The 108,479-nt window shown below is 62.9% G+C and carries 121 protein-coding genes and 2 tRNA genes (2 of these 123 running past the window's edge); 55 read left to right on the top strand and 68 right to left on the bottom strand.

Annotation, left to right across the window (positions count from 1 at the left end):
* The 3 genes in view from ACMC5O_RS10105 to ACMC5O_RS10095 are tightly spaced (at most 12 nt apart) and all read right to left on the bottom strand, a layout consistent with a single transcriptional unit that may run on beyond the window.
* Positions 1-38, bottom strand: the beginning of a protein-coding gene (locus ACMC5O_RS10105) for a hypothetical protein (protein ID WP_426692795.1). Its footprint begins 817 nt before the window's first position; the window shows 38 of its 855 coding nt (coding positions 1-38); its start codon is at positions 36-38; its stop codon lies beyond the left edge, outside the window.
* A complete protein-coding gene (locus ACMC5O_RS10100; protein ID WP_187708890.1) occupies positions 35-1,348 on the bottom strand; it encodes a mechanosensitive ion channel in 1,314 nt (437 codons plus the stop codon). Before ACMC5O_RS10100 ends, ACMC5O_RS10105 begins: the two co-directional genes overlap by 4 nt.
* 12 nt (positions 1,349-1,360) lie before the next feature.
* Positions 1,361-2,689, bottom strand: a complete 1,329-nt coding sequence (locus ACMC5O_RS10095; protein ID WP_187708891.1) for a replication-associated recombination protein A — start codon at positions 2,687-2,689, stop codon at positions 1,361-1,363.
* A 98-nt stretch (positions 2,690-2,787) separates the two neighbouring features.
* On the opposite strand from ACMC5O_RS10095, the gene ACMC5O_RS10090 reads away from it, so the two are divergent.
* Entirely contained in the window at positions 2,788-3,414 is a 627-nt protein-coding gene (locus ACMC5O_RS10090; RefSeq protein ID WP_187708892.1) for a PadR family transcriptional regulator, read from the top strand.
* On the opposite strand, the gene ACMC5O_RS10085 is transcribed toward ACMC5O_RS10090, so the two are convergent.
* Positions 3,415-4,584 carry a glycosyltransferase family 4 protein gene (locus tag ACMC5O_RS10085; protein ID WP_187708893.1) on the bottom strand — a complete coding sequence of 390 codons (1,170 nt, stop codon included), beginning with the start codon at positions 4,582-4,584 and terminating at the stop codon, positions 3,415-3,417.
* Positions 4,585-4,634: 50 nt separating this feature from the next.
* On the opposite strand from ACMC5O_RS10085, the gene ACMC5O_RS10080 reads away from it, so the two are divergent.
* The 3 genes from ACMC5O_RS10080 to ACMC5O_RS10070 all read left to right on the top strand — a co-directional run bounded on the left by ACMC5O_RS10080 (position 4,635) and on the right by ACMC5O_RS10070 (position 5,582).
* The gene (locus ACMC5O_RS10080) at positions 4,635-5,165 is read left to right on the top strand and encodes a DNA-deoxyinosine glycosylase (RefSeq protein ID WP_187708894.1); all 531 of its coding nucleotides are present in this window, start codon (positions 4,635-4,637) and stop codon (positions 5,163-5,165) included.
* Entirely contained in the window at positions 5,158-5,463 is a 306-nt protein-coding gene (locus ACMC5O_RS10075; RefSeq protein ID WP_187708895.1) for a hypothetical protein, read from the top strand. The genes ACMC5O_RS10080 and ACMC5O_RS10075 overlap by 8 nt, the downstream gene beginning before the upstream one ends.
* A 43-nt stretch (positions 5,464-5,506) precedes the next feature.
* A tRNA-Glu gene (locus ACMC5O_RS10070) sits at positions 5,507-5,582 on the top strand.
* A gap of 11 nt (positions 5,583-5,593) precedes the next feature.
* Here ACMC5O_RS10070 and ACMC5O_RS10065 read toward each other — a convergent pair.
* The 3 genes from ACMC5O_RS10065 to ACMC5O_RS10055 are packed head-to-tail and all read right to left on the bottom strand — an operon-like array spanning position 5,594 to position 6,992.
* Positions 5,594-5,797 carry a hypothetical protein gene (locus ACMC5O_RS10065; protein ID WP_187708896.1) on the bottom strand — a complete coding sequence of 68 codons (204 nt, stop codon included), beginning with the start codon at positions 5,795-5,797 and terminating at the stop codon, positions 5,594-5,596.
* Positions 5,798-5,853: 56 nt separating this feature from the next.
* Entirely contained in the window at positions 5,854-6,516 is a 663-nt protein-coding gene (pdeM, locus tag ACMC5O_RS10060; RefSeq protein WP_426692794.1) for a ligase-associated DNA damage response endonuclease PdeM, read from the bottom strand.
* 23 nt (positions 6,517-6,539) lie between these two features.
* Positions 6,540-6,992, bottom strand: coding sequence for a hypothetical protein (locus ACMC5O_RS10055; RefSeq protein WP_187708897.1), 453 nt, complete (start codon positions 6,990-6,992; stop codon positions 6,540-6,542).
* A 93-nt stretch (positions 6,993-7,085) separates the two neighbouring features.
* Between ACMC5O_RS10055 and ACMC5O_RS10050 the strand changes: the two genes are divergently transcribed.
* Entirely contained in the window at positions 7,086-8,591 is a 1,506-nt protein-coding gene (locus ACMC5O_RS10050) for a M20/M25/M40 family metallo-hydrolase (RefSeq protein WP_187708898.1), read from the top strand.
* Here ACMC5O_RS10050 and ACMC5O_RS10045 read toward each other — a convergent pair whose 3' ends face one another.
* From ACMC5O_RS10045 to ACMC5O_RS10030, 4 genes are all read right to left on the bottom strand, one after another.
* Positions 8,592-8,879, bottom strand: a complete 288-nt coding sequence (locus ACMC5O_RS10045) for a hypothetical protein (RefSeq protein WP_426692793.1) — start codon at positions 8,877-8,879, stop codon at positions 8,592-8,594.
* Positions 8,880-8,886: 7 nt separating this feature from the next.
* A complete protein-coding gene (locus tag ACMC5O_RS10040; RefSeq protein ID WP_426692792.1) occupies positions 8,887-9,888 on the bottom strand; it encodes an extracellular catalytic domain type 1 short-chain-length polyhydroxyalkanoate depolymerase in 1,002 nt (333 codons plus the stop codon).
* Positions 9,889-9,988: 100 nt separating this feature from the next.
* Positions 9,989-12,409: a ligase-associated DNA damage response DEXH box helicase gene (locus ACMC5O_RS10035; protein WP_187709817.1), complete on the bottom strand. Its 2,421-nt coding sequence runs from the start codon at positions 12,407-12,409 to the stop codon at positions 9,989-9,991.
* Positions 12,406-12,594 carry a hypothetical protein gene (locus ACMC5O_RS10030; protein ID WP_187708900.1) on the bottom strand — a complete coding sequence of 63 codons (189 nt, stop codon included), beginning with the start codon at positions 12,592-12,594 and terminating at the stop codon, positions 12,406-12,408. The genes ACMC5O_RS10035 and ACMC5O_RS10030 overlap by 4 nt, the downstream gene beginning before the upstream one ends.
* A 56-nt stretch (positions 12,595-12,650) precedes the next feature.
* On the opposite strand from ACMC5O_RS10030, the gene ACMC5O_RS10025 reads away from it, so the two are divergent.
* On the top strand, positions 12,651-13,649 hold the full coding sequence (locus tag ACMC5O_RS10025; RefSeq protein WP_187708901.1) for a ligase-associated DNA damage response exonuclease: 999 nt from the start codon (positions 12,651-12,653) through the stop codon (positions 13,647-13,649).
* Positions 13,650-13,651: 2 nt separating this feature from the next.
* Here ACMC5O_RS10025 and msrB read toward each other — a convergent pair whose 3' ends face one another.
* The 6 genes from msrB to ACMC5O_RS09995 all read right to left on the bottom strand — a co-directional run bounded on the left by msrB (position 13,652) and on the right by ACMC5O_RS09995 (position 18,909).
* Entirely contained in the window at positions 13,652-14,134 is a 483-nt protein-coding gene (gene msrB, locus ACMC5O_RS10020; protein WP_187708902.1) for a peptide-methionine (R)-S-oxide reductase MsrB, read from the bottom strand.
* A 40-nt stretch (positions 14,135-14,174) separates the two neighbouring features.
* Positions 14,175-14,828: a TMEM175 family protein gene (locus tag ACMC5O_RS10015; RefSeq protein ID WP_187708903.1), complete on the bottom strand. Its 654-nt coding sequence runs from the start codon at positions 14,826-14,828 to the stop codon at positions 14,175-14,177.
* On the bottom strand, positions 14,825-15,232 hold the full coding sequence (locus ACMC5O_RS10010; protein WP_426692791.1) for a cupin domain-containing protein: 408 nt from the start codon (positions 15,230-15,232) through the stop codon (positions 14,825-14,827). Before ACMC5O_RS10010 ends, ACMC5O_RS10015 begins: the two co-directional genes overlap by 4 nt.
* Positions 15,229-16,521, bottom strand: coding sequence for an epoxide hydrolase family protein (locus tag ACMC5O_RS10005; protein ID WP_187708904.1), 1,293 nt, complete (start codon positions 16,519-16,521; stop codon positions 15,229-15,231). The genes ACMC5O_RS10010 and ACMC5O_RS10005 overlap by 4 nt, the downstream gene beginning before the upstream one ends.
* Before the next feature lie 147 nt (positions 16,522-16,668).
* The gene (gene pgmG, locus ACMC5O_RS10000; RefSeq protein WP_187708905.1) at positions 16,669-18,051 is read right to left on the bottom strand and encodes a phosphoglucomutase/phosphomannomutase PgmG; all 1,383 of its coding nucleotides are present in this window, start codon (positions 18,049-18,051) and stop codon (positions 16,669-16,671) included.
* 63 nt (positions 18,052-18,114) lie between these two features.
* Entirely contained in the window at positions 18,115-18,909 is a 795-nt protein-coding gene (locus ACMC5O_RS09995; RefSeq protein WP_187708906.1) for a division plane positioning ATPase MipZ, read from the bottom strand.
* Between the two features lie 80 nt (positions 18,910-18,989).
* Between ACMC5O_RS09995 and panC the strand changes: the two genes are divergently transcribed.
* Together panC and ACMC5O_RS09985 are read left to right on the top strand one after the other, a co-directional pair.
* On the top strand, positions 18,990-19,832 hold the full coding sequence (gene panC, locus ACMC5O_RS09990; protein WP_426692790.1) for a pantoate--beta-alanine ligase: 843 nt from the start codon (positions 18,990-18,992) through the stop codon (positions 19,830-19,832).
* Positions 19,833-19,910: 78 nt separating this feature from the next.
* Positions 19,911-20,210: a hypothetical protein gene (locus tag ACMC5O_RS09985; protein ID WP_426692789.1), complete on the top strand. Its 300-nt coding sequence runs from the start codon at positions 19,911-19,913 to the stop codon at positions 20,208-20,210.
* On the opposite strand, the gene ACMC5O_RS09980 is transcribed toward ACMC5O_RS09985, so the two are convergent.
* From ACMC5O_RS09980 to ACMC5O_RS09970, 3 genes are read right to left on the bottom strand one after another with little or no spacing between them, the layout of a single operon-like run.
* Positions 20,207-20,806 (bottom strand): OmpA family protein, encoded by a 600-nt coding sequence (locus ACMC5O_RS09980; RefSeq protein WP_426692788.1) that lies wholly within the window; start codon positions 20,804-20,806, stop codon positions 20,207-20,209. The genes ACMC5O_RS09985 and ACMC5O_RS09980 overlap by 4 nt on opposite strands.
* Positions 20,803-22,107 carry a Tol-Pal system beta propeller repeat protein TolB gene (gene tolB / locus ACMC5O_RS09975; RefSeq protein ID WP_426692787.1) on the bottom strand — a complete coding sequence of 435 codons (1,305 nt, stop codon included), beginning with the start codon at positions 22,105-22,107 and terminating at the stop codon, positions 20,803-20,805. Before tolB ends, ACMC5O_RS09980 begins: the two co-directional genes overlap by 4 nt.
* Entirely contained in the window at positions 22,107-22,562 is a 456-nt protein-coding gene (locus ACMC5O_RS09970) for a YbgC/FadM family acyl-CoA thioesterase (protein WP_426692786.1), read from the bottom strand. The genes tolB and ACMC5O_RS09970 overlap by 1 nt, the downstream gene beginning before the upstream one ends.
* Positions 22,563-22,670: 108 nt before the next feature.
* On the opposite strand from ACMC5O_RS09970, the gene ACMC5O_RS09965 reads away from it, so the two are divergent.
* Complete coding sequence (locus tag ACMC5O_RS09965; protein ID WP_187708911.1) at positions 22,671-23,117, top strand: hypothetical protein; 447 nt, start codon at positions 22,671-22,673, stop codon at positions 23,115-23,117.
* The gene (locus ACMC5O_RS09960; RefSeq protein WP_187708912.1) at positions 23,110-23,316 is read left to right on the top strand and encodes a helix-turn-helix transcriptional regulator; all 207 of its coding nucleotides are present in this window, start codon (positions 23,110-23,112) and stop codon (positions 23,314-23,316) included. The genes ACMC5O_RS09965 and ACMC5O_RS09960 overlap by 8 nt, the downstream gene beginning before the upstream one ends.
* On the opposite strand, the gene ACMC5O_RS09955 is transcribed toward ACMC5O_RS09960, so the two are convergent.
* A complete protein-coding gene (locus tag ACMC5O_RS09955; RefSeq protein ID WP_187708913.1) occupies positions 23,276-24,442 on the bottom strand; it encodes a DUF3089 domain-containing protein in 1,167 nt (388 codons plus the stop codon). The two genes, ACMC5O_RS09960 and ACMC5O_RS09955, sit on opposite strands and share 41 nt — an antisense overlap.
* On the bottom strand, positions 24,439-25,482 hold the full coding sequence (ruvB, locus tag ACMC5O_RS09950) for a Holliday junction branch migration DNA helicase RuvB (protein ID WP_426692785.1): 1,044 nt from the start codon (positions 25,480-25,482) through the stop codon (positions 24,439-24,441). Before ruvB ends, ACMC5O_RS09955 begins: the two co-directional genes overlap by 4 nt.
* Positions 25,483-25,562: 80 nt before the next feature.
* On the opposite strand from ruvB, the gene ACMC5O_RS09945 reads away from it, so the two are divergent.
* Positions 25,563-26,684: a dipeptidase gene (locus ACMC5O_RS09945; RefSeq protein ID WP_426692784.1), complete on the top strand. Its 1,122-nt coding sequence runs from the start codon at positions 25,563-25,565 to the stop codon at positions 26,682-26,684.
* A gap of 3 nt (positions 26,685-26,687) precedes the next feature.
* On the opposite strand, the gene ACMC5O_RS09940 is transcribed toward ACMC5O_RS09945, so the two are convergent.
* Genes ACMC5O_RS09940 through ACMC5O_RS09915 form a run of 6 tightly spaced genes read right to left on the bottom strand, consistent with a single transcriptional unit; the run spans position 26,688 to position 29,740 of the window.
* On the bottom strand, positions 26,688-27,089 hold the full coding sequence (locus tag ACMC5O_RS09940) for a GFA family protein (RefSeq protein ID WP_187708916.1): 402 nt from the start codon (positions 27,087-27,089) through the stop codon (positions 26,688-26,690).
* The gene (locus ACMC5O_RS09935; protein WP_426692783.1) at positions 27,086-27,661 is read right to left on the bottom strand and encodes a L,D-transpeptidase family protein; all 576 of its coding nucleotides are present in this window, start codon (positions 27,659-27,661) and stop codon (positions 27,086-27,088) included. The genes ACMC5O_RS09940 and ACMC5O_RS09935 overlap by 4 nt, the downstream gene beginning before the upstream one ends.
* Positions 27,658-28,251: a Holliday junction branch migration protein RuvA gene (gene ruvA / locus ACMC5O_RS09930; protein WP_187708918.1), complete on the bottom strand. Its 594-nt coding sequence runs from the start codon at positions 28,249-28,251 to the stop codon at positions 27,658-27,660. The genes ACMC5O_RS09935 and ruvA overlap by 4 nt, the downstream gene beginning before the upstream one ends.
* Positions 28,252-28,263: 12 nt before the next feature.
* Positions 28,264-28,752: a crossover junction endodeoxyribonuclease RuvC gene (gene ruvC / locus ACMC5O_RS09925; RefSeq protein WP_246444321.1), complete on the bottom strand. Its 489-nt coding sequence runs from the start codon at positions 28,750-28,752 to the stop codon at positions 28,264-28,266.
* Positions 28,745-29,488, bottom strand: coding sequence for a YebC/PmpR family DNA-binding transcriptional regulator (locus tag ACMC5O_RS09920; RefSeq protein WP_187708919.1), 744 nt, complete (start codon positions 29,486-29,488; stop codon positions 28,745-28,747). The genes ruvC and ACMC5O_RS09920 overlap by 8 nt, the downstream gene beginning before the upstream one ends.
* A 9-nt stretch (positions 29,489-29,497) precedes the next feature.
* Positions 29,498-29,740 (bottom strand): DUF2312 domain-containing protein, encoded by a 243-nt coding sequence (locus tag ACMC5O_RS09915; protein ID WP_187708920.1) that lies wholly within the window; start codon positions 29,738-29,740, stop codon positions 29,498-29,500.
* Positions 29,741-29,861: 121 nt separating this feature from the next.
* On the opposite strand from ACMC5O_RS09915, the gene pyk reads away from it, so the two are divergent.
* On the top strand, positions 29,862-31,325 hold the full coding sequence (gene pyk, locus ACMC5O_RS09910) for a pyruvate kinase (protein ID WP_426692782.1): 1,464 nt from the start codon (positions 29,862-29,864) through the stop codon (positions 31,323-31,325).
* Positions 31,326-31,389: 64 nt separating this feature from the next.
* Positions 31,390-32,676, top strand: coding sequence for a hypothetical protein (locus ACMC5O_RS09905; RefSeq protein ID WP_187708921.1), 1,287 nt, complete (start codon positions 31,390-31,392; stop codon positions 32,674-32,676).
* Here ACMC5O_RS09905 and ACMC5O_RS09900 read toward each other — a convergent pair.
* A complete protein-coding gene (locus ACMC5O_RS09900; RefSeq protein ID WP_426692781.1) occupies positions 32,673-33,506 on the bottom strand; it encodes an NAD(P)H-hydrate dehydratase in 834 nt (277 codons plus the stop codon). The genes ACMC5O_RS09905 and ACMC5O_RS09900 overlap by 4 nt on opposite strands.
* A gap of 35 nt (positions 33,507-33,541) precedes the next feature.
* A complete protein-coding gene (locus tag ACMC5O_RS09895) occupies positions 33,542-34,303 on the bottom strand; it encodes a histidine phosphatase family protein (RefSeq protein ID WP_187708923.1) in 762 nt (253 codons plus the stop codon).
* Between the two features lie 130 nt (positions 34,304-34,433).
* Between ACMC5O_RS09895 and ACMC5O_RS09890 the strand changes: the two genes are divergently transcribed.
* The 4 genes from ACMC5O_RS09890 (at position 34,434) to ACMC5O_RS09875 (ending at position 38,291) form a co-directional block, all read left to right on the top strand.
* The gene (locus ACMC5O_RS09890) at positions 34,434-34,961 is read left to right on the top strand and encodes a PH domain-containing protein (RefSeq protein ID WP_246444323.1); all 528 of its coding nucleotides are present in this window, start codon (positions 34,434-34,436) and stop codon (positions 34,959-34,961) included.
* The gene (locus tag ACMC5O_RS09885; RefSeq protein ID WP_187708924.1) at positions 34,939-36,423 is read left to right on the top strand and encodes a PH domain-containing protein; all 1,485 of its coding nucleotides are present in this window, start codon (positions 34,939-34,941) and stop codon (positions 36,421-36,423) included. Before ACMC5O_RS09890 ends, ACMC5O_RS09885 begins: the two co-directional genes overlap by 23 nt.
* Positions 36,420-38,171 carry a single-stranded-DNA-specific exonuclease RecJ gene (gene recJ / locus ACMC5O_RS09880; protein ID WP_426692780.1) on the top strand — a complete coding sequence of 584 codons (1,752 nt, stop codon included), beginning with the start codon at positions 36,420-36,422 and terminating at the stop codon, positions 38,169-38,171. The genes ACMC5O_RS09885 and recJ overlap by 4 nt, the downstream gene beginning before the upstream one ends.
* 44 nt (positions 38,172-38,215) lie before the next feature.
* A tRNA-Glu gene (locus ACMC5O_RS09875) sits at positions 38,216-38,291 on the top strand.
* Positions 38,292-38,398: 107 nt separating this feature from the next.
* On the opposite strand, the gene ACMC5O_RS09870 is transcribed toward ACMC5O_RS09875, so the two are convergent.
* From ACMC5O_RS09870 to ACMC5O_RS09845, 6 genes are all read right to left on the bottom strand, one after another.
* Positions 38,399-38,716 carry a DUF1778 domain-containing protein gene (locus tag ACMC5O_RS09870; RefSeq protein WP_187708925.1) on the bottom strand — a complete coding sequence of 106 codons (318 nt, stop codon included), beginning with the start codon at positions 38,714-38,716 and terminating at the stop codon, positions 38,399-38,401.
* Entirely contained in the window at positions 38,709-39,785 is a 1,077-nt protein-coding gene (locus ACMC5O_RS09865) for a tyrosine-type recombinase/integrase (protein WP_187708926.1), read from the bottom strand. The genes ACMC5O_RS09870 and ACMC5O_RS09865 overlap by 8 nt, the downstream gene beginning before the upstream one ends.
* Positions 39,786-39,791: 6 nt before the next feature.
* Positions 39,792-40,070, bottom strand: a complete 279-nt coding sequence (locus ACMC5O_RS09860) for an antitoxin Xre/MbcA/ParS toxin-binding domain-containing protein (RefSeq protein WP_187708927.1) — start codon at positions 40,068-40,070, stop codon at positions 39,792-39,794.
* 3 nt (positions 40,071-40,073) lie between these two features.
* The gene (locus ACMC5O_RS09855) at positions 40,074-40,253 is read right to left on the bottom strand and encodes a hypothetical protein (RefSeq protein ID WP_187708928.1); all 180 of its coding nucleotides are present in this window, start codon (positions 40,251-40,253) and stop codon (positions 40,074-40,076) included.
* Positions 40,253-41,590, bottom strand: a complete 1,338-nt coding sequence (locus ACMC5O_RS09850; protein ID WP_426692779.1) for a hypothetical protein — start codon at positions 41,588-41,590, stop codon at positions 40,253-40,255. The genes ACMC5O_RS09855 and ACMC5O_RS09850 overlap by 1 nt, the downstream gene beginning before the upstream one ends.
* A gap of 774 nt (positions 41,591-42,364) precedes the next feature.
* Positions 42,365-42,925: a MobA/MobL family protein gene (locus ACMC5O_RS09845; RefSeq protein WP_426693525.1), complete on the bottom strand. Its 561-nt coding sequence runs from the start codon at positions 42,923-42,925 to the stop codon at positions 42,365-42,367.
* A 448-nt stretch (positions 42,926-43,373) separates the two neighbouring features.
* Here ACMC5O_RS09845 and ACMC5O_RS09840 point away from each other — a divergent pair, with 448 nt between their 5' ends.
* From ACMC5O_RS09840 to ACMC5O_RS09825, 4 genes are all read left to right on the top strand, one after another.
* The gene (locus ACMC5O_RS09840) at positions 43,374-44,906 is read left to right on the top strand and encodes a plasmid recombination protein (protein ID WP_426692778.1); all 1,533 of its coding nucleotides are present in this window, start codon (positions 43,374-43,376) and stop codon (positions 44,904-44,906) included.
* 418 nt (positions 44,907-45,324) lie between these two features.
* Positions 45,325-48,258: an Eco57I restriction-modification methylase domain-containing protein gene (locus tag ACMC5O_RS09835; protein ID WP_426692777.1), complete on the top strand. Its 2,934-nt coding sequence runs from the start codon at positions 45,325-45,327 to the stop codon at positions 48,256-48,258.
* A 6-nt stretch (positions 48,259-48,264) separates the two neighbouring features.
* A complete protein-coding gene (locus ACMC5O_RS09830; RefSeq protein ID WP_426692776.1) occupies positions 48,265-48,849 on the top strand; it encodes a Fic/DOC family protein in 585 nt (194 codons plus the stop codon).
* Between the two features lie 334 nt (positions 48,850-49,183).
* On the top strand, positions 49,184-49,969 hold the full coding sequence (locus ACMC5O_RS09825; RefSeq protein ID WP_222949883.1) for a P63C domain-containing protein: 786 nt from the start codon (positions 49,184-49,186) through the stop codon (positions 49,967-49,969).
* Positions 49,970-50,021: 52 nt separating this feature from the next.
* Here the strand turns inward: ACMC5O_RS09825 and ACMC5O_RS09820 are convergent, their stop codons facing one another.
* The 8 genes from ACMC5O_RS09820 to ACMC5O_RS09785 all read right to left on the bottom strand — a co-directional run bounded on the left by ACMC5O_RS09820 (position 50,022) and on the right by ACMC5O_RS09785 (position 55,948).
* Positions 50,022-50,522, bottom strand: a complete 501-nt coding sequence (locus ACMC5O_RS09820) for a hypothetical protein (RefSeq protein ID WP_187708939.1) — start codon at positions 50,520-50,522, stop codon at positions 50,022-50,024.
* A complete protein-coding gene (locus tag ACMC5O_RS09815; RefSeq protein WP_187708940.1) occupies positions 50,497-51,084 on the bottom strand; it encodes a TPM domain-containing protein in 588 nt (195 codons plus the stop codon). Before ACMC5O_RS09815 ends, ACMC5O_RS09820 begins: the two co-directional genes overlap by 26 nt.
* 187 nt (positions 51,085-51,271) lie before the next feature.
* A complete protein-coding gene (locus tag ACMC5O_RS09810; RefSeq protein WP_426692775.1) occupies positions 51,272-52,501 on the bottom strand; it encodes an MgtC/SapB family protein in 1,230 nt (409 codons plus the stop codon).
* A 29-nt stretch (positions 52,502-52,530) separates the two neighbouring features.
* A complete protein-coding gene (gene fghA, locus ACMC5O_RS09805; protein ID WP_426693524.1) occupies positions 52,531-53,370 on the bottom strand; it encodes an S-formylglutathione hydrolase in 840 nt (279 codons plus the stop codon).
* A 2-nt stretch (positions 53,371-53,372) separates the two neighbouring features.
* Positions 53,373-53,759: a VOC family protein gene (locus ACMC5O_RS09800; RefSeq protein WP_187708943.1), complete on the bottom strand. Its 387-nt coding sequence runs from the start codon at positions 53,757-53,759 to the stop codon at positions 53,373-53,375.
* Between the two features lie 11 nt (positions 53,760-53,770).
* On the bottom strand, positions 53,771-54,127 hold the full coding sequence (locus tag ACMC5O_RS09795; protein WP_187708944.1) for a cupin domain-containing protein: 357 nt from the start codon (positions 54,125-54,127) through the stop codon (positions 53,771-53,773).
* Entirely contained in the window at positions 54,127-55,239 is a 1,113-nt protein-coding gene (locus ACMC5O_RS09790) for an S-(hydroxymethyl)glutathione dehydrogenase/class III alcohol dehydrogenase (protein ID WP_187708945.1), read from the bottom strand. The genes ACMC5O_RS09795 and ACMC5O_RS09790 overlap by 1 nt, the downstream gene beginning before the upstream one ends.
* Before the next feature lie 31 nt (positions 55,240-55,270).
* Positions 55,271-55,948, bottom strand: coding sequence for a type 1 glutamine amidotransferase (locus ACMC5O_RS09785; protein ID WP_187708946.1), 678 nt, complete (start codon positions 55,946-55,948; stop codon positions 55,271-55,273).
* Between the two features lie 60 nt (positions 55,949-56,008).
* Between ACMC5O_RS09785 and ACMC5O_RS09780 the strand changes: the two genes are divergently transcribed.
* From ACMC5O_RS09780 to ACMC5O_RS09740, 9 genes are read left to right on the top strand one after another with little or no spacing between them, the layout of a single operon-like run.
* On the top strand, positions 56,009-56,776 hold the full coding sequence (locus ACMC5O_RS09780; protein WP_426692774.1) for an SDR family NAD(P)-dependent oxidoreductase: 768 nt from the start codon (positions 56,009-56,011) through the stop codon (positions 56,774-56,776).
* Positions 56,773-57,582 carry an enoyl-CoA hydratase family protein gene (locus tag ACMC5O_RS09775; protein WP_187708948.1) on the top strand — a complete coding sequence of 270 codons (810 nt, stop codon included), beginning with the start codon at positions 56,773-56,775 and terminating at the stop codon, positions 57,580-57,582. The genes ACMC5O_RS09780 and ACMC5O_RS09775 overlap by 4 nt, the downstream gene beginning before the upstream one ends.
* On the top strand, positions 57,582-58,730 hold the full coding sequence (locus tag ACMC5O_RS09770) for an acyl-CoA dehydrogenase family protein (RefSeq protein WP_187708949.1): 1,149 nt from the start codon (positions 57,582-57,584) through the stop codon (positions 58,728-58,730). The genes ACMC5O_RS09775 and ACMC5O_RS09770 overlap by 1 nt, the downstream gene beginning before the upstream one ends.
* The gene (locus ACMC5O_RS09765) at positions 58,727-59,119 is read left to right on the top strand and encodes a RidA family protein (RefSeq protein ID WP_426692773.1); all 393 of its coding nucleotides are present in this window, start codon (positions 58,727-58,729) and stop codon (positions 59,117-59,119) included. Before ACMC5O_RS09770 ends, ACMC5O_RS09765 begins: the two co-directional genes overlap by 4 nt.
* Positions 59,116-60,699: an AMP-binding protein gene (locus ACMC5O_RS09760; protein ID WP_426692772.1), complete on the top strand. Its 1,584-nt coding sequence runs from the start codon at positions 59,116-59,118 to the stop codon at positions 60,697-60,699. Before ACMC5O_RS09765 ends, ACMC5O_RS09760 begins: the two co-directional genes overlap by 4 nt.
* A gap of 28 nt (positions 60,700-60,727) precedes the next feature.
* A complete protein-coding gene (locus ACMC5O_RS09755) occupies positions 60,728-61,378 on the top strand; it encodes an alpha/beta hydrolase (RefSeq protein WP_426692771.1) in 651 nt (216 codons plus the stop codon).
* A 45-nt stretch (positions 61,379-61,423) separates the two neighbouring features.
* The gene (gene scpA, locus ACMC5O_RS09750; protein WP_187708951.1) at positions 61,424-63,556 is read left to right on the top strand and encodes a methylmalonyl-CoA mutase; all 2,133 of its coding nucleotides are present in this window, start codon (positions 61,424-61,426) and stop codon (positions 63,554-63,556) included.
* A 12-nt stretch (positions 63,557-63,568) separates the two neighbouring features.
* Entirely contained in the window at positions 63,569-63,955 is a 387-nt protein-coding gene (locus ACMC5O_RS09745) for a DUF1330 domain-containing protein (protein ID WP_187708952.1), read from the top strand.
* Positions 63,955-65,961: an acetyl-CoA carboxylase biotin carboxylase subunit gene (locus ACMC5O_RS09740; RefSeq protein ID WP_426692770.1), complete on the top strand. Its 2,007-nt coding sequence runs from the start codon at positions 63,955-63,957 to the stop codon at positions 65,959-65,961. Before ACMC5O_RS09745 ends, ACMC5O_RS09740 begins: the two co-directional genes overlap by 1 nt.
* Before the next feature lie 3 nt (positions 65,962-65,964).
* Here ACMC5O_RS09740 and mce read toward each other — a convergent pair whose 3' ends face one another.
* The 3 genes from mce to ACMC5O_RS09725 all read right to left on the bottom strand — a co-directional run bounded on the left by mce (position 65,965) and on the right by ACMC5O_RS09725 (position 68,655).
* Entirely contained in the window at positions 65,965-66,384 is a 420-nt protein-coding gene (mce, locus tag ACMC5O_RS09735; RefSeq protein ID WP_187708953.1) for a methylmalonyl-CoA epimerase, read from the bottom strand.
* Positions 66,381-66,839: an OsmC family protein gene (locus ACMC5O_RS09730; RefSeq protein ID WP_187708954.1), complete on the bottom strand. Its 459-nt coding sequence runs from the start codon at positions 66,837-66,839 to the stop codon at positions 66,381-66,383. The genes mce and ACMC5O_RS09730 overlap by 4 nt, the downstream gene beginning before the upstream one ends.
* Positions 66,840-67,122: 283 nt before the next feature.
* On the bottom strand, positions 67,123-68,655 hold the full coding sequence (locus ACMC5O_RS09725) for an acyl-CoA carboxylase subunit beta (protein ID WP_187708955.1): 1,533 nt from the start codon (positions 68,653-68,655) through the stop codon (positions 67,123-67,125).
* Positions 68,656-69,042: 387 nt separating this feature from the next.
* On the opposite strand from ACMC5O_RS09725, the gene ACMC5O_RS09720 reads away from it, so the two are divergent.
* The 3 genes from ACMC5O_RS09720 to ACMC5O_RS09710 all read left to right on the top strand — a co-directional run bounded on the left by ACMC5O_RS09720 (position 69,043) and on the right by ACMC5O_RS09710 (position 72,407).
* The gene (locus ACMC5O_RS09720) at positions 69,043-70,107 is read left to right on the top strand and encodes a glycosyltransferase (RefSeq protein WP_246444328.1); all 1,065 of its coding nucleotides are present in this window, start codon (positions 69,043-69,045) and stop codon (positions 70,105-70,107) included.
* Positions 70,104-71,288, top strand: a complete 1,185-nt coding sequence (gene glf, locus ACMC5O_RS09715) for a UDP-galactopyranose mutase (protein WP_187708957.1) — start codon at positions 70,104-70,106, stop codon at positions 71,286-71,288. Before ACMC5O_RS09720 ends, glf begins: the two co-directional genes overlap by 4 nt.
* 99 nt (positions 71,289-71,387) lie before the next feature.
* The gene (locus ACMC5O_RS09710) at positions 71,388-72,407 is read left to right on the top strand and encodes a glycoside hydrolase family 43 protein (protein WP_426692769.1); all 1,020 of its coding nucleotides are present in this window, start codon (positions 71,388-71,390) and stop codon (positions 72,405-72,407) included.
* Here ACMC5O_RS09710 and ACMC5O_RS09705 read toward each other — a convergent pair whose 3' ends face one another.
* From ACMC5O_RS09705 to ACMC5O_RS09695, 3 genes are all read right to left on the bottom strand, one after another.
* Entirely contained in the window at positions 72,408-73,565 is a 1,158-nt protein-coding gene (locus ACMC5O_RS09705) for a beta-glucosidase (RefSeq protein WP_187708958.1), read from the bottom strand.
* Positions 73,566-73,643: 78 nt separating this feature from the next.
* Positions 73,644-74,633, bottom strand: coding sequence for a class II fructose-bisphosphatase (gene glpX / locus ACMC5O_RS09700; RefSeq protein WP_187708959.1), 990 nt, complete (start codon positions 74,631-74,633; stop codon positions 73,644-73,646).
* A gap of 66 nt (positions 74,634-74,699) precedes the next feature.
* The gene (locus ACMC5O_RS09695; RefSeq protein WP_187708960.1) at positions 74,700-75,173 is read right to left on the bottom strand and encodes a DUF2721 domain-containing protein; all 474 of its coding nucleotides are present in this window, start codon (positions 75,171-75,173) and stop codon (positions 74,700-74,702) included.
* Positions 75,174-75,300: 127 nt separating this feature from the next.
* Between ACMC5O_RS09695 and ACMC5O_RS09690 the strand changes: the two genes are divergently transcribed.
* The gene (locus ACMC5O_RS09690; protein ID WP_222949887.1) at positions 75,301-75,858 is read left to right on the top strand and encodes a D-Ala-D-Ala carboxypeptidase family metallohydrolase; all 558 of its coding nucleotides are present in this window, start codon (positions 75,301-75,303) and stop codon (positions 75,856-75,858) included.
* 7 nt (positions 75,859-75,865) lie between these two features.
* Here ACMC5O_RS09690 and ACMC5O_RS09685 read toward each other — a convergent pair whose 3' ends face one another.
* Together ACMC5O_RS09685 and ACMC5O_RS09680 are read right to left on the bottom strand one after the other, a co-directional pair.
* Positions 75,866-77,041, bottom strand: coding sequence for an LL-diaminopimelate aminotransferase (locus ACMC5O_RS09685; protein ID WP_426692768.1), 1,176 nt, complete (start codon positions 77,039-77,041; stop codon positions 75,866-75,868).
* Between the two features lie 37 nt (positions 77,042-77,078).
* Positions 77,079-77,696 carry a trimeric intracellular cation channel family protein gene (locus ACMC5O_RS09680; RefSeq protein ID WP_187709823.1) on the bottom strand — a complete coding sequence of 206 codons (618 nt, stop codon included), beginning with the start codon at positions 77,694-77,696 and terminating at the stop codon, positions 77,079-77,081.
* An 82-nt stretch (positions 77,697-77,778) separates the two neighbouring features.
* On the opposite strand from ACMC5O_RS09680, the gene ACMC5O_RS09675 reads away from it, so the two are divergent.
* Together ACMC5O_RS09675 and ACMC5O_RS09670 are read left to right on the top strand one after the other, a co-directional pair.
* Positions 77,779-79,554: a PHA/PHB synthase family protein gene (locus tag ACMC5O_RS09675; protein ID WP_426693523.1), complete on the top strand. Its 1,776-nt coding sequence runs from the start codon at positions 77,779-77,781 to the stop codon at positions 79,552-79,554.
* The gene (locus ACMC5O_RS09670; protein ID WP_187708961.1) at positions 79,523-79,993 is read left to right on the top strand and encodes a GNAT family N-acetyltransferase; all 471 of its coding nucleotides are present in this window, start codon (positions 79,523-79,525) and stop codon (positions 79,991-79,993) included. Before ACMC5O_RS09675 ends, ACMC5O_RS09670 begins: the two co-directional genes overlap by 32 nt.
* Before the next feature lie 18 nt (positions 79,994-80,011).
* On the opposite strand, the gene ACMC5O_RS09665 is transcribed toward ACMC5O_RS09670, so the two are convergent.
* From ACMC5O_RS09665 to rarD, 3 genes are read right to left on the bottom strand one after another with little or no spacing between them, the layout of a single operon-like run.
* Positions 80,012-80,233 carry a hypothetical protein gene (locus ACMC5O_RS09665; protein ID WP_187708962.1) on the bottom strand — a complete coding sequence of 74 codons (222 nt, stop codon included), beginning with the start codon at positions 80,231-80,233 and terminating at the stop codon, positions 80,012-80,014.
* A gap of 38 nt (positions 80,234-80,271) precedes the next feature.
* On the bottom strand, positions 80,272-80,787 hold the full coding sequence (locus tag ACMC5O_RS09660; protein WP_187708963.1) for a hypothetical protein: 516 nt from the start codon (positions 80,785-80,787) through the stop codon (positions 80,272-80,274).
* A gap of 33 nt (positions 80,788-80,820) precedes the next feature.
* Positions 80,821-81,741, bottom strand: a complete 921-nt coding sequence (gene rarD, locus ACMC5O_RS09655) for an EamA family transporter RarD (protein ID WP_187708964.1) — start codon at positions 81,739-81,741, stop codon at positions 80,821-80,823.
* 96 nt (positions 81,742-81,837) lie between these two features.
* On the opposite strand from rarD, the gene ACMC5O_RS09650 reads away from it, so the two are divergent.
* Genes ACMC5O_RS09650 through ACMC5O_RS09620 form a run of 7 tightly spaced genes read left to right on the top strand, consistent with a single transcriptional unit; the run spans position 81,838 to position 86,163 of the window.
* Positions 81,838-82,497, top strand: coding sequence for a DUF4893 domain-containing protein (locus ACMC5O_RS09650; RefSeq protein WP_426692767.1), 660 nt, complete (start codon positions 81,838-81,840; stop codon positions 82,495-82,497).
* On the top strand, positions 82,494-82,862 hold the full coding sequence (locus ACMC5O_RS09645; protein ID WP_246444332.1) for a ribose-phosphate pyrophosphokinase: 369 nt from the start codon (positions 82,494-82,496) through the stop codon (positions 82,860-82,862). Before ACMC5O_RS09650 ends, ACMC5O_RS09645 begins: the two co-directional genes overlap by 4 nt.
* Positions 82,863-82,872: 10 nt before the next feature.
* Positions 82,873-83,970: an RluA family pseudouridine synthase gene (locus ACMC5O_RS09640; RefSeq protein WP_187708966.1), complete on the top strand. Its 1,098-nt coding sequence runs from the start codon at positions 82,873-82,875 to the stop codon at positions 83,968-83,970.
* On the top strand, positions 83,970-84,581 hold the full coding sequence (locus ACMC5O_RS09635; protein ID WP_187708967.1) for an FMN-binding negative transcriptional regulator: 612 nt from the start codon (positions 83,970-83,972) through the stop codon (positions 84,579-84,581). The genes ACMC5O_RS09640 and ACMC5O_RS09635 overlap by 1 nt, the downstream gene beginning before the upstream one ends.
* A complete protein-coding gene (locus ACMC5O_RS09630; RefSeq protein WP_426692766.1) occupies positions 84,574-85,248 on the top strand; it encodes an HAD-IA family hydrolase in 675 nt (224 codons plus the stop codon). The genes ACMC5O_RS09635 and ACMC5O_RS09630 overlap by 8 nt, the downstream gene beginning before the upstream one ends.
* Positions 85,241-85,471, top strand: coding sequence for a hypothetical protein (locus ACMC5O_RS09625; RefSeq protein WP_187708968.1), 231 nt, complete (start codon positions 85,241-85,243; stop codon positions 85,469-85,471). The genes ACMC5O_RS09630 and ACMC5O_RS09625 overlap by 8 nt, the downstream gene beginning before the upstream one ends.
* Entirely contained in the window at positions 85,468-86,163 is a 696-nt protein-coding gene (locus ACMC5O_RS09620) for an ATP12 family chaperone protein (protein ID WP_187708969.1), read from the top strand. The genes ACMC5O_RS09625 and ACMC5O_RS09620 overlap by 4 nt, the downstream gene beginning before the upstream one ends.
* Here ACMC5O_RS09620 and gmk read toward each other — a convergent pair.
* Positions 86,160-86,816 (bottom strand): guanylate kinase, encoded by a 657-nt coding sequence (gene gmk / locus ACMC5O_RS09615; RefSeq protein WP_187708970.1) that lies wholly within the window; start codon positions 86,814-86,816, stop codon positions 86,160-86,162. The two genes, ACMC5O_RS09620 and gmk, sit on opposite strands and share 4 nt — an antisense overlap.
* A gap of 125 nt (positions 86,817-86,941) precedes the next feature.
* On the opposite strand from gmk, the gene phaP reads away from it, so the two are divergent.
* The 3 genes from phaP (at position 86,942) to murA (ending at position 89,488) form a co-directional block, all read left to right on the top strand.
* Positions 86,942-87,673, top strand: coding sequence for a phasin family protein (gene phaP, locus ACMC5O_RS09610; protein WP_187708971.1), 732 nt, complete (start codon positions 86,942-86,944; stop codon positions 87,671-87,673).
* 154 nt (positions 87,674-87,827) lie between these two features.
* Entirely contained in the window at positions 87,828-88,157 is a 330-nt protein-coding gene (clpS, locus tag ACMC5O_RS09605) for an ATP-dependent Clp protease adapter ClpS (RefSeq protein ID WP_187708972.1), read from the top strand.
* A 47-nt stretch (positions 88,158-88,204) separates the two neighbouring features.
* The gene (murA, locus tag ACMC5O_RS09600; RefSeq protein WP_426692765.1) at positions 88,205-89,488 is read left to right on the top strand and encodes a UDP-N-acetylglucosamine 1-carboxyvinyltransferase; all 1,284 of its coding nucleotides are present in this window, start codon (positions 88,205-88,207) and stop codon (positions 89,486-89,488) included.
* Here the strand turns inward: murA and rnk are convergent.
* The 4 genes from rnk to ACMC5O_RS09580 all read right to left on the bottom strand — a co-directional run bounded on the left by rnk (position 89,485) and on the right by ACMC5O_RS09580 (position 95,998).
* Positions 89,485-89,916: a nucleoside diphosphate kinase regulator gene (rnk, locus tag ACMC5O_RS09595; RefSeq protein WP_187708973.1), complete on the bottom strand. Its 432-nt coding sequence runs from the start codon at positions 89,914-89,916 to the stop codon at positions 89,485-89,487. The two genes, murA and rnk, sit on opposite strands and share 4 nt — an antisense overlap.
* Before the next feature lie 172 nt (positions 89,917-90,088).
* Positions 90,089-91,291 carry a DUF445 domain-containing protein gene (locus tag ACMC5O_RS09590; RefSeq protein WP_187708974.1) on the bottom strand — a complete coding sequence of 401 codons (1,203 nt, stop codon included), beginning with the start codon at positions 91,289-91,291 and terminating at the stop codon, positions 90,089-90,091.
* A gap of 104 nt (positions 91,292-91,395) precedes the next feature.
* Positions 91,396-94,794 (bottom strand): efflux RND transporter permease subunit, encoded by a 3,399-nt coding sequence (locus tag ACMC5O_RS09585; protein ID WP_187708975.1) that lies wholly within the window; start codon positions 94,792-94,794, stop codon positions 91,396-91,398.
* A gap of 22 nt (positions 94,795-94,816) precedes the next feature.
* Positions 94,817-95,998 (bottom strand): efflux RND transporter periplasmic adaptor subunit, encoded by a 1,182-nt coding sequence (locus tag ACMC5O_RS09580; protein WP_426692764.1) that lies wholly within the window; start codon positions 95,996-95,998, stop codon positions 94,817-94,819.
* Between the two features lie 209 nt (positions 95,999-96,207).
* On the opposite strand from ACMC5O_RS09580, the gene ACMC5O_RS09575 reads away from it, so the two are divergent.
* Positions 96,208-96,468, top strand: a complete 261-nt coding sequence (locus ACMC5O_RS09575) for a GlsB/YeaQ/YmgE family stress response membrane protein (RefSeq protein ID WP_187708976.1) — start codon at positions 96,208-96,210, stop codon at positions 96,466-96,468.
* A 102-nt stretch (positions 96,469-96,570) separates the two neighbouring features.
* On the top strand, positions 96,571-97,284 hold the full coding sequence (locus ACMC5O_RS09570) for an SIMPL domain-containing protein (protein ID WP_425506917.1): 714 nt from the start codon (positions 96,571-96,573) through the stop codon (positions 97,282-97,284).
* 62 nt (positions 97,285-97,346) lie between these two features.
* Here ACMC5O_RS09570 and ACMC5O_RS09565 read toward each other — a convergent pair whose 3' ends face one another.
* The 3 genes from ACMC5O_RS09565 to ACMC5O_RS09555 form a co-directional block, all read right to left on the bottom strand.
* Complete coding sequence (locus ACMC5O_RS09565; protein WP_187708978.1) at positions 97,347-97,598, bottom strand: GlsB/YeaQ/YmgE family stress response membrane protein; 252 nt, start codon at positions 97,596-97,598, stop codon at positions 97,347-97,349.
* 171 nt (positions 97,599-97,769) lie between these two features.
* Positions 97,770-98,069, bottom strand: coding sequence for a DUF1153 domain-containing protein (locus ACMC5O_RS09560; RefSeq protein WP_187708979.1), 300 nt, complete (start codon positions 98,067-98,069; stop codon positions 97,770-97,772).
* Positions 98,070-98,162: 93 nt separating this feature from the next.
* Positions 98,163-98,348, bottom strand: coding sequence for a hypothetical protein (locus tag ACMC5O_RS09555; RefSeq protein WP_187708980.1), 186 nt, complete (start codon positions 98,346-98,348; stop codon positions 98,163-98,165).
* Positions 98,349-98,478: 130 nt separating this feature from the next.
* Between ACMC5O_RS09555 and mnmA the strand changes: the two genes are divergently transcribed.
* Both mnmA and ACMC5O_RS09545 read left to right on the top strand, forming a co-directional pair.
* A complete protein-coding gene (gene mnmA / locus ACMC5O_RS09550; RefSeq protein WP_187708981.1) occupies positions 98,479-99,594 on the top strand; it encodes a tRNA 2-thiouridine(34) synthase MnmA in 1,116 nt (371 codons plus the stop codon).
* Positions 99,581-100,045 (top strand): NUDIX domain-containing protein, encoded by a 465-nt coding sequence (locus tag ACMC5O_RS09545; protein WP_187708982.1) that lies wholly within the window; start codon positions 99,581-99,583, stop codon positions 100,043-100,045. Before mnmA ends, ACMC5O_RS09545 begins: the two co-directional genes overlap by 14 nt.
* On the opposite strand, the gene ACMC5O_RS09540 is transcribed toward ACMC5O_RS09545, so the two are convergent.
* Genes ACMC5O_RS09540 through pdxH form a run of 4 tightly spaced genes read right to left on the bottom strand, consistent with a single transcriptional unit; the run spans position 100,031 to position 103,618 of the window.
* Positions 100,031-101,299 carry an APC family permease gene (locus tag ACMC5O_RS09540; protein ID WP_187708983.1) on the bottom strand — a complete coding sequence of 423 codons (1,269 nt, stop codon included), beginning with the start codon at positions 101,297-101,299 and terminating at the stop codon, positions 100,031-100,033. The two genes, ACMC5O_RS09545 and ACMC5O_RS09540, sit on opposite strands and share 15 nt — an antisense overlap.
* Positions 101,296-102,081, bottom strand: a complete 786-nt coding sequence (locus tag ACMC5O_RS09535) for a PhzF family phenazine biosynthesis protein (RefSeq protein ID WP_426692763.1) — start codon at positions 102,079-102,081, stop codon at positions 101,296-101,298. Before ACMC5O_RS09535 ends, ACMC5O_RS09540 begins: the two co-directional genes overlap by 4 nt.
* On the bottom strand, positions 102,078-103,040 hold the full coding sequence (locus ACMC5O_RS09530; protein ID WP_343070207.1) for a cation diffusion facilitator family transporter: 963 nt from the start codon (positions 103,038-103,040) through the stop codon (positions 102,078-102,080). Before ACMC5O_RS09530 ends, ACMC5O_RS09535 begins: the two co-directional genes overlap by 4 nt.
* Positions 103,037-103,618 carry a pyridoxamine 5'-phosphate oxidase gene (gene pdxH / locus ACMC5O_RS09525; RefSeq protein WP_187708985.1) on the bottom strand — a complete coding sequence of 194 codons (582 nt, stop codon included), beginning with the start codon at positions 103,616-103,618 and terminating at the stop codon, positions 103,037-103,039. Before pdxH ends, ACMC5O_RS09530 begins: the two co-directional genes overlap by 4 nt.
* Before the next feature lie 79 nt (positions 103,619-103,697).
* Here pdxH and ACMC5O_RS09520 point away from each other — a divergent pair, with 79 nt between their 5' ends.
* The 4 genes from ACMC5O_RS09520 (at position 103,698) to ACMC5O_RS09505 (ending at position 106,752) form a co-directional block, all read left to right on the top strand.
* Positions 103,698-104,633 carry a DnaJ C-terminal domain-containing protein gene (locus ACMC5O_RS09520; RefSeq protein WP_426692762.1) on the top strand — a complete coding sequence of 312 codons (936 nt, stop codon included), beginning with the start codon at positions 103,698-103,700 and terminating at the stop codon, positions 104,631-104,633.
* Between the two features lie 63 nt (positions 104,634-104,696).
* Positions 104,697-105,677 carry a YihY/virulence factor BrkB family protein gene (locus tag ACMC5O_RS09515; RefSeq protein ID WP_246444336.1) on the top strand — a complete coding sequence of 327 codons (981 nt, stop codon included), beginning with the start codon at positions 104,697-104,699 and terminating at the stop codon, positions 105,675-105,677.
* Positions 105,674-106,477 carry an enoyl-ACP reductase FabI gene (gene fabI / locus ACMC5O_RS09510; RefSeq protein ID WP_281389404.1) on the top strand — a complete coding sequence of 268 codons (804 nt, stop codon included), beginning with the start codon at positions 105,674-105,676 and terminating at the stop codon, positions 106,475-106,477. The genes ACMC5O_RS09515 and fabI overlap by 4 nt, the downstream gene beginning before the upstream one ends.
* The gene (locus tag ACMC5O_RS09505) at positions 106,477-106,752 is read left to right on the top strand and encodes an acylphosphatase (RefSeq protein WP_187708987.1); all 276 of its coding nucleotides are present in this window, start codon (positions 106,477-106,479) and stop codon (positions 106,750-106,752) included. Before fabI ends, ACMC5O_RS09505 begins: the two co-directional genes overlap by 1 nt.
* Here ACMC5O_RS09505 and ACMC5O_RS09500 read toward each other — a convergent pair.
* Positions 106,749-108,038, bottom strand: coding sequence for an adenylosuccinate synthase (locus tag ACMC5O_RS09500; RefSeq protein WP_426692761.1), 1,290 nt, complete (start codon positions 108,036-108,038; stop codon positions 106,749-106,751). The genes ACMC5O_RS09505 and ACMC5O_RS09500 overlap by 4 nt on opposite strands.
* A gap of 116 nt (positions 108,039-108,154) precedes the next feature.
* Between ACMC5O_RS09500 and ACMC5O_RS09495 the strand changes: the two genes are divergently transcribed.
* Positions 108,155-108,479, top strand: partial view of a protein-L-isoaspartate(D-aspartate) O-methyltransferase gene (locus tag ACMC5O_RS09495; protein ID WP_426692760.1) — the 5' end (the start) only. It continues 380 nt past the right edge of the window; the window shows 325 of its 705 coding nt (coding positions 1-325); the start codon lies at positions 108,155-108,157; its stop codon lies beyond the right edge, outside the window.

The following is a 108,479-nucleotide window of genomic DNA, read 5'->3' as shown; positions in this document are numbered from 1 at the left end:
CAGTCGATCGCGACGAACGCGTCGAAGTGCGGCGTCACACCAGGGGCGGCTGGCGCTCATCCTCGCCCGTCGGGTCCGCCGGCTTCTTCAGTCTGGGCGGAGCGGGACGGCGGGCTGGCGGCATTTGCTCGTCCGCCCAGCGCTCCAGGATTCGCGCGGCTGCATCACGTCCGCCGAGGCCGAACGCGATGGCTGTGGCAACCGCCGCAGAACCGAGGATCAGGCCGAACGCCATCATCACGATCTGGTCGGCAAGTCCCATGAAGGTGAGGCCGATCGCGGTGAACAGGGCGATGATGGCATATTTGATAATCGTCTGCGCGTAATTGCCTTCCCCCGTGGAGCTCCCGACCAAGGTCGACAGGATGCGTGCCAGGAAGATTCCGACAACGATGATGACGGTGCCGAAGATAACCTTTCCGCCGAGCGCGGTAACCTGGAACAGCAGCATCGCGGTGGAATCGCCGCCGATCTTGTGGGCCGCTTCCATGAAGCCGACGATGAGCGCCGCGATCATGACGATGTTGCCCAGGATCCGCGACGGAACGGCGGTTGCCGGCATCATGCCGAGCGCGCGCAGCGCGTTGTCGATTCCCAGGCCCGGGAGGACGGTTTCGACCAGGCTCTTTCCCCAGCGCCCTAGGACGAAAAAGAATGCAAGGATGATTAGTGCTGCAAGCACGTTGGGGATCGACAAAGCGATGGTCTGGAGCATCGCGGTCGCAGGGTCGGAGATCGCCGAGATCTGCAAGACTCGAAGGGCACCGATCGCCGCGAAGATGATGATGATCGCGGAGACCGTGACCCCGACCGCCTTGGCGATCGAGCCGCGTGCCGGAGCTACACCGTCCTGCGCAACGCCACCTTCGTCGACCGCCAGAGGCGCGTCGCCGATCGAGATTCCGGCGCGGCTGAAAAGGCGCTCGAGGTTGAGCGCTCCGAGCGCCGCCTCCACAACGTGGCGGACGACGCGAGCGAGGATCAGACCTGCGAAGAACAGGACGCCAGCGCCGATTACTCGCGGAATGAAGGCGAAGACCTCATTGGTCATCACCGTTACCGGAGTGAGTACTTCGTTGAGCCCGAGCGGCTGGAGCGCGGCGACCAAGCCGACGAGCCAGACCAGCCAATAGACGAGGCGGCCGAGCTCAGTTCCGACCGAGTCCACGCCCGCCTGCGGATGGCGCTTCAGCACCGGCATACGGTCGATGAGCTTGGCCACGCCCCATTGCACCGCCTTGGCGATGAAGTGCGTGGCGATGAGGATGAGGATCGCGAAGACCACTCGCGGTCCCCACTGGATCAACTGGTCGCGCCAATAGGCCGCAGGCGGTTCGGTCTGGTACATGCTCACCCTCCGTTAGTCGTCGTCGGTTTTGCGCTTCTCGCGAAGCTCGTTCCAAAAGGCGATGCGCTCGGCAATCCGCGCTTCGAAGCCACGCTCGCTGGGCTCATAGAAAATCTGCCGGTCCATTTCTTCGGGCCAGTAATCCTGGCCGGAAAAGCCCGCGTCGGCGTCATGGTCGTAGGCATAGCCCTTGCCGTAGCCGATGTCCTTCATAAGCCGCGTCGGCGCATTCAAAATGTGCGACGGCGGCATCAGCGACGCGGTCTCCTTCGCACTTCGATAGGCACTCTTCTGCGCCATGTAGGCCGCGTTCGATTTGGGCGCGGTCGCGAGATAGAGGCAGGCCTGGACGATCGCGAGTTCGCCCTCGGGTGAGCCGAGGAAATCGTAGGCGTCCTTGGCAGCGAGGCACTGCACCAGCGCCTGCGGGTCGGCGAGGCCGATATCCTCCATCGCAGCCCGAGTCAGGCGGCGGAGGACGTAGAGCGGCTCCTCGCCCGCAACGAGCATGCGCGCGAGATAATAAAGCGCGGCCTGCGGATCCGATCCGCGCAGGCTTTTGTGAAGCGCGGAGATGAGGTTGTAATGCCCCTCGCGGTCCTTGTCGTAGACTGGGACGCGGCGGTGGAGCAGCGCCGCCATGCCCGCTGGATCGAGCGGGCTGTCGAGGTCGACGTCGAACAAGGTCTCGACCTGATTGAGCAGGAAGCGGCCGTCGCCGTCGGCGCTGGCCACCAGTGCATCGCGAGCATCCTTGGTCAGCGGGATCGGTCGGCCGACTTCGGCTTCCGCGCGCTGGATGAGGGTTTCCAACGCTACTTCGTTGAGACGGCGAAGGATCAGCACCTGACAGCGTGACAGGAGCGCCGCGTTGAGCTCAAAACTCGGGTTCTCCGTGGTCGCGCCGACCAGGGTGACCGTGCCGTCCTCGACATAGGGCAGGAAACCGTCCTGCTGGGCGCGGTTGAAGCGGTGAATCTCATCCACGAACAGCAACGTCCGCTGTCCGGCGCGAGCCGCGGTTTTTGCTTCGGCAAAGATCTTCTTGAGGTCGGCGACGCCGGAAAACACGGCGGAGATCGGCACGAAGCGCAGGCCGACCGCATCCGCCAGAAGACGGGCGATGCTCGTCTTGCCGGTCCCCGGCGGGCCCCACAGAATCATCGACGACAATTTGCCGGCCGCCACCATGCGGCCGATCGCACCGTCCGGTCCGGTGAGGTGTTCCTGCCCCACGACCTCGTCGAGCCCTTGCGGCCGCAGCTTGTCGGCAAGCGGGGCATTCGCCGCGGTCGCCGGTCGGGCGTGCTCTAGCTCTTCGTCGCTGAACAGGTCGGCCATCTGCGAATGCCAATGGCCCAGTGCTCCGAAAATTGCATCACCCGTCTTGTCGAAGATGTTACTGAGATATATCTTAGATGCATCGAAAGGAGTCTTTGATGAGACATAGACACGGAGGCTGCCATCCGCGCGGCCGTATCGAGATCGACGTTCCGGACGCTCTGTTGGCCATGGGCCGCAGGTCGGGTGGCTGGGGTCCGTTTCACTTCGAATTTGATGACAATGGCTGGAGCGGCGGTCGCCGCGGCGGCGGTCGCAGAAGCCGGCGGATGTTCGAGTCCGGCGAGTTGCGGCTGGTCCTCCTGAAGCTGATCGCCGACGAGCCGCGCCACGGCTACGATTTGATCCGCGCGATCGAAGACCTGACTGGCGGCGAATATGCGCCGAGCCCGGGCGTGGTCTATCCGACGCTGACGCTGCTGCAGGACATGGGTCTGATCGAGGAGGCGGCGGGCGAGGGTCCCCGTAAGCCGTTCCAGGTAACCAGCGACGGCCGCGTTCACCTCGATGAGAAGGCGCAGGAAGTCGAACAACTGTTCGAGCGACTGGACGACATGGCTCCCAAAGAAACTCACGGGAGCGGCGCGTCCCTCGGGCGCGGCGTCTCCAATCTGATGACTGCAATCCGCAATCGCGTGTCTCGCACAGGCTGGGACGACGAACTGACCCACGAGATCACCGCGATCCTCGACGAGGCCGCGCAGCGGATCGAACGGCTGAAATAGCTAGCGGCCGGTGAGGCGCGCGTATCGCTCGCGGCGTTGGATGACCCGCTGGTAGGTCTTCAGCACGACCGAGTTGATCACGTCCCAGTCACGGGTCTTCGCGTAGGCAAGGCCGGCCTCGCCGTGCCGTTCGCGAAGATCTGGATCGCGCGCATAGGCCTCCAGGGCGTCGGCGAAGGCTTCGACGTCTCCGGGTGGCACCAGCGTCCCTGACTCGCCGTCTTGAACAAGGGTCGTCGCGCCTGTCGCCGAGGCCGCGACGACCGGAAGCCCGCAGGCCATAGCTTCAAGCGTGACGTTACCGAACGCCTCGGTGATCGACGGATTGAGGAAGACGTCCGAGCTCGCCAGCGCGCGCGCCAGGTCGTTTCCGACCTGATGCCCGACGAACACCGCTCCGGGCAGCCGTTCAGCGAACCAGCCGCGCGCCGGTCCGTCGCCGATCACGAGCACGCGATGCGCGACCTTGCGATCGGAGAGCGCGTCGATCGCGTCGGAAAAGATGTCGAGTCCCTTTTCCATTACGATCCGGCCCAGGAATCCGATAACCAGATCGCCGTCCGCTATCCCGAGCCCACGTCTCCATGCCACATCGCGGCGGTCGGGATTGAACTGCTGGCGGTCGACGCCGCGGCTCCAGATTGAAATGTCGCGGCTCATCCTCTGGGCATGAAGCACCGCCGCGGTCGATTCCGCCGGCGCGAGGATGGCGTCGCAGCGCTGGTATATCCGGCGCATGATTCCGCGCGCTACCGGCTCCAGGCTCTGCAGGTGATAGTAGCCGAGATAGGTGTCGAAGCGCGTATGGACCGACGCCACGATCGGGATCTTCCGCCGGCGCGCCCAGGTTACGGCGCGATGGCCGGTAATGTCTGGAGCGGAAATCTGGACGATGTTCGGAGCAAACTTTTCGAGGTCGCGCTTTACGGCGGCACTAAGGCCAAGACCAATGCGATACTCGGCGCGCCCCGGAACCGGGACGGACGGGATGCTGACAAGATCGCCTGCGGGCTCGAACGCCGGAGTGTCGGTCGTCGGCGAATAGACGCGGACGTGCACGCCCTGGCGGAGCAAATAGCCCACCAGCCGGTTCAGCGCCTGGTTGGCGCCATCCCGAACATAATTGTAATTGCCCGAAAACAGGGCGACGCGGATCTCGTTGGGAAGCACGGGCAGCAGCAATTAATGGTGAAAGCCGCAAAGGCAATGCACGGCTGTTCATGACAGAGGGAGTGAAGACCGGACTGCCCCTTGTTGCGAGGCCCGACGCGAGGCTGTTCATTCTCGGCTCTTTGCCCGGCGATGCTTCGCTCGCGGCCCGTCAATATTATGCGCATCCGCAGAATCAATTCTGGCGACTGGTGGGTTCTGTCGTCGGCGAGGACCTTCATTCGATGCCTTATGAGCGGCGGCTAGAGCGCCTTGCCGAGCATCGGATAGGACTGTGGGATGTCATTGGATCGGCGGTCCGGCGCGGGAGCCTCGACCAAGCCATCCGAACTGCAAATCACAACCGGATCGAGAGGCTCATCCACGACTTCCCGGCGCTCGAGGCAATCGCCTTCAACGGCGCGACTTCGGCCGCGATTGGCCGCAAGTTGGTCGGAAGCGCGACGGGCATCCGACTTGTCGACCTGCCATCATCCAGCCCGGCCAACACCCGGCCTATCGTCGAAAAGACCGCAGCCTGGGTCGTCCTGAAACCCCTTGTCTCGGCAGGCAATCAGGCCGAGATTGTCGCCGATGACTGAAGAAGACGAACTCGAGGTCGAAACCGACAGCGACAAAAGGCTGTCGATGGTTGACGAGGCTCTGGTCGCGGGCACGATTGCCAACACCAACGGCCTGCTGGTGATCCTCGCCAAGCTGGTCGCGAAAGGTGTTTTCGATCGCGACGATCTGAAGTCTTTCTCCGACAGCTATTCCAAGCCGCTCGACCATGTCGGAATGCGGGAGAACGAGCTGGTCACCCAGATGCAGGACCAGATGGAAGCGACCCTCGCCGAGCTGATGCGCTACCTGAGTGAGCGCGATTCCGCCCGCGATTGACTCATCGGGCGTCAGCCCACATATGCCCGACGCCTTCAGCGAAGGCCCCTTCGTCTAGCGGTCTAGGACGTCGCCCTCTCACGGCGAAAACACGGGTTCGAGTCCCGTAGGGGTCACCAGCCTTCTTGGCTTACTCGATGATTCGGAAGCCCGCCGGCAAGGTCGTCGCCAGTTCGCCTTCGACCTCGCGCCCTTCGTCGTTGGCGCCAGCAGCGTCGCGATATCGGGATGCCATTTCCTCGTGCAGTTCGCGGGCCTTCTCGCAGGTTGCGCGAGCGGCTGCTTCCTCTTCCTCGAGGGCCCGGCGATTTAGATAGTCCCGCTGCGACTCCATAGCCGACATTGTACTCTGCAAACGGCTCAACTGCACATGCCGACGCCCGGCAAGGCCTAAGCCGCTAGCGGGAAACGGAGAATCCGGTCCTGCAGTGGTACGAGAGCCGAAGCGGCGGGGCCGACCTGCTTCACGATTTCGGGATGGGAGGCGTCGAGTTCCCCTGTCAGCGAACCGAAGGCGGGTAGGATCAGCTTGGTCGACGATGCGACGAAGCAGCGACGAGAGACATGGCGCCCCCGGATATTGACGCGATACTTGGGATGGAAGTGGCCTGACATTTCCGGCCGGGGATCGCTCCGGTCCGCCTCGTGGCGGAGGGTGATGCCTGCGACTTCGATTTCTTCGACCAGCTTGCCCCCGCAATGATCCGCGAAGCCCGGATCGTGGTTGCCCAGGATCCAGGTCCAGTCGAGCTTGGTCGTCATTTCCAGGAGAAGGCTGCGCGCCTGATCGGGCAAGCGTTCGCAGCCGAAGCGGTCGTGGAAGCTGTCGCCGAGGCAGTAGAGTTTCTCGACTCCGGTCGCCTCAACGACGGCCGCCAGGGCGGTGAGCGTGGCGACCGAATCGTAGGGCGGGAGGAACTGTCCCAGCCGCGCGAACCAGCTTGCCTTTTCAAGGTGCAGGTCGGCCGCCAGCAGCGCTTTTTGCGCAGGCCAGTGAAGCGCACCTTCGGGTGACGCGACAAACGTTTCGCCTGCGAACGAAAAGGGAACCATCGCTTCGGTTTAGACGAGCGGCTTCAGGGCTCAAGCCCCAGAATATGATCTTTCAATGCGCGGGCATCGTGCAAGGCGTTGTGCGGCACGGCGCTGTTCGAGGCCGTGCTGAATCCGCCCAGCGGAACGAGCTGGAATGTGGTCGCCGGCACAGGGACCATTTCGCCTGGACCGGTCATCAATAGGTTGCAGAACTGCGAGATGTCCTCGGGCCAGTCAGCAAGGATCACCGGCTGCGGATCGATCGCGAGATAGTGCGACAGAGCAATTGCCGCATCGCGGCGGCTGAGCCTCGGCGAGACCAGCCCAACCGGCACATGGTCCAGGAAGGGCGCGACATTCTGCTCGACCCAGGGAAGCAGTGCGGCTTCACAGCCCAACGTCACGTAGAACTCCTCCCCGTCCTCCGGAACTAGCGCGAGGCTCAGCAGCGAGCCGCCGAAGCCGTTGAACTCGGTGTCGAGGAAGTAACGCACATAACGCGGTTAGCGACCTCGCGCAGATTGGCAAATGCTGGACAGAAAGACCGGACGGGGCTTTGCTGCGTCCCAACAGGGGGAGAGTCGTCCATGCGCACATTCCGCGCCGCCGTATTCGCCGCGCTTCTTGCGAGCGTCTCCATTCCGTCTTCCGCCGAAACGCCCAACCGCGCGCAGCTCGCGAGTTCGGTAAAGGCGAGCCACGATGCCAATCTGAAGCGGCTGCAGGACTGGATCGCGCAGCCGACGATCGCCGCGGAGAGGGTCAACGTCGATGGCGGTGCAGAGTATATGCGAAAGCTCCTGCTCGACGCCGGCTTTCAGCAGGCCAAGATCGTGCAGACGGACGGAGTTCCGGGCGTGTTCGCAACGCTCGACGCGGGCGCGGCCAAGACGCTCGGCATCTACTTCATGTACGACGTGAAGCAGTACGTGCCGTCCGAGTGGTCGTCGCCGCCGCTTGAAGGAAAGCTCGTCGATCGTCCCGAAGGAAAAGCGGTCGTGGGCCGCGGCGCCGTCAACCAGAAGGGCCCGGAGACGGAGTTCCTGGCCGCGCTCCATGCGTTCAAGGACACGGGCCGCAAGCTTCCGGTGAACCTTGTCCTTGTCGCCGAAGGCGAGGAGGAGATCGGCTCACCGCATTTCAAGCAGATCGTTGCCAATCCCGAGGTCCAGGCGGCGATGAAAAAGGCCGTGGGGGTGTTCATTCCCGGCGCCGGTCAGGAGCCGACCGGTTCGACGACCGTCGAGCTTGGCGCCAAGGGCGTGGTCGAGCTGCAGCTGATCTCTAGCGGGAAGGACTGGGGCCGCGGACCGGAAAAGGACGTGCATTCGAGCCTCCACGCGATCGTCGACAGCCCCACCTGGCGGCTCGTCCAGGCGCTCAACACGCTCGTCGGGCCGGACGGCCATACACCGGCGATCGAGGGTTGGTTCGAGCACGTGAAGCCGCTGACCGAGCGGCAAAAGGAGCTGATCGCTGACGGCGTGAAGAAGACCGACGAGGCCGAGATCAAGAAAATCTACGGCGTGAAGCACTGGATTGGAGACGAGGACTTCCTGACCAGCCAGTTGCGGCTGGCGTCGCAGCCCACGATCAACATCGAGGGCTTGGTAGCGGGCTACACCGGCCCGGGTGGCAAGACCGTCCTGCCGGGTCGCGCCGAGGCAAAGATCGACATGCGGCTGGTTCCGGACATGACCCGGGAGGATGCCGTCGCCAAGCTGAAGGCCCATCTTGCCAAGCACGGCTTCTCCGACATCGTCGTGAACGTCAGCGGCGGCTACAGTCCGACCCAGACCGACGAGAACAGCATCCTAATCCGGTCGCAGATTGCGGCGCTGAAGAAGGCGGGGATCGAATATGCGCTGTCGCCACGCTCGGCGGGTTCCTGGCCGGGCGTGACCTTCACCGGACCGCCGCTCAACCTGCCCGCGGTCGGCTTCGGAATCGGTACCGGCGGCGGCGCGCACGCTCCTGACGAATGGGTCCTGATCGACAGCAAGAATCCCAAGATCGCCGGATTTGACGATTCGGCGATGTTCTACGTCGATTATCTCTACGAGCTCGCCAGCATGGCGAAGGGGGGCCGCTAGCTACGGATTGACGGGGCAGGCGTCCGTCGGAAGTGCGCGTCCCTTGCGGCAGCGTTCGGCCATGGCGCGGGCCTGCTTGCCGCGCTCCTCGTCCTGCTTGCGCATCTCGCGGCCGCGCTTCTCGTCTGCCTCGGACTGGCTGGTCGTCGCCGCGTCCACTCCGGCTGACGCGACCTTAACCGGTAGCGTCACCACATCGACGGCGGTCTTCGCCACCGTTCCAACGACGCATCCTGAAAGGAGCGGGATCGCGGCGACGATCGGCAATATTCGTTTCGAAACAGTCATCTGCCCATCATAGCCCCGAGAAGAAGTCCCACATCAAGTCGTTCGCACTGATTGCCTTGGACGGCTGCTTGCGACCCTGCTGGGTGCCACCGCCCGGCCAGCTGTGCCCACCGGTGTCCGTCACGCACAGTTCGACGGGAGCGCCGCCCTTCCTCGCAGGGTATAGGTCGCAATGCGCGCCGGGAACCGTCAGCGCGCGCTTGGCCGTGGGCTGGGCCCGGTTGAGCGTAACCCATTTGTTTATAGAGGCGGGCACCGACGCGAAATCGACGTTGACGAGAGAGTCCGGTCCATGGCCGCCATTGAACAAGACGTGGCTGTCGTCCTTGGCGTGGAAATGGATCACCGGCACCGGGCGCGACGGAGAGCACGAAGACGTATTGTCGGTGCCCGCAACGGGAGCGATGGCGCGGATCATGCCCGGAAGCTCGCAGGCGAGGCGGTACGACATCATCGCCCCGTTCGACATACCGGTCGCGAAGACTCGGTTCCTGTCGACGTTTGCCTGGCGAGATACCCGCTCGATGACTTCTTTCAGGAAGCCAACATCATCCACCTTGTTCTGGACAGCCTTTCCGCAGCACGCTCCCGCGTTCCATGTCGCGAGGATGCCGCTCGCAAAGCGGCTGTACCCGTTCGGGAAGACGGCGATAAATCCCGCTTGCTCGGACTTGCCGATCAGACCGTATTTCGCATCATCCGACTGGAAATCGGCGTCACCTCCGCCTCCGTGCAGGGCAAGGAGCAAGGGTGCCGGCCGGTTCGGGCGGTAGCTCTTGGGAACGTGCACGAGATATTCCCGCGAAATTCCGTCGTGTACGAAGGTGAACCGGTAGTCTCCGGGTGCGGTGATGCGACTGGGGTTGGGATCGGCTTGCTTCGTCTGCCGCTGGGCGGCGCGCTCCCGCACTCGCTCGAAAATTTGCGCCCGCTCGCCGACACGTTGAGCGACGGCCGTGCCGGTAATCACGGCGAGCATGGTTGCGCCCACCAGGAATCGCGATGTCATCTCTTCACCCCTTCGAATCTCAGGGCTTCAGATTTCATTACGGCTCGTGAACGATGGCTGAGAGATTTGGTCGTGCTGCGTTCATCAAGATTGCCGGCCGCTAACCAAGACGCATCGCTTCGTCGGCTAACGCCTCGGCTTCGATAAGAAGAGTGGCATCCGCTTCCGCCCCAGGTGGCAGGGACTCCCGGCCGATGATGACCATCAGCGGGATCGCCATGGGGGTGATGCGGCCGGTGTCGACGTGAAGCATCGTCGCGGAGGCCCGGTCGACGAGACGGACAAGGCGCCCCAGCTCGGTCATCCGCGCGCGTGCATCGTCCCACGCCGCGCGGAGCAGGAGGTGACCCGGCTCGTAGCGGCGGAGGACGTCGTAGATGAGGTCAGTCGAAAAGCTGACCTGTCGGCCCGACTTCTTCTTTCCCGGATGATGCCGTTCCACCAACCCGCCGATCACTGCGACCTCACGGAAGGCGGTCTTGAGGAGGAGGCTTTGCTCGACCCAGTCGACGAACTCCTGCTCGAGGATGTCGGGTGAGAAAAGCGCCTTCGGGTCGGTGATCGGATGCAGGCCGTAGCAGGCGAGGGCGTAATCGTTGGCCACGAAGCCGAGAGGCTTCAGGCCCGCATTCTCCATCCGCCTCGTGATCAGCATGCCGAGCGACTGGTGCGCGTTCCAGCCCTCGAAGCTGTAGGCGACCATGTAGTGCAATTTCTCATGCTCGAACGTCTCGACGAGCAGTTGCTCCGGCTCTGGGATTGTCGAGCGGCGCTCCTGCACCTCCAGCCATTCGCGGACGTCATCGGGGAAGCGGTGCCAGTCGTTGCGATCGGCGAGCATGTGGCGCACGCGATTGGCGAGGTGCGTCGACATCGACATGCGCTGTCCGCCGTAGGTGACGATACGCCCGGACCTGGACGAGGCGCGGACGATGACGTCCGTGTCCTTGAATTGCTCGACCTCGAGGCTGAGGCCCGCGAAGAAGAACAGGTCACCTGGCGCCAGCGTGGACGCATAACCCTCTTCGATCGTGCCCAGCCTTCGGCCGTTGCGGAAGCGAACGGTGAGCAGCGGCTGCTCGACGATCACGCCGGCATTCATGCGGTGCTGTGCAGCGATCTGCGGCCTTGCGACGCGCCAGCGTCCGTCGCCTGCCGGGACCAGGCGACGGAAGCGGTCGTAGGCCTTCAGTGCGTATCCGCCGGTGGCAATGAAGTTCAGGACTTCGGTGAAGGTCTCATCCTTCAGGCCTGCGTAGGGAGCGGATGAGCGGATTTCGGCCAGCAGCTCATGCTCTTCGAACGGGGCCGCGCAGGCGACGCCGAGGATGTGCTGCGCAAGAACATCGAGCGTTCCCGGCCGAAAGTTCTCCGGGTCCAGCTCGCCATCGTCGATCGCGTCGAGCGCCGCCCGTGCTTCGAGATATTCGAAGCGATTGCCTGGGACGACCACACCCTCGCTCGGTTCATCGAGGCGGTGGTTCGCTCGCCCGATGCGCTGAAGAAGGCGAGAGGAACCCTTGGGCGCGCCCATCTGGACAACGAGGTCAACGTCGCCCCAGTCGATGCCGAGGTCGAGGCTGGCGGTTGCGACGAGCCCGCGGAGTTTTCCCGCAGCCATCGCCGCCTCGACCTTGCGGCGAGCCTCCTGCGCCAGGCTGCCGTGGTGGATTCCGATCGGCAGGCCCTTGTCGTTCGCCGACCACAAATCCTGGAAGATCAGCTCTGCGAGCCCGCGCGTGTTGCAGAAGACGAGCGTCGTCTTGTGTCGCTCGATCAGGTCCATGATCTCGCGGACGGCGTGGCGGCCGGAGTGTCCACCCCATGGAATTTTGCCTTCGGGGATGAGAATCGAAAGATGCGGTTCGGCACCCGGATCGCCCTGGACGATCTCGACTTCGTCCATGTCGGCATCGGGCGCGAGCCAGCTCCGGTATGCGTCTGGATCGCTGATGGTCGCCGACAGACCGACGCGCCGGAGGTTCGGCGCGATCTTCTGAAGCCGGGCCATCGACAGCGACAGCAGGTCGCCGCGCTTGCCCTTCGCGAAGCCGTGAAGCTCGTCGACGACGATCGTCCTGAGATTCTCGAAAATGGTGAAGCTGTCCGGATAGCTGAGCAGCAGGCTCAGGGACTCGGGCGTCGTCAGCAGGATCTGCGGCGGCCTGATCCGCTGCCGAGCTTTGCGGTCTGAGGGGGTGTCGCCGGTGCGCGTCTCGACCCGGATCGGAAGCCCCATCTCCTCGATCGGGCCGAGCAGATTGCGCTGAACATCAACTGCCAGCGCCTTCAGCGGCGAGATGTAGAGCGTATGGAGACCTTCAGTCGGCTTCTCAGTCAGCTCGGCGATCGTCGGCAGGAATCCGGCGAGCGTCTTGCCCGATCCGGTCGCCGCAACCAGCAGCGCGTTCTTCCCCGCCCGCGCGAGCCGCAGCATGTCCATCTGGTGCCGCCGCGGCTCCCATCCGCGCGCGGCAAACCAGTTCCGGATGACGAGTGGGAGATCCGGTTCGTTGCTCAGCGGTCGTCAGTCCCCTCGCGGCGGCGCCGCTCTTCCTCGGCATACTCTTCGCGTGTCGCGCGCTCGGTCACGCTCATCGGCGCTTCGCCCTTGCTGCGACGGTTGCGCAATACCACCCAGACCAGGATCACGAACAGGATGATCGGGCCGGCGATTTCCATCAGTCCAAGCAAAGTTTCGTCCATGAAGCTTCCTCTGCAGACAAGGGAACTCTCCCGTCCTTCGACCTATATAGCTCCCGATGGCGCGGCTCGGTTCCTGGATAGAGCCTTTTCCGGAAGGCATTTACGTGCGCCCGGCGGATGCGTGGATCGATCCCTCTCGGCCAAAGGAGCGAGCGCTCGTCACCCACGGCCATGCCGACCATGCGCGAGGCGGGCACAGCGCGGTCTGGGCGACGCCGGAGACGCTGGCGATCATGGGCGTCCGCTACGGCGAGCAAAACGGCAATCCGGTCGCCTATGGCGAAAGCTTCCGCGTCGGCGAGGTAGACGTCCGCTTCGTTCCCGCGGGCCATGTGCTGGGCTCAGCGCAAATCGTGCTCGAACATGCGGGCGAACGGATCGTCGTTTCGGGTGACTACAAGCGCCGCGAAGACCCGACCTGCGCGCCGTTCGAGCCAGTGCCGTGCGACATCTTCATCACCGAGGCGACGTTCGGCCTGCCGGTCTTCCGCCACCCAGACACCGGAAGCGAGATCGATCGGCTGCTCCATCGCCTGCATTCCGATCCCTCGCGGTCGGTGCTGGTCGGTGCCTATGCGCTGGGCAAGGCGCAGCGGGTGATCACCGAGCTTCGTCGCCGCGGCCATGAGCAACCGATCTACTATCACGGTGCGATCGAGCGGTTGTGCAATCTCTATGAGGAACTCGGCGTCGCGCTGGGCGAGATGCGGCACACGGCTGGGGCGAAGAAGGAGGAGATGGCGGGGCACATCGTCATCGCGCCGCCATCCGCTCTCAACGATCGCTGGTCTAGACGTTTGCCCGATCCGGTAACCGCAATGGCATCAGGCTGGATGCGCATTCGCCAGCGGGCGCGCCAGTCGAACATCGAGCTGCCACTGGTGATTTCCGATCACGCCGACTGGGACGAACTGACCTGGACCATCCGCGAGTTGCAGCCGCGTGAGGTGTGGATCACTCATGGACGCGAGGAAGCGCTCAAACACTGGTGCATGCTTCATCAGATCAAAGCGCGCGAACTGAACCTGGTGGGTTACGAGGACGAGGATGATTGAGATTAAGGCAGCGGCTCGCCCTCAGGCGCGCCACGATCAAGCTTGTCAGGCAGCGGCTCGCCGTTGGGCGTGAACTCGAGGCTGACCGAATTGATGCAATAGCGCTCGCCGGTCGGCGGAGGCCCGTCCGGGAAGACGTGTCCCTGGTGCGATCCACAGCGGGCGCAGACGATTTCCGTCCGGACCATTCCGTAGCTGGTGTCGCGGATATAGGTCAGGTGATCGGCGGAGAACGGCTGGGTGAAACTGGGCCACCCGGTTCCGCTCTCGAACTTCTGTCCGCCGTTGAACAACGGCAGGCCGCACAGCCGACAGGTGTAAACGCCGGGGCGCTTCTCATCGAGAAACACGCCGCAGAAGGGTGCCTCGGTCCCATGTTCCAGAAGTACGTGACGCTCCTGGTCGCTAAGGTCGGCTTCGAGATCGCGAAGCTGGTCTTCGGTGGGCCGGGTCAGGTCGAACTGAATCGTCATCGCGTCGTCCATCTCTGCTTCCTTGGAGTCAGGCGGGCCGCTTTAGCACAAGTCAGGGGCGGGAATGCTCCATCGCGCGGTGAACTTCGTCCTTGGCGGCCTGCAGCCGAATGACCGGCAGGAAGAACAATGCGGGAAGGATCAGCAACAGGGCCCAACTGATCCTGATGTTCATAAAGGCGATCGGGATTGCCGCAGCGTAGAGCGCCATGGCCACCCATGCCCTTCGAAAGACACGGTGGTGGAGCGCGCGGTGAACTTCGTTCTCGGTAACGCGCGCGGCATGTCGTCTGAGCAGCGTGAGCGCGAATGTGCACATCATGATCACGTACGCATACGCCGCGGTCGCCCTCGGCGACGTCGGGTGCTGGCCGAAGAATCGGGCGACGACCGGGACCATCGTCACCCAGAAGAGGACGTGATTGTTCAACCAGATGGTCGCTCGGTCCGACGTCGGCAGAGTGAAGACGAGATAGTGATGGTTTGCCCACAAGATGCCGACGACGACGAAGCTGAGCACGTAGATTGCAAGCAGCGTGGCGAAGTCTTCGAGAGCAGCCATGTCGCTTGCGAAGGCGAGTGTGTCCGGAACGCGGATTTCGAGGACCATGATGGTCACCGCGATCGCGAATACCGCGTCTGAGAAGGCCTCGACGCGTCGGTTGGTAGGCTGCAACTCTGGCGGTAGCCGCATCACGTCTTTCACTTGACGAAGACCGTCAGCGGCTTTCCCTTCTCGAGGACGTAAGTCGCAAGCTCGGCGGCGGAACCCTCACCCACATTTCGTGCGGAATGCACAGCTCCGTAGGGGACGAACAGCACATCGCCCGCTTTGACGCGCACGGGCTTCCCGTTCACCTCATATTCGAGAGATCCTTCGAGAACGTAGATGATCTCCTCCCCCGGGTGCGTGTGGCTCGGGAAAAATGCGCCGGGTGCAAAGTCGACCCGCGCTTGGAAAACCTCGCGACCCGGAACACTGAGGTCATGGCGCTGGAGATCGGTACGCGTCGAACCCGCCGGGCGAGGCTGTGCGGGGAGCGGCGAACCGCCCCCCACGACGAGCATCAGCGCGGCAACAACGGCGCCGACCGATGGCGCGGCGTTCACCGCAGCGACCTGAACCCGTTACGCAGGTCGTCCACGAACGCTTGCGGTTGCTCCCAGGCAGCGAAGTGGCCGCCTTTCGGGTGGCGCTGGTAATAGATCAGGTTGGAATAGGCCTTCTCGGCCCAGCTCTTCGGAACCTGGTACAGCTCCTCCGGGAATGAGCTTATCACCACCGGCACGGTTTGGCCCAGCGGCACGAAGAAGGCGAGCTTGTTCTCCCAATACAGCCTGGAGGAGGATACTCCGGTCTTCGTCAGCCAGTAGAGTGTGATGTTGTCGAGAACGTCATCGCGCGTCAGGCCTTCCGCGACGCCATCGAACGCCCGGGCGATGAGCCTGTAGCTGTCGATGTCGTGGTCGATGATCCATGCCGCCAGTCCGATCGGCGAGTCATCGACCGCGTAAAGCGTCTGCGGTCGGTTCCCCATCTCCTGGGCGTAAGCCAGGCCTTTGCCGAAGAAGAACTTGAGCTGCTCGAACGCACGGAGCTCGTCGGCATCAAGGCCCTCCGGCGGTGGCCCGCCAGCGAACGCTGCCCTTGCGACATCGGCGGGCATCGCGAAGGGCATGTTGGTGTGGATCGCGATTACTTCCCTCGGTGCCTGTAGGGCAATCTGCTCGGTGACCGGAGTGCCCCAGTCGCCGCCGGAAGCGAAGAAACGGTCGTAGCCGAGCCGTCCCATCAACGTGATCCAGGCTCTCGCAATGCGCTGCGGATCCCAGCCTAGCTTGGTCGGCTTTCCGGAGAATCCGTAGCCCGGAAGCGAGGGAATCACGACGTCGAACGCGTCTTCGGCGCTGCCTCCGAATGACGTCGGATCGGTCAATGGATCGATGATTTTGAGCTGCTCGATGATCGAACCTGGCCAGCCATGAGTGACGACCAGCGGCTTGGCGTCCGGATGCTTCGATTTCACGTGAATGAAGTGAATGTCCACGCCGTCGATGTTTGTGATGAAGTTCGGGTACGAATTGATCTTCGCCTCGACCTTTCGCCAATCGTGCGAATTGAGCCAATAATCGGCGAGCTTCTGCATTGTGGCGAGCTGCACGCCCTGGGAGGCGTCATTGACTAGTTCGCGATCAGGCCATCGGGTGGCCGCGATGCGCCGTTTCAAGTCGGCAAGATCTTCGTCCGACGCTCGAAACGAGAACAGCCGGATCGAGGTTTCTGCTTGGGGGCGCTCCTCAAGCACGAAGGTCCTCTTTGGGGTTTCGGTCTGGGTTGTGGTGGTGGGCTCGGGCGCAAGAGTATCGCCACCGCCTCCCGGCGGCGTCGGTGCAGTCATGGTCAGTCTCCACGTCTGGGGGGTTAGACGCGTACGCTACCGTGATCAGCCGCGATGTAAGCGGGTCCGCAACAGACTGGCGGCCGCCGCCGGCTCTGCTCCCTGCCAATCGAGTCGGTCAATTCCCAATGCGATGGACCGAAGGCCTTAGTGGCCGTCGCCCTCGGTGCGTTCGACGCCGGACAGCGAAAGCTGCTCGTCGATCTGGCCCATAAGGCGTTCGAGGCCCGCGTCGTCGCGAGCTTCGGCGCGGGCGACGAGGACGTCCTGCGTGTTGGACGCGCGGAGCAGCCACCACCCATCGTCGGTCATCACGCGAGCGCCGTCGGTCGCATCCACCCGCGCTCCATTGCTCGAAAGCCGCGCGAGGATTTCCCTTATGACGGCGAACTTGCGGCTTTCATCGACTGGGAAACGAAGCTCCGGAGTCACGATCGACTTCGGCATTTCGTCGACGATCTGGGTCAGCGATTTGCCCGATGCGTTAAGGGCCTCGATCAGGCGAACGGCTGCATAGAGCGCATCGTCGAAGCCGTACCAGCGATGCTTGAAGAAGATATGGCCGCTCATCTCGCCAGCTAGCGGGGCCGCCGTCTCGATCATCTTCGACTTGATAAGGCTGTGCCCGGTCTTCCACATCAGCGGCTTGCCGCCGATCTTGGCGATATGGTCGAACAGGATCTGGCTCGCCTTCACATCGGCGATGATGGTTGCCCCGGGCATTTCCTTCAGCACCGGCTCGGCGAGGATCATCAGAAGCTGGTCGCCCCAGACCACGCGGCCCTTGCTGTCGATGGCGCCGATGCGGTCCGCATCGCCGTCGAACGCAATTCCGAAATCAAGATTCTTCTCCGCGACGAGTGCCTTGAGGTCAGCGAGGTTCGCCTCGACCGTCGGGTCGGGATGATGATTCGGGAAGGTGCCATCCACGTCGGTGTGGATCGCGAAATGCTCGCCCGGCAATTTCTTGATGAGCTTCTCGAGCGCGGGACCGGCGGCGCCGTTCCCGGCGTCCCAACCGATGCGGAACGTTCCGCCCTGGAAGCCCTGCATCAGGCGATTCACGTAGGTGTCGAGCACATCCACCTGGTCGACGTGGCCATGGCCCTCTGACCAGTCGCCGTCGGCAGCGCGGCGGCCAATCGTCTGAATCTCATCGCCAAAGACCGAGCGGCCGTTCAGGAGCATCTTGAACCCATTATAGTCGGACGGGTTGTGGCTCCCGGTGACCTGGATTCCACCCTGCACGCTCAGCGTGGAGACGGCGAAATAGAGCATCGGGCTGGGTCCGATACCGATGTCGTCGACGTTGATGCCGCCTTCGATCAGGCCGCGGATCAGCTCGGCCGCGAGGATCGGCGAGTGAGTACGGCCGTCCCGGCCTACGGCGATGCGGGTTGCGCCTTCATCGGTGGCCAGAGCGGCGAAAGTCCTGCCGAGCGCATAGGCATCGGCCTCATTCAGCGTTTTTCCAACGATTCCGCGAATGTCGTACTCGCGAAGGATGGTGCGATCGAAGCTATGGGTCATTGAACTCGCTATTTAACAGGAACTTGGTTCGGCGCGCCGCAATGACCCAATCGGCGCTGCCGTTCAACCTGCCGCTGCGATGGGCTCTTCGACGCCGGGGTCAGGAATGCCGAGCCCCGCGATCATCTCGCGAAGCTCCTGCCGAGCGGTGATGTGACCGATGCCGACTTCACCGAGCTGCTCGAAATCGAGCAGGGTGAGGCCTTTCGGGAACAGTTCACGATAGATGACGCGTTCGCCCAGGCCCGGGATGACCCGGAAGCCGACCCGGCGGGCCAGTTCGTCGAGCGCCGCGCCGACTCGGCGCAGGTTGTGGCTCTCGATGTGCTGCAGGCGATTGCGGAGCACGACCCAGTCGACGCTCTTGCCGGTGTTCTTCGCGCGCTGCGTCCGGCTGTTCCAGATCAGCTCGGCATAGAAGCTGGGCCGCGTTATCTTGTAATTTTCCGGATGAACCTGGCCGATCAGGTCAAGATCGACGAAGCTGTCGTTCATCGGAGTGACCAATGTGTCTGCCTTGAGAATTGCCGCGCGAGCGATCGGATCGTCGCGGCCGGGCGTGTCGACAACGATAACGTCGACCTCCTCGCTGAGCTCGCGCAGGGCGAGATCGAGGCCTTCGACGCTGTCGCCTTCGAATACGCGATACTTTGCCTGAGGCAGGTTCTTGCCGAGCCGGCGCATCGTCGCATCGCGGTTCTCGAGATAGCGGGTCATGGTCCGCTGTCGGCTGTCCAGGTCGAGCGCGCCAACGACATGTCCGGTCGCTGCGAGGGCGACAGCGGTGTGAACGGCAGTGGTCGACTTGCCGGTTCCGCCCTTTTCATTGGCGAAGACGATGAAATGCGGCTGGGCCATGTTCCCCACCCCCCTTGCACTTTTCCCACGCGGCTCCAAGAACCGCGCCCCGTTAACCGTTTACTTAAAGGTCGGATTCCTTGCAAATAATCCGTGAGGCCAGCCAATTGCCGTCAGCCCTCATTGCCATGGGGGACGGCGGAAAGAGTCTGGCGCTCGTTCCGACCATGGGCGCTCTCCACTCCGGACATCTCAAATTGATCACGGAAGCAAGCCGTGTCGCCGACCGTGTCGCTGCGACGATCTTCGTCAATCCGCTCCAGTTCGGCGCGAACGAGGACTTTGATCGCTATCCCCGGCAGGAAGAGAAGGACGCCGCCATGCTGGAGGAGGCGGGCTGCGACCTGCTCTGGCTTCCGCAGCCCGCTGAATTTTATCCGGCCGGCTTCGCGACGACGGTCAGCGTGAAGGGGGTAAGCGACCGCTGGGAAGGGGAAGCGCGGCCCGGCCATTTCGATGGCGTCGCGACGGTCGTTGCAAAATTGCTGTGCGCGGTGCGGCCCGACATCGCCTTGTTCGGTGAGAAGGATTTCCAGCAACTCGCCGTCATTCGGCGGATGGCTCTGGACCTGCAGCTCGGCATCGAGGTCCTGGGCGTACCAACTGTCAGGGACGAGGATGGCTTGGCTCTATCATCCCGGAACGCCTACCTCTCGCCCGAAGAGAGAAGTAATGCAGTGGAGCTTCCGCGCGCACTCAACGAGGCGGCGGAGGCGATTTCATCCGGCCTGCTGGTTAGCGATGCGCTGGCCGCTGCGAAGGCACGGCTGACGAGGGCCGGCTTTTCGCGGATCGACTATGTTGCCCTCGTCAATGCGCTGACGCTTGAACCGCTGGAGCAGGCGGGCGGCCCGATGCGCCTGATTGCTGCAGCCCTAATCGGCCGCACGCGCCTCATCGACAATATCGCCGTCGGACTGTGACTCTGACGCCACGACGCCGTTAACCATTTATTTGCCATCTGCGTCCGAAGTTCACCCCGTACCAGGGGGAGAGTTCAAGTGGGTGCAATTAGCCAGAAGAGCGCGGAATTCCTTATCCGCAGCCGCCTCGCAGATGCCGAGCGCGGCAATGTCGACGCCTTGTTCGAACTGGGCGTCACCTATTCGACCGGCCGGGGGGGCATCACGGTCGACCTCGTCGAAGCGCACAAGTGGTTCAACCTCGCGGCTCTCAATGGCTGCACTCGCGGGCAGCAGTGCCGCGCCGAGATCGCCATCGAGATGACTGCTCGCGAGATCGCCGAGGCCCAGCGCCAGGCGCGTGCCTGGCTCGGCTCGCACCAGCGCTACGCCGCCTAACGATTTCCGGGCTGTGGCTGCGGCCAAGGCTGCGGCGGCATCCAGGGCTGCAGTTGCTGCGGCGGCTGCTTCAAGACGGTGACGACGCGGCTGTTCTGCAACCAGGTCGCGTCATGGACCGCATCGCTGGTCGGACGTTCCCGGCCCCAGCTGACAATTTGAAGCTGCTGGGGCGGCACGCCTGACGCAATCAGGTAATTACGAACCGCCGCCGCGCGCCGCTCGCCGAGCGCCAGCGCGTAATCGCGCGTCTGCCGGACGTCGGCATGACCCTCGATGCTCGCGTTCACATAAGGATGCATGATCAACCACTGGGCCTGGGCGGTCAGCGTGGCCTGGGACTGCGGGGTCAGCACGTAGCTGTCGCGGCCGAAGCGGACGGTGTTCGAACCCGCCTTCAACTTGAGATCCTGTTCGAGCACCGGGACCGCAAGCACGGGCGCCTGCACGCCGGGATAGCCGGGCGCAGGTTGCGGATAGCCCGGCTGGGGATATCCGGGTGCGGGTGCCGGCGAATAGGGATAGGGCTGGTAGCCTTGGGCGGAAGCGGAGGTACCAACGAAGGCGGAAGCCAAAAGCAACGCACGCATGATCATTGGACCACTCCCGACCAGCTCGGGTCGGCGCCCGGTTGCGGCGTGGCGACGGCCTTCGGTTCTCCGCCGCCGATCGAAACCATCAGCAACGACCCAGTGCCCGTGCCCTGCTGGGTCCGCTGGAACATCACCCACTCGCTGTCCGGGGACCAGCTCGGCGCCTCGTCCTGCCAGCCATTGGTCAGGAGCTTCTCGTCGCCGCCGCTCGCGTTCATGATTCCGATGCCGATGGTCGAACCGTTCCAGCGCGAGAAGGCGATCCTGTCGCCGTCAGGGCTCCAGACGGGCGAGGAGTTCGAGCCTCCGCCGAAGCTGATCCGGCGCTGGCCCGAGCCGTCGGTATTCATGACGTAAATCTGCTGGGTGCCCGAGCGGTCGCTCTCGAAGACGATCTTCCGACCGTCTGGCGAGAAGCTCGGCGAGGTGTCGATGCCCGGCGTGGTGGTCAGCCGCTGCGGATAGCCGCCGTTCGCGTCGACCACATAGATGTCGGTATTACCGTCCACCGCCATCGAAAAGGCGATCGAGCGTCCATCCGGCGAGAAGCGCGGCGCAAAGCTCATCGACGTGGATTGCAGGAGCTGCCGGTCGTTGCTTCCATCCGCGTCCATGATTCGGATGTGCGGCATTCCGCCGGCGAAGCTCATGTAGGCGATGTGCTCGCCATCCGGCGAAACGCGCGGGCTGGTCACGGTGACTTCGCCCTGGGTGAGATAGCTGTGGTCGGTCCCGTCCCAGTTCATGATCGCGATGCGTTTTACCGGCTGCATGCGCGAACCCGTTGCGGCGACATAAACGATGCGGCTGTCGAACAGGCCGGGCCGCTTGGTCACCGCGGTGTAGAAAGCGCCGGCGCAGCGGTGGGCCGCGCGCTTCCATTCGGTTGCCGCCACCGCGAATCCCTTGCGGGTCATCTCTCGGCGCTGCTTCAGGTCATAGAGATAGCAGACGACATTGATGCGGCCGTCGTCGCGCGCTTGGACATAGCCCGTCACCAGCGCCCCGGCGCCGATGTTCGCCCAGTTCGGGTAAAGCGGCGCACCTGCCTCGGTCGGAGTGTAGTGCCGTAGGTTCTCAGGGCCAGTCGGATAGATCGACCGCGTGGTTCGAAGGTCCGACACGATCTGCTGCGCGATCTGGATGCCGATGACGCCGGTTTCGCCGCCGTCGGTCTTCAGGTTCTTGGGGGTTGGAAACTGCGGGACCGCGAGGACGATCTGTCCTCCGGACTGGGCTTGCGCCGCGGTGCCCGCGACGAAGGCGGCGACGGCGAACAGGCTGGTTGAATTGATAAAACGCATCACTTCCCGGTCGTTATTCGATTGAACCGCTCAACCCAGTCCTTCGGCTGGCGTTGCGGCCGGCCATCGCTGTCGAGGTAGGCGGCTGTCACCCTCGCGTCGGTCAATTGTTCCGTTCCACGGATGACCCGCTGATGAATGTCCACGGATGCGGCGCGAACGGCGTCGACGGTGCTTATGACAATCAGGTCATCGCCGAGCCGCGCGGGCTTGCGATATCTGATGTCCACCTCGGTCACGAAATAGGCACTGCCGTCGCCCCTGAGGGCAGCACCCTGGTCGACACCGACGGCGCGGATCATGTCCGACCGCGCACGTTCCATGAACTTCAGATAGTTCGCGTAGTAAACGACGCCTGCCGTGTCCGTGTCCTCGAAGTAGACTGTCAGCGCGAAATGATGCTCCGCCCCGACAAATCCGCCGCGATAGGGTGTGTCGAGGTGCGCCAGGCTCATCCCGTTCGCTTACCGGCCGCTGCCGCCCGCCGCAAATAGGGCGCTTGACTCATGTGTAACCCCAAGGTTACATGTAACGCATAGGTTACTTGATCTGGGGGATTTGGAATGGCTGAGACGAGCAGCGAGACGGCAGAGAGGTTGAGCGGCAAGCGGGCGCGAATGTTGTTCGTGCTCGCGGCGATCTTCCTGTCGCAACAAGCCTCTTACTTTTCCAGCCGGCACGACCTCGTCAGCTCAGCCGGCCACTTCAAGATCGCGGCCTGGGTCGTGCTTTCGGCCGTTCTACTGCTGATGCTCGCGACTGGCGGAGCCTGGTTTCGGTCGGCGGAGGTCCGAGCCCTTCTCAACGACGAAACTACGCGGGAGCATCGCCGCACCGGATTCGCGAACGGCTTCTGGGCGGCCTGCCTGACTGCTATCGGGATCTATGTCGTCGACCTGTTCGAGCCGGTATCCGGCCGCGACACGGTCCACATCATCCTGACTATTGCCATCGCGGTAGCAATGCTGACCTTCGCACGGCTGGAGCGTCACGCGCTTCGCGATGGGTGAGCGGCTCGCCAACGGATTGAAATTGCGGCGGACCGAGCTCGGCCTCACTCAGGCCGAGCTCGCTGAGCGTGTCGGGGTTACTCGCAAGACCATCAACACGGTCGAGAATGGCGTGTTCACACCCTCCGCGATGCTCGCGATCAAGCTCGCGGAGGCGCTCAGCGTGCCTGTTGAGAAGTTGTTCTGGATCGAGCGCTGACGTCCTCGACCTGGCGGATCATGTCGCCCTGTGCCTCGGCGACGTCCGCCAAATGCATTCCCCAGCCGGGAACGAACATGCCGAGGATCCCGACCTCGCCGTAGACGCGGTCCGTGCGCTTGCTGTTGGGGTCGGCGTTGGTTCGGATCGAGAGATAGCCGAGTTGGCCGTCGTTGACGCAGCGCGCCGAGACCAAACCTTCGGTCCGCACGAACTGGGTCGGCGGCGCACCCTCGCTCGACCAGCTGATCGGACCGCCCGGGACTGGTAGCCCGAAACGGGTGTTCCAATAGCTGTCGAGGCTCTCCCATGCGGTCGAGCCGGGTTTCGCCGGATTGGTGCAGGCGACGGTCATTCCGGGAGCAGGCGCGTTGCCGAAGATCGCGCCGGCGGGCGGGACGTTTTTCTCGCGGAAGCTGACCCAGGTCATGACGCAACCCGTTTCGCCCGGCGACGAGCAGATGGGCGTCGATTTCAGCGTGCCGCCGACCGTCTTGCCCTGCGGGACGAGCAGGTTGAAGCCGGGCAGGATGGCGAGCCGCATTTGCTTCGCGATCGGCTTGCCCTCGATCTCATGCTTGATGAGCTGCTGGAGCATGAGCGAGCCCTGGCTATGGCCAATAAGAACGAACGGGCGGCCTTCGTTGTACTGCCGCAGGTACGTGCGCCAGGCGCTGGCGACGTCGGCATAGGCGAGCATCGCCGGCTTGGTGACATCGGCGCCCGCCGCGGCCGCTGCCACCGCACCAAGCGTCATCTGGCGATAGACCGGAGCGAAGGTGCGGCAGACGCCGGCAAAGCGTGCGAACTGCACCTGTGTTGCCGAGCGCTCGCTGTTGTCGACGGTGAGGTCGCTGTTCAGTCCCCGATCGTTAGAAACCGTCGGGTAAACGTAGAAGCAGTCGACCGCCGCATCCTTGGCGACTTCGCTGCGTCCGACAGAGCCGTAGCCGTTAGAATTAAGCGCGGTCGTCGGCAGCGGCGTCGAACAAATGTCGGACCGGCCAGGAAGGCAAAGCCAGTTCGCGTCCTTCGAATAATCGACGGCTGCGGGAGATGCCGCGGGCTGGGCGGATGCGGGTGTAGCCGCGACGGCGGCGAAGGTCAGCAATGCAGTGCGGATCACTTGGGGCTCGCTCCCGGGTCGAACAGGCCTGCCTGCGCGCCGGCGGGTGGGTTCAGGCCGAGGTGAGTATAGCCGCGGCCGTTCAGACAGCGCCCACGTGCCGTCCGGGCGATGAGGCCAAGCTGAATGAGATAGGGCTCGATCACGTCTTCGATGGTGTCGCGCGGCTCGCTTAGGCCTGCGGCGAGCGTTTCCACGCCGACTGGGCCGCCGCCGTAGAGATCGGCGATCATCGTCAAGTAGCGGCGATCCATTGCATCGAGGCCGAGCGCGTCGATCTCCAGTCGCGAAAGTGCCTTGTCGGCGACGCCTTCGTCGATCTCGTCTGCTCCAACTGCGTGGGCAAAGTCGCGTACGCGGCGGAGCAGCCGGCCGGCGATGCGCGGAGTTCCGCGTGAACGGCGGGCGACTTCGCGCGAGCCGTCATCGGTGATTCCGACACCCAGCAGCCGCGATGCCCGGCGGATGACCTGCTCAAGCTCCTCGACCGTGTAGAAGTTCAAGCGGACGGGGATTCCGAACCGATCGCGCAACGGGGTCGTCAGGAGGCCCTGGCGGGTGGTTGCTCCGACCAATGTGAAGCGCGGAAGGTCGATACGGACGGAGCGAGCCGATGGGCCTTCGCCAATCATCAGGTCGAGAGCACGATCCTCCATCGCAGGATAGAGGACTTCCTCTACCGCGGGATTGAGGCGGTGAATCTCGTCGATGAACAGGACGTCGCCGTCCTCGAGGTTGGTCAGCAGCGCGGCCAGGTCGCCGGACTTGGCAATCACCGGACCCGACGTGGCGCGGAAACCGACGCCCATCTCGCGGGCAAGGATCCCGGCGAGCGTGGTCTTTCCGAGGCCGGGCGGTCCATGAAACAGGACGTGGTCGAGCGCCTCCCCGCGGCTCTTCGCAGCGTTCACGAAGATGCGCAGGTTCTCTCGCGCAGCTTGCTGGCCGACGAACTCGTCGAGGCTTTTCGGGCGAAGCGCGGCATCCGCGTCTTCGGTCGTGCGCTCCGGCGTCGTGATTCGGGCTGGGTCGGTCGCCATCTCTGAGATTTGATTCGCAGATGGACGCGCCGCCGACAAGGCGCTTACTGTTGCTTGATACGTGAACTTGCGGGGGCGACATGCAGGTTGATCGACGGACTTTGATTGCGACGGGCGCAGCGGCCCTGGTCGCCGGCCCGGCTTTTGCGCAGCGGCGCGCAAGCAGCGCCTGGTACGACCGGGCAATCATCATCGATGGACTTGGTGGTCTCGGCGATCCCTACACGCCGGAAGAACAGTTGCGGATGAGCGACCGTGGCTGGATCGAAACGCTTCAGACGGGCGTGACGGTCATCCGCGACACGGTGATGCCGGTCGGCAATGTCGTCGACCCGTGGGGCGACTACCAGAAGGCCATCGCCGAGAAGAAGAACATCTTCAACGCCAATCCCGACTATCTTCTGCCGGTCAAAAGCGCCGCCGACATTTTGAAGGCGAAGCGCGAGAAGAAGCTCGGAGTGATCGTCGGCACGCAGGACACGTCGATGGTCGGTCCTGAGCTGGATCGCCTGGCTCAGTTGAAGAAGGACGGCGTGTTGACCGTTCAGCTGACCTACAACAACCGTAACCTAGCGGGTGACGGTGCGCTCGAGCCGGCCAATGCAGGGCTATCCAAACTTGGCCGTGCGACGATCGAGCGGATCGAGGCGGAAAAGCTGCTTCTGGATTTGAGCCACGGCGGAGCAAGGACGATGGCGGAGGCAGCTGCGCACGCGAAGCGCCCGCTGGTGATCAGCCACACTGGCGCCCGCGCGCTGACCGACCACGTCCGCAACACGAGCGACGAGACGATCAAGGCCGTTGCGGACAAGGGCGGGGTTGTCGGCGTCTATTTCATGCCCTTCCTGACGCTCGACAGCCATCCGAAGGGCGAAGACCTGCTGCGTCACGTCGAACATATCGCCAACGTAGCGGGTGAAGATCATGTCGGCATTGGCACCGACAATGGGCCCCTTCCGCAGCTCCTCGATGCCGAAGCGAAGGAAAAGCTGAAGAAGTGGGCGCTCGACCGGATCAAGGCCGGAATCGCAGCGCCGGGAGAGGGCGTGGACGTCTATCCGATGGTCGAGGATTATAACTCGGTCGACCGCTATCGCCGCTTTGCTGCGGACCTGCAGAAGCGCGGCTGGAGCGATGCGCGGCTCGAGAAGCTGATGGGCGGCAATTTCCTGCGCGTCTATCGCGAGGCTTGGGGCGGCTGAGCCTTAGAGGGTGTGTTCGACGCCGTCGCCGACGATGTCGATCCAGTCGTTCTTGCGCTTTTCCCAGACCGAGAATTTCGGTGAGGCAAAATAGGGGTCGTCGAACGCCCCTAGCGGGATGGCAATCAGGCCGTCGAACTTGCCGTTGATCTCATAGTGGACGTCCGAGCCGCATTCCGGGCAGAAATGGAACGTGCCCGGGTTGCCGCTATCAGCGACGATGACCCAGCTCTTCGACTGACCCTCGACCGTCACCTGCTCGGCCGGCCAGCGGGCCTGCACGGCGAAAGCGCTTCCAGACCTCTTCTTGCAGTTGAGGCAGTGACAGGCGGAAACCCGCACCGGATCGCCCGTGACCGTCACCTTGAGCTGTCCGCAGCGGCAGGATGCGGTGCGCGTCGTCACGCCTGTATCTCCACCGGCGTGCCGTCCCTTACGGCTTTGTAGAGCCACTCAATTTCGCGGTTGGTGACTGCGACGCAGCCGTCGGTCCAGTCGAACTCGGTGTGCCGGCTGCCGATCCAGCCGCGGTCGTTTGGAAGGCCGTGAATCATGATGTCGCCGCCGGGATTCACGCCCCGCTTGGCCGCTGCCGAAACCTGTTCAGGTGTCGGATATCCGATCCGGAGCGACAAATGGAATGCACTGTTCGGGTTGTGTCCGACAATTCGGTAAGAACCTTCCGGCACTCGGCCATCGCCCTGTTGCTGCTTGGGGCCAGGGTCGCCGCGCCCGATCGCAACGCGAAATTCGCGGACCAGCCTGCCCTGGCGGTAGGCCGACATGAGATGGGCGGACTTGTCGACGCGGATCAGGTCGACCGGGCCCGGATCCGGGCGCTCGCATCGGCTCGAACGGTAATTCCATGCATGGCCTGTCTCGAGGCAGGAATCGATAGCCGAATATGCGCTGGAGGTGATTGCGCAGGCGCTGAGCGGCAGTGCGAGAAGGAGCGTAAATGCGCGAGCGCGCGTCACTTTGCCGCTTTGCGGAGCGCCAGCCGAACGAGGTCGTCGAGGCCGGCCTCCGGACCGAGTTCATCTTGGGCAGCGTTCACCGCAGCACTCGCTTCCACAGGCTTGAATCCGAGATTGGCGAGTGCGGACATCGCATCCGAAGCTGCTCCGCCGCGCGCTGCCGGCACCAGCGATGCGCCCAGCCCGGCGACGCCGAGCTTGCCCTGAAGTTCGTTGGCGATGCGGGCGGCAAGCTTCGGGCCGACGCCGTTGGCTCTGCCGATCATGGCCTTGTCGCCTTGGCTTACGGCGCGGGCGAGTTCGTCGGGAGAGAGGACCGACAGGATAGCGAGCGCGAGCCTGCCGCCCACGCCTTGAACGGACGTGAGGGCGCGGAACGAGTCTCGCTCGACCTGCGATCCGAAACCGAACAGAGTCCACGCGTCCTCACGGACCTGGAGCTCGGTCAGGATCAGAATCTCGCCGCCGATCGGCCCGAGTACGTCGAGCGTGCGGGCGCTCGCGTGGATGAGGTAGCCGACACCGCCGACATCGACGATCGCCGTGTCGGCGCTGATTTCGGCGAGGATTCCGGACAGGCGGGCGATCATGTCTGCCTAGGCTTAGGCGATGCGGCGGGCGCTCGCCAAGTGATGTGCATGGGTGATCGCGATTGCGAGGGCGTCGGCGGCGTCTGGCCCGGCGATTTTCGCCCCGGGCAGCAGGCGCGAGACCATCGCATGGACCTGTACTTTTTCCGCATTGCCGTTGCCGACGACGGCCTTCTTCACCAGCCGGGCGGCGTATTCGGCGACGGGTATCCCGCCGCGAGCGGCCGTCATCAGGACGACTCCTCGCGCCTGGCCGAGCTTGAGGGTCGACTGCGGGTTCTTATTGACGAACACTTCTTCGACCGCCGCAGCGTCGGGTTCGACCTCGGCAATTAGCGCCTCGAGCTGGCGAGCCAGGTCGGCGAGCCGCTCCGGCAGTGGCACGGCAGTGTCCGTCTTCAGCTGTCCGTTAGCGACGTGGGAAAGTCGGTTGCCCTCTGCCTGGATAACGCCCCAGCCGGTAGTCCCAAGGCCAGGGTCGAGACCCAGAAGCTTAGGCAAGCTTCTCCAGCTCCTCATCCGGGACATTGTAATTGCCCCAGACAGTCTGGACGTCGTCGTCGTCTTCCAGCGCGTCGATTAGCTTCATCAGCGTCGCTGCATCGTCGCCGCGAACTTCGACTTCGGTGCCGGGCTTCCAGCCGAGCTTGACGGCTTCTGCTTCGCCAAGCGCGCCCTCGAGCGATTTTGCTACCTCGTGGAGCGAATCCACCGAGGTCCAGATTTCGTGACCTTCTTCATCCGATTCGACATCGTCCGCGCCGGCTTCGATCGCGGCTTCCAGAACCTTGTCGGCATCGCCTGCAGCGGCACCATATTCGATCAGGCCCATCCGCTCGAACCCGTGGCTGACCGAGCCGCTTGCGCCGAGGTTGCCGCCATTCTTGGAGAAAGCGGTGCGGACGTTGGTCGCCGTGCGGTTGCGGTTGTCGGACAGCGCCTCGACGATGATGGCGACGCCGCCCGGGCCGAAGCCCTCGTAGCGGATTTCCTCATAGTTCTCGGCGTCCGAGCCCGATGCCTTGTCGATCGACCGCTGGATGTTGTCCTTCGGCATCGACTGCGCCTTGGCGGCGAGCACCGCCGCGCGAAGGCGCGCATTCATCTCGGGATCGGGCAGGCCCATCTTGGCAGCGACAGTGATTTCGCGGCTGAGCTTCGAGAACATCGCCGAGCGCTTTTTGTCCTGCGCGCCCTTGCGATGCATGATGTTCTTGAATTTGGAATGGCCTGCCATGGCGGTTCCTTACGCGAGACCGAGCGCGTTGCGATAGGTTTCGAGAACGGCGTCCTGCTCCTGGCGCGTATGCGCCTCCATCCTGCGCAGACGGACGATCATGCGCATGATCTTCGGGTCGTAGCCGTTGGATTTCGCCTCCGCGTAGACGTCCTTCACGTCGTCCGCGATGCCCTTCTTTTCTTCTTCAAGCCGTTCAATTCGTTCGATGAAAAGCCGCAGCTGATCGGCCGCGACGGTACCTTCCGCCATCTGTCACTTGCCTCCGTTCAGGGATTCGGCCCGGCTGTAAGCGAGCCCAAGCTGCCGCTCAAGCCGGTTGAATGCGGGGCGCAACGCGTTATTGCCCCTCGCGACATTGGAAGGAAGCAAGTTGACCGAGCCGCTGCGACCGCGCTCCCGCAAAGTGAAGATCCTGGCGACGCTGGGACCGGCCTCGAGCAAGCCTGAGATGATCAAGAAGCTCATGCTGGCCGGAGCTGACGCTTTTCGAATCAACATGAGCCACGGCGACCAGAAGTCGAAAGCCAAGCTGGTCGAAGCGATCCGTGGGCTGGAAAAGGAACTCAAGCGGCCGACGACGATCGTGTTCGACCTTCAGGGACCGAAGTTGCGTGTCGGAAGCTTCGAGGGCGGGTCGGCGCAGCTCGAAAAAGGCGCGAAGGTCGTGCTCGACCAGGATGACACGCCGGGCAACTCCAAGCGGATGGAATTGCCCCACCCGGAACTCTTCGCGGCGATTGGTCCGGGCGACCGTCTGCTTATCGACGACGGCAAGGTTCGGCTGAAGGTGGTGGAAGCCGGCGAGCAGAAGATCGTCGCCGAGGTGATGGTCGGCGGCACCGTCTCCAACAACAAGGGCGTCAACGTCCCCGACGTCGTCGTGCCGATCCCGGCCTTGACGGAAAAGGACCGCTCCGACCTGCAGTTCGCTCTGGAGCAGGGCGCCGACTGGATTGCGCTTTCGTTCGTCCAGCGGCCGGAGGATGTCGCCGAAGCACGCTCGCTGATTGGCGAGAAAGCTGCGCTGATGGCCAAGATCGAAAAGCCGGCGGCGATCGATCGGCTGATCGACATCATCGCTCTTGCGGACGGTGTGATGGTCGCCCGTGGCGACCTTGGAGTGGAGCTTCCCCCCGAGCAGGTACCGCCGCTCCAGAACCGGATCGTCGCTTCCGCCCGCCAGTTTGGAAAGCCGGTGGTCGTCGCGACCCAGATGCTCGAATCGATGATCACGTCTCCGACGCCGACACGCGCCGAGGTGAGCGACGTCGCCACCGCAATCTACGACGGTGCGGACGCGGTCATGCTTTCGGCGGAAAGCGCCGCAGGCAAATATCCGATCGAGGCCGTGACGATGATGGATCGCATCGCCAACAGCGTCGAACGCGACCCCGTCTACTCCTCGCGCATCCATTTCACCGAGACGCAGATGGAGCCAACGATCGCGGACGCGCTGTCAGGTTCGTCGCGGCAGATCGCCGGCACGGTCAATGCGAAGACCATGGTCGTCTTCAGCAAGTCGGGCTCGACGGCCCGGCGTATCGCCCGCGAGAGGCCGCCGGTTCCGATCCTGGCGATGAGCCCGTCACAGACCACCTCGCGGCGCATGGGTCTCTATTGGGGTGTCCATTCGGTGCATTCCAAAGATGTTTCGAGCTTCGAGGAAATGGTCGGCAAGGCGAAGCGCATGGCGCTCCGCCACCACCTCGCCGAAGGCGGCGACCGGGTCGTGATCATGGCCGGTATTCCGTTTGGAACGGCCGGTTCGACAAATGTGCTCCACGTCGTCCGCCTCGTCGGCGACGAGCTGGAGCGCCACACGACGCCCGAATAGAACTTCCGGCAATTGACAGCTTGGTTGCCCTGGAAGAGCCTGCGCCTTCCAGGGGGTGCCTGCCATGCGCAAGTTGCTTTTGACCCTTACGGCGGCGTTCGGCCTGATCGCAGCCGCTCCTGCGTCCGCAAAAACCGATAGCATCGACGCAATTGCTCAAGACTATGTGAGCCTCGCGCTCGACGCCAAGAAGGTCGATCCGGATCTTATTTCGATCAATTCGCCTGCACTCGAGCAGGCCGTTGAGAGCAAGCTTCCGAAGCCCGTGCCGGCGGCAATGGTCACGCGCAGCGGTGAGTTGATTGCTCGGCTCGACGCTCTGCCGAAGCCCCAGGAGCGGCTCGAAACCATGCGGCTCCATTCCTTACGCGCACGCCTCGCTTCGCTTCAGGCTCATTTGCAGGTGATGAGCGGCGCAAAGCTTCCAATCGGCGAACAGGTGGAGCGGTTTTACGGGTTCAAGCCGGACTTTCGCCCGCTCAGCGCATATGACCCCGCCCTCGAACGGCTCGACAAGGCCATTCCCGGACCGGGAACGCTGGCGGAGCGTATTGCTGCGCTGAAGACGGCCGCCCTAGTTCCGCCTGACAAGATCGAGCCGGTCTTCAACGCGGCGCTTGCGGAATGCCGTCGGCGAACGGCGCTGCACATGAAGCTTAGGCAGCCTGAATCAGTGGAGGTGCAGTTCCTCCATGATCAACCGGCTCCGGCCGAAGACGTCTATCAAGGTGATGGTAAGAGCCGGGCACGGATCAATCTCGACAGTCCAGTCGATGTTGACCGGCTTCTCGCGGCAGCCTGCCATGAAACCTACCCGGGCCATCACAGTCACTTCGTAAACATCGACGACGCGTTGGTGCGGAGCCGGGGCTGGCACGAGTTCGACGTAGAGATCGAAGATGGCCCCCAATTCCCCGTCGCCGAGTCCGTAGCGGAATACGGAGTTGGCCTGACATTCCCAGTCGAGGAGCGCATCGCTTTCGAGCGCGACGTTCTCTACCCGCTGGCGAGCCTGAAGATGCAAAACGTCGATGCGTGGCGAGCCTACATTTCCGCGCGCCCCGACGTGTTGGGAGCGACCGCGACGGTTGCTCGCGACTATCTGAGCGGCGCCATCGATCAGGCCACCGCACACAAGCTCTTCATCCGTTACCGCCTGCAGACACCAACGGCCGCAGGACAGATGCTGAAGATGCTCGATGCTTTCGGGAGCATGGTCATCGCATCCGACTTTGGTTGGTATGTGATGGATCAGTCGATGCAGGGCAAAAGTGTCGACGAGCAATGGCGCCTTTTCCGCCAGATCGAACGCGAGCCGATGCTTCTCGAGGACGTGGCGGCGCTTCGTTAGCGCGCAAGCAGTGCCGGGATTTCGTCCGGGATTTCGTGTGCGAGGAAGCCGATCGGGCCGACCTTTCGAGCCAGCGTTTCGCCGGCTTCGCCGTGGAGGAGCACTGACCAAAGCAAGGCCGTGAGCGGCTCCGCGCCTCGGGCGAGCAGGCCGCCGACGATTCCCGCCAGCGTATCGCCGCTTCCCGACACTCCGAGACCGGGCGCGCCGCCGCTGAAGGACCAGGCCCGGCCATCTGGCGTCACGACATGGCTGGTCACGCCCTTCACCAGGACATTCGCCTGGTAGAGCTCGGCCGCTCGAATGCCGCAGCCGATCGGATCGTCATCAATCTCTTCCTCCTCGGAATCGAGTAGCGAAGACAGCTCGCCGGCATGCGGCAGCAGGCTCGGATGCCCGCCTCTGCGTAGCTCCGGCTCGCCCCGTTTGAGGCTGTGCAGGAGCGCCGCATCCAGCACGACGCTTGCGGGACTTCTCAGCAGTTGCTCGGCAAGAAGCGCGCCGGTCTTCGCAACGGCCATCCCCGGACCGGCAACAACAGCATCGACGTGATCCGCTTCTTCCCGGATTTGGTGGATGGCAGTGCGGGTGAAGCCTCCGTCTCGCGCTTCCTCCAGTCCGACCACCAACGCTTCCGGCATGGCGATCGACGTTTGAACCGCGACGCTCTTGCCCGTCACCATCCGCAGCTTGCCCGCGCCGGCCCGCATAGCAGCCGTCGAGACGAGCAAGGCCGCCCCGGCCATCTCCCGCGAACCTGCGACGATGAGGATGCGGCCCTTGGTCTCCTTGTCGCCATCGACCACTGGCGGCAGCGGGAATTTATTCAATGCTGAACGGGTGAGCGGTTCGCCGCGCTTCCGCGTCATCGCGTTCCGGTCATCATGTCGGGCTCGGCAGTCTTCGGCGCTCCCTCGGCTTCGAGTGGCGCTCCGTGGTTCCACACCTCAAGCTTCGGAACGCAGACCCCGCTCGCGTCCGGCTCGAAGTCGTAGCGGACGATTCCGCAGTTCAAGATCTCAGACTGCTTGTCGATCTTCAGGATGTCAGGCTCGGTCAGCTCCTCGAGGATGTAGCGCATGCACAGCACCACGACCTGGTGGCAGACGATGAGGACACGCCTGTCGCAATAATGGAGGTTGATGGTGTTCATCGCCGACCGCAGCCGGAGGATGACATCAGCCCAGCTCTCGCCTCCAGGCGGGCGGTGATAGAATTTCCCGAGCTTTGTCCGGTGAGCGGCTTCCTCCGGAAATTTCTGTTGGATCCCGACGCGGGTGAGCCGGTCGAAGATCCCGAATTCGCGCTCGCGCAGGCGCTCGTCGATCACGAGCCTGGAGGGTCCGCTTAGCCCTCCCGCGCCGCAGATAGCTTCCGCAGTCTGTCTAGCCCGCAGGTAAGGGGAGGACAGGATGACCTCGGGCCGCTCTTCAACCGGAAGCGCCGCGAACCAGTGTCCTGTCGAACTCGCCTGCTGGTGGCCGAGCTCGGACAGGGGAACGTCGACATCCCGGACTCGAATGTCGATTTCATGCAGCCCCGCCTCATCGGCGGCATCGCGCGCGACATTGCCCTGGCTTTGCCCGTGCCGCACCAGCCACAGCTGTGCCGGCCAGTTCTGCCGCATACTCTCCCATCTCCTTCACCGGCAGTAAGCATGAAAGCCCGCCGCGGTTCCTAGACGGAGGGCGGCCCGCTCCACATATTGCGGCCTCGCGCCACTTGGTGAACAAGGGCCGCGGGGCAGTGGAGGGGCAATGGCTTCGGATATCGAAATGATTGCGGAGGCGGTGCTTCCCTCCTCCGGCTTCCCTGTCGATCCCGACCTCCTGCCGGTCGAGCCTGCTTACAAAAACGTGCTTCGGGCTCGGATGTCCGTCGTCTGGCTCGTCCTTTGGGCCGCCGGAGCTGTCGCGGACCAGGCAATGCTTCAGGAAACGGCCGCTGCCGGGCTTCCGACCTTCGTCATTCCTGCGCTGGCGGCAGTGGCAATCCTGACCGCGCCGGAGCGGATCTATCGGCGGCTTCTCTACAAGCTCACCGATCGCCTGCTCCAGGTCGTCCGCGGCTGGCTGTTCCATGTCGACACGGTCGTTCCTTTGGTCCGGGTCCAGCACATCGACGTCACGCGTGGTCCGCTCGAAAAGGCGTTCGGCTTGGCAACTTTGGTCGTGCACACCGCGGGCACGCACAACAGCATCGTCATGCTTCCCGGTCTTGCACCCCAGCGGGCAGCAGAGATCCGCGACATCATCCGCGAACATGTCCGAACCGACTTTGCGTGAGGACACGGCGGTTGGCCCGCCGGAGCACCTCCATCCCTTCTTCCTGCTGACTGGCCTTGGCGGATCGCTGCGAGGAGTCGCCGGCGGCTACGTGGCCATCGGTTATCTGGCCGTCTCCGGACGGTGGGGCACTGCCTTCTTTGGAATGCTCGCCCTGATCGCCTTCATGACGATCGGAGTCTTCCTTTACTGGAGACGGTTCGAATTCCGGGTCGGTGCGAACGAAATCCGGATCGACAGCGGCATATTGAACCGTACGCATCGCTCGATCCCGTTCGACCGGATTCAGGACGTCGACATCACGCAGGGACCGCTCGCCCGCGTACTTGGCCTCGCACGCGTGAAGTTTGAGACCGGAGCTTCGGCGGGACAGGAAGAGGGCGTCCTTCAGGCCATTCGCCTCGAGCGCGCCGAGCAGCTGCGAACACTGGTCCGAGCACGCCGCACTCATGCCGTCTCTCTGGAGCCTAACGCGGAAACGGTCGAGCCGCCGCCCGTCTACGAGATGACGTTCCCCCGTTTGCTATTGGCCGGAACATTCAATTTCTCGCTTGCCATTTTCGCCGGATTGTTCGGTCTCGCCAGCTCTCCGCTCGGCGAAGCGATGGGCTTCGATCCCTTCAGCCGGACCTTCTGGGTAAGCATCTTGAGCGTCAGCGGTCCGGCCCGCGAGCTCGTTATGGCCCATCGTTTCGCGACGGCAGCCGCAGGATTGGCTCTGCTAATCCTGCTTGGGGTCGTGACCGGCATTATCCGCACAGCTCTCACCGACTTCGGATTCCGCCTCGACAGGACCGGTGTCGGACTTCGCCGGCGCCGCGGGCTCTTCACCCGGACGGACGTCACTTTGCCCGTCAGCCGCGCGCAGGCCGCCGTGATTGCGACCGGACCGGTGATGGATCGGCTTCGATGGCGCGAGTTTCGGGTCCAGAGCCTTGCCAAAGACGAGAGTAGCAAGGGCTCGCACGTCCTCGCGCCGCTCGCGAGAGACGCGGAAGTCGATCGCATCGTCGGCGAACTCGGCTGGCAGCCGCTCCCGTCGCGCATTGCGTGGACCCGCGTGTCGCTCGAGTTTGTAATCGTGCTGGCGATCGCGCTGGCGCCGTTGATCTTGGTGGCCATCGGCAATCTGGTGTTCAATCCGCTTTTCGGCGGACCGTTTCTCGCCGTGCTGCTGGGTGCCTTGGGCCTGCGCTGGCTGGCGTGGCGGCGAACAGGCTATTCCCTCGATGGCGACCGGATACTGGTGCGCACAGGCTGGTGGCGGCGGCGGATCACGATTCTGCCCGCACGGAAAATCCAGAGCGTCGACCTCCGGGAGAATTTCATCACCCGCGCGTTCGGAATCGCCTGGCTGCAGTTCGGCGTGGCGGGTGGGGGCATGACCGGCCATTCCATCCCCGCTATCCCCAGTGGGGAGGCGCGCAAGTTGCGCGATCTGCTGCTAGACATGGGCGCATGACGTTCGCACTTGGGGTGGAGCGCTCGGTGGGCGGCCAGCCATGGAAATGGCGTCGTTCGGGCGAGCCTGGACTGACAATGGATGCACTGGTGGACGAGCTTCTGCTCGCCCGCGGGGTCGCGCGCGACGATCTCGAGCGCAATCGCAAGCCGACCATTCGCGACTTCCTGCCTGATCCCTCCGCTTTCAAGGACATGGACAAGGGTGCCGCGCGGTTGGCCGACGCGGTGCAGGCGGGCGAGACGATCGCGATCTTTGGCGATTACGACGTCGATGGCGCGACGAGCTCGGCATTGCTCGTGCTGCTGCTGAGGCAGCTCGGTGTCGACGCGATGGTCTATATTCCCGACCGTCTAATGGAGGGATACGGCCCGTCAGGCGCCGCTTTGGTCGAACTGAAGAACCGCGGCGCAACTCTGGCCGTCACTGTCGACTGCGGAGCGCAGGCGTTCGAGGCGCTGCAGGAAGCCAAGGACGCAGGCCTCGATGTGATTGTTGTCGACCATCACCAGTGCGCGGCACTGCTTCCGGTTGCCTTTGCGATGATCAATCCGAACCGGCTCGACGAAAGCGAAACCGGGTCGGCACACGGGCATGTCGCCGCGGTCGGAATGGCGTTCCTGCTTGGCGTTGCGTTGGTTCGCGAGTTGCGTGGACGCTGCTTCTTCGCGGATCGCGAGGAACCGAAGCTCATCGACTTGCTCGATCTCGTTGCACTTGGGACAGTGGCTGACGTGGCGCGGCTGCACACGCTCAACCGCGCCTTCGTGACGCAGGGCCTGAAGGTCATGGCGGGCCGCCACAATATCGGGATGAATGCGCTCGCGGCAGCCGCGCGGCTGGTGAAGGCGCCCAGCTGTCGTGATCTTGGCTTTGCTCTCGGACCGCGCATCAACGCGGGTGGTCGCGTCGGGAAGTCAGATTTGGGTGTGCGCCTGCTAACCTCGACCGATCCTGAGGATGCGCGGGCAATTGCTGACGAACTCGACCGATTGAACGAAGAGCGCCGGGCCATTGAAATGCAGGTCTGCGAGCAGGCGCTCGAACAGGCCGACAAGCTAAACGGCGCTCCGGTGCTGACAGTCATGGGAACCGGATGGCATCCGGGCGTGATCGGAATCGTCGCCGGGCGCGTGAAGGAACGGTTCGGCCGACCCGCGATCGTCATTGCCGAGACCGAGGACGGAACCGGGAAAGGCTCGGGCCGGTCGATCGGGGGTGTCGACCTTGGCGCGGCCGTGCTTGCTGCGAAGGACAGCGGCCTGCTCGTTGCGGGCGGGGGACACGCAATGGCAGCTGGACTCACGCTAGCGCCGGGCGGCCTGGACGCTTTTCGCGAATTCATCAGCGAGCGATTGGCCCCGGACGTCGAGCGTGCGCTCGATGGCCGGGCGCTGCTGCTTGACGCATTGCTTGCGCCGGGCGGCGTCGTGGGAAACCTTTGCGACGCGCTGGACGCGGCGGGTCCCTATGGTTCGGGCTGGCCGGCACCGCGGGTAGCCGCCGGGCCGGCTCGCTTGCTGAAGACGGGCATCGTCGGGGATGGCCACATCCGCGGTCTCGCATGCGGGGATGACGGCAAGAGCTTCAAGTGGATCGCCTTCCGGATTGCGGCCACCGAACTGGGTCAGGCCTTGCTATCATCACCCGGCGACAGGCGGTGGTGGCTGGCCGGGACGATCAAGCGCGATGAGTGGAATGGCGGCAATGCGGCCGAGATGCATCTAGAGGACGCGGCACTCGCTTGACCCGCGCAAAAGCCTCCCCTAACGCGCACTCCGCTTCTTGGAGCGGCCCCATCGTCTAGCGGTCTAGGACGTCGCCCTTTCACGGCGAAAACACGGGTTCGAGTCCCGTTGGGGTCACCACCCTTCCTGAAAAATGGCGCTTTTAAGCGATTTTCTGAAAGGTTAGACAAATCGACTGTCTAACGGTTAGACAAATTTGGGCCTGTCGCCGGCGGCATGAAAGACATTCACTCCTCCCAGGGCGCCTTCCGCTTCATCAGATTCTTGAGCTCATTGTTGGGCTCAGGCGGATTCTTCAGCACCTGCTCGAACTCTCGGCTCTGCTTGGCCTCAAGCTTCTTTCGATAGCGCTCGGCGTACGGATCGTGCGCGATGGTGATCGACCCGGGCGGGAAGCTGCCGAACAATGAGTTCTGCCTGGCCAGCTCCTCGGCTGTCACGCGGCCTGCTTTCAGGTCAGCTTCGTCCTGATCGCGAGCTGCCTGCTTGGCCTTACGGTGCTCGACGGGATCGAAGGTGCCCGGCTTGTTCGTTCGCTTAGGCAAGATCAGGGTCGATATCGCTGAAGCGGTTTATGACGCGCAGCAGAGTGACGTCCGCCAGACCTTCCTGAGCAACGGCTTCGGTATACGTCGCAACCTCTTGGTCGCCCTTCCAGCCACCGACGGCCTTCAGCTCCTGATTGGTTCCCCCCGCCATAGCTGCACGAACGGCGCCTACTTTGCGAAGCCCATGGGCAGTGCAGTGAGTCAAGCCAGCTTCGTTACAGCGATCCCGGAACCAGTTACCCACGCCAGCGGCAGTGAACGGCTTGCCGAACTCATTCACCAGGAAGGTTGTTAACCCAACGGAGGGCATCGCATCGATCGCGCGCTTCAGATCGGGCGCGATGGGAAGCCAGAGGTCAGCATCGTTCTTGCTGGCCCGGTAGTTGATCTTGCCGCGGACGATATGCCTCGGGCCGAACAACCGCGCGTCACCGCGTCGCTGCCAGGTCCACAAAACGATTTCGAGAAAAAGCCGTGCCTTCGTGCCGAGCGGATGCCGCTTCTTGAATGCAACGATTTCTTCCTCAGTCCACGTGTGATAGCCGTTGATCTTCGCTTTGCCGACGCGCTTCGCCTTCTTCACAGGGTTCGACGCGATCCACTCCAGCTTCTCCGCATAGTTGAAGAGCCGAACGAGCTGCTTGCGCAGATTCACGGCCGCGACGGCACCACCGACCTCTCGTCCCTTGCCGTTCTCCCGCTTCTTCGAACGAGCGAGCAGGATGGCCTCGATGTGCTGGAATTTGAAATCCTCGACGAGGTCGTTGCCGAATTCTTCCCGAAAACTCTCGATAAGGCCACGCCGGCGGCGCTTGTTGTCAGCTCCACCCGAATCTTCGAAGTCCGCCGACTTGTAGTAGCGAGCACAAAGGTCGTGCACGCTACGCGGCGGCCATCGGGGCTCGAGGTCCTGTCCGCCTAGCAGTGCCTGGTATTCAGCATCGAAGCCCGGCTGATCCGGCAGGTGCTTCATGTAAACGGGCTTCTGGCCAGTCTTCCGAAAGCGAGCGCGAAGCTTCTTGTGCCTGTCGGGGCTGACGGTGACGTTCTTGTAGCGGGTCTTCATCGAGGATCACCAACCGTTATAGGCCCAGTATTCCGCATGCTGGCACACGGTCTGAGCTTCTTCAGGATTTGAGGAAAGAAGCATGTCGAGGCCGGTTCGGCCGTCGAACGCCTTGTTCGAAGCTCGAAGCCAACAGGCTGCTCTAGAGGCCGGAAGGATGCCCATAAGGGCTCGTGCCAGCCGCACGAGATGCGACTGACGCTCCAGATCAACCAACCGCGCGCGAACGTCCGCTGAGAGCCCCAACGCGTCCGCGGCGGTGTTGAAGGCTTGAGGAGTGGTCATCGATCAAAGCACCCTGTCCAGAGGGTTTGCACGGACGACGGGAAGCGGTGCTCCATCGCTGAACTCGAACACGACATTGCCGTTCGCTTCAATGGTCACGCGAGCAGGGCTGAAGCCGGCTTTCTTGCAGCCCTTGAGTGCGCGAGCGATGTCCTCCTGACGGATGCGAGCGGGAGCGGTCATCAGGCCGCCTCCAACATGATCGGAATCGGCTCAGAAAGACGCTCGAACACCTTCCGGTGACGAGCGCCATATCGCGCGTATCCCTCAACGTGATCGCCCAGCCTATCCAGGATCCAGCCGTCCTCTAGAGCGACGTCGAGGATAGAGCGTCCGTGCGCAGCGCGAACAAACAGATCGTCCATGTAACCACTGCCGAGCACCGAGAGACTGAAGAGATCGAATTCGACTACGTGAGAAATCGGATCCTTCTTCTCAACTTCGATCTTGGCCTGAGCCATCGTCATCGGAAGCTCGCCGTCGGCGATCTGCTCATCCGTGAGCTCCTCGCCGATATCGAAGCGCTCGCGGAGACCTTCGACGTAGCCGTCCTTAGTTTTATGGCCCGGCGTCCAATACATCCGCCGCTTGCGCCACGTCCCGCGACCATAATCGAGCACCAGCTCGCGCGCCCGCTCTACAGAGAGTATGGGAAGGCCCGCGGCCTTTTGTTCCTCGGGGGAAGGCCCCGAACCATCGGCAATCTCGAGAATATCCCAAAACGTGCGTGACTTCTTCCGACCCATCTTCGCGGTCGACTTCGTCATTTCAGCGGACGCTTCCCAACGGTTCTTCCCATTAGCCTCGAGTTGAGCTGCGCGGTCAGGACACTTCGCCAGATAATCATTGGCCGACCACACGATGCTCACATCGATGCCATGTTCCCGGTCAGGTGCACGATCTTCGCCAAACACCTTCTTCGCTGCCGCTTCCCACTGAGGAAAAACCTTATCGGCAATCAGCTTCTCGAGGGTCGGGCCATCCATGTTTTGACTATCGACTCCCGCCAACACCGGATCGAGAATCCACAGCTCATGATTATGCGGGTGCCAGCCATTCCAACCGTGTGTAATCTCAGTCGAGCGAACCAGCCCTTGGAAGCCGAGCGACTTGCGAAAACGTTGGTAGCCTCCGCGCTGCCGCATCGTGCGCAAGGCACCGGAGAGCCCATCCATAGACTCGCGACACGTCTCAGCGATCGTATGCGGAAAGGTGTGGGTGATCATCACAACCAGATGGCCACGAGCCCTTGCAGTCTCGATCAAACGTTTGACTTCGTCGCCGCGAACGCGCTCGATCTTCTGAGCGCATTCTCCGCAGAGCCAAACGCTCCCGCAACGCATAACGCCCTTCCAGACTACCGATCCGGATACGCGCTGCATTGCAACCAGAGTTGTCGCCTGGCGGTGACAGCACTGGCCACACGCCACGACAGGAAACCATTTGCCGGCGTCATCACCAGCTTCCTCGCGCTCCTCATCGGTGCGGGGAGCTTGTCCCTTATACTGCTTCATCGCCATGCGGCGGAGCTTGACGGGACGTTTGGCAACACTGTCCCTTCTTTCTACCAAGGCGGCTTCGCCGCTGGATAGTAAGGCTTCGGGCGTTGCGCCGGACCCTGCATTGCTCACCGGTCCAGACTTTCCAGCCACCGGTAGAAGCAGTCATCGCAGACGAGCGTACGAGCGCTGCACCTTATTACGGACAGAACGAAGAGATTGCCTGCGACGTGGCGAATCTCGCGGTGGATAGCATTATGCGGACACATGTGGCCGCTCCCCCTGGATTGGGGCAGCTTGGCTCAGCCTTGTGATCTCAGTCGGCTCGCGATAGGTTTCTTCTTGCACAAAGAGAGCGCGAGCTTTCTTGAGACCCGGCAGCCTGGCTGCCGGGTTTTTTAGTTGCAGCCGATCGACGCGAGCGCGGCGCGCTTCGTCGGACAAGCGCGGACGATCTGTCCCGTGTGGTCGACGATCACTGCGCCACCGTTGGTGGCGCCCACCCCGGTAATGATGAAGACGCCCTTCGACCTAACGAAATACGTAGGAACGACGTCCCGGTGTTCGCAAACGCTCTCAAAGGCGCGCAAAATAGACGGAAGAGAAGACATGAAGTGGCCTCCGGTAAGAGAGCGACCACTTCTCCATTTTGGACCGTGGGCCATTCCGGCAACCGGTTAAGAACCGGCAGCGACTTCTGTCTGAAACTAAATGTAATCGTCGATGAGTAGTTGGCAATAGAAAAGTAGGAAAAAGCTTTTGACTTTACTAAAGCCTACGCGTTCGATCAGGTCGTCAGGCATCCCCGCAGGCCCATTCGACCCATGCCTGTCGGAGGCAACCGTTCAAGCGACGGTAGAGCGGGTATGAGACACCTGCGTAGGTCCTCCGCCCGAAATATCGAGAGCTTATTAGGATGTGTACATGCGGCGGACGGCCGGCGCGCGGGATGTGGCCAGCGATCTCGGCTACAATGCCGGCGGGGAGGACCGATCGCACAAGATCTACAACCTGATCCATCCACTCGCCGCGGGAGAGACCGGGTCTCAAGTCACCACAAACGTGCCACGCTCTCACTCCATGGAGATCACCAGAAGCCTCAATCGCCTCGTCAGCGAGCTGCCATCTTAGGAATGGACGATGAACCCATTCCGGCGCCTCGTCGGGCACGATGCTGGTGAGCATGAAGAGATCCTCGGCCCGGGAGGAGAAATCATGGATCGTGACGTCTCCCTTGGTGAAGCGTGTACGACGAATGTAAGCAGCCTCACGCAGGGCCGTTCTAAGCTCATTTACAGGATGACCTTGCTTAGGATGTGTCACGACCGGCAGGCATCTGAATGGAAGGCGTTCCATAGGCATTAGGCGGCCCGCCTGTTCAGCGTGAACATGAGCGGGCTTCATCGTCAGCGCGCAAGGGACGATCGCGGGATAGAGCGCGTAATCATTCATCTTGGAGATCTTCCAGGCTGGAGAGGGACGAACAGCCGTCCTCTTTCATCGGGCCTGAGGGCCAACCTGGCCTCCCATTTAGTCCCTTCGCCATCGCGCCTTGCGCGTCGGAGGCGTCAACGAGGCAAAAACATCTCTGACCCACGCGGAAATCCCTGGAGGATTTAGGTGGACGCCGAACGGACGCCGAAGCGAGTTAGGTGAAGTATTCCGCGTAGGTTTATTTCGCGAAGCGAAAAAACCTTTCCCGGGTGAGATGTTTTTGTACTTCGTTCAATAAACATTTATTTTTGTTTGACTGTCTTAAAGTCGCTGACGACTTCCCGCTATCATAGTTCTCACGGAGGAATTTATGGGTAGCTTTAATCGAAAGCGGGTGAACGACGAAGACGAGATCCTGCCGATCGGCAGGCGCAAACTGCGCCCTGAGCCCAAGCCTGAGCGAAAGGGATATGTTGGCAGGTTTCCGGCCCAAGCGGACGGTCGGCCAGCATTGGGCTTTGCTACGCTAAGTCACAATAATCTGAAAACTTGGACTCAGGTGGCCAGGGCGCAAGGGCACAACACTCGCAAAATCGAAGCGCCGAATGCGCGAAAGGATGCTCCGGAGCCAATCGAGCTTCTTGCGAGTGCGACGGGCTCTTACGTCGATCGGGTTAAAGGCGTGCTGCAAGATCACAAGGTGGCGACGAAGGTGCGTAGGAACGCCGGCGCTATTGCCTCTGAGGACGTCTACTCGGCTTCACCCGAATATTGGAACCGAGCCGGTGATTGGAAATCTAAGCCAACATCCGAAATCCTGGCTGACCCCGTAGTCCAAGCTGCACTGGCTCTCGCGCGGAAAAAGCACGGCAAGCGACTGATCTCGGTAACACTGCATTTGGACGAGGAGAGCCCGCACGTTCATGTCGTAGCCGTGCCCCTCGTTCAGCGGGAACATGCGGTGCGAGGCCGCCTCCCGAAGCATTGTGCCCGGGATGAAGCCGGCAAGCCGATCGACGTGCGTCCTAAGGTACTAAAGTGGTCGCTCGACCCGTCCTCAATTCGCGGTCGATCGAAGCAGCTCGAGGCCAATCACGACGAGTGGGCCGCTGCATGTGAGAAGCTCGGCCTAGTTCGGGGGCTCAAGGGTTCGGAGATGAGCGAGGGGGAGAGGAGAGCTAGACGCAATCGGCAGACCGGGCGCGCAAGTATGGCCGAAAAAAGCGCTAGAGAGCGGCGGGAGAGCTTAGGTGCTGAAGCTGAAGCCGACCGCGAACGCGCAAGGAGACTTGTCGAGGAAGCCACAGAGAAGGAAGCCGCGGCTGAGACCGCAAAGGCTGAAGCTGAGCTATTGAAGCTATCGCAAGAAGGACGCGAACGTGAGCTTCTGGACCTAATCGGCGTTGCCGAGACGGAGAGGGTCGCAGCCGCCGCCGAACGGAAGAAGGCCGCAGAGCGCACCCAACGGCTATCTCAACAGATTGAAGTGCTGGCAATGGTACTTGATCCCAGTGCGCCGATGGAAGCAGTCGTCCAGAAGGGTCAATTGTTGGTGCGGGGCAGCACTCCCGAGGAGCTCGCACTGCTGCATAGCCTTCCTCCAGCTCTCAATGGTTCCGTCGATAGGTTCTTTCGCCTTGCGGCTTCGATATCGGATCAGGTGGCCGAGCTGAATAGCGGACGCGCGCAGCTCGAGCGGGACCGTGCTCAGCTAAAGGCGGACCAAGAGCTCTATGAGAAGGCGTCCGACGCGATCATGAACAATCTGGACCGCGCGCGGGAGTTTCTCGCCGCATGGACTGGACTCCCCGAGCAAGCGAGAACGCCTGACGTAAATGCGGCCATGCAAGCCGGCTATGCGCTGGTACAGCAACGAGGAGCTAAGGCAGCGGTTGGCCGCTAATACGCGCTGAAAGCGCGGAGATGAACAGAGATTCGATGGACTAGGAGGGCTGAGCAGTTATTCTCGCGGCATGCCTCTCTTTAATCCGAAGATCATTCAATCCGTTCTCAGTGGCGTAAGCGAGTTGCAGTCGCCGGCGGTGCTAGAAGCTGCCGCGGAATGGGCAAAGCGAGCGGCTGACCCCGCAATTGATCTCCAGAATGAGAGCCAGCTCGAACAAGAATTCAATCGCATAATCGTACAAGGAGTCCTGCAGTACTCAGCTCCTGCGCCTGGGCAGGTTGGTACGATGCGGGTTAAACAGCCTGTTCCAGGAGGGACCACTGTCGACCTAGCCCTGGGGCATTTCTCAGATGGCGATTCGGCCATCCTTGCGCCGTTTGAGCTGAAGGGCCCCAAAGTTGCCCTCGATCGCATTATGGCGAGCCGCCAGAAGACGCCGGTTCAGCAGGCTTGGGACTATGCGATGGATGCTCCAGGGGCGCGCTGGGTCGTCATTAGCAATATGAAGGAACTACGGCTCTATGCCGTCGGCTACGGCCGGCAGGATTATGAGTTGTTCGATCTGAGACGGATCGACCAGCCGGAGGAGCTTTCGCGCCTGCTCCTGCTGCTGCATGTCGAACGACTGCTGACCGGCGCGACTGCTGACCTGCTGTCCCGAAGCGCCATGGCAGACCGGGACGTCACCAATCAGCTTTACCAAGACTACAGGGCACTGCGGGATGACCTGCTGGCGTTTGTCGGAGATCAGCGACCGACGATCAACGTCGAAGACAGGATTCGGATTGTTCAGACACTTCTAGATCGGCTGCTGTTCATCGCATTTGCTGAGGACAAGTTTCTTCTGCCTCCGCAAAGTCTCCAGGACGCGGTGCAGACCACGAACAGGTATAATCCTCAGCCGAAGTGGGACCAGCTCCGGACGCTGTTTCAGTGGGTGGATGAGGGGGCACCACCTCACAATATTCCTCGGTACAATGGCGGCCTATTCGCGCACGACCCAATTATCGAGGACCTCAATCTGCCAGATGCGCTGGTCGAAAGTTTCGGACGCCTCGGAAACTACGATTTTGCCAGCGACGTCTCCGTAAACATCCTCGGGCACATTTTCGAACAATCGATCACCGATATAGAAAATCAGAAGGCGGCCGCAGGGATCGAGGCCCCGCCGCCCGCATCAAAGAAGAAGCGTGAAGGCGTCGTCTATACGCCCGACTTCATCACGCGGTTCATCGTTGAGCAGACGATCGGCAAGCATCTGCAGGAGATTGCTGACGAGTTGCTGCCCCAGTTCGGTAAGGCTCTGCCAGATGGCGAGGTTCGCTGGAAAAACAGCAGAACGGCAGAAGCCGATTACTGGTCCGCATACCTCGATCGGCTCACGAGCCTCCGGATTCTCGATCCCGCGTGCGGTTCGGGTGCCTTCCTCATCGCCGCATTCAATTATCTCAACGCGGAACAGAAGCGTGTGCGTGATCGGCTCAGCGAGCTGACCCCGGGCATCCTCGCTCTCAGTGCTCCGAATGCTGATGTCGAGATCATCACCAACAATCTTTTCGGCGTGGATGTGAACGCGGAGTCCGTCGAAATCACGAAGCTGGCACTCTGGCTGCAAACTGCGAAGCGAGAACGGGCGTTGGAGAGCTTGAATGGGAACATCAAGCACGGAAACAGCCTCGTCGAAAGCACCCACTTCCACCCACGGCCATTCAATTGGGCTTCTGAGTTCCGGGATATCTTAGGCGCCGGCGGGTTCGACATCGTGCTTGGCAACCCACCCTACGTTCGAATGGAATTGCTCAAGCCCATAAAGCCACACCTCGAGGCGCGGTTTAGTGTCGCAACCGACCGGGCCGATCTGTATGCGTACTTCTTCGAACTCGGCGTCAAGCTACTGAAGGAAGGCGGCCGCCTCGGGTTCATCTCCTCGTCGACCTTCTTCCGAACCGGGTCAGGCAAGTTGTTGCGGGCATTCTTGGCCGAGAGCAGCAATATCGAAACCGTCGTCGATTTCGGCGATCTGCAAGTTTTCGAAGGCGTTACGACGTACCCTGCAATCATCACGCTTCGGAAACGACGGCCGCACGAAGATGACAATCTCCGTTATCTAACAGTGCGTTCCATGCCAGGGGATTTAGCCAAGACCTTCGAGGAAGAGGCGAAGCCGATGCCTTGCAGCCGGCTAACCGCCGGCACGTGGCGGTTCGAAAGTGACCTGCTTGAAGAAATTCGGATCAAGATAGCGTCCGGGCGTGCTACTCTCGCGGATACTTTTGGACCGCCCCTGTACGGCATCAAAACAGGTCTGAACGACGCCTTCATTCTTAGCCGTGAGCAGCGCGACCAGATCGTCGAGCGAGCCGCGAACACTGGTGACCGTTCCGCGGACCTATTGAAGCCATTTCTCGTCGGCGAAAATCTCAAGCGTTGGCATGTGGAGAGCAATGACCTCTGGCTGATCTACACGCCCAGGAACATGATCGACATCGATGATTATCCGGCGGTGCGCGACCATCTATTGCCGTTTCGCGATCGCCTCGAGAGGCGAGCTACGAGCCAGAACTGGTGGGAGTTGCAGCAGGCGCAGGCCGCGTATGAGCCTGCGTTTCTCGGTACGAAGGTGATCTACCCCCATTTCAACGATCGTCCGAATTTCTCGTTTGATACCAGTAGGTTTTACTCGAACGACAAATCGTATGTGATTCCCGCGTCATCTTCGGCGCTCGCGGGATTTCTTAATTCCAAACTTTCATGGTTCCAGCTTTGCGGCCTGGCACCCGCCGTACGGGGCGGGTTCCGCGAAGCGCGCGTCCAATTCGTAGGCGCACTAGCCGTTCCACCGGCTGATCTCCTTGAACGGGAGCTCAGTAGTCCGTCGGCGGAAGCGATGCGTGCCGGCGAAGAATTAGAGTCACTGATCAAAGCTACATTGCGCAGGCTCGGCGATATTGACGCTCGAATAACGGCCAGTTCTTTATTCAAGGCTTGGCCTTCGATGACGTTTGCCGATCTCCAGGCCGCGCTAAACAAGCGCCTAAAGGTGACCATCCCCGTGGCTGAGCGAGACGAGTGGGAGACGTGGTTCGATCACAAGCGCGCTGAGGCTGCGAAGCTCGCGGCTGAGATCGTGTCCGCAGAGGTGGAGATCAACGACCGTGTTTACCGCATGTTCGGATTAACTCGCACCGAGATCGATGCACTCGAAGACGCGCTCGCCATCCTGGCGCCTGCACTCAACGTGAAAGGTTACGAGGCCATCAGTGCAGTTGAGGGGCTCCAATTATCGGGTGAAGCACGTGAGCGCTTAGAGCGACACAGTTCCAGCCGGTCGCAAGCCCACGCAGCGTAGCCCCAAATGATCGGCGATCGGTATGAGGCGGTAGACGATCCCGCCTGCTATCCCGGCAGCGATGTTCTAATCAACATTCCGGACCTGAAGGACGCAGGGGAGTTAGAACAGTTCGAGGTTGAGCATGTCGGAATGCGCAGCGTCGAAGGACCACCTGAGGGAAACTACGACACTGCCCACTATCGAGCCCTGCATCGGTACCTATTCCAAGACGTATACGAGTGGGCTGGAGAATATAGGACCATCCGAACGAGCAAGGGCGGAAATCTGTTTTGCTTGCCGGAATTTATCTCCAGCCAGATGGAGGCTCTGTTCAAGGGCCTACAGTCGCCTCCGTTCCTCGCTGGGTCGGATCCTGACGACTTCATCGTCGTGGCCGCTGAGTTTCTCGGAGATGTGAATCACATACACCCATTCCGCGAAGGGAATGGCAGGACCCAGCTTATTTTCCTGCGGATGCTCGGGCTGCGGGCCGAACATCCGTTTCGTCCGGAAAGCGTCGAGCCTGAGGCGTTCCTGCGCGCAATGATCGAAAGTTTTCATGGGCACTTGGATGCGCTCGTCGACGAGCTCGAGCGAATGAGGGCTTAGGTCCCTGTCGGGCCTTCGTTATGCAAGCATAATTGGACTAGTTATGCTTGCACTTCGACGCGGGGCATTATATTGAATGCAAGCATAATCTGAAAAGGATGCTTGCATGGAAGTAGATTCTGGGAAAGCCAAGGGGGGTTTCGCCCGTGCTGAAGCTCTGACTCCAGAGGAACGAAAAGCCATAGCTAAGCGAGCCGCTGAGGCTCGATGGAGCGGCGAAAGCCCTGGCCACGCGTACCCAAAGGCAACGCACAGAGGCGTTCTCACAATTGCAGATGTCGAGCTGCCTTGTTTCGTTCTGGACGACGGTCGCCGGGTGATCTCAGGACGCGGCATGACGGCCGCCATCGGCATGAAGGGGCGCGGTCAAGGCGCACAGCGGATTGTTGAACATCGGACCATAAGAGCATTTCTCGACAACGATCTGGCCAATGCAATTTCTGAGCCGATCTTGTTCACGGGCGCGTCTCCCAGAGGCAACGCACCGAGCTCGGGCTTTGAGGCAGTTGTTCTGCAGGAATTGTGTGAATCGCTGTTGGAAGCCCGCGACGCTGGCGCGCTTCAGACGGAGCAGGAGAGGCGATACGCTCAGTTCGCTGACATGCTCATCCGATCGTTCGCGCGGGTCGGAATTATCGCTCTGGTCGACGAGGCAACTGGGTATCAGCGCGATCGCGCGAAAGATGCGCTCGCGAGAATCCTTGAAGACTTTATCGCCAAGGAGCTCCGCCCGTGGGTCCACACCTTCCCGGATGACTTTTATTCTGAACTATTTCGTCTGAGAGGGCTGGAATTTCCCCGCGATAATGTGAAGCGGCCGCAATACTTCGGTCATCTTACGAACGACATTGTTTATCGGCGCCTGGCGCCTGGCGTGTTGGATGAATTGAGGCGGCAGACCCCACGCCGACCCGATGGCCGCTTCAAGCACCAACTATTTCGAAGGCTGACCGATGAGCTGGGCCATCCCAAGCTGCGAGAACATTTGGCCTCCGTGATCGCGCTGATGAAAGTCAGCCGCACTTACAGGCAGTTCCAAGACTTTTTAGATCGGGTCCATCCTCGTTACGGTGAGACTCCCATGCTGCCGTTCTTGGACGAACCGATAACTGGGCTGTAGTGGTCGCCCTATTGCGGGCCACGCTTTCGGCGCGTGGCCTGCAACGTTTCCATCAAAGTTGCAGAGAAAGCTGCCAGTTCATGGACCTGGCCCGAGAAATGATTTCGGGCACAGAAGTAAGCAGGAGCTCGCCCGAAATCTTGTTGAATAGGGCCACTCGGTGTCGTGGGCCCAACTGATCCGCGGCGGCAATCTCGCCTTCTGTAAGCGCGAAGAAGAACCCTGTGAATCCCGGCCCGACCCGCGGCTGATTTGCCGTCTTGATCTCAATGAATGTGATCTCGGGCAGATGGTTGCGCAGTTGGTCTCGATCCGAGAAATCGAACGGCGCGGGAAGTGCGAGTGCGTCGAAGCTTGAAGCCTTTATTAGGATGCCTTCCGCAGCAAGCTCGTCGAGGAGGATGCGAAGCGGACGCCCCTTCGGGCGAGCAATCCATTTGTCTTGCGTCGCTAGTGCAGCCTGTTCGCCGTGAGATCCTCTCTCATTGGCCAGTCGCGCCACATGGGCACGTTTCGCAGCGATGACTTCAACGGGGGTGTGCAATAGCTTCATTGGGGTGCCTACTGAGTTGAGCTACGATGGCATCGGCTCCCGCGACGATGCCGGCGCTTATCTCTCCCTTACGAAACCTTGGCAGCATCACTCCTTCGATCACCTGCTTGGCCGCTCGATCGGGGAAAGCGGTGGCGAGGCCGTCCCCGGTTGCGATACGCACTTCGCGCTCTGTCGGCGCGACAAGAAGGATTGTGCCATCATTGTAGCCCTTCCTGCCGATCCTCCACGTGTTGCCCAAATCTCGCGTGTAAGTTGCAGCGTCGCGCCCTCTGAGCGACCTCACGGTCACAATCACAAATTGGCGGCCAGTTTGCGCTTCAAGAGCTTGTGACCTTGCTGCCAGATCGAGTTCCTGGTCTGGCCTGAGCAGTTGAGCTTCGTCGACGACCCGGCCAGTTAGCTGGGGGAAATTTGTTGCGGTCGCCGGCGTTGCGAGAGCGGTGGACTTCTTTTGGTTCTCGCCATCACACGCCGATAGAGCCACCAGTGCTGCGATCGAAGCGAATAAAATTGGCTTGGGCATCGCCTGGATGCTGATGTGCGAAATGCCGAGCGTCAATCTGAGGGCCACGTCAGCTGGGAGCCATTTTCTCGAAGGAGGTTCGCCGGAGCGCGTGGGACGCCGAATCCCGGGGCCCATCAGTTAGACAAAACGAGTAGGACGTGAGGGGGCTTCTCGGTTGCGATTTGGGTGGTTAGACAAGCTAATGACTTGTAATTCGGGGATTGTTGTTACCCCGTTGGGGTCACCAGATCAGCGTCAGCACAAATCCAATGCTGATGGCGAGGGCGACCATGCTCGCGCCGAGCGCGATAGCTGCTGAGCGGCCTTCGCTCCGAGCATAGGCCAGCGTAATCCCGAGCTTCACGGCCATGTTGGCGAGCACCGTTCCAGCCAGCGCCGTTGCTGCGAAAAGCGCGCCGATCATCTCCGGCGGAATTCCACCCGCCGTCACGATCGCGACGTCCACATCCATCGTTCCGATGATCAGGAGGAGTGCTGCGATGCCTTCCTGCCCGAAGCGCCCCTGGGCCCAGGCGCCTGCAACTGCGGCGATAGCTACGAAGAGCAGGAACGCGAGGGCCGGGAGCAAAGCGATCGGGTTGCCTGGCGGCGAAGGACCTTCGCACCGCGGCGCCTTGCGATAGAGCCACCAGCCGGCCGCACTTGCAACGACGAATGCGGGTGCGACAATCATCGCGAACGGAAGCACCAATCGCGTCGCGAGCAAGGAGATAAGGACGATGATCCGCACGTACATGATCGCTGTTGCGAGAGCGATTCCAGCCGGTTCGGCTCCGCCCCCCTTGCCCGAACCAAGGCGCTGAGCGAGCGACTGCGTTACTGCCGTGGAGCTGTAGAGGCCGCCGATGATGGCGGTGGCAATGGTCCCATGCCGCGAGCCGAAAATGCGGTTTGTGACATAACCGAGGAAGGAGAAGCCGGTAACGAGGACGACCACGAGCCACAGCTTCTGCGGATTCCACGCGCCGTATGGGCCGTAATTGCCGCTCGGCAGGAATGGCAGGACTGCTCCTGCGATCACCGCAAAGCGTGCGAGTGCCTTCACGTCCTCCTCGTCGAGCTTGCCGATCAGACTGTGCACTTCCTCTTTCAGTGCGAGGATGAGCGTCACCAGAGTGGCGCCGACTATGGCCAGTGCCGGGTCGCCGCTTCCCGCGAGGAAGCCGAGGCCGACGGTCGTGATTCCGGCGATCGGGGTGGTCGCGTCCGTTCGCTTATCCAGGTCAGGCCGGTGGGCGTAGCCGATGGTCAGGATGGCTACGGCACTTGCGACGAGGCCTCCCGCGGCGACCGAATGGCCCATGCCGCCAATCAGGCCCGCTATACCTGAGACCAGGCCGAGCAGGGTGAAGGTGCGGATGCCGGCGACCCGCGTCCCTTCGCCCACGCGCCGGAGATTGAAACCTCGTTCGATTCCGATCAGCAGGCCGCACGTAATCGCGGTGCCCACCGCAAGAGCCGCACCATAAAAATTGCCGTTCAGCGCAGTCGCTCCGAATGCCAGCGCAGGTGGTCGGCCATGAAGGTCGAGATGAAGTAATAGCTGTGGTCGTAGCCATCGCGCAGGTGGAGCTCCAGCGGGATGCCCGCGTCGGCGCAGGCCTTTTCCAGCAACTCCGGCTTCAACTCCTTCTCCAGGAAATTGTCTGAAGTTCCGACGTCGACGAGCAGTCCGTCGATCCGAGCACCGTCTTCAATCAGTGCGACGGCATCATGTTTTCGCCAGACGGCGTGATCGTCCCCGAGATAGCCGCCTAGTGCTTTCTGACCCCACGGCACCTGGCTCGGCGCCACAATGGGGGCGAAAGCCGACACGCTGCGGAAGCGGCCTGGATTGCCCAGCGCGACCGTCAATGCCCCGTGGCCGCCCATCGAATGGCCGGTGATGCCCTGCCTGCTCATGTCGACCGGAAACTCGGATGCGACCAGGGCAGGCAATTCCTCGATGAGGTACGACCACATCTGATAATTGCGGGCGAAAGGCTCCTGTGTCGCATCGACGTAGAAACCCGCGCCGAGGCCAAAGTCGTAGGCGCCAGCTGGATCGTCCGGCACGCCTTCGCCGCGAGGGCTCGTGTCTGGAGCGACGAGTATAAGGCCATGCTCAGCGCAGGCGGCGCGATACTCGCCTTTCTCGGTCACGTTTGCGTGCGTGCACGTCAGGCCTGACAGGTACCAGACGATCGGCAGTTTCCCGCCGCTTTCGGCCTGTGGCGGCAGGAAGATCGAGAAGGTCATCTCCGTGCCGGTCGCGGCGGACGCATGTTTCACGACGAGCTGCCGCCCGCCGTGCGACCGGTTTTCGCTGAGGACCTCCAAACTCACTTGTCGGCCGGTATCCGGTAGAAGCCGCAGAGCTTGTTGCCGTCCGGATCGCGCAGGTAGGCGAGGTACATCTTGCCGAAGCCAGCGTCTCGGATGCCAGGAGGGTCCTCGCAAGACTTGCCGCCGTTGGCCAGGCCGGCCGCGTGCCAGGCATCGACCTGTTCGGGACTTTCGGCGCGGAAGCCAATCGTCGAACCATTGCCGACGCTGCAGGGCTCGCCGTTCAACGGCTGCCCGACGCCGAGCGCGCCTTCGCGGGTCATCCACCAGTCCGACTTGCCGAAATCCTGCCCTGGTTTGTGGCCCAGCGCACCCAAGGTCGCGTCGTAGAATTTCTTCGACCGTTCGCGGTCGCTGCATCCCAGCATCACGTGGCTGAACATATTCCCTCTCCCTAGATCTCGACAGCTTTGGTGGCGGTCGCTTCGTCACCCGTATTGGGCATGTCCCGCGGATCGATCAGCAGCAGCTTGGTCTCGCCGCCGCGTGACACCGGCCGATGCTCCGTGCCCCGCGGAACGACGAACAGCTCGCCCGGGTGCAGATGCACCGTGCGGTCGCGAAGCTCGATGTCGAGCGCGCCCTCGATCACAAGAAACAGCTCGTCGGTGTCGTCATGGCTATGCCAGATGAATTCGCCTTCGACCTTCACTAGACGAATCTCATTGTCATTGTAGCGCGCGACGATCCGCGGCGCCCAATGATCGGAGAAGCTCGCCAGCTTCTCGGCGAGGTTCACCTTGTCGCTCATCAGTAGACGACCACGCTCCGGATGCTTTCGCCCGCGTGCATCAGGTCGAAGCCCTTGTTGATCTCGTCGAGCGTCAGGACGTGGGTGATCATCGGGTCGATCGCGATCTTCCCGTCCATGTACCAGTCGACGATCTTCGGTACGTCAGTGCGGCCCTTGGCTCCGCCGAACGCCGTTCCGCGCCAGTTGCGGCCGGTGACGAGCTGGAACGGACGGGTGGCGATCTCCTTGCCGGCTTCTGCGACGCCGATGATGATGCTCGTGCCCCAACCGCGGTGGCAGCATTCGAGCGCCGTACGCATCACCTCCGTGTTGCCGGTTGCGTCGAACGTGTAATCCGCGCCGCCGTCGGTTATCTCGACGATCTTCGCGACGATGTCCTCGCGGCTCATGCCCTTCGTGTTGAGGAAGTCGGTCATACCGAACTTACGGCCCCAATCCTCGCGGTCCGGGTTGATGTCGACGCCGACGATCTTGTTCGCGCCGACCAGCTTCGCGCCCTGGATGACGTTGAGGCCGATGCCGCCGAGGCCGAAGACGACGACGTTTGCGCCGGGCTCTACCTTGGCGGTTTTCACGACTGCGCCGACGCCGGTCGTGACGCCGCAGCCGATGTAGCAACTGGTCTTGAACGGAGCGTCCTCGCGGATCTTCGCGACTGCGATCTCCGGCAGCACCGTGAAGTTCGAGAAGGTCGAGCAGCCCATGTAGTGATAGATGGTCTGGCCCTTGTAGCTGAAGCGGCTGGTGCCGTCGGGCATCAGGCCCTTGCCCTGCGTCGCGCGGATCGCGGTGCAGAGGTTGGTCTTGCCGCTGAGGCACGACTTACACTGGCGACATTCCGGCGTGTACAATGGGATGACATGGTCGCCGACCTTCACGCTGGTGACGCCGGGCCCGGCCTCGCGCACCACGCCCGCACCTTCATGGCCGAGGATCGAGGGGAAGATGCCCTCGCTGTCGAAACCGTCGAGCGTGTAGGCGTCGGTGTGGCAGATGCCGGTCGCCATGATCTCGACCAGAACTTCGCCCTGCTTCGGGCCTTCGAGGTCCAGCTCGACGATCTCGAGCGGCTTCTTCGCTTCGAAGGCTACGGCTGCGCGGGTCTTCATGAGTCGCTTCCCCCAAATGGTTTGCGCGTGCCTATGCCTCCAGGAAACGCTTTATCCAACCGGCAACGCGCGCATTGTCGTTTGGCGCATCCAGCGAGGCGATCGCCGCGTCAGGGTCGGGAACGACGTCGTAACGCTTCTCGATCAGCGCCTTCGCAAAGGCCGGCGAGAATTCCGGGTGGAATTGGAAGGAGATGGCCGGTCTGTCGGTCCAGGCGAGCGCCGCAAGAGGCGTGAAGCCGGATTGGGCGACAATCTCCGTGTTCGGCGGCTGAACGACGACCTGGTCCTGGTGCGATGCCGGGGCCGCGATCTTGTTGGCGCCGTCCATCCAGGGCTCGGGACGAACCACGTTGTAGCGATGGAGGCCGGCACCCCAGCCCTTTTCGGACTTCTCGACATGGCCGCCGAGCGCTTCCGCCATCGCTTGGTGACCGAAGCAGATGCCCACCATCTTGCTCTCCTTCGCAGCGCGGATGAATTCCATCAGTCCAGGAATCCACGGCAATGGATCGTAGACGCCGGCCGGTGACCCAGTGAGGAGGCAGGCGTGGTGGGCGCCAGCATCCGGCAGATCTCCGGCCTGGACGTCGAAACTCTCGCATTCGAAGCCATTGCCCAGCATCGCCCGGAACATCGATGGATAGTCGCCGAATTGCTCGGAGAGCTGGCCGGGAGGCCGTCCCGTCTCGATGATCGCAAGCTTCATGACGGCTGCCTTGCCACCTCATTGGGGTTCGGCCAATGCTTCAAATGAAAGGGGAGAGCGATGGCTGACAGACCGCTCGAGGGGCGTCACGCGCTGATTACCGGCGGCGGCACTGGCATTGGAGCTGCCACGGCGGAGATGATTCATGCTGCCGGAGCGCGGATTTCGCTGCTGGGCCGCCGGATGGAGCCTCTGCTGGATGTTGCGAGAGTGACGAACGGACAGGCGATCCAGTGCGACGTCACCAACCTCGACAGCATCCATAAAGCGTTCGACGAGGCACGGGCGAAGAACGGCCTGATTGACCTGCTGATCGTCAACGCGGGCATCGCGGAGAGCGCGCCCTTCCACAAGATGACCCGCGAGAGCTGGGACCGGATCATTTCGGTCAATCTCACCGGCGCGTTCGACACGGTGCAGGCGGGGTTACCCGACCTGCTGAAGTCGGAAGACGCCCGGGTCGTCTTTATTGCCTCGGTCGCGAGCCTTCGCGGAGTCCCGTATGCGGCGCATTATGCGGCATCGAAGCACGGCCTGCTCGGCCTGATGCGCTCGATGGCGGCTGAATATGCGAAGTCGAAGATGACCGTGAACGCGGTCTGCCCCGGCTATGTCGATACGCCGATGACCGACCAGTCGGTGGCGCGCGTGTCGCAGATCACGGGACGCGGCGAGGGCGATGCGCGTTCGGCGATCACCAACATGAATGCGAGCGGGCGGCTGGTCGATCCGCAGGCGATTGCGAACCTTGTGCTGACGCTTTGCCTGCCGCTCAGCAGAGACATCAACGGCGCAGCGATCACCATCGACGGGGGCACGAGCGCGTGAGTTTCGACGCTTCGAACTTCCGCCCGCACCATTTTCTGTGGGAGTTCGCCGACGGCGTCGCGACCGTCACGCTGAACCGGCCGGAGCGGAAAAACCCGCTGACGTTTGAAAGCTATGCCGAGCTACGTGACACCTTCCGCTCGCTGGCCAGAGCGAAGGACGTGAAAGTCGTCGTCATTCGCGGCGAGGGTGGCAATTTCTGTTCGGGCGGCGACGTGCACGAGATCATCGGTCCGCTGACCAGGATGGACGATGCCGGTTTGCTAGAATTCACGACCATGACCGGCGACCTGGTCAAGGCAATCCGCGCCTGTCCGCAACCGATCATCGCCGCGGTCGAAGGCGTCTGCGCGGGAGCCGGCGCGATCCTCGCAATGGCGAGCGACATCCGCTTCGCTTCGCCGAGCGCAAAGGCGGCATTCCTGTTCACCCGCGTAGGCCTGTCAGGCGCGGACATGGGCGCCTGCGCGATCCTGCCGAGGATCATCGGGCACGGCCGCGCTGCGGAGCTGTTGTTCACCGGCCGGTCGATAAGCGCCGACGAAGGTGTCGCCTGGGGCTTCTGGAATCGGGTCGTCGAAGATGTGTTGGCGGAGGCGAGCGCGCTTGCGCTGGAGCTCGCGCGTGGTCCGACTTTCGCTCACGCGATGACCAAGCGCCAGCTCGATGGCGAGTGGCACGTGTCGATCGACGAGGCGATCACGATGGAGGCCGAGGCCCAGGCGATCTGCATGAAGACCAAGGATTTCCATCGCGCTTACGAGGCGTTCGCCAACAAACGCAAACCGGAGTTCCAGGGCAACTGATGGCCGACCGCAGCTTCCTCGCCTGGCCATTTTTCGAAGAGCGCCATCGAGCGCTGGCGGTTGAACTCGAAGCCTGGTGCGAGGCGACGATCCATGACGCCGAAGCGGCTGACACGGACGAGGCGTGCCGCTCACTGGTGCAGGAATTGGGAAGCGCCGGCTTCCTGAAACTGTGCGTCGGCGATGGAGACTCTCGTCCCGACGTACGCAGTCTCGCAATCTGCCGGGAGATCCTGGCGCGTCATCACGGTCTGGCCGACTTCGCTTTCGCGATGCAGGGTCTTGGCTCAGGCGCGATCAGCCTGTTCGGGACTATCGAGCAGAAGCGAGAATGGCTCCCGCGCGTCGCCAGCGGCAAGGCGATTGCCGCCTTCGCCATGACTGAGCCGGAGTGCGGATCGGATGCCGCGAACATGGCGACCTCCGCGATGCGCGAAGGCAACGAATGGGTTCTGGTCGGCGAGAAAACCTACATCTCCAACGGCGGCATCGCGGACTACTATCTGACCTTCGCGCGCACCGGCGAAGGCGAGGGGTCGCGTGGGCTCTCGGCCTTCATCGTGCCCGCCGAATCGGTTGCGGTCGTTCAGCGCATCGACGCCATCGCCGCGCATCCGCTCGCGCGGCTCAAGTACGACAACGTCCGCATCCCCGCTGATGCGATCGTCGGCGAACCTGGAGAAGGGTTCCGCGTCGGGATGGAGACGCTGAACCTTTTCCGGGTGACCGTGGGAGCGGCAGCGCTCGGGTTTGCCCGGCGTGCGCTCGATGAAGCGCTCGCCTTCTCGTCAAACCGCCGTCTCGGCACCGGCAAGCTCTCCGACAATGCCGTGACGCAGGCCAAGCTGGCCGACATGGCGACAGCGATCGATGCGTCGTCGCTGCTCATCTACCGCGCGGCGTGGCAGCAGGATGTGGGCGGAACCGATCATCGCCGAGCCGCCGCAATGGCCAAGCTAAACGCGACCGAGTCCGCGCAGCAGATCATCGATGCCGCCGTCCAGATGCACGGCGGAATGGGCGTGACCAAGGGCGCCAAGGTGGAGGAACTCTATCGCGAAATCCGCGCGCTTCGCATTTACGAAGGCGCGAGCGAGGTGCAGCGGCAGATTATCGCACGCGACCTCTTGAAGGAGCATCGCGCATGAAGGACCTGTGCCCCCCCGGCTGGCCGCGTCCGAAAGGCTATTCAAACGCCATGGCTGCGCGCGGCCGCATCGTGATGACCGCCGGGGTCGTCGGCTGGAACGAACGCCAGGAGTTCGTCGACAATACGCTCGCGGGCCAGTTCGCCCAGACGCTTCGTAATATTGTCGCCATCCTCCAATGCGACGGCGCTTATCCGAAGAACATCGCGCGGCTCACCTGCTACGTGACCTCGATCGACGAATATCTCGCGAGCGCGAAGGAGATCGGTGCCGCGTGGCGCGAGATCATGGGCCGGCATTATCCGGCGATGGCCTTGGTCGAGGTCGTGCGGCTCGTCGAGCGCGAGGCGAAGGTCGAGATCGAGGCGACGGCGGTGGTTCCCGAATGAGGGACCGGTTCGTCGAGGATCGCCTGCCGCCACCGGACCAGCTTCCGGAATTCCGTTTCGACTTGCCAGAAGTCCGATATCCCGACCGGCTGAACGCGGCCGCCGAGCTTCTGAAGGGCGGCACTCCCGGCGCGCTTGCAATCGTCAACGATCACGGCCGCTGGACCTATGCCGATCTTGACGCCTTCAGCGGGCGCATCGCGCGGTTGCTGGTGGAAGAAGAGGGCCTCGTCCCCGGCAACCGAGTGCTTCTGCGAGGACCGAACGGGTACACGATGTTCGCGGTCTGGCTCGGGGTGCTGAAGGCAGGCGGAGTGGTCGTCGCAACCATGCCTTTGCTTCGGCCCGGCGAGGTCGCGACGGTGATCGAGCGGGCGCAGATCAGCCATGCGATCGTGGACAGCCGCTTCATCGGTGACTTCCGCGAGGCGGTCGACCAGACCCACTTCGTCAAGCACATCATCAAATATGACGGCGACTATGAGCACGGTGATCTGGAGACGCGCACCGCGTCGCTCGCCCCGCTCCCGCCCGTCGATACGCATCGCGACGACCCAGCGCTGATTGCTTTCACCAGCGGCACGACCGGCGTGCCGAAGGGCTGCGTCCAGTTCCATCGCGACATCCTCGCGCCTTGCGACACGTTTGCGAAACATCTCGTCGGTCCAAAGGCTGGCGATGTGTTCATGACCAGCGCCCCGATGGCCTTCACATTCGGGCTCGGCGTCACGCTCATGTTCCCACTACGCTTCGGCGCCGCCGCCGCGACCATCGAGCAGGCGACGCCGCCGAAGATGGTCGAGGCGATGGTGAAGCATGGTGTCACGCACCTCGGCACCGCGCCTACGGCTTACAAGGCGATGCTGTCGCAGCCGGGCCTCGACGATGCCCTCAAGTCTCTGCGCTACTGCATTTCCGCCGGCGAGCATCTGCCCGAGGCGACCTGGCGCGCGTGGCATGAGCGGACCGGCATCGCGATCACCGACGGCATCGGCTCGACCGAGATGATGCACATCTTCGTCTCGGCGGCGGGCGACGACGTTCGTCCCGGCTCAACCGGCAAGGCGGTACCCGGTTATACCGCGACCATTCTCGACGACGCGGGCAACTCGCTTGAGGAGGGCGAAGGCCGCCTCGCAATCCGTGGTCCCACAGGCTGTCGCTATCTCGATGACGAGCGGCAGGCGAAGTACGTCGAGAACGGCTGGAATATCACCGGCGACACCTATCGCCGAGATGCCGACGGCTATTACTGGTACCTTGCGCGCAGCGACGATATGATCGTCAGCTCGGGTTACAATATCGGTGCTCCGGAAGTCGAAAACGCGCTCCTTGCGCACCCAGCCGTCACCGAGTGCGCCGTGATCGGCGTCACCTGCCCCGAGCGCGGCCAGAAGGTGAAGGCTTTCATCGTCCTCGCCGCATTCGCCGAGCCGAGCGCGGAGCTGACCGAAAAGCTGCAGTCCTTCGTGAAGAACCAGATCGCCCCCTACAAATATCCGCGCGAGATCGAGTACGTGGACGCGCTGCCAAAGACCGCGACGGGCAAGCTCCAACGCTCGGTCCTGCGAAACCACTGATATGCAAGTCGTGTCGCGACTTCTTCTTATGGCAAGCGCCGTATTCGCCGCCCCTGCATCGCCGGCCGCAGCGCGGTCGCCCGCGATCGTTCAGCACATCGCTCCGAGCGCCTTTGCCTATGTCCCTGCGACAATCACCGGCCCAGCCCCACTGATCGTCGTCCTGCACGGCGCTGGTGGCGACGCTCGTTATTTCCTCGAACAGTTCAAGCACGACGCCGATCAACGCGGCGCCATTCTGCTGTCTGTCCAGTCGAGCGGGCGTACCTGGGCACAACGCAAACCAAAGGACGATGAGTCGGACGTCGCCAACATCAAGGCGGCAATTGCCGAACTGACGGCGAAAGCACCCATCGATAGAGGGCACACGACTGTCATGGGCTTCTCTGACGGAGCCAGCTACGCACTGTCGATCGGCATGGCCTACCCAGGCCTTTTCCGGACCATCATTGCCTTCTCGCCCGGCTATGCGTTCGCGCCTTCCCGCATCGACAAGGAGCAGCGGATCTTCATCGCGCATTCTAGCCGCGACCCGATCCTCCCGGCCGCCAATGTCCGCGACATGATCAAAGGCCTGGAGGGGGCCGGCTATTCGCCTGAAGTCCACTGGTTCAACGGCGGTCACGAAATCGATCCGCAGCTGAAGAATGCCGCCCTCGACTTTGCCCTCGCGCCATAGCGTCGAGGGTGGAGGTTCGCCGCTGCCCGCGCTAGTGCGGGCGCCGTGACCGACAAGCCGACCAAATCAGATTGGGAAACGCTCGCCGCGAAAGAGTCGCGGGGCAAGGACCTGACGCGCGAGACATTCGAGGGCATTCGCCTCGACAATGTCTATGGACCCGATGCCGCCATCGATAGCGGCTATCCGGGCGTCGCGCCCTTCACGCGCGGCCCCTATGCGACGATGTACGCGGGCCGGCCGTGGACGATCCGACAGTACGCCGGCTTTTCGACAGCGGAAGAGTCCAACGCCTTCTACCGCCGCAACCTTGCCGCCGGTCAAAAGGGTCTAAGCGTCGCCTTCGATCTCGCCACCCATCGCGGCTACGACAGCGACAATCCGCGCGTCGCGGGCGACGTTGGCATGGCGGGCGTCGCGATCGACAGTGTCGAGGACATGAAACTGCTGTTCGACGGCATCCCGCTCGGCGAAATGTCGGTCAGCATGACCATGAACGGCGCGGTGCTTCCGGTCATGGCCTTCTTCATCGTCGCTGGCGAGGAGCAGGGCGTCCCGCACGCGCAGCTGACGGGGACGATCCAGAACGACATCCTGAAAGAGTTCGCGGTCCGCAACACCTACATCTACCCGCCCGAGCCATCGATGCGGATCGTGTCGGACGTGATCGCTTTCTGCGCGCGCGAGATGCCGAAATTCAATTCGATCTCGATCAGCGGCTATCACATGCACGAGGCCGGGGCGACGGCGGTGCAGGAGCTCGCCTACACGCTCGCCGACGGCATGGAATATGCGCGCGCGGCGATGAAGCAGGGGCTCGAGATCGACGAGTTCGCGGGCCGCCTGAGCTTCTTCTGGGGCATCGGGATGAACCTGTTCATGGAGGTCGCGAAGCTGCGCGCCGCGCGTACGCTTTGGCACCGGATCATGACCGATCTCGGCGCGAAGAAAGATGAGTCCAAGCGGCTTCGCACGCACTGCCAGACTTCGGGAGTCAGCCTCACCGAACAGGACCCGTACAACAACATCGTGCGCACCACGGTCGAGGCGCTAGCGGCGGTGCTCGGCGGAACGCAGTCGCTGCACACCAACAGCTTCGACGAAGCGATCGCGCTACCGACCGATTTCAGCGCGCGCATCGCGCGCAACACCCAGCTGATCCTGGCCGAGGAAAGCGGCATCACCGCCGTCGCCGATCCGCTTGGCGGAAGCTGGTACGTGGAGAAGCTGACCCGCGAACTAGAGGAGCGCGCGTGGGAGCTGATCCAGGAAGTCGAGCAGCACGGAGGCATGACCAAGGCAGTTGCGGAAGGCCTGCCCAAGCATCGCATCGAGGAGGCCGCCGCGGCCCGCGCGGCAAAGGTCGACACGGGCGAAACGGTGATCGTCGGTGTCAACCGCTATCGCCTGGCGGAAGAGGAAGAGCATGACATCCTCGAGGTCGACAATGCCAAGGTCCGCGCCAACCAGATCGGCCGCCTGAGGAAGCTTCGCGAAGACCGCGATGACGCGAAGGTGGTCGCCGCGCTGGACGCGCTCGAAGCTGGGGCGCGGGGCGATGCGAACCTCCTAGAATTGTGCGTCGAAGCGGCACGCGCCCGTGCCTCGCTCGGCGAGATTTCGGACGCGCTGGAACGCGCGTTCGGGCGTTACGGAACCGTTCCCGAGCCAGTGCGCGGCATCTACGGGAAGGCCCGCAACGACGACCGCTGGAGAGCGGCGGAAGGTGGCACGCGCTCTGTTGCCGAGCGCCTCGGCCGCAAGCCGCGCATTATGGTCGCGAAGATGGGCCAGGACGGACACGACCGCGGCGCGAACCTGGTGTCATCGGCGTTCACTGACCTCGGCTTCGAAGTCATTCCCGGGCCGCTGTTCCAGACCCCACGCGAAACCGCGCAAATGGCGATCGAAAATGACGTCGACGTCGTCGGCGCATCGTCGTTAGCCGCAGGCCATCGCACGCTCATCCCGGAGCTGATTTCAGCGCTCAAGGAAGCAGGCCGAGCCGACATCAAGGTCGTCGCAGGCGGAGTCATTCCGCCACAGGATTATGCGCTTCTCCGCGCCGCAGGAGTGCAGGCGATCTTCGGTCCGGGCACAAACCTCGCCGACGCCGCCGACGAAGTGCTGCGCCTGCTCGGCCACAATCGTCCACCGCTGGACGAAGCCGCAGAATAAGGAGCGTCGGGAATGATCAGGTTCGCGGTATTAGTCCTTCTCGCGTCGACGTCGGCGACATGCGCGGCCATGACTCCGACTACCACTTCCTCCGTCGCGATCTCGCCCAAGGCCTATGTGGTGATAGAAGTCGCCGTGACCGATCCCGCCGATTACGAGAATTACAAGAAGGCGATTGAGCCGATCATCATTGCCCACGGCGGCCGTTACATAGCGCGCGCGGGACGCACAGAGACCATCGATCCGCCCGCGCCCAATGGACGCGTCGTACTGCTTGAATTCCCCAGTTTCGATTCCGCAATGGTATTCGAGAATGCGCCTGAGACCCACGCGGCGAGTGAGATCCGGCATCGCTCGTCCAAATCTCGGATCTACGTCGTCGAGGGAGTTGCGCCCTAGTGTTCAAGAAGATCCTGATCGCCAATCGCGGGGAAATCGCCTGCCGCGTCATCCGCACGGCGAAGCGCATGGGCATCAAGACGGTCGCGGTTTATTCCGACGCTGACGCTCGCGCGCCGCACGTGCGCATGGCCGATGAGGCTGTCCACCTCGGCCCGCCGCCGGCATCTGAGTCCTACCTCAAAGCCGAGCTAATCATCGACGCCTGCAAGGCGACCGGTGCCGAGGCCGTGCACCCGGGCTACGGCTTCCTTTCGGAGCGCGAGAGCTTCGCCAAGGCGCTGGCGAAGGAAAAGATCGCCTTCATCGGCCCGCCGCCCAAGGCCATCGCCGCCATGGGCGACAAGATCGAGTCCAAGAAGCTCGCGCAGAAGGCGGGCGTGAACGTCGTCCCCGGCTATCTCGGCGACATCGCCACGACCGACGAGGCGGTGAAAATCGCCAAGGACATCGGCTATCCGGTTATGATGAAGGCATCGGCCGGCGGCGGCGGCAAGGGCATGCGCCTCGCCTGGTCGGAGAAGGACGTTCGCGAGGGCTTCGAAGCCACCAAGCGCGAGGGTTTGAGCAGCTTCGGCGACGACCGCGTCTTCATCGAAAAGTTCATCGAGCAGCCGCGGCACATCGAGATCCAAGTGCTCGGCGACCAGCACGGCAACATCCTCTACCTCGGCGAGCGCGAATGCTCGATCCAGCGCCGCCACCAGAAGGTGGTCGAGGAAGCGCCGTCGCCGTTCGTCACGCCCGAGATGCGAAAGGCGATGGGCGAGCAGGCGGTCGCGCTCGCCCGCGCCGTTGGATATTATTCCGCGGGCACGGTCGAGCTGATCGTTTCCGGTGCCGATACGACCGGCAAGAGCTTCTACTTCCTCGAAATGAACACCCGGCTGCAGGTCGAGCATCCGGTGACCGAGGAAGTCACCGGCCTCGACCTCGTCGAGCAGATGATCCGCGTCGCGGCGGGCGAGAAGCTGGAGCTCAGCCAAGACGACGTAGAGCTCAACGGCTGGTCGGTCGAGAACCGCGTCTATGCCGAAGATCCCTACCGGCACTTCCTGCCCTCCACGGGCCGGCTGATTCGCTATCGCCCGTCACCCGAGAAGCGCGACGGGATTGTCGTCCGCGTCGATGACGGCGTGTTCGAGGGCGGCGAGGTGTCGATGTTCTACGATCCGATGATCGCCAAGCTGGTCACCTGGGCGCCGACCCGCGAGGCCGCGATCGACGCGCAGGTCGCGGCGCTCGACGCGTTCGAGATCGACGGCATCGGTCACAACGTCGATTTCCTGTCCGCGCTGATGCAGAACCCGCGCTTCCGCGAGGGGAACATCACGACCAACTTCATCGCCGAAGAATATCCGGAAGGCTTCGAGGGCGCTCCCGCCGACTCGCAACTGATCGTCGACCTGGTGGCCATCGCTGCGATGATCGAGACGACGCGGGAAGCGCGCGCCGGGCAGATCAGCGACCAGCTGCACAGCCCGATCGAGCCACCGCGCGACCACAGCGTGAAGGTTGGGGGCGAGGTTCACCGCGTCCACATCGAGCCATTCGAAGGTGGCACAATGGCCAGCGTCGATGGTGGTGCCCCGGTCGAGATCTTTGGAAGCTGGACTCCGGGCCAGCGACTGCTCGGTCTGACCATCGGCGGCCGCCAGCGTACCGTCCGGGTCGCGCGCAACGGCCGGAAGTGGGAGCTGACCACGCGCGGCGCGAAGCACAAGGTGCAGGTGCTCGACCCGCATGTCGCCGAGCTGTCCGTGCACATGATCGAGAAAGTGCCGCCTGATCTGTCGCGGCTGCTGCTCGCGCCGATGCCGGGCCTTGTCACGCGCCTCGACGTGAAAACCGGCGACAAGGTCGAGCCGGGCCAGACGGTCGCGATTATGGAAGCGATGAAGATGGAAAACATCCTCCGCGCGCCCAAAGCCGCAACGGTGAAAGCGACGCCGGTGAAGGCCGGCGAAAGCGTCGCCGTCGATCAGGTGATTGTGGAGTTCGAGTAGAACTCAGTTCGCCGCTTTCGGCGTCTCCATGATCTCCGTCAGAACGCCGCCCATGTCCTTGGGGTGAACGAAGAAAACGAGCGTGCCGTGGGCGCCGATGCGCGCCTCGCCGAGGACGCGCGCGCCGTTCGCCTCAAACTCCGCCTTGGCGATTTGAATGTCCGGGACTTCAAAGCACATATGATGCTGGCCGCCCAACGGGTTCTTCTCGAGGAATTTCGCGACGGGCGAATGGTCGCCGAGCGGTTCGATCAGCTCGATCTGCGAATTGGGCGTGTCGACGAAGCAGACGCGGACGCCTTGCGCGGGGAGGTCGAAGGCGGGACCGTGCGGCTCGGCATTGAACATGGTGCGGTAAAGCTCGAGGCTCTGCTCGATCGACGGCGTCGCGACGCCGACGTGGTTCAGACGGCCGAGTTTCATTGGTCGATTGTCACTTCCGTAGTCACTGAGTTGGCGATGAAGCAGGCTTCGTGCGCGCGGTCGTGAAGTTCGGCGATGGATGACTCATCGGGTGTGCTGCCGCTCCAAGTGATGCGCGGGTGGAGCGTAACGCGCGTCATCGCCATTTTCCCGTCCGGGCGCTTTTCCAAAGTGCCCTCTGCCTTATCAACATAGTCGTCAATGATGAGCCCGGCACGCCGCGCGAAATCAACGAAGAAGAGCATGTGGCAGGAGGAGAGGGAGGCGACGAACGCTTCCTCCGGATCGATGGCGTTAAGATCGGACCAAGGGGCCGGGACGACGTGCGGGCTGGGTGAGGCGGGGACAGTCACGCCGCCATCGAACTCCCACGTGTGCGCGCGGCTGTATTGGCCCTTGCTGAAGTCGCCGTCCGACTTCCGGGTCCAGCGGATCGTGGCAGTGTAGGTGCTCATGCGACTCCCCAGAATGGCAAACTTAGACAGAGCGAAAGGAACACCCAGAAGATCGCCAGTCCTCTCGTCATTCGCGACGATGCCCGGTTTCGCGGAAAGGATTGCCGCCGTGCCAGCTGCCAAATTCTCATCAGTGCCCTGGACAGCGCGAAAGCTAGGACGCCCAGCAGGGCGTAACGACCGCCCCACATAATCTGGCAGACAATACCGGCTGCTACAGCGATCCAGCCCGCCCCACCCAGAATTGCCAGGCCGATCTCCTCGGGCGTGACCGCATCCGGATCTAAAGCGGAATGTTGTCGTGCTTCTTCCACGGATTCTCCAATTGTTTGTTACGGAGCTTCCTTAGCCCGAGCGCGACCCGCCGCCGCGTCGAGTGCGGCATGATCACTTCGTCGATGAAGCCCTTGCTCGCGGCGATGAAGGGGTTGGCGAAGCGCTCTTCATATTCGCGGGTGCGTGTCGCGATTCTCTCGGCGTCGCCGATGTCTTTGCGAAAGATGATCTCGACCGCGCCCTTGGCGCCCATCACGGCGATCTCGGCGGTCGGCCAGGCGTAATTGAGGTCCCCACGCAAATGCTTGGAGGCCATAACGTCATAGGCGCCGCCATAGGCCTTGCGGGTGATGACGGTGATCTTGGGGACCGTCGCCTCGGCATAAGCGAAGAGCAATTTCGCGCCGTGCTTGATGATGCCGTTATGCTCCTGCGCGACGCCCGGGAGGAAGCCGGGGACGTCCACGAAAGTCAGGATCGGAATTTCGAACGCGTCGCAGAAGCGAACGAAGCGCGCACCCTTCTTGGAGGAATTGATGTCGAGGACGCCTGCCAGCACCATCGGCTGGTTGGCGACGACACCGACCGTGCGGCCCTCGATGCGACAGAAGCCGGTGATGATGTTGCCGGCATGGCCCGGCTGAAGCTCGAAGAACTCGCCCTCGTCGGCGACCTTCCGGATCAGCTCGTGCATGTCGTACGGCTGGTTGGCGCTTGGCGGGATCAAGGTATCGAGGCTGTCTTCGATGCGGTCCCAGTCGTCGCTAGTCGGCCGCTCGGGCAAATCGTGGCGGTTCGACAGCGGCAGGAAGTCGAAGAACTCGCGAGTGGCCAGCAGTGCGTCGATGTCGTTCTCGAAAGCAACGTCGGCGACGCCCGACTTCGTCGTGTGGGTGATCGCACCGCCCAGCTCTTCCTGGGTCACGACCTCGTTGGTGACGGTCTTCACCACGTCCGGGCCGGTGACGAACATGTAGGAGCTATCCTTCACCATGAAGATGAAGTCGGTCATCGCCGGCGAATAGACCGCGCCGCCCGCGCACGGGCCCATGATCAGGCTGATCTGCGGGACCACACCCGAGGCGAGGACGTTGCGCTGGAAGACCTCGGCATAACCGGCGAGCGAGGCGACGCCTTCCTGAATGCGGGCGCCGCCGCTATCGTTGAGGCCGACGACCGGTGCGCCGACCTTCATCGCCATATCCATGATCTTGCATATCTTTTGGGCGTGACGCTCCGAAAGAGAGCCGCCGAACACGGTGAAATCTTGGGCGAAAACGTAGACCAAGCGGCCATTGATCGTACCGGAACCGGTGACAACGCCGTCGCCGGGGAACGTCTGGCTCTCCATGCCGAAGTCGACGCAATTGTGCTCGACGTACATGTCATATTCTTCGAAGCTGCCTTCATCGAGCAGCACCGAGAGCCGCTCGCGCGCGGTTAGGCGGCCCTTTGCATGCTGGGCCTCGATCCGCTTAGCGCCGCCGCCTAGCTTTGCCGCCTCGCGGCGTTTTTCCAGTTCTTCGATTGTTGTCGCCAAGGGACGCTCTCCTTGGCCAGGCGTCCTTCCACGGTCGCCACGCAGGGTCAATCTCCGGCAAATCTGGCCGCGTCGTCGGGAGTGTTCCTGCGCTTCGGCGCAAGCGACTCACAGTCCGGCGTATGTTGCAGCGCAACATGGGGTAAAAAGAGTTAATCAGGATCAATTTTGCGGAACCGTAACCGCTTGCCCTCCGTTGGACATATGAGTTCCTAACGACAGGAGGTTAAACGCGAAATGCTGACTAACGCCGGGGTCCCTGTAGAGTCGGAAGCCGAACATTCGGCGCCGGATCCTGCACGTCCAACTTTGTTCTGCTTTTCGCACCTGCGGTGGGACTTTGTTTTCCAGCGCCCGCAGCACCTTATGAGCCGTTTCGCGCGCGAAATGTCAGTGATATTCTGGGAAGAGCCGATTGAGATCGATCGCCGGGAGACCGCTTATCTGAAGGTCCGTCAAGCCGATGACTTCCCCAATGTCCGCATCGCCACCCCGCATCTACCGCAGGGCCAGAACGAAGCGCGGCGGGAGGATGCTCTAAGGCGTCTTTTGGACGCACACGCTGCCAGCTGCTCGCGCCCCATCGTCGCTTGGTATTACACGCCGATGATGCTGCCGTTCTCGCGTCATCTCGACGCCAGCACCGTCGTCTACGACTGCATGGACGAACTTTCCAAGTTTCGGTTCGCGCCGGAGCAATTGCTCGACCTCGAGCAGGAGCTGATCGGCCGCGCAGACCTGGTCTTCACCGGCGGAGCCAGCCTTTACGAAGCGAAGAAGAACCGTCATCCGTCGGTCCATTGTTTCCCCTCGTCCGTCGATCGCGACCATTTCGCGAAGGCTAGACGCGAGCTTTCGCAGCCTGCCGACCAGGCAGAGCTGAAGCACCCTCGCCTGGGCTTCTATGGCGTCATCGACGAGCGCTTCGACATCGACCTGCTGAGGCAGGCGGCCGACATGCGCCCAAATTGGTCGTTCGTCATGGTCGGACCGGTCGTGAAGATCGGCGAGGACGAGTTGCCTCGCGCTGCGAACATCCACTATCTCGGCGGCAAGACATATGAGCAGCTTCCGGCTTACCTGTCGGGCTGGGATGTCGCGCTGATGCCATTCGCGATGAACGAATCCACGCAGTTCATCTCGCCGACCAAGACTCCGGAATATCTTGCAGGCGGAAAGCCGGTCGTCTCGACTCCTGTCCGCGACGTCGTCCGCACTTACGGGCATTTGCAGGGCGTCCACATCGCCAGCGACGCGGACGGTTTCGTCCGCTGCTGCGAGAAGGCGCTGGAGCAATCCCGCGAGGGTGGAGATTGGCTCGCCGAAGCGGACTTGATTCTGTCTGCGACGAGCTGGGCGACGACGCAGGCGCGAATGTCCGGCCTGATAGCGGAGGTTCTCGGGGAACGCGCCTCGCAGACGGCCTCGGCATTGCTGGTGGCTGCGGAATGAACGCTTTCTTCAACGCTCCCGAACCGTCGAGCGAGCGGTACGATTATCTCATCGTCGGTGCGGGCTTCGCCGGCTCCGTCCTCGCGGAGAGGCTTGCGAGCCAGCATGGCGCCCGCGTCCTGCTGATCGACCGCCGCAGTCACGTCGGAGGGAATGCCTATGACGAGCCGAACGAGGCCGGCATTCTCTACCACAAGTATGGGCCGCACATTTTCCACACGAACAGCGAGCAGGTTGTCGATTACCTCTCGCAGTTCACCGAGTGGCGGCCGTACGAGCATCGCGTGCTCGCCTGCGTCCGCGGCCAGCAGGTACCGATCCCGATTAACCGGACGACCCTGAACATGCTGTTCGACGCCAACCTCCGGACCGAGGAAGAAGCGGCCGAGTATCTCGCGCAACGCGCGGAACCGGTCGAGGAGATCCGGACCTCCGAGGATGTGGTCATCAACGCTGTCGGCACGGAGCTCTACCGGCTCTTTTTCCGGGGCTACACGCGCAAGCAATGGGGTTTGGATCCCTCGGAACTCGACAAGCAGGTCACGTCGCGAATTCCGACCCGGACGAACGCAGACGACCGCTATTTCAGCGATACCTTCCAGGCGATGCCGCTCCACGGCTACACAGCGATGTTCGAGAAGATGCTCGACCACCCGCTGATCGAGGTGCGCACAGGAGTCGACTTCGCCGAGTTGAAGAACCGGGCGCACGAGATCGCCGACCACATTATCTACACCGGGCCGATCGACGAGTATTTCGACTTTCGCTTCGGCAAGCTCCCTTACCGCAGCCTGAAGTTCGATCACCAGACGCTGGACCAGGAGTGGTTCCAGCCAGTGGCGGTCGTGAATTACCCCAGCGAGGACGTGCCGTTCACGCGGATCAGCGAATACAAGCACCTGACGGGCCAGGAAGCGCCCGTGACGACGATAACCTACGAATACCCGTCGGCTGAGGGCGATCCATATTATCCGATCCCGCGGCCGGAAAATCAGGAGTTGTTCAAGAGGTACGAAGCACTTGCTGACGAAACGGGCGGCGTGTCATTCGTGGGACGGCTCGCAACCTATCGCTATTACAACATGGACCAAATCGTCGGACAGGCCTTGGCCACGTTCCGACGCATGGACGAAAAGCTCGCCAGCGGGCGGTCGGAAGCGGTCTCGGTCGCGGCCGAGTAAATCGCGGGTTCGCCGAGCGGATTTACGCCTATCCTCGGGGCCTTTCCGACTTGCGATTTCGGGTTTCGAAACGACGGATCGGACCCTATCCGGGGGCGTATGGACGCCCCCATTGATTCTACCGGCGTTGCCATCGTCGACCGGGCGACGGCGACCTACATCAACCCTGTCCTTGATGCGGACTTTCCCGATCCGGCCGCTATCCTGGCGCCCGACGGATACTATTACGCTTACGCGACCCAGACACTTCAGGACGACAAGTGGATCAACATCCAGGTCGCTCGGTCCCGCGACCTCGTCCAATGGGATCATTTGGGTGATGCGCTTCCCGATAAGCCGGGCTGGGCGCGTGACACCCAGGATTTCTGGGCTCCGTATGTGGTCCAGGAAGGCGACCGGTATCTCATGTACTATTCGGCGACACCCGACGTCTGCGACGTCCCGGAACGCGGGCATTGCCTCGCCATCGCAACCGCTTCGTCACCGGTCGGGCCGTTTGTCGATATGGGGCTGCCTCTGCTCCTGGGGATGGGGTTCGAATATATCGACCCGATGGTCTTCGACGACCCGGTGAGCGGCCAGCGGTTCCTGTACTGGGGCTCCGGGTTCCAGCCGATCAAGGTCCAGCAACTCGCGGAAGACCACATGTCTTTCGTGCCTGACAGCGAACCGACGGACATCATCTGGCCCAATTCCAAGGGCGGTTTTCCCCGGCTCGTCGAAGCCGCATGGGTCATTCACCACGACGATTTCTATTACATCTTCTATTCGGGCGACAATTGCTGCGGACCGGACGCTGAATATGGCGTGATGGTCGCCAGGTCGCGGGAGCCGACGGGGCCGTTCGAGACGCTGGAGGAAGCGCGCGGCGTGCCGCACAGCCTGATGCTTTTCAAGAGCGAGCGCTGGCTTGCGCCTGGGCACAATTGCATCGTCACCGACAAGGCGGGGGAAAACTGGATCATCTATCACGCGATCGACGTGAACCGTCCGCGGCAGCGGCAGGAAGATGAAATCAACAGCCGTCGGATCCTGTTGATCGACAAGATTCAGTGGCGCGACGGATGGCCATTCGTCGGGACTCCGTCGGACGATGTCAGGGACGCGCCGGTCGTCTGATCAGCGGGCTACGTGAAGCCGTCTCAGTTTCGCTTCCGACATTTTATCGACGCCGAAGATTGCGCGTTGCCGATCGATCTCTTGTCGGAGGGGCTCGAAGACGTGGCGCTTGCCGTCCGAGCCAACCGGCGCGAACAGGCCGACCTCGCAATGCCGGCTATTGTCCCAGCCGGGATAGGCAGTGATCGGGTAGAGGCAAATGCCCTGGATATTCGCTCCCCGGCCTTGCGCCTGCCGCACCTCGTCGCAAACATAATGCAGCCAGGCAGGGCGACCAGAGCCTTCGGCGCCCGTTTCGGCAATGAACATCGGCTTGCCGTAACGCTCGGCTACCTCCTCCAGCATGTCCGCCAGGGGCCGATATTCGTGGTGGCCCATTGGGATGGTCGGACCGTCCAGATACCATTGGTTGTGGGGGTAGAAATTCAGGCCAACCAGGTCGACGAAGTCTTCGCGTCCTCCCAGTTCGGGCTCTTCGCGGCCCATCAGCCAGTCGTAGGCTTCAAACTGTCCTAGCCGGCGTCGTTCGGCGGCTGCGACTTCCTGCTTGCGGTGATGCTTCGGCGCGATGTGGATAAGAGGCTCCGCCCAGACGAACTTGGTCTCCGGCCATCGTTCGCGGATCGCAGTTGCCGCCGCCACGGCGGTCTTGACCAGCTGGCGCTTGAGCCAGCCCGTCTTGCCCGGCCCGACGCGCGGGAAGTAACCGGTCTCCACCGCCCAGCACAGGAACGAGATTTCGTTGAGCAGGCAGAGAATGGGCGGGCGGCCGCTGACGCTCTGCTGCACTTCCACGGCGGCCATCGCAAAATCGGCGAAACGTCTTGGGAAATCAGGCGAGCCTTGGTCGACGTGGTCCGGCGATCCGTAGTGGAAAAGGTCCCAGATGATCTGAAGGCCGTTCCGCTCCGCCGCCTCGAGCGCCGGCGTCCAGCTGGACCAGTCATAGCAGCCGGGCGACTTCTCGATCAGGTGCCACCGCAGTCCGTCCCGGAGCGTCCGTAAACCAAGCTCCGCGCACTGTCGATAGTCGGAAGCCACATGACGGTCGTGAGACGTCGCCCGGATTAGGTCTAGGCGAACGCCGTCGCGCCGCCGGTGCGACGAGCATTCGAAGCCCGCTTGGAAGAAGCTGGCGAAAGTTCGGTCCCTGCTCACGGAGGGAACAAATGCACGAAAGCGGGAATCGAGCCCAGCTTGCCGTGAAAACCACACGGCTGGACGGGAGCGAGGCGGTCAATCGTCCCATTTGTGATGCTCGGCCCAGACACGACGCACGGTGCCGGAGCTCGCGCGCATTACAATGCTTTCGGTCGTCAGGCAGTTGGTCCGGCGGTGGACGCCTTTCAGGAGCGAGCCATCGGTCACGCCGGTCGCGGCGAAGATGCAGTCGCTCTTCGCCATGTCTTCAAGAGAATAGATGCGGTCGAGGTCCTCGATGCCCCAGCGCCTCGCCCGCGCGATTTCCTTGTCGTTGCGGAAGACGAGACGGCCCTGCATCTGTCCGCCGACGCAGCGCAGTGCCGAGGCGGCAAGGACGCCTTCCGGCGCACCGCCGCTGCCGAGGTAGACGTCGATGCTGGTGTCCGGATCGGTCACGGCAATCACGCCGGCAACGTCGCCATCCGAGATCAGCTTCACGCCGCATCCGAGCGCACGCAGCTCGGCGATGATGTCCTCGTGGCGCGGCCGGTCGAGCACGCAAGCGATGATTTCGTTCGGCTCGACGCCCTTTGCGGCCGCGATCGAGCGGATGTTGTGTCCGACGCTCTTCGAAAGGTCGATCGTTCCGTCCGGGTAGCCAGGGCCGATCGCCAGCTTCTCCATGTAGGTGTCGGGAGCGTTGAGGAGTCCGCCTTCCTCGGAGATCGTGAGGACGCACAGAGCATTCGGTCCCGCCTTTGCGGTCAGCGTCGTTCCCTCGAGCGGGTCGAGCGCGATGTTGATCTTGGGTCCCGTGCCCTGCGCCGATCCGACCTTCTCGCCGATATAGAGCATCGGCGCTTCGTCGCGCTCGCCTTCGCCGATGACGACTGTGCCGTCGAAGGGAAGTTCGTTGAGAGCCTCGCGCATGGCCTCGACTGCCGCCGCGTCAGCCGCGTCATTGTCACCGCGCCCGATCCATTTCGACGCGGCGACCGCTGCCGCCTCCGTCACCCGAACCATCTCGAGGACGAGGACGCGGTCAAGAACCTGCGAAGCGGGCACGCGAGGACGTCGAAGCATGTGAAATCAAACTCCCTGTTTGAGAGCCGATAGGAGGCGTTCCGAATCTTGTCGAGGCGGTGGGCCTTAGTCGGGCTCAACCTCATGGGCGAGCAATTCCGATCGGATGCGAACCGCGCGCGATCCAACTCGCGTTTCGACTAGGAAGACCGCGAAGCCGAGACCGATGGCGATCATGGAGGCAATGAAGAGCAGTGCAATTGCGGTTCCGAAATGCGCGTTGGTCAGTCCCGCAGCAAAAAGCAGCACTACTACGGCGCAGATGAGGACAGCCGCCAAGACCGAAAGAAAGATCGCCCGGCTGACCAAGGCCATACGTCGGTCGAGGACGCGGATCTCGCCGAGCCAGCGGTCGTGCTCCGCGCCCCGGCTGGCGATGAGCAGTGGTTCGATTTCCCGGGAGCGATCGACGATCCGGGACAGACGTCCCGCGCAGACGTTCAGGAAAGCCCCAATGCCCGCGAGCAGGAATACGGGCGCGACGGCCAGTTGGATGATCTGAGCAACGGTCGTGACGGACGTCGGCGAGCCTGGGAACATGGCGCGTACCATGCGATGTCGGCGCTTCTTGTCAAAGTGTCCCGGCGCGAGATTCACATAAGTCGTTGATGTCGTTGTTGAGAGCGGCCGAGCGGTGTAAGAAGTCTGCACGAGCGGGGGCTTGAGAATGACTCGATTCGCAATCGGAATGGCGCTGTTGTCGAGCGCATCGGTCGCATCTGCAGAGACCGATTTTGGAATCCGTACGGTAACGGGCGAGCGCGCGATCATTCGCGTCGCGGAGCATCAGAAGGTCGGGCAGAGGGACGATACCGCGGCCGTGCTGGCACGGGTCGCGCAGGAACCGTCCGGAGCCAACTGGGCTCCGCTGGGCGGCGGTGCAGGCAACCTTCGTGCTGCCGCAAGCCTCGCCTCCGGCTGGGGCCGCGTCACGAGCACCTATCGCTCGCCCGAACATAATCGCCAGGTCGGCGGAGTCCGTAACAGCTATCATCTTCGTGGCCGGGCGATCGACATAGCGCGCAGGCCCGGTGTGACTCACGCGATGATCGCAGCCGCGTTCCGCAATGCGGGTTATCACCTCATCGAGTCGCTCGACGAGGGCGATCACAGCCATTTCGCATTTGGATTTGGCGGTGGCGGTTTCCGGGTCGCCTCGGTTCCGGACAAGCGCGAGATGACGCGCTGGGGCGTCGTAACGGTTTCGAGCGCGCTGCTCCGCTAGGCTCGGCCTAGCTACCCAGCATCTTCTTCACACCGCGCGCCGCCTGGCGCAGCCTTTGCTCATTCTCGACGAGCGCGATGCGGACGAAGCCTTCGCCTTCCTCACCAAATCCTACGCCCGGTGCCACTGCGACGTGAGCCTCGGTCAGAAGGCGTTTCGAGAATTCCATGGCGCCTAGGTTGTGGAAGCGCCCGGGTATCGGTGCCCAGGCGAACATCGACGCCTGTGGGACCGGGATTTCCCAACCGGCTCTGCCGAAACACTCCACTAAAACGTCGCGGCGCTTGCGGTAGAGGTTGCGGTTGTATTCGACGATGTCCTGCGGCCCGTTGAGCGCGGCCACGGCTGCCGCCTGGACCGGCGTGAAAGCGCCATAGTCGAGATAGGACTTCACCCGCGCTAGCGCCTCGATCAGCCGCGCATTGCCGACAGCGAAGCCAATCCTCCAACCGGCCATGCTGTAGGTCTTCGACATGGACGTGAACTCGACCGCGACGTCCTTCGCCCCTTCGACTTGCAGGATCGAAGGTGTCGGAGTGTCGCCGAAGTAGATTTCTGCGTAGGCAAGGTCGGAGATAACGATCAGCTCGTGCTCCCGAGCGAAAGCGACGAGCCGCTCGTAAAAGGCGAGGTCGGCGACATAGGCGGTTGGGTTCGACGGATAGCCGATCACGAGGACTTTCGGCCGCGGGACGGTGTAGCGGACTGCGCTATTCAATCGGTCGAAGAATTCTTCGCCGGGGGCGGCCGGGATCGAGCGAATCGCTGCGCCCGCAATGATGAAGCCGAAGCTGTGGATCGGATAGGACGGGTTCGGCGCGAGCACGACGTCCCCCGGCGCGGTGATTGCCTGGGCGAGGTTGGCGAGACCCTCCTTCGAGCCCAAGGTGACGATGACCTCCTTGTCGGGATCGAGAGTCACTCCGAACCGGCGCTGGTAATAGGCGGCCTGCGCCTTCCTGAGGCCGGGGATCCCCCGGCTTGCGGAGTAGCGATGAGCGGTGGGCTTGGCGGCAACTTCGGCAAGCTTGTCGATGACGTGCTTCGGAGGGGCGCCGTCCGGATTGCCCATGCCGAGGTCGATGATGTCCTCACCGCGCGCTCGTGCCGCGGCCTTCATCGCATTCACTTCAGCGAAGACGTAGGGCGGTAGCCGCTTGATGCGGTAGAATTCTTCGGTCACCAGCCCGTCATGCCGACCGTGCTGCACTGCGGCAAGCCTAGTCGTTGTAGGCGGGCAATGACCAGCCACGGGCGATCGCAAGTCCGCGCAGAGTGAAGCCCGCAATCGCGGCGACTCCTCCTGCAACCGGCAGCGAGAGTCCCAGCAAAGCCAGCCCAACGAACAAGCCCGACGAGAGCGCGGCCGCTGTCACGTAGAGTTCGGGGCGCATCAGGATCGAAGGCTCGCCGGCGAGCACGTCGCGAATGATTCCGCCAGCACAGGCAGTCAACACGCCCATCACGAATGCCGGGACCGGAGCAACGCCGAAGCTGAGCGCCTTCGCCGCGCCGTAGGTCGCATATGCCGCGAGACCGGCCGCATCGAACCAGAGCAAGGCGCGCTCGGCGATGAAGCGCCGGCTGACCAGCCAGGTGAGGAGCGCTGCTCCGATGCAGATGAGCAAGGTTGCGTTCTTGTGCACCCAGAACACCGGTGCGCCGATCAGCAGGTCGCGGAGCGTCCCGCCGCCGACACCCGTCACGACGGCGAAGAAGACGAACGTGACGAACGTCTGCCGCCGCTCCGCTGCAAGCAGCGCACCGGATATGGCGAACACTGCAATGCCGAAATAGTCGATCAGGGCGAGCGCCTGCGGGACGGCTGTTGGCTCCATCATCTCCGCTTTTCGCGGGTCGGTCAGCTCGATGCAATTGAAGAGATTCGCCGACGAACCGCGAAACGCTTACATGGATCATATGGCGGATGAGACGGACACGACGAGCGCGATTCCGACGCTCGAGGATTGGCAGCATTGGACCTGGGTCATGGGCCGGGCCCAGCAGATGCTCATGGAGAAATGGGCCGAGGGATTGCCGAAGGGCGACGGATGGCCGGCTGCCGCACCGCCGTGGGGAGCATTCCCACCTGCGTTCGGCATCGGATCGCCTGCCACGGCCGATCCCGCCGCCTTGTTCACTGCCGGTGCCGAGGCCTGGGCGAAGGGCCTCGAGACCTGGGGCCGGATGATTGGTCTCGATACGGAAGCGAAGGAGAATGCGCGCGATCGCCGCTTCGCCGCGCCCGAATGGCAGGAAAGTCCCGTCTTCGACACGATCCGTAAAACCTATTTGGCACTTTCAGACAAGCTTCTCGGTACCGTTCAGGATATAGAGGGGATTGACGAGGAAACCCGCCAGCGCATGCAGTTCGGCGTTCGCAGCTTCGTCGACGCGATGAGCCCGTCGAATTTTGCGTTGACCAATCCACAAGTGCTCAAACGGACGATGGAAACCCGCGGGGAGAACCTCCTCAAGGGCCTGGCGAACATGCTGGACGACATCGCCGCGGGCCAGCTGACGCAGACCAAGCAGGGCGTGTTCGAAGTTGGCAAGAATTTGGCGACGACGCCGGGCAAGGTGATCAAGGAAACGCCGCTCTATCAACTGATCCAGTACAGTCCGACGACCGACGAGGTGCTCGAAACTCCGGTCGTCATCTTCCCGCCCTGGATCAACCGCTTCTACATCCTCGACCTCACTCCCGAGAAAAGTTTCGTCAAATGGTGCGTGGATCATGGCATCAGCCTGTTCATGGTCAGCTGGAAGTCGGCGGACGAAAGCCTGGCTGACCTGACGCTCGACGACTACGTCCTCAAGGGACAGGTTGATGCGATCGACACCGTTCGTGACCTGCTCGGCGTTGAGAGCGTCCACACCATCGGTTATTGCGTTGCAGGCACGACATTGGCTGCGACCTTGGGATACCTTCATGCGAAGAAGCAGGAGGCCAAGGTCAAGTCGGCGACTTTCCTGACAGCACAGGTCGACTTTTCGCTTGCCGGCGATCTCAAGCTGTTCACGGGCGACGAGACCATGGCGCTGCTTGACGAGATCACGCGCGACAAGGGCTATCTCGACGGCCGCTACATGGCGGCGACGTTCAACCTGCTGCGCGGCCGCGACCTCATCTGGAACTATGTCGTCAATAACTACCTGCTCGGGGAAGAGCCGGCACCATTCGACCTGCTGCACTGGAATTCGGACACGACCAATCTGCCGGCCAAGTGGCACCGCGACTATCTCGAAGACCTCTACAAGCAGAACAAGCTGATTAAGAACGGCGGGATCGATGTGGCGGGCACGCCGATCGATATCGGCAAGGTGAAGACGGCGACCTATGTTCAGGCCGGGCGCGAGGATCATATCGCCCCGCCGGAAAGCGTCTGGAAGATCATGGAGCATTTCACTGGTCCGAAGCGCTTCCTGCTCGCGGGATCGGGGCACATTGCAGGCGTCGTGAACCCGCCGGCCGCGCAGAAGTATCAATACTGGGTCAACGACCATGCCGCGGAAACACTCGAGGAGTTCATCGAGGGCGCGGAGGAGCGCAAGGGCAGCTGGTGGCCCGACTGGTTGGATTGGGTAAAGAAGCAGGCTCCCAAGACAGTAGCGGCGAAGGGCCCCCGCATCCCGGGCAAGGGTAAGCTTAAGGCGATCGAGGATGCACCCGGAAGCTACGTCAAGGCTCGCTGACCTTCCGGTTTGGATTCGGCTCGCTCGGCCGAACGAGCGCCTCGACCTGGAGGAGCTGCAGCACCGGGCCTCGCGCGCCCTCCCACACTACCGTGAGCAGTTGGAGGCAAATCCCGAAGCCATCGACCTTCCGCTGAACCATATCGAACAAGGTTCGGTGATCGTCGCTGAAGGCGTATCGGCCGTCGCCGGTTTCGCGGTCGTCGTCATCGGACCGGAATCGGCCGAGCTCGAGGGCCTGTTCGTAGAACCTGACTTCTGGCGACGGGGCGTTGGTTCACTGCTCGTGGAGGAGGCGGCGCATCGGGCGCGAATTGCGGGGCTGAGCCTGACCGTCATTGCAGCTCCGGAAGCGCAGGAATTCTACGAAAAGTGCGGCTTCACGGCGGAAGGCGGAACCGAGACCCGATTCGGGCCCGCGATCATCATGTCGCGCTGAACGTTCGCGGGTCGGCGCTCACAAGATACCTCCGCCGAGCATCAGCCGGACGATCCCGACGACGATCACGAAAAGGTTGAGATTGCGGCCGCTGGTACTTCTGCTGACAACGCCTAAGCCCGCGCCAATCAGGGCGAGGGGGATGATCAGCCAGTTCAGCCATCCGAGCAGGGGGAGGAAGGCGATCATCGCGCAAACCAGCGCGACGGCGCCGATGATCAGCGAAACGATGTTGAACATGACCGGCCCCTCCTGATGGAGCGCAGCCTGTAGCAGCTTTAGAAGGCGGTTTGGATGCGGGTAATTTCAGCCAGCGTCTTGTCGCCGCAACGAACGATCACGCTCCCAACAGGCTGGTTGAGCGGCCATTCCCACCGCACTTCGTGAGTGACCTGCGCTTGCGAGGCCGGCGAATCACCGGGGCCCGCGACATTGAGCGTCACGAAGGCCTGCGCCGGGTAGCCCTTTCGGATCTGCATGTAGCGGTCGAACGCAACCTGGTAGCCGCCGGTCGCCGTCACGACCTTGCCGGAGACGACCAGCGCCGGGCCATTGTTCGGCCCAGGCATGCGGTTGATCCATGCGGTCCAGTCGCGGGACGAGGTGATCATGCACTCTGGTGGCGCAGGCTGGTACGGCGCGCCGCCGGGATATTGACCAGGCGCTGGAGGATAGGGCTCCTGCGGATAGGGCGCGGGCGCCGGATACGGGTACGGCTCGGGTCCGTAAGGGTCCTGATACGTGTTGCAGGATGCCAGGACGAGCAGCGCTGCAGCGGCGACTAACCGTTTCACGGACTCAACAATGGCCTAATTTTCGGGAAGTTCCTACTCCGGCAGGGTAACCGACGCGCGCGCATGCCTGACTAGCGCAAGCACGTAGAGCGCCAGCGCAGTCCAGATTGCCCCGAATGCGATGGCATGGGCTTGGGTGAACGGCTCTCCGTAGAGCAGGACGGCGATCAGGAACTGAAACGTCGGAGCGATGAACTGCAGCATGCCCAAGGTCGAGTAGGGCAGGCGTCGCGCGGCCGCAGTGAACAGGAGCAACGGAGTCGCGGTGATCACTCCCGCGACCAGGATCAGCGCGACATCCACTCTTGATGCTCCGAAGATCGGGTCGCCGGCCGCGAGACCCCAAACCAGCCAGCCGGCCGCGAACGGGAAGAGCAGCATCGTCTCAATCGCGAGTCCGGCGATGGCGTCGACGGGAGCGATCTTCCGGAGCAGGCCATAGGTCGCGAAGCTCGCGCAAAGCGTGAGGCTGATCCACAACTGGCTCAGCGCTCCGATGGCCAGTGCTGTAATACCTGCGGCTGCCAGGGCGACTGCCGCCCATTGAAGCCAGGTCAGTCGTTCCTTGAGGACGATCCGTCCAAGAAGGACGTTCGCGAGCGGATTTAGGTAGTAGCCGAGGCTGCCGGCCAAAATGTGCCCACTGTTCACCGCGTAGACGTAGAGCAGCCAGTTACCGCCGATGAGCAGCGCGGTTACGGTCAGCAGGATGACGGCCTTGCGGTTCCCGAGTGCCTCACGGACCTCTCCCCACGTCCCGGTAAACGACAGCAGGGTCGCGAGGATCGGAACCGACCAGACAATCCTGTGCGCCACGATGTTGAACGCGTCGATTGACCGCAACGCTTTGAAATAGACCGGAAGGACGCCCCAGAGCCCGTAGGCCGAGATGCCCAGCGCCAGCCCCTGCCGCGCGTGCTGATGATCCGGGTCGCTCTGGCTGTCGCGATTCATGTTTCGCGCGCCTACCGGCGGTGAGCGTCAATTCAAAGCGAATGCTGAACGGGCTGTTGGTTGCAACTGGTGACCACGAATGTCACGCTAACGGTCGTGAGCCGTCGCTTCCTCACAATCGTGCCGATTCTCGCACTCGCGGCCTGCTCGACAGCGGAGCAGCGGCCGCGTTTGCGCCCGGTCGTGACCGCCGAGCCCCAGATCCGGGGCGACGTCTGGCAGGGCGTTGCGACCGAAGCGGACAAACAGCGCATTTCACGTCTTGGCCTAGCCTGGCAGGAGGCCCTGCAGGACGCGCAGCGCGGTTTCGGCCGCGAAGTGGAAGCCGAAGGACCGCTCCTGAGGCCCAGGGCTGCGCTCCCGCGACCGGCGCCGACGCCGGGCAGCTATAACTGCCGCCTCGTCAAGCTAGGGAAAGCGACTGCGAAGGCGGTCGCGTTCGAGCGATTCAAGCCCTTCTTCTGCTATGTCGAGGTCGAGGGCGACCTGCTGACCATCGTCAAGCAAACTGGCAGCCAGCGTCCTGCGGGACGTCTGTGGGAGGATGATCGGCCGGACCGCCTCGTCTTTCTCGGAAGCCTCGCGCTCGGCGACGAGGAGCAGCCGGTGGCCTATGGCGAGGATCCCAAGCGTGACATGGCCGGCGTGCTTGAACGGATAGCGCCCTTCAAATGGCGTCTGGTCATCCCTTGGCCGCAGAGCAGCTCGAAGCTCGACGTGTTCGAGCTGACGCCGGTCGCTCAACAGCCTCAGTGAACGACAGAGCGGGATTGCTCGCCGACCCGCTGGAGGTTCGTGCGATCCTGATCGCCAGCGCTACGGCGGGCGAACCGATCACTTATTCCGAAACCTTGCAGCTTCTCGGCCATCACTTCACTCGCCCGAAGATGCGGGCGCTGTGCAAGGTGCTCGCGTTCGTCGATGACGAGGCCGAAGAACGCGGAGAGCCGGAGTTGGCTGTGCTGGTCGTTCGACAGTCAGATGGTTTGCCCGGGCAGGGCTGGTGGGTCGGTGGCGCGAAGAAGCATGGTTACACCGGCCTTTGGGAAGGACCGAAAGCGACGCGGTTGATCAGGAAGCTGCAAAGGCAAGCGTTCGACTATTGGAGTTCGCGAGGCTAAGCGCGGCCGCATGGCCGAGGCGCGCACATTCAAGATATCCGAAGACGACGACGGCATACGCCTCGACCGCTGGTTCAAGCGGAACGCGCCCGACATCAGCTTCAACACGGTCTCGCGCTGGGCGCGGACCGGCGCGCTTCGGCTCGACGGCAAGCGCGCGACGCCCGGCGACCGGATTGAGGCGGGCCAGACGATCCTGTTCCCGGCCGAAGATGCGACCCCGGCTCGCGCTGCGCGGCCGGGGCCGAAGCGCGAGCCGCTGACGCCCGAGGAAGAAGAGCTCGTCAGGGAGATGGTCATCTACCAGGACCGCCACGCGTTCGTCCTGAACAAGCCGCCGGGGCTGGCAACGCAGGGCGGGACCAAGACGCATCATCACCTCGACCGACTGCTCGACGGGCTTGCCGATGACGCCGGCAATCGGCCGAAGCTTGTTCACCGGCTCGACAAGGACACCTCGGGTGCGCTGCTGGTCGCGAAGACCGCGCGCGCAGCCGGTCATTTCGCCAAGTCTTTTTCCGGCCGCACGGCGCGAAAAGTCTACTGGGCGCTCATCGTCGGAGTCCCGTCGGGGGACGAAGGCTTGATCGATGCGCCGCTTGCGAAGCAGCCGGGGACCGGCGGTGAGAAGATGCACATCAGCGAGGAGCACGGTCTTCCCGCAAAGACGCGCTGGCGGATCATCGACCGCGCGGGCAATCGTGCCGCCTGGGTCGAGCTTCAGCCGCTAACAGGCCGAACGCACCAGCTTCGCGCGCACATGGCCGCAATCGGCCATCCGATCGTCGGCGACGCCAAATATGGAGGGCCCGAGGCCTTCCTGACAGGCGGCATCAGCCGCAAGCTTCACCTTCATGCTCGACGGATCCGAATTGACGCGCCTGATGGGGTGATCGACGTGACCGCCGATTTGCCGGCGCACATTGCGGAGAGCTTTTCGACCATCGGCTTCGAATTGATGCATGGCGAGAACATGCCGCTCGATCCGCCCAAGACCTCTCAGACTCCTGAGGCGAAGCAGCGCAAGGCCGCCGCCATCGCTCGAGACCGCAGGCGCAATCGTCGTGGAGAGCGGCGCTCGCGTTCACAGCCCAAAGGCCGGCGCTGATGCACCCCAATCGCGCATTCGATTGGGGAGATCGTGAGGCGGCCCTTCGTTTCGCTGCAGACCGCGCCTTCGCTCACATCTTCACCTCGTCCGACAAGAGGATGTTCGTGGTCCACGTGCCGATCCTCGTCACCGACGACGGCCGCGTGCTTTTTCACGTCTCGCGGCGCAATCGTGTTGCCGAGCATCTGACGGATCAGCCGGTCCTGATCAGCCTTTCCGGCCGAGAGGGCTACCAGAGCGCGAACTGGTATGTGTCCGAAAACCAGGTCCCGACGTGGCACTATGAGACGGTCGAGATCGAAGGGGTGGCGCGGCCGCTCTCTGAGGAAGCACTAGTTGAACTGCTCGACCGTTTGAGCGAACGCTTCGAAGGCCTTCACCAGCCCGAGCAGCCCTGGACTCGCGGGAAAATGACTCCGGGCAAGTTCGAGGCAATGACGAAGGCGATCATCGGCTTCGAAGTCGAACCCGTCGAAATCCGCGGAACCCGGAAGTTCAACCAGCACAAGTCCGCTGCGGACCTCGCCGCGACAATCGCGGGTCAGAAGGGCGCGGGCAGGGAGGATATCATCCAGGCAATTCGCGAACTGGCCCCGAACAATGAATAAGCTGGCCATCTTCGATTGCGACGGGACCTTGGTCGACAGCGGCGCGAACATCTTCAATGCTTTGTCCGCGGCATTCGTCGAGCATGGCGTCGACGTTCCGTCCCCAGAGGTCAGCCGGAAGGTCATCGGCCTGAGTTTGGTCGAAGCGATCGCCACGCTGACTCCGCACGAGGCTTACGAGCGGCACGTTGCCATGGCCGAAAGCTACAAGCTCCATTTCCAACGCGCCCGCGCCGAGGGCCGCGTCGACGAGCCCCTGTTCGACGGCATTCCGGAGCTTCTGGACACGCTGGAATCGGAGGGCTGGCTGCTCGCAATAGCGACCGGCAAATCGGATCGTGGTCTCGCGCTCTGTCTGGACGGCCACGGCTATACAAAGCGCTTCATGTCCCTCCAGACCGCGGACCGGCATCCTTCCAAACCTCATCCGTCCATGGTCCATCAGGCGATGAGCGACGCGGGGGCTGGACCAGAGACGACGATCGTGATCGGCGATACGGCCTTCGACATGGGCATGGCGTCGGCGGCCGGTGCCAAGGGTATCGGTGCAGGCTGGGGCTATCATGAGGCGCACGAGCTCGTTGAGGGCGGAGCCGTCGCGGTTGCCGATCAGCCGCTCGACGTCCTCAACTTCCTGTCTGGCTTCCCGGAGCGGCGATATGGCTGATGAAGACATCTGGAAGCGGCGATTTCACCTGTTCCTGCTGGCCCGGCTGTTCGGCCTCGCAATCTTCTTCCTCGGCCTTGCGGTCATTTACAGCGACCTGCTTCGTGAGGGCGGCTGGCCGACTGTGGGCGCCATCCTCGTGATCGCGGGAACCATCGATGCTGTGTTCGCGCCCAGGCTGCTGAAGAAGATGTGGGCGGAGCAGGACCGTCACGACGGATGAAACGCTTCTGGAAGGCCGCGGACGTGGTCGAAAAGGACGACGGCTGGGGAGTGGAATTGGACGGAAAGCCGCTCCGGACGCCTGCCCGTGAGCCGCTGACAGTACCGACGAAAGCCTTGGCGGACGCGGTCGCCGACGAATGGAATGGTGTCGAAGAGAAGATCGACCCCCATGGCTTGCCGCTTACCGGACTCGCCAATGCGGCGATCGACCGGGTCGCGCCGGACAAGCGGGCATTCGCCGACGGTCTCGCGCGTTATGCCGAGGCGGACCTTGTCTGCTACCGGGCTGAGGGCCCTCAGGGTCTGGTCGAGCGCCAGGCGGAACTCTGGGATCCGCTGCTGGGGTGGGGCCAGCGCCGCTTCGATGTCGACTTCAAGACTACCGGTGGCATCGTCCATGTTTCCCAGCCGCAGGCGACCATTGACCGTCTCGTGCACGCAATCTCGACGCTCGATCCATTCCGTCTTGCCGGGTTGTCGCCGCTCATCACGATAGGCGGGTCGCTGCTTGCGGCTTTTGGCGTTCTCGAAGGCGCCTTCACGCCGGAGCAGGCCTGGGAAGCGGTTAGCGTCGACGACCGATGGCAACTCGAGCAATGGGGTTCGGACGCCGAGGCCGAGGCAGCGCTTGCCAATCGCTGTCGGGATTTTCTCGCAGCTGCAAAATTCCTGGAATTGCTCGAAAGCTAGTGCGCCGGGCCGATCAGTTGTCGGACGAAAGGGTCAAGCTCTGCATGCCGAGCTTGGCGAAGGCGTTCCGCCTCCACAATTGAACGCACCTGCGTCAGACATTCGTCGGTATCTCGGTTTACAAGCACGTATTCATACTCGGCCCAATGGTTGATCTCGTCAGTTGCACGACGCATTCGATCAACAATAACTTCATCCGAGTCCGTGCCTCTGGCTCGAAGCCGCCTTTCGAGTTCCTCCATCGAGGGAGGAAGCAAGAAGATCGTGACGAGATGCTCCTTAAAGTCTGGCACAAGCTGGCGAGCGCCTTGCCAATCAATATCGAAGAGTATGTCTCTCCCTCTCCGCAGAGCTCTTTTTACGGGAGCTTTCGGGGTGCCGTATCGATACCCAAACACGTGAGCCCATTCGACGAACTCGTTATCGCGAATCATACGATCGAATTCGGCATCGTCGACAAAATGATAGTCAACGTCATCCGTCTCGCCCGGCCGCTTGGGACGGGTCGTGGCCGAGATCGACATGGTGATATCGCGGTCCGATTCCATCAGCATCCGGGAGATGGTCGTCTTCCCCGCGCCCGATGGCGACGAGAGCACGATGAGAAGGCCGCGGCGGCGACGGGTAGGGTGGTCGGCGTCGTCTAGTTCCATGGCTGCTCTTGGTCCGGGCGTTTTCGCCCGTCAAGCGCGCCTCTGCTGCGGTGCACAAGAATACCCCTTGAAAGGTGCACTGCAACAGATTATGTTGCACCGCACAATAGAAGGAAATTGAAGCAATGGCAGACGAAACTCAAACGGCAATCGACACCAGCGCAGAGGTCGCGACGAAGGCGATCGAGGCAGCTGGCGACGTTGCGAAAGAGGTTCCGGCCGGTGCTGTGAAGACCTCCAAGCGGACGACGGCGAAGGTGGCTCGTGCCACCAAGCGTCAGGCGAAAGCCACCCGCTCGGCTGTGAAAACCGCTCGCCGCGCCAAGCCGCGCCGCGTTGCAAAGGCCGCAGGTGCTCGCAAGCCCGCCGCCCAGGAAAGGATTGAGACTATGACCAAGAACACCAACAACTGGTTCGCCGGCTTCAACGCCATCCCCGCCACGGGTTCTTTCCAGACCCTGTTCGCCGATGCCGGTGAGCGTGGCCAGGAGGCCGTGAAGCGTTCGCAGAAGGCGATCGAAGAGCTGACCGAAGTCAGCAAGGGGAACGTCGAGGCTCTCGTCGACGCCGGCAAGATCGCCGTCGAAGGCGCTCGTTCGCTCGGCCAGGACGTCGTCGAGACGAGCCGTGAAGGCGTCGAGAAGGCTGCTGACGCGGTCCGTGCTCTCGCCGAAGCCAAGTCGGCCAGCGAGTTCCTCCAGCTGCAGAGCGAGTTCGCTCGTGCGCAGTTCGACCGTTTCGTCGCGGAGAGCTCGCGTCTGACCGAGACCTTCGTGAAGCTCGCCGGTGAGGCCATCCAGCCGATCCAGACGCGCGCAACGCTTAACGCGGAGCGTATCAACAAGCTCGTTGCCTGACGCCTCTCCCCCTCCTGATCAGGCAATGACAGACGGCCGCCCACCTCTCTCCCCGGGCGGCCGTCTTTTTTTTGGGCATGAGCCGCATCCAGCCGCCTTGCTAGGCGTTCGCCGCTTGCCATATCTTAGGTAAGTTATGGGTATGCGTTGGACGATGATTGACGAGCCGGATGACGGCGGCGTTGGCGACATGGAGACAGGCGTCGCGACGCGCACACGCCCGCGCACCAAGAAGCCCAGCAATTACAAAGTCCTGATGCTCAACGACGATTATACTCCGATGGAGTTTGTCGTCCTCGTCCTGCAGCGATTCTTCACGATGGGAATCGAGGACGCGACCCGAGTCATGCTGCAGGTTCACCAGCAGGGAGTCGCCGTCTGCGGCGTTTTCACCTACGAAGTCGCCGAAACCAAGGTCAGCCAGGTGATCGACTTCGCGCGGGAAAATCAGCACCCGCTGCAGTGCACCCTCGAAAAGGCCTGATTCTCGCCGCTGCTTGCGAGTCCGCCGCCAAGCGCTAAAGCGCGCCGATGGACAGCATCTGGATCCGCGGCGGCAACAAGCTTCAGGGCGACATTCCCATTTCCGGCGCAAAAAATGCAGCGCTGACCCTGATTCCCTGCGCTCTCCTTACCGAGGAGAAGCTGACCCTGGCGAACCTGCCGCGGCTCGCGGACGTCGACAGTTTCAGTCATTTGATGAACCAGCTTGGCGTCTCAACCAGCGTTGCAGGCGTCAAGAAGGGCGAGTTCGGCCGAAAGGTCAGCTTCCAGGCGAGCGAAATCGCATCGACGGTCGCGCCATACGACATGGTCCGCAAGATGCGCGCCTCGATCCTGGTTCTCGGGCCGATGCTGGCGCGTGCCGGAGAATCGACCGTCTCGCTTCCGGGCGGTTGCGCGATCGGTGACCGGCCGATCGATCTTCACCTTAAGGCATTGGAAGCGATCGGTGCCGAAATCGAGCTAGCGGCCGGCTATGTGAAAGCGAGTGCTCCGAAGGGAAGGCTGACCGGCGGCGACTACAGCTTCCCGGTCGTTTCCGTCGGCGCGACCGAAAATGCCGTGATGGCGGCTGTTCTCGCCTCCGGCCGTACCCAGCTCTTCAATGCCGCGCGAGAGCCTGAAATTGTCGACCTCTGCAATCTCCTGATCGCCATGGGCGCGAAGATCGAGGGCATCGGCTCGGGTCACCTGATCATCGACGGCGTCGAAGGCCTGACCGGCACGACTTACGAAGTCATGCCGGACCGGATCGAGGCGGGCAGCTACGCGTGCGCCGCCGGTCTTACGGGTGGGTCGATCAACTTGATCGGTGCTCGCCCGGACGAGATGAAGGCAACGCTCAATGCGCTGGCACAAGCGGGCCTGGTAATCGAATTCCACGACAAGGGTATCAAGGTCAGCTCGAACGGCGGCCTGAAGCCGCTCGCCTTGTCCACATCACCATATCCTGGCTTTGCGACAGATATGCAGGCGCAATTCATGGCCATGCTTTGCCGCGCAGAGGGGCAGAGCTTCCTCGAAGAGACGATCTTCGAGAACCGCTACATGCATGTCCCTGAGCTGCGCCGAATGGGCGCCGAAGTCGAGATCCACGGCCGCTCCGCAATCGTGCACGGGGTCGAGAAGCTTACCGGCGCGCAAGTCATGGCAACCGACCTGCGCGCCTCGATGAGCCTGGTGCTCGCCGGCCTTGCAGCGGAAGGTGAGACCGAAGTGCTTCGCGTCTACCACCTAGATCGCGGCTATGAGCGGCTCGAGGAGAAGCTCAGCGCGGTCGGCGCCACGATCGAGCGCCGCAGCGCAGGCTAGGCCGCAGCGGGCGGTTCGGCGCCCGACGGCTGGCGAACACGGAGAATCCGGATCCGCCTCTCGTTCCCGTCGAGATCCGGCCAATCGATCGACTGGCCCGCGGTCAGGCCGTAGAGCGCCGCTCCCATTGGCGTGAGGATGCTGATCCGTCCCTCCGCGATGTTCGCCATTGCGGGCATGACAAGCTCGGCGATCCGCAACTGCGATGTCTTCTCGTCGACGAAATCGACTTGGGAGCCGATCGTGACCGCCGTTTCCGGCAGAGTGTCGGCCTCATGAAGTTCGGCTCGCTCAATCTCTTCGAGCAGCATGGCCGCGACGACGGGGAAGCGGTGCTCGGTCTGCAGTGCGAGGCTCGCGACCATGTCTGATTCAGACGCGAGCAGGTGAATCGGCGGGCGCACTTCGCCCGCAGGATGACTATCCATTTCTATGCTTTCTTGAATTTAGTGAGGACGATTGCTCCCCGAACCCACTCGAATGCGGGCCCGGGGCTAGGCTCGGGCGGGAATTTGTCCCGAATGGGCGACGAGGCGCCGGAAGAGGGTACGTCCTACCATGACCTGAAGATGGGCATGGGCCGGCAGGAAGTCAAAGGCGCTAGAGCGAATCCACTGCGTGCAGGGCGAGCCCGACGAGCCCGCCGACCAGGGTGCCGTTGATCCGAATGTACTGGAGGTCGCGCCCGACCGCTGCTTCGAGCCTGGCCGTCACCGTTCCCGCATCCCAGCCGCGGACGGTTTCCGACACCAGCTTCACCATCGAACCCCCGTAGCTCGCCGACATGCCGACCACGGCGCGACGCGCAAACTGGTTGATTGCGGCGCGGATTCGAGGATCGCTTTCCAGTGTCGCGCCCATCGATTTCAGGATTTCGCCGAGCTTGCCAGCAAAGGCCGCGTCGGGGTTTCGGGCGGCCTTGATCACCGCTTCGCGCGCCTTCTGCCAGATCGTATCAATCCACAGGCTGACCGACTTGTTGTCGAGCAATTGCTCCTTTATCGCTTCGACGCGCTCGCGGGTTTCGGGGCGCGTCTGCAAGTCGTTGGCGAGTTGGGCCAGCGCCTCCTCCACCTTGACCCGAACGGGGTGTGCGGGGTCGGTCGACATCTCCACCGTCAGCTTGCGCAGTCCATCGATGATCGCGTCGGCGAGCTTCGCGTCGAGCCCGGCGAGTTTCAGGGCCCAATTCGCCTTCTTGTGCACCATCTCGCGGATCAGGGGCTCGTTCGCTTCGAGGGCTCGCGCCGTCCAGCGGATGGCCGCTTCCAGCATCGGCACGTGGCGGTCCTCGTTGATCGCCGACGCCAAGGCGTGGCCGAGAAGCGGCGATACTTCCGTCTTGCGCAGGCGCGCCGAAACTGCGCCTTTGACGATCCCGCCAAGGCGCTCGTCATCGAGGCTTTCGAAGATGTCGGCGATCAGCCGAGACGCCCCCGCCCGAATGCGCGTCCCTTCACCGGCAGGCGTCTGCAGGAAGCGCCCAGTCGCGCCGGCCACGTCAATGTTTTGCATCCGGCGGGCGACCACCGATGGGATCAGGAAATTCTCCTTGATGAAATTTGCCAGCGTTTCGCCGATCCGATCCTTGTTGCGTGGTATGATTGCTGTGTGGGGAATCGGCAGGCCGAGCGGATGACGGAACAGGGCCGTCACCGCGAACCAGTCGGCTAGACCGCCGACCATGGCGGCCTCCGCGAATGCCTTCACGAACGAGAGCCACGGATATTGGTACTCGTAAGCCCGAGCGGCCGCGAAGATCGCGGCCATGAGGACGAGCAGGCCCGTCGCAGCCGTTTTCATCCCCGCCGCACCAGGCTGGGCAGGATTGAACCGCGCTAAAGCAGTACGGGGCCGGGACGTTGCTGCATCCATCCGATCATCAATAGACGAACGGGCGCGAGGGTTCACTCTGCGGGTTGCGGCGCCGGTCCCGACGGGGTGCGATGGGCGTCCTGCCCGACGAACTTATGGAAGAGCCGCCCGATCCGGGACTCGATCGAAATGGCGATCGAGAAATAGGCCGGAACCAGAAGCAGCGTCAGCAGCGTCGAGAAGATGAGGCCGCCGATGACGGTGATGCCCATCGGGGCGCGCCAGCTGTTATCGCCCGTGATAGACACCGCCGTCGGCAACATGCCGAAGACCATCGCGATGGTCGTCATGACGATCGGCTGGGCGCGCTTGTGACCGGCTTCCCAGATTGCCTCGTTCTTCGGCATTCCGTGATTCATCATCTCGACCGCGAAGTCGATCAGGAGGATCGAGTTCTTCGCGACGATCCCGAACAGCATGAGGATTCCGATTAGCACGAACAGCGAAACCGGCTGACCCGCAATGTGCAGCGCCACGGCCGCGCCGAGCGGAGCCAGGAGCAGCGAGCCCATGTTCACGAACGGCGACAGGAACCGCCGGTAGAGCAGAACGAGCACGGCAAACACGAGCAGGACGCCTGAGACCAGGGCCACCGCAAAGTTGAACAGAAGCTCATTCTGCCACTTCTGATCGCCGAGGTTCAGCTTCCGAACGCCCTGAGGCAGGTTCTTCATGGTCGGAAGCGCACTGACCTTGACCTGTACGTCGCCCTGAACGGCACCGGGCGCGAGATCGGCCCCGATCGAGAGTCGACGGATCTGGTTCGACCGCTGGATCGTCGTCGGACCAGAGCCGAATCCGATGTCGGCAACGGTCTTGAGGGGAACCGAGCCACCGTTTGAGGTCGGAACCGGCAGGTTTTCCAGGGTCGAGAGATCGCGCCGGGCGCCCTCGGACAGGGAAACCGTGATCGGGACCTGACGATCGGACAGCGAGAACTTCGCGCTGTTCTGCTCGATGTCGCCGAGGGTCGCGATTCGGATCGTCTGGCTCAGCGCCATGGTGGTTACGCCCAGATCCGCAGCCAGATCGAAACGAGGCTTGATGGTGATTTCAGGCTGCGCGAGCTGACTTCCGACCCGCGGAGCACGAAGACCCGGAACGGTCGCCATTTCCTTTGCGATCTGATTGGCGACCCGGGTCAACTCGTCCGGATCGTCGCCGCCCAGGTAGACCATGATGTCACGGGAATCGCCGTCGGGACCGCCGCCGTTCTGAGCCTGGAAGCTCACGCGAGCATCGGGGAAGGCGGCGAGCTGCGGAGACATGTTGCGCTCGAACTCGGTGCTCGTGACCTTCCGGTCCTTCTTGAGCACGATGTTCACGCTGCCGGTGCCGACATTGATCCGCTCGAACACCCGCTCGACGCTCGGATCCTTCTCGACGATCGCCGCAACCCGATCGGTGACGCCTTCGGTCTGCTCGAGCGTGGTTCCGGGCGGAAGGGTGATGTTCACGCGAGTGAAGTCGTTATTCTGCGGCGGGAAGAAGGACACGGAAAGCGTGCCGAACAGAATGATGCTCATCAGCAGCGTGCCAATACCTGCGCCGACCATCGCCAGACGGTGATCATGGAGGCGCGCATTCCAGCGGGCCGCGATCGTCGAATGCCACTGGGCGAACCCGTGACTACCCATCATTCCCACGAGGAAGCCGATCAGCTTGCCCGCACCGTAGGCGACGAGCGTTCCGACGCCAAGGGCCAGAACGAATGTCACACCGCCATTCCAGGCCAGCTTTCCGAGTCCGAACATACCCGCGCCCGTTCCGGCAACGAAAGCTCCAATGACGAGCAGAAGGAGCAAGGCGCCGAGAAGGTAATAGCCCGGGTTGCGGGCGGCCTTCGGAAGCCGTGCGAGGAGCGCATCCGCCTTCGACGTATCGAGGCTCCAGTTTAGAACCTTGAGATAGAGGTCCATCCACTTCCAGTTCGCGTGATCCTGGACGCCATGCGAGCGGAGGAAATAGGCCGCGACCAGCGGCGTTATCATGCGCGCGACGAGCAAGCTCATCAGGACCGACATGACGACGGTAAAGCCGAACGCCTTGAAGTACTGGCCGGCGATCCCGGGCATCAGCGCGACCGGGAAGAAAACGGCGACGATCGCCATGGTCGTTGCAAGGACAGCGAGGCCGATTTCGTCCGCCGCGTCGAGCGCGGCCTGGTAGCCCGACTTGCCCATGCGCATGTGCCGGACGATGTTCTCGATCTCGACGATCGCGTCATCGACGAGGACGCCGGCGACGAGGCCCATCGCCATCGTCGACATGAAGTTGAGGGTGATCCCCAACATGCTCATAAACCAGAAGGCAGGGATCGCCGACATCGGGATGGCCAGCGCCGAAATGATCGTGGCGCGGATGTCGCGGAGGAAGAGGAAGACCACGAGAACCGCGAGGACGGCGCCTTCCCACAGGCCTTCCATCGCGGACCGATATTGCGCCTTGGTGTAGTCGACCGTGTTGAAAATCTCCGAGAAGCGAACCTTCGGGTTCTCCTTCTCGAGCTTGCGCACTTCCGCCCAACCGGCCTCGTAGGCGGTCACTTCGGACGAGCCCTTCGCGCGCTGCACCGCAAAGGTGACGACCTGGCGGCCGTTCATCTTGGCGATCGAGCGCTGCTCGGACGAAGAGTCACGGACCTCGCCCAGATCGGCGAGGCGGACCCAGCGGCCGCCGGGGAGCGTGATCTGCGTTTGCGAGAGTTCGTAAGCGTTGCGCGCATTGCCGAGCACCCGGACCGACTGTTCGGAGCCGGCGACCTCGGCGCGGCCGCCGGCGGCGTTGAGATTGCTCTGCCGGAGCTGCTGGTTGACCTGCGCTGCGGTGATCCCCTGCGACTGCAAAGCGGCCGGATCGAGGATGACGCGGATCGTGCGATCCACGCCGCCCGAGCGGGAAACCGCGGCGATGCCTTCGATGCCGAGCAGTCGCTTCGAGACTGTATTGTCGATGTACCAGCTCAACTGCTCAAGCGTCATGTCGGTCGTCTCGGCGCCGACGAACATGATCGGCTGGTCCTCGGCGTCGACTCGGGTGATCTGCGGCTCGAGAATACCCTCCGGAAGGTTGCCGCGGATCTGGGCGATCGCGTTGCGAACGTCGTTCACCGCACGGTCGGTCGGCGTGCCGATCTCGAATTGCACGAAGGTGAAGCTGTTGCCCTCGCGAACGGAGCTGTTGATTTCCTCGACCCCGTTCACGCCACGGATCGCGGATTCGACCCTCTGCGTGATCTGAGTCTCGATTTCGTTCGGCGCTGCGCCCGGTTGGCTGACGGAAACGGTTGCGGCCGGGAAGTCGATGTCCGGCGCGTTGTTCACCTGCATCTGGTAGAACGAGATGAGGCCGGCAAGCATGAGCCCGACGAAGAGCACGATCGGGAAAACCGGGTTACGAATGCACCAGGACGAGATGTTGCGGAAATTCATGAGCTAATACTCTCCGTCCGGCTTAGCGCGCGGCCTGCCGCCTCGGATTGACCTTCTGCCCGGGGTTGAGGAACGGCCCGGCCGACAGCACCACCGCCTCGGTTCCGGACAATCCCTCGACGATCGTTACGCCGGCTTGGTCGACGCTTCCGATCTTGACCGTGCGGCGCTCGACCTCGTTCTTCGCGTTGATGATGTAGACGTAATTGCCTCCGTCATCGCTGAGCACGGCGCTCTGGGGCAGGAGCGGAGCAGTCGCCGCGCCCGCGCCGATGCGGGCCTCGGCGAAGCCGCCGGGGCGGATCTGCGGATCGTAGGGAACGAGGATCCGGACATCGCCTTGGCGCGATTGCGGGTCGATCGTTGGCGCGACCTGCCAGACCTGGCCAGCAAAGCTGCGATCGGAACCGACCGGGGTGACGCTCGCTGCCATGCCGGCTTTGACGAGCGCGAGATCCTGCTGCGAAATCTGCGCGCGCATCTCCATTTGGCCGCCTTCGGCAAGGCGGAACAGGGCCCCCGACCCAGGGCTGACAATCTGGCCGACTTCGACGTTGCGCTCGAGGATCAGCCCACTTGCAGGCGCGCGGACGTCCAGCCTGCCGATTTCGGCGCGGGTGGCGTTGAGCTGCGCCTGGTTCACGCGAACCTGGGCATTCGCCGCATCCCGTGCGGCGCGCTTGGCGTCGATCTCGGCCTTCGACACGAAGCCGCGGCCCTGAAGCGCGATCGCCCGCTCGTAATTGTTTTGCGCAAGGGCGGCATTTGCCTTCGCTGCAGCGACCTGGGCGGCAAGCTGCGAGGCCTGCTGCGCCTGGACCGACCGGTCCACCGTCGCAAGCGTCTGACCTGCTTTGACCCAGGTTCCCGCATCAACAAGCACGCGAGTGACGCGTCCGCCTGTTCCCGGAATGCCGACCGGCTGGTCACGTCGTGCCGCCAAAGGCCCGCTGGCGGTCACGGTGCGCGCGACTTCGCTGCGGCCCGGTACGATAACGGTGACGGTCGGGACCTGGCTAACTGCCTGACCTCCGGGACCGCCCGCATTCGTCGTCTCTTCGCTTCCGCCGCGCATCAGGAAGAAGGCGAGCAGCAGCACGATGATCGCAACGCCGCCCGCGATGAGCATGGTGCGCCGGCGCCGCGAGCGGTCCACGACCACCAGGGTATCGGAGCCCTCGAAAGAAGATGTTTCCCGGTTCATTTCCACTTCTCTTGCCACGCCCCACGAATCTGACAGCGGTTCGGCGGAACTGTATTACCCGAATAAGTCAGTGGCCGCAACTGACCCTGTGTAATCGGACCCGGCTACAGTTTTTCGACCAACGGCGGCACTTGTGTCGCGAAGGCGCGTTGGCCCAAACTGCTGCGAGCCGCAGCACTGACATGGGCGGATTTAAAGGGGAAGCGGAAATGGAAACGTACGGCATCCTTGGATGGATTGTGATTGGCGGTCTTGCCGGCGCGATCGCGAAGCTGCTCATGCCAGGCCGGGACCCCGGCGGCTGCATCATCACCATCCTGCTCGGTATCGCCGGAGCTCTTCTCGCCGGCTTCCTAGGCCGTTCGGTCGGCTGGTATCATGATGGCGAAGGCGCGGGCTTCCTTGCCGCCATCGTCGGAGCGTTCGTTATCCTCCTCATCTACCGGTTGGTGCTGGCGCGCCGCCGCTGACCTGCTGAATGAAAGGTCGCATTGTCGTTCAGCAATCAGCCATGGCGCCGATGTGACGTTTCGCCTTCGTTTCGAAGGTTCAGGAGGATCTGGATGAAGAGCATGTGGATGGCGCTGGCACTTAGTGCGGCTGCGCTTCCGGTAACGTCCGTCGCTGCCCAGGCTGCCGAGCTGCCCATGCCACCGATCACCGGCACCCGGCTCGACATCAGCGCGACCGGCGAGGTCACGCGAGTCCCGGACGTTGCGATCATCTCCGCGGGTGTCGTCACCCGGCAGCCGACGGCGAGCGCCGCGATGCAGGAGAATGCCTCTCGCATGGAGCGCGTTCTGGCTGCTTTGAAGCGGGCGGGGGTCGCGGATCGCGATATCCAGACCAGCTCGCTCAACCTCAATCCCGAATATCGCTACCAGGAAAATCAGCCACCGCAGCTGGTCGCCTACTCCGCCTCGAATCAGGTCAGCATCCGTTTCCGCGATATCCGCAACAGCGGGCGGATTCTCGATGCGCTCGTTTCGGAGGGGGCGAACCAGGTCAACGGTCCCTCGCTGACCATCGACAAGCCTGAATCTGCTTTGGACGAGGCGCGTGAGCAGGCGATCGCCAAGGGCCGCGCGCGCGCCGAGCTCTATGCCCGTGCCATGGGAAAGCGCGTGGCACGCATCGTCTCGGTGAGCGAAGGCGGAGGAAGCTATCCGGTGCCGCCGCCGGCTCCAGTCTTCATGGAGGCTCGCGCCCAGGCTGCCGATACCAAGGTCGTGGCCGGCGAGCAGAAGCTGCAGGTCACCCTCTCAATGGTATTCGACCTCCAGTAATCCAAAAGAAAAGGGCCGCCCGGTCTCCCGAACGGCCCTTCTTTTCTCCGAGTACCGATCGTCTAGCGAACCGATCCGCGGCGAATGAGGTTCACGATCGCCAAAAGGATGACCGCGCCAAGCAATGAATAAAGGAAAGTTTCAACGGTCAGCGCCGAATTGATGCTGCCGCCGAAGATCAAGCCGGCAATCACGGCGCCGACAATGCCTACCACGATATTCAGCAGGATGCCCTGTTGTGCGTCGGTCCGCATGATGAGGCTGGCCAGCCAACCGCAAACACCACCGACGATGAGCCAAATAATGATACCCATGTAGCGTTCCCTCCTGTTCGTGGGCCGCCATCAATACTCAGCGGCCTTCCGGCATCTAGACGCTGATGCGCGGCGGTTGTTCCGGATTCGGAAGGAACTGTCCAGTTTTTTGGTTAATGCACCGCGGAACTGCGGGATAAATTACCCGCCGTAACGACCGGAACCGGGGAACTAATAGCGCTGTTGGCGCTCGTATTGGTCGCGGTAATGCTTGATGCGGGTGACGCGCAGGCCAGGCATGCCGCTGCGATCTACCGCACGCTGCCAGCTCGTGAATTCCTCAAGGCTCAGAGAATACCGCTCGCATGCCTCGTCGACCGTCAGCAGGCCTCCCGCAACCGCCGCGACAACCTCTGCCTTCCGGCGCACGACCCAACGGGTGGTGCCGGCAGGCGGAAGGCTTTCGAGCGTCAAAGGCTCGCCAAGCGGTCCGATAACCTGTGCTGGCCGAATCTTCTGGTTCTCGAGCATCTCTTCGTTAAACCCGCTTAATCATTGTCGATGGCACCGGTCTTAAAGCCTGGCCCTTGAAGACATTCTGAAACACGCTGGTTAATTTACCCCTCACGTATCCTTCGCGTCCTTTAACCCTTCCGTCGCCGGCGATTCCGCGAAGGCGCCGCCAAGGACGTCTCGGGCTTCACGCCACCCGGGACCGGCCGCCAGAAGGCGAGCGATCGCTAGCCTGCGGTCGCCCCGCGCGCTGGCGAGCTGGGCCTCGAACGCTGCGACAAGCTCAGCGGCATCCATGCCGACAGGTCCCGCAGCAGTGAATTTCGACTCCGGCCGAGACAAATTACCCCTCTTCGACAGCCCCGACTGACTGTCGGCCTAGCTCACAGGGGTGAAATTCAGGTAAAGAGACCCCAAGAAAGCTCCAATGCAGATCGATTTCGGCCTCGATCGCGACCTTCGCGAAGCACGGATCGTCGTCGCCATGTCCGGCGGCGTCGACAGCTCCGTCGTGGCCGCGCTCGCCGCGCGTACGGGCGCGGAGGTGATCGGCGTCACACTGCAGCTCTACGACCATGGCGAGGCGGCGAAACGTTCGGGCGCCTGCTGCGCGGGACAGGACATCTATGACGCGAGCATGGTCGCCGAGCGCCTCGGCATCGCGCACTACGTCCTCGATTACGAAAGCCGCTTCCGCGACAGCGTTATCGAGCATTTCGCCGACGAATATGCCCGGGGACGGACGCCTGTGCCTTGCTCGCTCTGCAACCAGGGCGTGAAGTTCAGGGACCTGGTGGCGTTCGCGAAGGAGCTTGGCGCGGACTGCCTCGCGACCGGGCATTACGTCCGCCGCGTGGTGAACGGCGACAGTGTGGAACTTCACAAGGGCGCCGACCCGGCGCGCGACCAGAGCTACTTCCTCTACGGTACGACGCGCGAACAGCTGGATTTCCTGCGCTTTCCGCTAGGTGATCTTCCGAAAAGCGAGGTTCGCCGGATCGCCGAAGAGGAAGGGCTGATCGTTGCCGCCAAGCCCGACAGTCAGGACATCTGCTTCGTTCCCGACGGCGACTATGCGGGCCTTGTGCAGCGGCTTCGGCCGGAGACTATCGCCGCCGGAGAGATCGTCGACCTCGAAGGCCGCGTTCTCGGCACGCACCGCGGCGTCGTTCACTTCACGGTCGGACAGCGGCGCGGGATCGAGGTCGGCGGCCAGAAGGAGCCGCTCTACGTCGTCCGCATCGAGCCGGAGCAGCAGCGGCTGGTGGTGGGACCGCGCCGCGCGCTCGCCGTCGAGGAGATGCGTGTCGAGGAAATCAACTGGATCGCCGAGGACCAGACGGAAATCGGCGTGAAGGTTCGGTCGCTCGCTTCGCCCGTTCCCGCAAGCATCGACGGCGGCCAGGTCCGCTTTGCGTCGGCAGAGTACGGTGTCGCGCCCGGCCAGGCCGCGGTCTTCTATGACGGCACGCGGATGCTCGGCGGAGGATGGATCGCCGAAACCCGGTCGGCGGTTCGAAGCGCGATGGATGCCGCCGCCTAGCGCCGGCATTCTGCTGTTCCGGCAGCGTGGGGAAGAAACCGAGGTCCTGCTGATCAAACCGGGCGGCCCTTTCTGGCGGAACAAGGACGCGGGCGCCTGGATGATCCCGAAAGGCGCGATCGAGCCGGGTGAGACCGCAGCCGATGCCGCTCTACGGGAGTTCGAGGAGGAAATCGGACATCCGCTCGGCGGGATCCCCTTTCCCTTGTGCTCGATCAAACAGTCGGGCGGAAAGCAGGTCGAGGTCTTCGCGGCAGAGGGCGACGTCGATGCAGCCGCGATCGAGAGCATTCATTTCGAATTGGAATGGCCGCCGAAGAGCGGACGGATGCAGGCCTATCCCGAAGCTGAGGAAGCACGCTGGATGCCGCTGGGGAAGGCCCGGCGAATGATGCTGCCAAGCCAGTTGCCAATCCTCGATGCGCTCGAAGCGAGGCTAAGAGGCAGATGATCGCTTCGGCGTAAAAAAATAGAGAAGCAACCCCGCGCCCGACAACACGGCGAGCGTCAGCCAGGCCGTCCGATCTGCCTGGGCCGCGACGAGCACGCAAATCAGCACACCGATGGCGGCGATCAGCCAGTGGGAGGCGCCGATGCGCTCGGGCGGTTGCGGCGCGCGCGGAAGAGCGAGGATCGTCACCGAGTAAATGATCATTCGCGCGAGAGTGCTGACTACCGCCAGCCAGACGAAGCTTCCGCTGATGGCGAGCACGGCGATCAGCCCAGCGAAAAATAAGATCGATGCAGCCGGCGTGTCGAACCGGCGATTGACCTTCGCCAGCCACCCCGGAAGCTCGCCGCGCTCTGCCATGGCAAAAGTAACTCGGGGCGTCGCGGCCATGTTGCTATGGAGGTTGCCGGCGGTGGAGAAGATCGCGGTTACGCCGATGACAAGCGCGCCCACAGGTCCGATCAGCCATGCGCCAAGGGCAAGAAGAGGCGCGTCTTGTCCACTTTCGAGGCCAAAAGGAAAGACGGCGACAAAGGCCAGTTGCACGAAAAAATAAAGAAGCGCGACAGTGCCAATCGTCCCGAGCAGCGCCCGCGGAAGTGTGCGGTTCGGCTCCTTGGTCTCACCAGCCGTGACCGTGGCATTTTCGAATCCAACGAATGCGTAGAAGACGATCAGGACGCCCGTTTCGACCTCGTTGACCGGCGGAAGTGGACCGGGCGTCGGCACCCCAGCGATTACGAGCGCTCCCAATGCCGCCAGCAGGAGAGGGACTGTCTTCAGCAAGGTCAGCCCGCCAAGCACTCGCATGGCCGAGCGGACGCCGGAAATGTTGATTGCCGCGAAGCCGGCCACCAACGCCAACATCAGTCCGACCCGGATCGCTCCGCCATCGGCGCCCGTCCACCAGCGCGCGAAATAGGAGACGAGCACGTTTAGGTTGGCCGCGAAGGCCGTCGCCCTCGCCACGTAATAGATCCACCCGAGCTCGAACCCGGCAAGTCTGCCGAACACGCGTCCGTAGGTCGCCGGTCCGCCGCTCTCCGGGAAAGCTGCAACGGAACGAGAGAAGGGAACCGCGATCAGCAACGACGCGATGCCGACCAGCGGGAAAAGCCAGGGCGCGGACGTGCCGAAATCCGCGGCCAAGGTCGCGGGGAGTGCGAAGATCGATGCTCCGATCGCGCCGTTGAATGCAAGCAGCAACGCCCCGCCGATACCGATCCGGCGCGGGAGACCGTGCTTGTCGCTCAAAGCTGGAACGTACCCGCGATGATCGTGAAGCAACGTCCGCCGAGCGCCACACGGTCCCCCTTGAGCCGGCAATGCAACACGCCTCTCCGCACGCTCGCCTGCAGCGCGGTAAAGCTCTCGCGGCCTAGGCGCTCAGCCCAGTAGGGCACCAGCGCTCCATGTGCCGACCCAGTCACCGGGTCTTCGTCGATTCCGGCATAGGGAACGAAGACCCGGCTGGCGATGTCCTGCTCCTCGCCTCTCGCCGTAACCACGGCCATGCGACGGATCGTCTTCAGTTTCGCGAAGTCGGGCGAAACCGCCAGCACCTCCGCTTCACTTTCAACCTGGATGATGGCGCTGTCGTTGAATCCCGGAGATGCCAGCCAGACCGGCCTCGGACTAAGGCCCAGCGCCTCGCAAAGCTCGGGCTCATCGACCTCGATCAACTGGGCCGCCGGAAGGTCCAGTTCGAGCAGGTCGCCATTGCGCGTCACGGTCAGGATTCCGGCCTGCGTGCTGAACCGCACCCGGTCCATGTGGATCAATATGTGGCCGGCCGCGAGCGTCGCATGTCCGCAGAGGGGTACTTCGACCGCAGGCGTGAACCACCGCAGCTCGTAGTCGGCATCCTCGCCCTCGAACGGGACCGTGAAGGCCGTCTCCGCGAGATTATTCTCCGCCGCGATCGCCTGCATCACGTCGTCCGGAAGCCACCGATCGAGCGGCATCACACCCGCCGGATTCCCCGTCAGGGGCCTCTCGGCAAACGCGTCCACCTGGAAGAAGGGAGTTCCGGTCATGATGCCTTCTCCGTGATTTCGGACGGCAACATCGTTTCGCGGTCAGTGTGCCCTTCCGGATCGAGGTGGATCAGTATCTCTGTTGCAGGGAAGCGCGCCTGAAGCTCTTCCTCGATCCGATCCATCCGGTCGTGCGCATGCTGGACCGTCCAGTCGCCCGGCACCCAGACGTGGAATTGGGCGAAGTGATGCGTCCCGCTCGTGCGTGTGCGCAGGTCATGCAGTCCGGCAAGCTCGGGATATTCCTTCGCTGCCATCAGGAATCGCTCACGGATGTCTTCCGGCCACTCCCGGTCCATCAGCTGATCGAGCGCATGGCTGGACGAAGTCCACGCTCCCCACAGCAACCAGAGTGCGATGAGCAGTCCGAAAACCGCGTCGGCGCCGGGCAATCCCGCGTATTGGTCGAGCACCAGCGCCGCGATCACCGAGATGTTGAGAAGAAGGTCCGAGGCGTAGTGAAGACGGTCGGTGGCGATCGCGACCGATCCGGTCCGCCTGACCACATGCCGCTGGTAGGCAATCAACGCGAGGGTGAAGCCAACCGCGACAATCGACACGGCGATCCCGAGCTCGGCGTCAGTCGTCTGTTCCCCGTTGATCAACCGTTCGATGGATCGATAGCCGATGAACAGCGCGGAGAGAGTGATAAGAATGACCTGGACCAAAGCGGCGAGCGCTTCCGCCTTGCCGTGGCCGAAGCGGTGATCGGTGTCCGCGGGCTGCGCGGCAACGCGGACGCCGAGGAGCACGACCAGGCTTGCGAGGAGGTCCAGCCCGCTATCGGCCAGAGAGCCGAGCATGGCCATCGACGATGTTTCGACCGATGCCCAGGTCTTCAGCCCGATGAGAAGCACCGCCATGGTGATGCTCGCCATCGCGGCGCGCGCGGTTAGCGCAGAGCGCTCGTCGCCATGGGCATGATGATGGCCGTGATGGTGCTGATGCACTCCGCTCACGGGTAGAGAAGCCCCTCGCGCCATCCGCCCGCGGCCGGCGTGAACACGCGGCGCTCGTGAAGGCGGTGGGGCCGGTCGCTCCAGAACTCGAACGATTCGGGCTTCATCCGGAACCCACTCCATCGCGGTGGCCGTGGCACGGTATCGCCGTCGAAGCGGCGGCTCATTTCGTCAAAGCGCTTCTCAAACGTCTCTCGAGCGTCGAGCGGGCGGGACTGCCATGATGCCCAGGCGCCGAGCTGGGAATCGCGGCCGCGGGTGGCGAAATATTCGTCGGCATCGGAATCGCTCACCGTCTCAACGGGGCCTTCGACACGCACCTGGCGGCGGAGCGACTTCCAGTGGAACAGCAAGGCGGCGCGGGAATTCGCGGCCAGCTCGGCGCCCTTCCGGCTGTCGAGATTGGTGTAGAAAGTGAAGCCGTCAGGGCCATGCCCTTTCAGGAGGACAATGCGAACGGACGGGCGGCCATCGGGTGTCGCAGTCGCCAGGGACATGGCTTCCGGGTCGTTCGGCTCGCTCGCCTGCGCCTCCGCAAACCAGTCGGAAAAAAGCTGGAATGGATCGCTGTCTGCCACGCTTCGGGCTTAGGCTTGGAGCAGCCTTTGCCGCAACCCATCTGGTAACGAGAGGTGTGTTACGGCATTGGAGCAGGTCATGGACCTGTATCAAAGGCTGGGCGTGCAGCGCGGCGCGAGCGAAGCGGAGATCAAGAAGGCGTACCGCAGCCTCGCGAAACAGCTGCATCCCGACCGCAACAAGGATAATCCGAACGCCGCCAAGCGCTTTGGCGAAGTGACCGCGGCCTACGACCTGCTGTCAGACAAGGACAAGCGCGCCCAATACGACCGGGGCGAGATCGACGAAGACGGCAATCCCAAGATGCCGTTCGGCGCTGGCGGGTTTGGCGGCAGCGCGCGGCCGGGAGGTGGCGGCTTCGACGGATTCCAGGGCGGATTCGCGGGCGCCGAGACCGCCGACCTCAGCGATTTGTTTGAAGGGCTGTTCGGCGGAGGCGGCGCCCGGCGCGGGGGTGGCTTCGGCGGATTTCGTCAGCGCGCCCGCGCGCCCCAGAAGGGTGCGGACATCGCCTACCGGCTTACCGTCTCATTCGTGGATGCGGCGACGCTCAGCCCACAGCGTATCACCCTGGCCGACGGCAAGACGATCGACCTCAAGCTTCCCAACGGGGTCGAGGAGGGGACGAAGATCCGCCTCGCCGGCAAGGGCGAGCAGGGGCCGGGTGGCGCGGGCGACGGGCTGGTGACGATCTCGATCACATCGCATCCATTCTACAAGCGCGACGGGAACGATATCCGGCTGGACTTGCCGATCACGCTCAAGGAGGCTGTGCTGGGCGGAAAGGTCAAAGTGCCCACGCCGGATGGGCCTGTGATGGTCACGATCCCCAAGGGCAGCACATCGGGCAAGGTGCTTCGCCTCAAGGGTCGCGGTTTCACAGGCAGGAACGGCAAGCGCGGCGACCAGCTCGTGGCGCTTGAAGTGGATCTACCTCCGGACGACGCCGAACTGCAGTCATTCGCCGAGAAGTGGGGCGGCGGCGGCAACCCGCGCGCGAACCTCGGGGTTTAGCCGCACTAGATGCAGGACCACTCACCGCTATCCCCTGAGGAACGCCGCAAGCAGCTTGCGAGCATGAGCGCCGCCTTTGGGCGTGACGTCGCAGTCAAGCTTCAGCACCGCATCGACCCGTGGGAGGTCATCAAGCGGATTGGCGTTGGCGTCTATAACGACGGCTTCATTCACGCCGGAAATCTCGCCTACCTGGCGTTGCTTGCGCTCTTCCCGTTCTTCATTGTCGCTGCTGCTCTCGCCAATCTGCTCGGCGCGTCCGAGAATGGCCGAAGGACCGTTATTTCGATCCTCGCGCAATTGCCGCCCAACGTAGCTGACGTTCTTCGCGAGCCGATCGCCGAAGTCCTATCGGCGCGGACGGGCCCGCTGCTCTGGATCGGCGCAATCATCGGCCTGTGGACCGTCGGAAGCTTCATCGAGACGATCCGCGACATCCTTCGCAGGGCCTACGGGGTGAAATATTGCGCGCCTTTCTGGGAGTACCGGCTCGCTTCGATGGCGATGATCGTCGGAGCGGTCTTTCTGCTGATGGTCTCGTTCAGCGTCAGCATCATCCTCAGCTCTGCGCAGCACGCCATCGAGCACTGGGTTCCGATCTTCCAGAACGTTGCGGACGCGATGACACTGTATCGCGTGGTCCCAGCGCTCGTCCTTTTCGCAAACGTATACCTGCTGTTCCTACTGTTGACGCCGTCGCGTTACCGGAAGGTGGGTTGCAAGAAATGGCCAGGCGCACTGCTCATCACTGCCTGGTGGCTTATTACCGCTGAGCTGCTGCCGGAGGTGATCGGACTTCTCGGCGGCTACGACCTCACTTACGGAAGCCTCGCCGGCGTAATGGTCGTCTTGATTTTCTTCTTCATGGTCGGGCTCGGCGTGGTTATGGGCGCGGAGCTCAACGCGGCGCTGGCGGAAGCTTCGCCGACGGCGCTAAAGGGCGAAGTCTATTCCGGTCCGTACAAGGACCAGCTCGAGGTCGAAGAGCCGCAACCCGGAGAGGATGTGGAGCTCGTACCGCAACCAGAGGGACCGCAGCTTTGAGTAAACTCATGCAGGGCAAAAAGGGCCTGATCATGGGCCTGGCCAACGACCGTTCGCTGGCCTGGGGCATTGCGCGCGCACTCAGCGAGCAGGGCGCGGAGCTGGCCTTTTCCTATCAGGGCGAAGCGCTCGAGAAGCGTGTCCGGCCGTTGGCGCAGGAGCTCGGGTCCGAGCTTCTGATCGACTGCGACGTGTCGGACATGAAGGCGCTCGACAAGGCGTTCGCGGAACTGAAGTCGAAGTGGGAGACGCTCGACTTCGTCGTTCACGCCATCGGCTTCTCTGACAAGAACGAGCTTCGCGGGAAATTCGTCGACACGACAATCGATAACTTCCTGCTGACCATGAACATATCGGTCTACAGCTTCATCGCGGTCGCGCAGCGCGCGCGGGCGATGATGAACCCGGGCGGTTCGATCCTGACCCTCAGCTATTACGGCGCCGAGAAGGTCATCCCGCACTACAACGTCATGGGCGTGGCCAAGGCGGGCCTTGAGACCAGCGTCAAATATCTCGCTGCCGACCTGGGCCCAGAAGGCATTCGCGTGAACGCAATCTCCGCCGGTCCGATCAAGACGCTCGCGGCAAGCGGCATCGGAGACTTCCGCTACATCATGAAGTGGAACGAATATAATGCGCCGCTGCGCCGCAACGTGACGATCGAGGATGTCGGCGGGGCGGGGCTCTACCTGCTTTCGGATCTCGCAAGCGGGGTTACGGGCGAGGTCCACCATGTCGACGCCGGCTACAACGTCGTCGGTATGAAGGCCGAGGACGCGCCCGACATCGCGACGGTGTGATGGGCATTATCGCTCGCCACGTTGACGTGAGCGGTCGGGTGCAAGGGGTGTTCTTCCGCGCGTGGACCGAGGAGCAGGCGGAGCGGCTGAAGGTTCGGGGCTGGATTCGCAATTGTCCCGACGGTTCGGTCGAGGCTCATCTCGAGGGTGACGAAAGCGCCGTGAACTGGCTGATCGACCTGATCGGCGACGGCCCGCCGAGCGCTCGTGTCGCCAACGTCCGGGTCAGCGACGCGGCGGTCGCTGGACTGACCAGCTTCGAGGTGCGCGGCTAGCCCGCGAATGGGTCACGGACGAGGATCGTGTCGTCGCGCTCGGGGCTGGTCGAAACCAGCGCCACCGGGCAGCGGATCAGCTCCTCGATGCGGCGGACATATTTGATCGCGCGCGCCGGCAGATCGGCCCAGCTGCGAGCGCCGCGCGTCGATCCGGGCCAGCCTTCGATCTCCTCATATTGCGGAACTACTCGCGCCTGGTCCTGAGCGTGCGGCGGGAGGTAATCGAACGTCTGTCCGTCAATCGTGTAGCCGATGCAGATCTTCACTTTTTCGAAGCCGTCCAGGACGTCGAGCTTCGTCAGCGCGACCCCGGTCACGCCGCTGACAGCGACCGACTGGCGGACGAGCACTGCGTCGAACCATCCGCAGCGGCGGCGGCGACCAGTGACCGTGCCGAACTCGTGCCCGCGCTCGCCGAGCCGCTGGCCGATCTCGTCGTCGAGTTCGGTCGGGAAGGGGCCGGAGCCCACGCGGGTCGTGTAGGCCTTGGTGATGCCCAGCACGAAACCGGCCGCTGACGGACCCATGCCCGTTCCGGGACCGGTCGCGCCTGAAACGGTGTTGGACGAGGTTACGAACGGATAGGTGCCGTGATCGACGTCTAGAAGAACGCCCTGCGCGCCTTCGAACAGTATGCGCCGGCCGCGGCGCTGCGCAGCGTCGAGGTCGCGCCAGACGGGTTTCGCGAACGGCAGGACGAAGTCGGCGATCTCCGCGAGGTCGTTGCGCAGGCGCTCGCGGTCAACCGGCGGCTCGCCGAAACCAGCGCGCAACGCGTCATGATGGGCGCAGAGGCGGTCGAGTAGCGGCTCCAGCTCGCCGAGATGGGCGAGGTCGCAAACCCGGATCGCCCGGCGACCGACCTTGTCCTCATAGGCAGGACCGATGCCACGGCGGGTTGTTCCGATCTTGCCAGCGCCGCTCGCATCTTCGCGCAAAGCGTCGAGGTCGCGGTGGATCGGGAGAATAAGAGGGCAGGTCTCCGCCAGCATCAGGATTTCCGGCGTGACCTTCACGCCCTGTTCCCGGATGCGCTCGACCTCTGCCTTCAACGCCCAGGGGTCGAGGACCACGCCATTTCCGATCACAGAAGGGGTGCCGGTCACGATTCCGGACGGCAGCAACGACAGCTTGAACGTCTCTCCGTTCACGACGAGCGTGTGGCCGGCGTTGTGGCCGCCCTGGAAGCGGACCACCATGTCGGCCCGGCTCGCGAGCCAGTCGACGATCTTTCCCTTGCCCTCGTCGCCCCATTGCGCGCCGATGACCGTTACGTTGCCCAATTCGAATCCCTTTGTGTGGAGGCACGGCGCTCCTAGGGGGCCGGGGCGCAAGCGTCCAGTTTCGGGCGTTTGGAACGCCTGCGCCCGGGGGCCGTTCGGCATGCAGAGGTCTGCGCATGAAGCCGATGACCGAACAGCATCTGGCGATTTACCGTCGACATATGGTCGAGATCGTCGACATGCATTTCGACTTGTCGCGTGAGGAGATTGGAAAAGATCACCTCGATCCCGAGCTTCGTCGCGCTCTGATGGATGTCCCGCGCCACTTATTCGTTCCCCAGAGCCTGATGCTGATGGCCTATCAGGACACGCCGCTCCCGATCGGCTTCGACAAGACGATCTCGCAGCCGTTCATCGGCGCGCTAATGATTGACCTGCTGGGCGTCGAGCGAGGGACCCGGGTGCTCGAAGTGGGAACGGGCTTCGGTTACCAGGCCGCGG

Source organism: Sphingomonas sediminicola, assembly GCF_049991885.1.
GTDB lineage: Bacteria > Pseudomonadota > Alphaproteobacteria > Sphingomonadales > Sphingomonadaceae > Sphingomicrobium > Sphingomicrobium sediminicola.
This window is presented reverse-complemented; position numbering and strand designations above follow the sequence as displayed.

Excerpts from the sequence above, each read along its gene's own strand:
- ACMC5O_RS09675 (WP_426693523.1), top strand. The coding sequence starts at position 77,779 with ATGGCGGATGAGACGGACACGACGAGCGCGATTCCGACGCTCGAGGAT.
- ACMC5O_RS09710 (WP_426692769.1), top strand. The coding sequence starts at position 71,388 with ATGGACGCCCCCATTGATTCTACCGGCGTTGCCATCGTCGACCGGGCG.
- ACMC5O_RS09785 (WP_187708946.1), bottom strand. The coding sequence starts at position 55,948 with ATGAAGCTTGCGATCATCGAGACGGGACGGCCTCCCGGCCAGCTCTCC.
- mnmA (WP_187708981.1), top strand. The coding sequence starts at position 98,479 with ATGCAGATCGATTTCGGCCTCGATCGCGACCTTCGCGAAGCACGGATC.
- ACMC5O_RS09915 (WP_187708920.1), bottom strand. The coding sequence starts at position 29,740 with ATGGCGGAAGGTACCGTCGCGGCCGATCAGCTGCGGCTTTTCATCGAA.
- ACMC5O_RS09640 (WP_187708966.1), top strand. The coding sequence starts at position 82,873 with ATGGCCGAGGCGCGCACATTCAAGATATCCGAAGACGACGACGGCATA.
- ACMC5O_RS09630 (WP_426692766.1), top strand. The coding sequence starts at position 84,574 with ATGAATAAGCTGGCCATCTTCGATTGCGACGGGACCTTGGTCGACAGC.
- ACMC5O_RS09970 (WP_426692786.1), bottom strand. The coding sequence starts at position 22,562 with ATGAGCCTGGCGCACCTCGACACACCCTATCGCGGCGGATTTGTCGGG.
- ACMC5O_RS09920 (WP_187708919.1), bottom strand. The coding sequence starts at position 29,488 with ATGGCAGGCCATTCCAAATTCAAGAACATCATGCATCGCAAGGGCGCG.
- ACMC5O_RS09520 (WP_426692762.1), top strand. The coding sequence starts at position 103,698 with ATGGACCTGTATCAAAGGCTGGGCGTGCAGCGCGGCGCGAGCGAAGCG.
- ACMC5O_RS09825 (WP_222949883.1), top strand. The coding sequence starts at position 49,184 with ATGACGGCCGCCATCGGCATGAAGGGGCGCGGTCAAGGCGCACAGCGG.
- ACMC5O_RS10090 (WP_187708892.1), top strand. The coding sequence starts at position 2,788 with ATGAGACATAGACACGGAGGCTGCCATCCGCGCGGCCGTATCGAGATC.
- ACMC5O_RS09960 (WP_187708912.1), top strand. The coding sequence starts at position 23,110 with ATGGGTGAGCGGCTCGCCAACGGATTGAAATTGCGGCGGACCGAGCTC.
- ACMC5O_RS09580 (WP_426692764.1), bottom strand. The coding sequence starts at position 95,998 with ATGAACCGGGAAACATCTTCTTTCGAGGGCTCCGATACCCTGGTGGTC.
- ACMC5O_RS09945 (WP_426692784.1), top strand. The coding sequence starts at position 25,563 with ATGCAGGTTGATCGACGGACTTTGATTGCGACGGGCGCAGCGGCCCTG.
- ruvB (WP_426692785.1), bottom strand. The coding sequence starts at position 25,482 with ATGGCGACCGACCCAGCCCGAATCACGACGCCGGAGCGCACGACCGAA.
- ACMC5O_RS09560 (WP_187708979.1), bottom strand. The coding sequence starts at position 98,069 with ATGCTCGAGAACCAGAAGATTCGGCCAGCACAGGTTATCGGACCGCTT.
- ACMC5O_RS09850 (WP_426692779.1), bottom strand. The coding sequence starts at position 41,590 with ATGGCGATGAAGCAGTATAAGGGACAAGCTCCCCGCACCGATGAGGAG.
- ACMC5O_RS09830 (WP_426692776.1), top strand. The coding sequence starts at position 48,265 with ATGATCGGCGATCGGTATGAGGCGGTAGACGATCCCGCCTGCTATCCC.
- ACMC5O_RS10040 (WP_426692792.1), bottom strand. The coding sequence starts at position 9,888 with ATGACATCGCGATTCCTGGTGGGCGCAACCATGCTCGCCGTGATTACC.
- phaP (WP_187708971.1), top strand. The coding sequence starts at position 86,942 with ATGGCAGACGAAACTCAAACGGCAATCGACACCAGCGCAGAGGTCGCG.
- ACMC5O_RS09720 (WP_246444328.1), top strand. The coding sequence starts at position 69,043 with ATGTCAGTGATATTCTGGGAAGAGCCGATTGAGATCGATCGCCGGGAG.
- ACMC5O_RS10025 (WP_187708901.1), top strand. The coding sequence starts at position 12,651 with ATGGCGCGGCTCGGTTCCTGGATAGAGCCTTTTCCGGAAGGCATTTAC.
- ACMC5O_RS09860 (WP_187708927.1), bottom strand. The coding sequence starts at position 40,070 with ATGACCACTCCTCAAGCCTTCAACACCGCCGCGGACGCGTTGGGGCTC.
- rnk (WP_187708973.1), bottom strand. The coding sequence starts at position 89,916 with ATGGATAGTCATCCTGCGGGCGAAGTGCGCCCGCCGATTCACCTGCTC.
- ACMC5O_RS09765 (WP_426692773.1), top strand. The coding sequence starts at position 58,727 with ATGAAGGACCTGTGCCCCCCCGGCTGGCCGCGTCCGAAAGGCTATTCA.
- msrB (WP_187708902.1), bottom strand. The coding sequence starts at position 14,134 with ATGGACGACGCGATGACGATTCAGTTCGACCTGACCCGGCCCACCGAA.
- ACMC5O_RS09635 (WP_187708967.1), top strand. The coding sequence starts at position 83,970 with ATGCACCCCAATCGCGCATTCGATTGGGGAGATCGTGAGGCGGCCCTT.
- ACMC5O_RS09575 (WP_187708976.1), top strand. The coding sequence starts at position 96,208 with ATGGAAACGTACGGCATCCTTGGATGGATTGTGATTGGCGGTCTTGCC.
- ACMC5O_RS09905 (WP_187708921.1), top strand. The coding sequence starts at position 31,390 with ATGCGCAAGTTGCTTTTGACCCTTACGGCGGCGTTCGGCCTGATCGCA.
- rarD (WP_187708964.1), bottom strand. The coding sequence starts at position 81,741 with ATGAATCGCGACAGCCAGAGCGACCCGGATCATCAGCACGCGCGGCAG.
- ACMC5O_RS09865 (WP_187708926.1), bottom strand. The coding sequence starts at position 39,785 with ATGAAGACCCGCTACAAGAACGTCACCGTCAGCCCCGACAGGCACAAG.
- ACMC5O_RS09515 (WP_246444336.1), top strand. The coding sequence starts at position 104,697 with ATGAGCGCCGCCTTTGGGCGTGACGTCGCAGTCAAGCTTCAGCACCGC.
- ACMC5O_RS09980 (WP_426692788.1), bottom strand. The coding sequence starts at position 20,806 with ATGATCATGCGTGCGTTGCTTTTGGCTTCCGCCTTCGTTGGTACCTCC.
- ACMC5O_RS09885 (WP_187708924.1), top strand. The coding sequence starts at position 34,939 with ATGTCCGAACCGACTTTGCGTGAGGACACGGCGGTTGGCCCGCCGGAG.
- ACMC5O_RS10100 (WP_187708890.1), bottom strand. The coding sequence starts at position 1,348 with ATGTACCAGACCGAACCGCCTGCGGCCTATTGGCGCGACCAGTTGATC.
- ACMC5O_RS09890 (WP_246444323.1), top strand. The coding sequence starts at position 34,434 with ATGGCTTCGGATATCGAAATGATTGCGGAGGCGGTGCTTCCCTCCTCC.
- ACMC5O_RS09755 (WP_426692771.1), top strand. The coding sequence starts at position 60,728 with ATGGCAAGCGCCGTATTCGCCGCCCCTGCATCGCCGGCCGCAGCGCGG.
- ACMC5O_RS09670 (WP_187708961.1), top strand. The coding sequence starts at position 79,523 with ATGCACCCGGAAGCTACGTCAAGGCTCGCTGACCTTCCGGTTTGGATT.
- ACMC5O_RS09590 (WP_187708974.1), bottom strand. The coding sequence starts at position 91,291 with ATGAAAACGGCTGCGACGGGCCTGCTCGTCCTCATGGCCGCGATCTTC.
- ACMC5O_RS09760 (WP_426692772.1), top strand. The coding sequence starts at position 59,116 with ATGAGGGACCGGTTCGTCGAGGATCGCCTGCCGCCACCGGACCAGCTT.
- gmk (WP_187708970.1), bottom strand. The coding sequence starts at position 86,816 with ATGGAACTAGACGACGCCGACCACCCTACCCGTCGCCGCCGCGGCCTT.
- clpS (WP_187708972.1), top strand. The coding sequence starts at position 87,828 with ATGATTGACGAGCCGGATGACGGCGGCGTTGGCGACATGGAGACAGGC.
- ACMC5O_RS09995 (WP_187708906.1), bottom strand. The coding sequence starts at position 18,909 with ATGGCCCAGCCGCATTTCATCGTCTTCGCCAATGAAAAGGGCGGAACC.
- ACMC5O_RS09570 (WP_425506917.1), top strand. The coding sequence starts at position 96,571 with ATGTGGATGGCGCTGGCACTTAGTGCGGCTGCGCTTCCGGTAACGTCC.
- ACMC5O_RS09800 (WP_187708943.1), bottom strand. The coding sequence starts at position 53,759 with ATGTTCAGCCACGTGATGCTGGGATGCAGCGACCGCGAACGGTCGAAG.
- ACMC5O_RS09790 (WP_187708945.1), bottom strand. The coding sequence starts at position 55,239 with ATGAAGACCCGCGCAGCCGTAGCCTTCGAAGCGAAGAAGCCGCTCGAG.
- ACMC5O_RS09795 (WP_187708944.1), bottom strand. The coding sequence starts at position 54,127 with ATGAGCGACAAGGTGAACCTCGCCGAGAAGCTGGCGAGCTTCTCCGAT.
- ACMC5O_RS09690 (WP_222949887.1), top strand. The coding sequence starts at position 75,301 with ATGACTCGATTCGCAATCGGAATGGCGCTGTTGTCGAGCGCATCGGTC.
- pdeM (WP_426692794.1), bottom strand. The coding sequence starts at position 6,516 with ATGGTTCCCTTTTCGTTCGCAGGCGAAACGTTTGTCGCGTCACCCGAA.
- ACMC5O_RS09695 (WP_187708960.1), bottom strand. The coding sequence starts at position 75,173 with ATGTTCCCAGGCTCGCCGACGTCCGTCACGACCGTTGCTCAGATCATC.
- ACMC5O_RS10045 (WP_426692793.1), bottom strand. The coding sequence starts at position 8,879 with ATGACTGTTTCGAAACGAATATTGCCGATCGTCGCCGCGATCCCGCTC.
- ACMC5O_RS09835 (WP_426692777.1), top strand. The coding sequence starts at position 45,325 with ATGGCGAGCCGCCAGAAGACGCCGGTTCAGCAGGCTTGGGACTATGCG.
- recJ (WP_426692780.1), top strand. The coding sequence starts at position 36,420 with ATGACGTTCGCACTTGGGGTGGAGCGCTCGGTGGGCGGCCAGCCATGG.
- glpX (WP_187708959.1), bottom strand. The coding sequence starts at position 74,633 with ATGCTTCGACGTCCTCGCGTGCCCGCTTCGCAGGTTCTTGACCGCGTC.
- ACMC5O_RS09545 (WP_187708982.1), top strand. The coding sequence starts at position 99,581 with ATGCCGCCGCCTAGCGCCGGCATTCTGCTGTTCCGGCAGCGTGGGGAA.
- ACMC5O_RS09665 (WP_187708962.1), bottom strand. The coding sequence starts at position 80,233 with ATGTTCAACATCGTTTCGCTGATCATCGGCGCCGTCGCGCTGGTTTGC.
- ACMC5O_RS09555 (WP_187708980.1), bottom strand. The coding sequence starts at position 98,348 with ATGGATGCCGCTGAGCTTGTCGCAGCGTTCGAGGCCCAGCTCGCCAGC.
- pgmG (WP_187708905.1), bottom strand. The coding sequence starts at position 18,051 with ATGACCCATAGCTTCGATCGCACCATCCTTCGCGAGTACGACATTCGC.
- ACMC5O_RS10075 (WP_187708895.1), top strand. The coding sequence starts at position 5,158 with ATGACTGAAGAAGACGAACTCGAGGTCGAAACCGACAGCGACAAAAGG.
- ACMC5O_RS09820 (WP_187708939.1), bottom strand. The coding sequence starts at position 50,522 with ATGAAGCTATTGCACACCCCCGTTGAAGTCATCGCTGCGAAACGTGCC.
- ACMC5O_RS10095 (WP_187708891.1), bottom strand. The coding sequence starts at position 2,689 with ATGGCCGACCTGTTCAGCGACGAAGAGCTAGAGCACGCCCGACCGGCG.
- ACMC5O_RS09770 (WP_187708949.1), top strand. The coding sequence starts at position 57,582 with ATGGCCGACCGCAGCTTCCTCGCCTGGCCATTTTTCGAAGAGCGCCAT.
- ACMC5O_RS09680 (WP_187709823.1), bottom strand. The coding sequence starts at position 77,696 with ATGGAGCCAACAGCCGTCCCGCAGGCGCTCGCCCTGATCGACTATTTC.
- ruvA (WP_187708918.1), bottom strand. The coding sequence starts at position 28,251 with ATGATCGCCCGCCTGTCCGGAATCCTCGCCGAAATCAGCGCCGACACG.
- ACMC5O_RS09895 (WP_187708923.1), bottom strand. The coding sequence starts at position 34,303 with ATGCGGCAGAACTGGCCGGCACAGCTGTGGCTGGTGCGGCACGGGCAA.
- tolB (WP_426692787.1), bottom strand. The coding sequence starts at position 22,107 with ATGCGTTTTATCAATTCAACCAGCCTGTTCGCCGTCGCCGCCTTCGTC.
- ACMC5O_RS09780 (WP_426692774.1), top strand. The coding sequence starts at position 56,009 with ATGGCTGACAGACCGCTCGAGGGGCGTCACGCGCTGATTACCGGCGGC.
- ACMC5O_RS10065 (WP_187708896.1), bottom strand. The coding sequence starts at position 5,797 with ATGGAGTCGCAGCGGGACTATCTAAATCGCCGGGCCCTCGAGGAAGAG.
- ACMC5O_RS09535 (WP_426692763.1), bottom strand. The coding sequence starts at position 102,081 with ATGACCGGAACTCCCTTCTTCCAGGTGGACGCGTTTGCCGAGAGGCCC.
- ACMC5O_RS10080 (WP_187708894.1), top strand. The coding sequence starts at position 4,635 with ATGACAGAGGGAGTGAAGACCGGACTGCCCCTTGTTGCGAGGCCCGAC.
- ACMC5O_RS09965 (WP_187708911.1), top strand. The coding sequence starts at position 22,671 with ATGGCTGAGACGAGCAGCGAGACGGCAGAGAGGTTGAGCGGCAAGCGG.
- ACMC5O_RS10050 (WP_187708898.1), top strand. The coding sequence starts at position 7,086 with ATGCGCACATTCCGCGCCGCCGTATTCGCCGCGCTTCTTGCGAGCGTC.
- ACMC5O_RS09505 (WP_187708987.1), top strand. The coding sequence starts at position 106,477 with ATGGGCATTATCGCTCGCCACGTTGACGTGAGCGGTCGGGTGCAAGGG.
- mce (WP_187708953.1), bottom strand. The coding sequence starts at position 66,384 with ATGAAACTCGGCCGTCTGAACCACGTCGGCGTCGCGACGCCGTCGATC.
- ACMC5O_RS09840 (WP_426692778.1), top strand. The coding sequence starts at position 43,374 with ATGGGTAGCTTTAATCGAAAGCGGGTGAACGACGAAGACGAGATCCTG.
- ACMC5O_RS09585 (WP_187708975.1), bottom strand. The coding sequence starts at position 94,794 with ATGAATTTCCGCAACATCTCGTCCTGGTGCATTCGTAACCCGGTTTTC.
- ACMC5O_RS09845 (WP_426693525.1), bottom strand. The coding sequence starts at position 42,925 with ATGGAACGCCTTCCATTCAGATGCCTGCCGGTCGTGACACATCCTAAG.
- ACMC5O_RS09730 (WP_187708954.1), bottom strand. The coding sequence starts at position 66,839 with ATGAGCACCTACACTGCCACGATCCGCTGGACCCGGAAGTCGGACGGC.
- glf (WP_187708957.1), top strand. The coding sequence starts at position 70,104 with ATGAACGCTTTCTTCAACGCTCCCGAACCGTCGAGCGAGCGGTACGAT.
- ACMC5O_RS09855 (WP_187708928.1), bottom strand. The coding sequence starts at position 40,253 with ATGACCGCTCCCGCTCGCATCCGTCAGGAGGACATCGCTCGCGCACTC.
- ACMC5O_RS09745 (WP_187708952.1), top strand. The coding sequence starts at position 63,569 with ATGATCAGGTTCGCGGTATTAGTCCTTCTCGCGTCGACGTCGGCGACA.
- murA (WP_426692765.1), top strand. The coding sequence starts at position 88,205 with ATGGACAGCATCTGGATCCGCGGCGGCAACAAGCTTCAGGGCGACATT.
- ACMC5O_RS10030 (WP_187708900.1), bottom strand. The coding sequence starts at position 12,594 with ATGGACGAAACTTTGCTTGGACTGATGGAAATCGCCGGCCCGATCATC.
- ACMC5O_RS09620 (WP_187708969.1), top strand. The coding sequence starts at position 85,468 with ATGAAACGCTTCTGGAAGGCCGCGGACGTGGTCGAAAAGGACGACGGC.
- ACMC5O_RS10005 (WP_187708904.1), bottom strand. The coding sequence starts at position 16,521 with ATGACTGCACCGACGCCGCCGGGAGGCGGTGGCGATACTCTTGCGCCC.
- ACMC5O_RS09625 (WP_187708968.1), top strand. The coding sequence starts at position 85,241 with ATGGCTGATGAAGACATCTGGAAGCGGCGATTTCACCTGTTCCTGCTG.
- ACMC5O_RS09565 (WP_187708978.1), bottom strand. The coding sequence starts at position 97,598 with ATGGGTATCATTATTTGGCTCATCGTCGGTGGTGTTTGCGGTTGGCTG.